This is a genomic window from Pseudolysinimonas sp. (genome assembly GCF_057350545.1).
Map to the genome: position 1 here is coordinate 1 of NZ_JBMRCP010000044.1, position 93,403 is coordinate 93,403.

The following is a 93,403-nucleotide window of genomic DNA, read 5'->3' on the forward strand; positions in this document are numbered from 1 at the left end:
CGATCGAGATGAGCGCGGTGTTGCGCACCGACGTCGTGCCCGGCCAGAAGTAGTACACGTGGCCGCTGATCTCCGCGAGCTTCTCGCCGGTGATCGGGTCGCTCATGCCGCGCACCGAGAAGCGGTGCGCGCCGAAGTCGGCGTCGAGCGGCTGACTGCCGAACACGCCGCTGCGCGGGATCGGGTCGCTGTCGGCCGCGGCGACCCACACGTTGCCGCCCGTCACCTTGAGGTCGTCGACGCTCGTCGCCGGGCTGCCCGGCGACCCGACCAGCACGAGCGCGTCGACGGAGATGTCGTTCTCCTGCAGCGCGAGCATCGCTGCGGTCGACCCGTAGGAGTGGGCGACGATCGAGACGAACGGCGCACCGGCATCCGCCACGCTGTCGCGCACGGCGGTGAGGCCCTCGAGCGACCAGGTGAGAGCATCCCGACCCTGGTAGGCGAGGTCGAACGACGAGATGTTGACGATCGTCGGGGTCTGGTAGCCGATCCAGGCGACCGTCGCGGCCTCACTCTCGAGCCCCAGCCGGTCGAGCCACTCCTGCTGCTCGAGCAGCGACGTCTCGGCGTTGCCGGTCCAGTCGACGAGCTGCTCGCTCACGCCGACGTACATGCCGGGCACGAAGAACGTGACGTAGTCGGCGACGCTCAGGTCGCCGACGGCGATCACCGCGCGGCCCTGGCCGGTGACGTCGAGCGAGACGAGGGTGCGCTCCGCGCCCGACTCGCCCGTGCGCAACGCCTCCTCGACCGAGCTCAGCATGCGCAGCCGCGCGCGCAACTCGTCTTCCATCGCGCGGCCGACCCCGGCATCCAGCTGGGCGCGGATGTCGAAGACGGTCGACGACAGGAACGCCCGGTTCGCGCGGTCGCGCACCGCGTACGGGAGACCTTCGAGGTTGCCGACGACGCCGGGAAGGTCGGCGATGAGCCCGGCGCGCGCCGTGCCGAACGTGCGGGACCACCAGTCGGACACCGCGGATGCCATCGGCGGCGTCTCGCTCAGGTCGAGGATCGCCTCGGGATGCTGCTGCAGGAACTCCGAGCGCTCGTTCGAGCTGAGCCGCACGAGCTGATCGAGGAGCGCGACGCCGTCGAGCCGGGCGATCGTGTCGAGGGACGAGCCGCCGCCCACCGGGTCGGGACCGATGAAGGGCTGCGGGGTGCCGGCGTCGACGCCGGAGACCACGGCGGGACGGGCGAGTGCCTCCGCGATCGACGCGCCCGAGACGGGCGGAACGGAGGGGAGCATGGCGAGGGCCCCGGCGAGCCCTGCGGCGATCGCCGGGGTCGAGAGGAATGCTGTGAACAGCACGTCGGGTTGTCCCATCGCCCAGCGTGCGGCGCGTCCGCCATCGCGCGGGCGAGCGTCACCGTACTACCCCGCATTCTAGGGTCACGCTGGCACCCGAATGGGGGGCGATCACGGCTCGCGCTCGGAAAACGCCCAGAATTCACGCATCTGTCCCCCGTTTCGGGGACGCTACCTCGCTTTCGTACCCCGTTCGAGGGGTAGGACGACCCGTCGGTGTCCTGCTCTCGAGACCCGCGACGACGGATTCCGCAGCCCGGACGGAGTGGGTTCGCCGGCCCCGACTGTCCCCCGTACGGTGCCTCTTTCACCAGGGGGGGGTGGCGACGCGTCGAGTGTGGAGGATCAGGAACCACTCCTCGACGCGTCGCCGTCGACGCCGTGCGGACCCGCATCCGCTCGGGTGTCTCACCGGAAGAGACAGCCGGTGCCGCGGACTATGACGCGGATCGCCGAACTTTTTCTTCGCGCGGGATGCCGCCGTGAGATGTACCCCGCCGATACCTCGCTGCGAAGGGAGCGCGCGAGCCGGAGCGTCCGCGCGCACGACGAACACCGTCGCCCACCCGGGTGTCCGCGCTTCGACCGACGACGCGAGGGTGCTCGGCCGCCTACTCGCCCGGTTGCTCGACCGGCGGGAGCGCCGCCGGACCCTGCTCGACGAGCAACTTGAACTGCGCCGCGTCGATGATACGCAGCCCCAGCTCCTCGGCTTTCGCGAGCTTCGACCCCGCCCCCGGACCGGCCGCGACGAAGTCGGTCTTCTTCGAGACACTGGAGGCGGCTTTACCCCCGGCACGCAGGATCGCCTCCTGCGCCTCCTCGCGCGAATACCCCTCGAGCGACCCGGTGGCGACGACGGTGAGCCCGGCGAGCGGCCCGTCCACTCCCCCGGCCTGCCCCGGGCCGGGGTGCCCCGGCACCGACCACGGCACGCCCGCCGCCGCCCAGGATTCGACGATCTCGCGGTGCCAGTCGACTTCGAACCACTCGAGCACGGCGTCGGCGATGATGCCGCCCACGCCTTCGACTGCGGCGAGTTCCTCTCGGGTGGCCGCGCGGATCGCGTCGAGCGACCCGAAGTATCCGGCGAGAGCGCGCGCCGCGACGGGCCCGACGTGCCGGATCGAGAGCGCGACGAGGAACCGCCACAGCTCTTTCGACTTCGCGAGCTCGAGCTCGGAGAGCAGCTTCTCGGCCACCGCCGACGGACCCGTCACGGCGGGCTGGTCTTTGCGGGCCTGCGTGACGATGCGCCGGAACGGCGAGCGCAGATCGGGGCGACCCTCGGCATCCACTCTGACCATGCCGGTCTCGGCGTCGCGCACGCGCACCTCGATCGGCAGCAGGTCGTCCATCGTGAGCGCGAACAGGCCCGCTTCGGTGACGAGCGGCGGGGGCGACGGGATGTCGGGCTGCGTGAGCGCGACCGCGCCGATCTCGCCGAGACCCTCGATGTCGAGGGCGCCGCGCGAGCCGATGTGCTCGACGCGTCCGCGCACCTGGGCGGGGCACGACCGGGCGCTCGGGCAGCGCAGGTCGACGTCGGCTTCCTTCGCCGGCTTGAGCGGCGTACCGCACACCGGGCAGTCGGCGGGCATGACGAACTCCCGCTCGGTGCCGTCGCGCAGCTCGACGACCGGGCCGAGCACTTCGGGGATGACGTCGCCCGCCTTGCGCAGCACGACGGTGTCGCCGATGAGCACGCCCTTGAGCTTCACGACGTCCTGGTTGTGCAGGGTCGCCTGCCGCACGGTCGACCCGGAGACGCGCACAGGCTCCATGACGGCGAACGGCGTCGCCCGCCCGGTGCGTCCGATCGACACGACGATGTCGAGCAGCTTCGTGTTCACCTGCTCAGGCGGGTACTTGTAGGCGATCGCCCACCGCGGCGCGCGCGACGTGGCGCCGAGTTCGTCGTGCAGCGCGAGCTCGTCGACCTTGACGACGACGCCGTCGATCTCGTGCTCGACCGAGTGCCGGTTCTCTCCGTAGCGCTCGATGAACGCGGCGGCCCCGTCGGCATCCTCCGCCACCTCGAAGCGCGGCGACGTCGGTAGCCCCCACGACTTCAGCAGCTCGTAGACCTCCGACTGCGACGACACGGGCGGGTTCTGCCACGCGCCGATACCGTGCACGAGCATCGACAGGTGCCCGATGCGGTTTCTCATACGGGTGAGGGCGTCGCCCGACTTGCCCTCCTCCTTCTGCCGCAGCGACCCGGATGCCGCGTTGCGCGGGTTGGCGAACACCCGATCGCCCGCCTCGACCTGGGCGGCGTTGAGCGTCTCGAAGGCGGCGGTCGTGAAGAACACCTCGCCGCGCACCTCGACGAGCGGCGGATGCCCGGAGCCCGCGAGCGTGCGCGGGATCGAGGTGATGAGCCGCACGTTCTCGGTGACATCTTCACCCGTGATGCCGTCGCCGCGCGTCGCGGCCGACACGAGGGTGCCGTTCTCGTAGCGGAGGTTGAGGGCGAGGCCGTCGATCTTCAGTTCGCACAGGTAGTCGACGCGGCGGCCGGCGTCGCGCTCGACCTTCGCCGCCCAGGCGACGAACTCGTCGCGGCTGAAGACGTTGTCGAGCGACAGCATCCGTTCGGCGTGCCGCACGGGATCGAACAGCCGCGAGGTGCCGCCCCCGACCGTCTGTGTCGGGCTGTCTTGGCTCTGCAGCTCGGGATGCCGGCGCTCGAGCTCTTCGAGGCGGTGGATGAGCGCGTCGTACTCGGCGTCGTCGACGAGGACGGTGTCGCGCTCGTAGTACGCCTCGCGCAGTTCAAGGATGCGGGTGGTCAGCGCCTGCGCCTCGTCACGGGCGGCCGCGAGGTCGACACTCGTGGTCTCGGGGACCTGCTCGCGCTGAGTAGCGGCAGCGCCGCGTGTCGAAGCGTCGATGGGGTCCGGCTGCGCACCACGAGGCATGGGCTCAGCTTAGGAACGACCGCCGACGGGCGCGGGGGTCTCGACACGCGCCCTGCGGGCGCTACTCGACCACCGAGACGGGGACGGCGGAGACGGTGCGGTCGATCGTGCACTGGCCGAGCACGCGCGTGCCGACGTAGAGCACCGCGCTCTGCCCGGGGGCGACACCGCTGAGCGGCTCCGACACGGTGACGACGAGCTCGGTCGTGCCCGGTGACGTCTCGCGTACGACGGCGGTGGCCGGCACGGGGTCGCCGTGCGCCCGCACCTGCACCTCGCACGCGAACGGCACGGTGGCATCCCCGGGAGGGTTGCCCGCCCACGAGATGCGCGACCCGGCGAGCTCGGCGATCGCGAGCGCCTCCCGCGGTCCGACGACGACCTCGTTCGTGACGGGACGCACCTCGAGCACGTAGCGCGGCTTGCCGTCGGCCGCCGGGTAGCCGATGTCGAGGCCCTTCCGCTGGCCGACGGTGAAGGCGAGCGAGCCGCCGTGGGTGCCGACCCTGTCACCCGCACGGTCGACGATCGCGCCCTCGACGAGGTCGACCTTCTCGGCGAGCCAGCCGCGGGTGTCGCCGTCGGGGATGAAGCAGATGTCGTGCGAGTGGGGCTTCTGCGCGACCGTGAGCCCACGCGCGGCGGCTTCGGCGCGCGCGAGATCCTTCGACGGGGTCGCGCCGAGCGGGAACATCGGGTGCGCGAGCTGCTCCGCCGTGAGCACGCCGAGCACGTACGACTGGTCCTTCGCCCACGTGGCGGCGCGGTGCAACTCGCGCGACCCGTCGGGCATCACCCGCACATCGGCGTAGTGCCCGGTCGCGACGGCGTCGAAGCCGAGCGCGAGCGCCTTGTCCATGAGCGCCGCGAACTTGATCTTCTCGTTGCAGCGCAGGCACGGGTTGGGTGTGCGACCGGCGGCGTACTCGGCGATGAAGTCATCCACGACGTCTTCGGCGAAGCGCTCGCTGAAGTCCCACACGTAGAACGGGATGCCGAGCAGGTTCGCCGCGCGGCGGGCGTCGAGCGCGTCCTCGATCGTGCAGCAGCCGCGCGATCCGGTGCGCAGCGTGCCGCGCTGCCGGGAGAGCGCGAGGTGCACGCCGACGACGTCGTGCCCGGCTTCCACGGCCCGCGCGGCGGCGACGGCGCTGTCGACGCCACCGCTCATCGCCGCGAGAACTCTCACCCCGAAAGGGTACCCGGGAGGCGCGAAGGTCGCCGGTCGCGCGCAGGGATGCCCCGGTCGACGGATGAGTGGAAAGTGCTCATGGTCGGCGCCCGGCGACCTGCGGCAGCCTCTCGACCATCATGAAGAACTCGACCCGACACCTCACCACCGCCGGCCCGATCGCGGCGGCGACCCTCGCCCTCCTGCTGCTCGGCGGCTGCACGGCCCCTGCCGCGGGGGGTGGCGACGACGACGGTGGCGCCGAACAGCCCACCACCGAGGCTCCGCCCGCGGCCGAGCGGCCCGAGGGCCTCGACGCCTCCCTCCCCGTGCCGCCCGGGGTGCTGGTGAGCGCCACGCCCGAGTCGAGCGCGTGGGAGTACATCTACGGCGAGGTGACGAGCGACGAGGCGCGCGCGTTCGCCGACGGCTTCGAGGCGGCGGGCTACGACCTCAAGGTCACCGTCGACTCCGACGGCGTCGAGCAGTGGTACTTCCAGAACGCCGAGTGGGCCGTGAAGCTCGAGCAGACCCACGACGCCGAGCAGTTGCGCTACTGGGTCGACCCGATCAGCGAGTAGCCGCGCGCGGCGCCGAGCCGCCTGCTCTGCGTCACGATCTGCGTAACGATCCGGGTGCGATCTGTTCACAAGTCGAACTCACCCACCGGGATGTGTTAGACCAGACACTTGTCGCGGCCCGCCTCTGGACCGCGTCGGGGGCATGAACTCATCCGGGGCAGCCTCCGTCACCGTGATCACACACACAGAGAGGCAGGGGAATGAATTCCCTTCGCACGACGCGCACACGCGTCGCACTCGCCGCGGTACCTGCCGTGGCACTCCTCCTCGCCGGCTGCGCCGGCGGCACCGGCGGCGAGGGTGACAACGTCATCCTCGTCGGCACGACCGACAAGGTCACCACCCTCGATCCCGCCGGTTCCTACGACAACGGCTCGCTCGCGGTTCAGGTCAACGTGTTCCCGTACCTCGTCGACACCGCCCAGAACAGCACCGAGGTCGTACCCTCGCTCGCCGAGACCGCCGAGTTCACGGCGCCCGACGAGTACACGGTGACGCTGCCCGAGGGCCTCACGTGGGCCAACGGCAACGTGCTCGACGCGAACGACGTGGTGTTCTCGTTCGAGCGCAACATCGCGATCGCCGATCCCAACGGCGCCTCGAGCCTGCTCTACAACCTCGACAGCGTCGAGGCGACCGATGACACGACCGTCGTCTTCCACCTCAAGAGCGAGAACGACCAGGTCTTCCCGTTCATCCTGACGAGCTTCCCCGGCGCGATCGTCGACGACGAGGTCTTCTCGGCCGACGCGCTCACGCCCGACCAGGAGATCGTCGACGCGAACGCCTTCGGCGGCCCGTACACGATCACGAGCTGGGACTTCAACCAGACCGTCGAGTTCTCGCCGAACCCCGAGTACGTCTCCAACGTGCTCGACGCGCCGGTCAACGACGGCATCATCCTCAGCTACTACGCCGACTCGTCGAACCTCAAGCTCGACGTGCAGGAAGGCGAGATCGACGTCGCGTACCGCAGCCTCTCGGCGACCGACGTGGCCGACCTCGCGGGTAACGACGCGGTGACCGTCCACGACGGCCCCGGCGGCGAGATCCGCTACATCGTCTTCAACTTCAACACCCAGCCGTTCGGCGCCACGACCGCGGAGGCCGACCCGGCCAAGGCGCTCGCGGTGCGTCAGGCCGTGGCCGATCTCATCGACCGCGAGGCGATCTCGGAGCAGGTCTACAAGGGCACCTACACGCCGCTGTACTCCTTCGTGCCGGACGGCTTCGCCGGTGCCACCGAGGTGCTGAAGGACCTCTACGGCACCGACGGCGGCGCCGACGCCGAGAAGGCCGCGGCGCGTCTCGCCGAGGCGGGCATCACCACGCCGGTCACCCTCAACCTGCAGTACAGCCCGGACCACTACGGCCCGAGCTCGGGTGACGAGTACGCGCTCATCAAGGACCAGCTCGAGGCGGACGGCCTGTTCACCGTCAACCTCCAGTCGACCGAGTGGGTGCAGTACGCGGAAGACCGCACCGCCGACGTCTACCCGGCCTACCAGCTCGGCTGGTTCCCGGACTACTCGGACGCCGACAACTACCTGACGCCGTTCTTCCTGACGAACAACTTCCTCGGGAACCACTTCAGCGACCCGGCCGTCGACGAGATGATCCTCCAGCAGGCGGTCACGACCGACGCCGGCGAGCGCGAGGCTCTGATCGGCGACATCCAGGCCGCCGTCGCGGAGCAGCTGTCGACCGTGCCCTACCTCCAGGGCGCGCAGACGGCGGTGTCGGGCACCGACATCGAGGGCATCGTCCTCGACGCCTCGTTCAAGCTGCGGTGGGCGTCCATCACCCGCTGATCCAGCACAACCGGGGGTGACTCGCGTTCTCGCGGGTCACCCCCGGTCACGTCTGCCCCTGGCCGGGCTCGAACCGAGGTGAGAGAGTTGTTCCGATGACCACGACGGCGACGGCGCCACCCGTGGCGAAGCGCCGGAAGAAGAGCGGCGGCTCGCTGGGCATCTACCTGCTCGTGCGCTTCCTGCTGATCTTCCCCACCGTCTTCATCCTCGTGACGATGGTGTTCCTGCTCATGCGCACGACGGGCGACCCGATCACGGCGGCGCTCGGCGGTCGACTCCCCGCCGACCAGCTCCAGGAGCGCATCCAGGAGGCCGGCTACGACCGGCCCCTCATCGTGCAGTACCTCGAGTACCTCGGCCAGACCTTCACCGGCAACTTCGGCACGACCCTCACCGACAACCAGCAGGTGACCGACGTGCTCTTCCGCTACGGCGGAGCGACGCTCGAGCTCGCCTTCTACGCTCTGCTCGTCGCGTTCGTCGTCGGCATCCCACTCGGGATGCTCGCCGCCGCCGTGCGCGACCGCTGGGGGGACGCGCTCCTGCGGGTGTTCGCGATCCTCTGCTACGCGACGCCCGTCTTCTTCGCGGGCCTCCTGCTCAAGCTCGTGTTCGCCGTCGGCCTCGGTGTGCTCCCCGTCGCCGGCCGCGCCTCGGTGCGCGTCGAGCTCGCCCTCGGGCGCATCGACAACCCGACCGGCATCTACCTGATCGACGCCCTCCGCACCGGTAACCCGAACATCATCGGCGACGTGCTCTCGCACGCCGTGCTGCCGGGCATCGCGCTCGGGCTGCTCACAGCGGGCGTCTTCCTCCGGCTCGTGCGCACGAACGTCATCGGCACCCTCGCGATGCCGTACGTCGACGCCGCCCGCTCCCGCGGCATCGGCGAGGTGCGCCTCGTGCGCACGCACGCCTACAAGCCGGCGCTCATCCCGATCATCACGGTCATCGGCCTCCAGATGGCGCTGCTGCTCGGTGGCGCGGTGCTCACCGAGACGACGTTCGAGTGGGAGGGTCTCGGCTTCCAGCTCGCGCAGTACCTCGGCGCCCGCGACTTCGTCGCCGTGCAGGGCATCGTCGCGCTGCTCGCCGTGATCGTCGCGCTCACCAACTTCGTGGTCGACGTGATCGCGGCCCTCATCGATCCGCGGGTGAGGTACTGATGGCCGGCCGTCTTCGCGCGACCCTGCGTCGCCTGCCGATCGTGCACCAGTACCGCCAGTCGGTGGGACTGCAGCGCGGGATGCTCACCGCGGGCCTCGTGATCTGCGCGATCTTCGTGCTCTCCGCGATCCTCGCGCCCGTCATCGCGCCCTACGGCTTCGCGCAGCTGTCCGAGAACGGCGAACGCTTCGGCGCCCAGCAGCCGCCGAGTGCGGAGCATCTGCTCGGCACGACCGTCGGCGGCTACGACGTGCTGTCGCGGGTCATCTGGGGCAGCCAGACGGCGCTGCTCGTCATCGTCATCGCCGTGCTGCTGTCGATCTTCGTCGGCATCCTGCTCGGCCTCGTCTCGGGGTACCTCGGCGGCTGGCTCGACCGGGTGCTCGTCGTGATCGCCGATGCGGTCTACGCGTTCCCGACACTGCTGCTCGCGATCGTCGCCGCGATCGTCATCTCGGGCGGCCGCTCGAGTCTGCTCGGCGGCGTGTTCGCGGCCGCGGTGTCGATCACCGTCGTGTTCATCCCGCAGTACTTCCGGGTGATCCGCGCCGAAGCGGTGCGCATCAAGTCGGAGGCGTTCGTCGAGTCGGCGAAGGTGATCGGCGCCTCGACACCGCGCATCATGTTCCGGCACGTCTTCCGCAACGCGACCCGCACGCTGCCGCTCATCTTCACGCTCAACAGTTCGGAGGCGATCCTCACCCTCGCCGGGCTCGGCTTCCTCGGCTTCGGCATCGAGCCGTCGTCGGGCGCCGAGTGGGGCTACGACCTGAACCGCTCGATCGCCGACGTCACGAGCGGCATCTGGTGGACCTCGGTGTTCCCGGGCTCCGCGATCGTGCTCGTCGTGCTCGGCATCACGCTCGTCGGCGAGAGCCTCAACGACCTCGCCGATCCGCGGCTGCGCACGCGGCGGCGCGCGGCGGCGACCCCCGCGGATGCCGTGGCGGCGTCGGAGCCGATCGCACGCGACGAACTGGGAGAGGTGAAGTGATGGCCGCCACGAGCGATGAGCGGGCGGTCGACATCCGCAACCTCTCGATCACGTTCGCGACCGACGGCGGCGACGTGCGCGCGGTGCGCGGCATCGACCTCGACGTGCGACCCGGCGAGGTGCTCGCGATCGTCGGCGAATCGGGCTCGGGCAAGACCGTGACCGGCCGCAGCATCCTGGGCCTCCTGCCGGAGACGGCGCGCGTCGACGGGGCGGTGCTGCTGACCGGCACGGATGTCGTCGGGCTTTCCGGAGAGCGCCTGCGCGATCTGCGCGGACCCGCCGCCGCGATGATCTTCCAGGAGCCGTCGACGGCGCTCAACCCGGTCTTCACGGTCGGTTGGCAGGTCGCGGAGGGGCTGCGCGCCCACGGGAAGGTGTCGAAGCGCGAGGCCCGCGCCACCGCGATCGAGACGCTCCGCCGGGTCGGCATCCCCGATCCCGAGCACCGCGTCGACGACTACCCGCACCAGTTCTCGGGCGGGCAGAAGCAGCGCATCGTCATCGCGATGGCGCTCGCGCTGCGGCCCGCGGTGATCATCGCCGACGAGCCGACGACCGCGCTCGACGTGACCGTGCAGGCGGAGATCCTCGAGCTGCTGCGCGACCTCCGCGAGGAGATCGGCACCGCGATCGTGCTCATCACGCACAACATGGGCGTCGTCGCCGACCTCGCCGACCGGGTCGCCGTGATGTACCGCGGCGACATCGTCGAGACGGCTCCCGTGCGCGAGCTGTTCGCGTCGCCGCAGCACGAGTACACGCAGCAGCTGCTCGCCGCCGTGCCGCGGCTCGAGGTCGCCGACCGCGCGTACACCGGCGACGCGGGCGCGGAGCCGATCGTCTCGGCGCGCGACCTCGAGATCGTCTACCCCGGGCGGCTCGGGCGCAAGCCGTTCCGTGCCGTGCACGACGTCACGTTCGACATCCGCCCCGGCGAGGTCGTCGGCCTGGTCGGCGAGTCGGGGTCGGGCAAGACGACGATCGGCCGCGCCATGGCCGGGCTCACGCGTGTCACGGGCGGGTCGCTGCGCGTGCTCGGGGCGGAGCTCGCCGACGGGCCGAAGTCTCTCAACGGCAAGCGGCAGGACCTCGGGTTCGTCTTCCAGGACCCGGCGTCGAGCTTCAACCCGCTGCTCACGATCGCCGACTGCATCGCCGAGCCGCTCGTCGTGCACGGGATGGCCGCGAACCCCGCGGCGGCGCGCGCGAAGGTCGACGAGCTGCTGGATGCCGTGCAACTGCCCGGCGACTACGGTGACAGGTTCCCGCACGAGCTGTCCGGGGGGCAGCGGCAGCGCGCATCCCTCGCCCGTGCCCTCGCGCTCGACCCGAAGCTGCTCATCGCCGACGAGCCGACGAGCGCGCTCGACGTGTCGGTGCAGGCGCGCGTGCTCGAGCTGTTCGCCGAGCTGCAGGCGCGCTTCGGCTTCGCGTGCCTGTTCATCACGCACGACCTCGCTGTCGTCGACCTGCTCGCGCACCGCGTCGTCGTGCTGCACCACGGTGAGATCGCCGAGCAGGGGCCCACGGCGCAGGTGCTCGGCGCCCCGCAGGACCCCTACACGCAGCGCCTCATCGCGGCACTCCCCGTGCCCGACCCCGTCGAGCAGGCCGCCCGCCGCGCCGCGCGCTGAGGAGCGCGCCTCGGCCGACCAGGGCGGCTCAGCCGACGAGGAGCACGGCGAGCGAGAACAGGATGCCGACACCGACCGTGACGGCGGCGATCACGAACAGTGGAGTCCCCCGCACGAGCCCGCTGCGCAGCTCGACCGGGTACGTCTCGCCCGGCCGGTGGCGGATGATCACGCGCTCGCCGGGGGTCAGCCGCCGGAACGACGGGAGCGGCACCGTGACGTGTTCGTCGAGGTCGGGGCCGCCCCAGCGCACCGCGAGCATGCCGAGCTCGTCGTCGGCGACCACGATCGCGGGCTCCTCGACGAGGCGGTCGCCCGCGATCCGGAACCACAGCCCGATCGCCGCGATCACCGTCCCGAGCCCGCCGAGTGCGAGCAGCGGCACGAGCGCCACCAGGAATCCCTCGCCCATGCGCGGAGATTAGGGGATCGCGCGGGCGGAGCGGGCCTGCTCGAGCACGCCCGGCAGCACCGCGAGGAGTGCGTCGATCTCCGCCTCCGTCGTGTCATGGCCGAGCGTGAAGCGCAGGGCGCCGCGAGCCTCCGCCTCGGGCACCCCCATCGCGAGCAGCACGTGCGACACCTCGGCGACGCCCGCCTGGCACGCCGAACCGGTCGACACCGAGAACCCCGCGCGGTCGAGCAGGTAGAGCAGCGCGTCGCCGTCGGCTCCCGCGAAGGTCGCGTGCACGTTGCCGGGCAGCCGTCCCGACGGCGACGGGTCGCCGCGCAGCACCGCACCCGGGATGCTGGCGAGGCCCGCGATGAGGCGGTCGCGCCGGGCGGCGAGGACGTCCACCCCGTCGCCGAGGCGTGCGGCGGCCTCACCGAAGGCGGCGGCTCCCGCCGCATCCTGCGTGCCCGACCGGACGCGCTGCTGGTTACCGCCGTGCAGAAGCGGTTCGACCGTCGCCGTGCGGGCGACGATGAGCGCCCCGACGCCGACGGGTCCGCCGATCTTGTGGGCCGACACCGACACGAGGTCGGCGCCGACGGCGTGCAGGTCGAGCGGCACGGCGCCGTAGGCCGCGATCGCGTCGAGGTGCACGGGCACCCCGGCGGCGCGGCACAGGGCGACGATCTCGGCGACGGGTTGGAGGGTGCCGACCTCGTTGTTCGCCCACAGGAACGACGCGAGGGCGATCCCGTCGGGGTCGCGGGCGAGCTCCCGCTCGAGCGAGTCGAGCGCCAGGCGGCCCACGGCATCCACGTCGACCCAGTCGACGGTCGCACCCTCGTGGCGCACGAGCCAGTCGAGCGAGTCGAGCGTCGCATGGTGCTCGGCGCGGGAGGAGAGGATGCGCGGTCGGGGTCTCGACACGCCCCCGTCGGGCGCTGCCCGACCACCGAGGACTGCTCGGGCGGCGAGGTTGCGCGACCAGAACGTGCCCTTGAGCGCGAGGTTGACCGCCTCCGTTCCGCCGCCCGTGAAGACCACCTCGACGGGGTCGACGCCGAGGGAGGCGGCGACCCGCTCCCGCCCCGTCTCGAGCAGGTCGCGAGCGGCCTGCCCGTGGGCGTGGATCGACGAGGGGTTGCCGACGACCGCGAGCGCGTCGACGTAGGCGGCCCGCACCTCGGGCCGCATCGGCGTCGTCGCCGCATGATCCAGGTAGACGGCCATGAGCCCACCCTAGGAAGCCATACGCTGGAATGCATGCCCGCCGCCGCCACTCGAGCGAAGCTCTCGACCGACCCCTTCCGGGACCTCGGCGTACGCTCGACCGCCGAGGGCGGCGACGTGCGAGTCTGGAGCGCCAACGCCCACGGCATCGAGGTGAGCGTCTTCGCGGGCAAAGACCCGGCGTACGCCTCCTCGACCTTCTCCCTCACCCAGGATTCCGCGGGCGTCTGGAGCGGCAGCTCGCCCGAACTCACCCCCGGCACCTACTACGCGCTGCGCGCCCGCGGGCCGGAGGGTCCGACCCACGCGTTCGACCCGCGCAAGAATCTGCTCGACCCGTACGCGCGGGGCCTCGCCCGCACCGAGTCGGGTGAATGGCGCGGCTACGTGCAAGACGAGGCGTTCGACTGGGGCGGCGTCGGCAAGCCCGGCATCCCGCTCGACCACGCGGTCCTCTACGAGGCCCACGTGAAGGGCCTCACGAAGCTGCACCCCGGCATCCCGGACGACCTGCGCGGCACCTACGCGGGTCTCGCCCACCCCGCCACGATCGAGTACCTGAAAGACCTCGGCGTGACGACGGTCGAGCTGCTGCCCGTGCACCAGAGCGTCTCCGAGCAGCGCCTGCAGAAGATGGGCCTCGTCAACTACTGGGGTTACAACTCGCTGAGCTTCTTCACCCCCCACGCCGGCCACGCCACGCGCGCGGCGCAGTTCGGCGGCACGGGCGCCGTGCTGCGCGAGTTCAAGGGGATGGTGCGCCTCCTCCACGAGGCGGGCCTCGAGGTCGTGCTCGACGTCGTCTACAACCACACCGCGGAGGAGGGTCGCGACGGTCCCGTCTTCTCGTGGCGCGGACTCGACAACGCGTCGTACTACCGGCAGGACGCCGACGGCGCGTACATCGACACCACCGGGTGCGGGAACACGCTCGACTTCGAGCGGCCCGCGGCGCAGCGCCTCGTGCTCGACTCGCTGCGCTACTGGGCGAACGACGTGCAGATCGACGGCTTCCGGTTCGACCTCATGGCGACGCTCGGGCGCGGCGCGGGCGCCGAGTTCGACCCCGAGCATCCGCTGCTGCGCGCCATCCTCGACGATCCGGCGCTGCAGGGCGTGAAGATGATCTCCGAGCCGTGGGATGTCGGCATGGGCGGCTGGCAGGTGGGCAACTTCCCGGCCGGCTACTCGGAGTGGAACGACGGCTACCGCGACCGGATGCGCAACTTCTGGCTGCGCGACGTCGCCGACGCGCGCGGCACCGACGGCGACGGCACAGGGCTGCCGAGCGGAGGGATCGGGTCGCTCGCGCGACGCCTGGCCGGGTCGAACCACGTCTTCGCGCTCGAACGCGGCCCGCTCGCGAGCGTCAACTTCGTCACGGCGCACGATGGTTTCACCGCGTGGGATCTCGTGTCGTACGACCAGAAGCACAACGTCGGCAACGGCGAGGGCAACCGCGACGGGTCGAACGACAACAAGTCGTTCAACCACGGCGTCGAGGGCCCCACGACCGACGAGACCGTGCTCGCGATCCGGCGGCGCGCCATCCGCAACCTGCTCGGGACCCTCCTGCTGTCGGCCGGGGTGCCGATGCTCACCGCGGGCGACGAGGTGGGTCGCTCGCAACGCGGCAACAACAACGCCTACTGCCACGACTCGGAGCTCACCTGGCTCTCCTGGGAGCACCAGGAGTGGCAGCGGGAGCTGCTCGACGTGACGCGACAACTCATCTGGCTGCGCCGCGACAACCCCGCGCTGCGTCCCGTGCGCTTCGGACGGTTCGGCGAGACGACGCCGAGCGCGACGCAGATGGACTGGTACAACAAGCAGGGCCTCAGCATGTCGCTCGACGACTGGGACTCCCCCGCCGAGCGCACCCTGCAGTACCTCGCGGCGTCGACACCGGAGTTCGAGGAGTTCAACCGCATCCTGCTCGTCGTGCACGGCCTCGAGACCGACGTGGTCGTGACGCTGCCCGAGCACGAGGGCGTCACGGGCTACACGCTGCTCTGGGACTCGTCGCAGGACGACCTGAGCGATCGCGAGGCGGAGCACGTGCCCGGCGAAGACCTGCCGGTCGGGCCGACCTCGATCCTGCTGTTCCGCGCACACTAGGTCGCGCGACCGGAACCGCCGGCGCGCACACTAGATTCTTACTCATGTCCGACTCCGCTCCTCCCGCGGCCGGCTGGTACGCCGACCCCGAGAACCCCGCCGGTGAGCGCTGGTGGAACGGCTCCGGGTGGTCGGACCACAAGCGGGCCGCCACCGTCGCCGAGACCGCGGCTCCCGCCGTCGTTCCGGTCGCCGATCCCACCGGGTTCGCCTTCGGCACGGGTGCCGCCTCGACCGCCGACGGCCGTCCGGACCCGTACGCCGTGCCGACGCAGCCCTACTACGGCGCGCCCGCGGCGACCCCGTACACCGCGTCGCCCTACGCACCCTCGCCGTACAGTCCGGCCCCGTACGGCGCCCCCGCCTACGGCGCGGGCACGAACGGACTCGCGCTCGCCGGCCTCATCGTGTCGGCCGCCGGGTGGCTCGTACTCGGCGTCATCGCGAGCATCTCGGGCATCATCCTCTCGGCCTTCGGCCTCGCCCAGGCGCGCAAGCGCGCCGCCGCCGGCAACCCGAACACGGGCCGCTCGCTCGCGATGGCGGGACTCATCGTCGGCATCGTCGTCACGGCGATCGGCCTCATCCTCATCGTCGGCTACGTCGGCCTGATGATGTCGCTCACGACCAGCGGGTACTACTGAGCACGCGGTGAGCAGGTGAGCACGTGAGCACCCCCGCGACGGTCGCGCTGCGTGCGGCCGGCATCCCGTACACGGAACGCGCCTACGTGCACGATCCGGCGGTGACCGACTTCGGGCGCGAAGCGGCGGAGGCCCTCGGCGTCGAGGCCGACCGGGTGTTCAAGACGCTGCTCGCCGTGGTCGACTCGTCGCTCGTCGTCGGGATCGTGCCCGTCACCGGCAAGCTCGACCTCAAGGCACTCGCCGCGGCGGTCGGGGGCAAGAAGGCGGTCATGGCCGACCCCGCGGTCGCCGAGCGCCGCACAGGCTACATCGTCGGCGGCATCTCGCCGATCGGACAGAAGACGACGCACCCGACGGTGCTCGACGAGACGGCCGAGCTGTGGGATTCGGTGTTCGTGAGCGGCGGACGCCGCGGCCTCGACCTCGAGCTCGCCCCCGCCGACCTCGTACGTGCGACGGGCGCCCTCCTCGCGGACATCGCCCGCTGACCGATCGGCCGACCGCCGAGGCGATCAGGAGATCGTGATCGCCTCGGGAAGACCGCCGCTCGCGACCCACAGGGCGTCGAGTTCGGCGATCACGGCGGCGACGTCGGCGTCGAGGTTCTCGGTCGGGAACGGCTGACGCAGCTGCACCGCGATGGTCTGGACGGAGAGCTCCCCCTCGCCCTCCACCGGTGCCTCGCCCTCCACCGGTGCCTCGCCCTCGACCGGCGCCTCTCCCGCGACCGGCGCTTCGGTGTCGACGGGTGACTCCCCGGCGACCCCGGTCACCGTGAAGCCCAGGTGTCGGAATTGCGCCGGACCGGCGAGCAGGGTCTCCCAGTCGGCCAGACTCGCGAAGAACGTCGCCTGCTGCTCGAACGCGGCATCGGACGCCGCCCCCTCCGACCACGAGGCGTAGCTGTACACCTGCGAGGGCTGCGCGCCACCCAGGTCGCGCTCACCGGCCGGGAGGACGACGACGAGCTCGACGTCGGCACCGAGCGCGTGCCCGGCGACGGCGCGGTCGCGCACCTCGAGGATGGTCGTGGCGGCGTCTGCCGCGAGGATGTCGCCGGAGAGCGTCACCTTCACGCGTTCCGAGTCGACATCCACCTGGGTGACGCCGCCGATCGTGGCGAGCTCGTCTTCCAGCTCGGTGTCGGCCGTGGCCTGGCAACCCGCGAGCAGCAGGACGGCGACGACGGCAGGGGCGACGAGGCGGAGCCACCCGCGGGGGACGGAATGCGCGGTCGGCATGGTGGTGAGCCTAGTTCACGGCGCCTGCACGACCCGTCATCCGGTCGCTGCGGTCATCGGGCCGTCGCGAGCAGCCCGAGTTCGGCGGGCGTGGCGAGCAACGGGTGGTTGGGCACCACCCGCACCGTGTACCCGAACGACCCCGACCGGTCGAGTCGCACGGTGCCGTGGAAGGTCGCCGGGGCGCCGAGGTCGTGCGACTCGAGGTCGAGCCGCAGCCGCTGGATGTCGGTGAGCCGATCCCCTTCGCGCGCGTGGCCGGACACGAGCTCGACCTTCACGTCGTCGGGCGCGAGGTCACCCAGCTCGACGTACGCGCGCACGTGGAGCTCCTCGCCGAGCTGCGGGGTCGCGTCGACGCCCCCGGATTCCACGTGCGCGACGTGCACCGACGGCCAGCCCGCCTCCACCCGCGCCACCCACGAGGCGAGTTCACGGGCGGGCGTGAAGCCCGACGCCGAGATCGCCCGCTCGGCCCGCGCCGCGGGCGCGTAGAGCTTCTCGACGTACTCGCGCACCATCCGGTCGGCCGAGAGCTCCGGCGAGAGGGTGTGCAGGGTGTGCCGCATGTCGGCGACCCACTTCGGCGGCACGCCCTCGGCATCCCGTTCGTAGAAGCGCGGCGCCACCTGGTGCTCGAGCAGGTCGTAGAGCGATGCGGCTTCGAGGGCGTCGCGCTCGGCGCCGTCGCCCGCGGAGTCGGCCGAGGGGATCGCCCAGCCGTTGCGGTCGTCGTAGTACTCGTTCCACCAGCCGTCGAGGATCGACAGGTTGAGCGCGCCGTTCATCGCGGCCTTCATCCCCGACGTGCCGCACGCTTCGAGCGGACGCAGCGGGTTGTTGAGCCAGATGTCGCAGCCCGGGTAGAGGTGACGCGCCATCCCGATGTCGTAGTTCGGCAGGAAGACGATGCGGTGCCGCACGTCGAGACCCTGCGAGAACTCGACGAGTCGCTGGATGAGCCGCTTGCCTTCGTCGTCGGCGGGGTGCGACTTGCCCGCGATGACGAGCTGCACGGGGCGCTCGGGATGCGTCAGCAGGGCGCGTAGGCGCTCCTGGTCGTGCAGCATGAGGGTGAGCCGCTTATAGGTGGGAACGCGGCGCGCGAAGCCGATCGTCAGCACGTCGGGATCGAGCAGCGTGCGGAACCACGCCGGATCGGCGATGCCCGGGTTCTCTTCCGCCCAGGCCGCCGACATCCGCTGCCGGGCATCCTGCACGAGGTGCTCGCGCATCCGCCGCTTGAGCGCCCACAGGTCGGCGTCGGTGACGGCGGGCGACGACCAGTCGGCGGTGGTGGTGTCGCCGGTGCCGAGCTTCGCCGCGGCGAGCGCCGACACCTCGGGGTCGGTCCAGGTGGGGGCGTGCACGCCGTTCGTGACCGAGGTGATGGGCACGTCCTCGGCGTCGAAGTCGGGCCACAGCGCTTGGAACATGCCGCGGCTGACCTCGCCGTGCAGCTGCGAGACGCCGTTGGCGCGCTGCGCCAGCCGGAGGCCCATGACCGCCATGTTGAAGGCCGCCGGCTTGTCGTCGGGATGGCCGTCGCCTTCGTCCGGCTCGACGCCGAGGGCGAGCACGTCGTCGACGTCCACGCCGGGCAGCAGGTCGGTCGAGAAGTAGCGCTCGACGAGCGTCGACTCGAACCTGTCGATGCCGGCGGGCACCGGAGTGTGGGTCGTGAACACGGTGCCGGCGCGCACGACGCGCAGCGCCTCGGCGAACGACAGACCCTCGCCGATCAGGTCGGCGGCGCGCTCGAGTCCGAGGAATCCGGCGTGCCCTTCGTTGCTGTGGAACACCTCGGGCTCCGGGCGGTTCTCGAGCCCCGCGAAGAGCTTCACGGCGCGCGTACCGCCGATGCCGAGCAGCAGCTCCTGGAGCAGGCGGTGCTCTCCCCCGCCGCCGTAGAGGCGGTCGGTGACGCCGCGCAGCTCCTCGTCGTTCTCGGGGATGTCGGTGTCGAGCAGCAGGAGCGGCACCCGGCCGACATCCAGTCGCCAGATGCGGGCGGTGAGCGCCCGCCCCTCCGGGAGCGCGAGCACGACCTGCGCTGCCGCGCCGTCGGGGGTGCGGAGCACGCGCATCGGGAGACCGTCCGGGTCGACGACCGGGTAGCTCTCCTGCTGCCAGCCTTCGCGCGAGATGGCCTGCCGGAAGTAGCCGGCGCGGTAGAACAGCCCGACGCCGACGATGGGCACGCCGAGGTCGGAGGCGCTCTTGAGGTGGTCGCCGGCGAGGATGCCGAGGCCGCCCGAGTACTGCGGCAGCGCCGCGGCGATCCCGAACTCGGGTGAGAAGTAGGCGATCGAGCGGGGCGCGTCGGCGAGCGACTGGTACCAGCGCGGCTCGCTGAGGTAGGCGCGCAGGTCGTCGCGGAGCGCGTCCGCCCGGGCGACGAAGTCGTCGTCGGCCGCGAGTTCGTCGAGTCGCTCGGGCGAGACGTCGCCGAGCAGCCCGACCGGGTCGGAGTCGGCATCCCATGACGCGGGATCCACCTCCCGGAAGAGCGCGATCGTCGGCTGATGCCACGACCAGCGCAGGTTCGCGGCGAGCTCGTCGAGCGCGGCGAGCCGCGCGGGGAGGACGGGGCGGACGGTGAACCGTCGGATGGCCTTCACCGTTCGAGCCTACGTTCGCCCGGTTACCGTCGGGTTACAACCGCAGAGTAAGGCGGTGCGAGAGTCCCCCGACTCCCGCACCACTCGGGAAACCGAGCCCCCCTGGGAGGCGGTGCGAGAGTTCCCCGACTCCCGCACCACTCGGGCAACCGAGCACCCTGGGAGGCGGTGCGAGAGTCCCCCGACTCCCGCACCACTCGAGAAACGAGCACCCTGGGAGGCGGTGCGAGAGTCCCCCGACTCCCGCACCACTCGAGAAACCGAGCCCCCTGGGAGGCGGTGCGAGAGTCCCCCGACTCCCGCACCGCCGACCCCCTCGGTGACCGGTGGCGACCCGCTCGCCACCGTGACGTCACCTGAGTGACCGCACGCGGAACGCGGCGCGACCGCTCGGGGCCCCGATCGCGGCCCCCGCCGCGACCGGATCGTCACCGACGCGAAGGCGTCGTGGATCGTCGATCATCATCCGTCCGCCCCCTCCGACGTCGGTTGTCGTGAACGGAGTTCCGCACCCTGCCGAAAACGGCCCCCCGGGAATTCGAGCGCGTGTGTGTACCCCGCGCCCAGGATAGCCGCGGATCACCCGCACGTCACCCTTTCGGGGAGGGTTCCGACGGCCGCGTCCGGGCCGGGCTTAGCCCGTCGAGCGGCATCCGGCAACCACCTCGGAACCCTTCGGGCGACGCACTACGGTCGAGACATGGCTGCCGAATCCGCCACCCGCTCCCCGGCCGCGCGCACCCAGGGGAAGCTCGGCCGCATCCCGATCCGCGATCTCCGTCCTCGCCAGAGCGAGAACCTCTGGGCCGCGAACGCCTACGTGGGCGAGGTCGTGCCGTTCGAGGCGACCGTGTTCCGCGAGGGCCACGACCTGCTGCACGTCGAGGTGCGCGTCACCGACCCGTCGGGTACGACGACGAGCCACCCGATGTCGTCGACGGCCCCCGGCACCGACCGTTGGCGGGCGGACGTGCTCGTCGACACGACCGGCGCGTGGCGCTGGTCGGTGCATGCGGCGTCCGACGATTGGGCGACGTGGCTGCACACGGCCGACGTCAAGATCGCCGCCGATCAGGATGTCGAGGTCGTCTTCGCGATGGGCGTCGCGCTCCTGAAGCGCGGCACGGGCACGGTATTCGCCGACGCCGCACGGGCGCTCGCGGACGCCGGGCTCAGCCCCGCCGCGCGCCTCAAGGTCGCGCACGACCCGCGGCTCGCGACGGCGATCGCCGCCGCTCCCCTGCTCTCGCTCGAGACCGCCTCGCAGGAGCAGGTGCTGCGCGTCGAGCGCGCCCGAGCGGCTGTCGGCTCCTGGTACGAGTTCTTCCCGCGCTCCGAGGGCGCCAAGCAGGCGAAGAACGGCACCTGGACCTCGGGCACCTTCCGCACTGCGGCGAAGCGACTCCCCGGCGTCGCCGCGATGGGCTTCGACGTGCTCTACCTGCCGCCCATCCACCCGATCGGTGTCGCCTTCCGCAAGGGGCCGAACAACACCCCCGAGGCGGCCCCGAACGACCCGGGCAGCCCGTGGGCGATCGGCGGCCCGATGGGCGACGGCACGAACGGCGGGCACGACGCCATCCATCCCGACCTCGGCACGCTCGACGACTTCCGCTTCTTCGTCGCGCAGGCCGAGAAGAACGGACTCGAGGTCGCGCTCGACCTCGCCCTGCAGTGCTCGCCCGACCACCCGTGGGTGACCGAGCATCCCGAGTGGTTCACCCACCGGCCCGACGGCACGATCGCCTACGCCGAGAACCCGCCGAAGAAGTACCAGGACATCTATCCGCTCGACTTCGACACCGACCCCGAGGGGCTGTCGGCGGAGGTGCTGCGCATCGTCGAGCACTGGATCGCGCAGGGCGTGAAGATCTTCCGCGTCGACAATCCGCACACGAAGCCGCTGTGGTTCTGGGAGTGGTTGCTCGGGCAGGTCGCTCGCGAGCATCCCGAGGTCGTGTTCCTCGCCGAGGCGTTCACCCGACCGGCGATGCTCCACGCGCTCGCCGAGGCGGGGTTCCAGCAGTCGTACACGTACTTCACGTGGCGCAACACGAAGACCGAGCTCGAGGAGTTCCTCACCGGTCTCGCCACCGAGTCCGCCGACTACCTGCACCCCAACCTGTTCGTGAACACCCCCGACATCCTCACCGCCTACCTGCAGTTCGGCGGGCCGGCGGCGTACAAGATCCGGGCCGCGATTGCGGCGACGGCGAGCCCGTCGTGGGGCGTCTACGCGGGCTACGAGCTGTTCGAGGACGTCGCCCGACCCGGCAGCGAGGAGAACATCGACAACGAGAAGTACGAGTACAAGGCGCGCGACTGGGCGCTCGCGGAGAAGACCGGACGCACGCTCGCGCCCTACCTCACGATGCTCAACCGCGTGCGGCGGGAGCATCCCGCGCTGTCGCAGCTGCGCAACCTGCGCGTGCATTGGAGCGACGACGACTCCGTGCTCGTCTACTCGAAGTTCCTCCCCGCCCGCTTCGGCCCGAAGGGGCGACCCGACGGCGTCATCGTCGTCGCGAACGTCGACCCGCACTCGGTGCGCGAGACGACGGTGCATCTCGACCTGAGCAGACTGGGACTCGACCCCGGCGCGGCGTTCGAGGTGACGGATGCCGTCACCGGCCAGCGCTGGACGTGGGGCGACTCGAACTTCGTGCGACTCGACGCGTTCACGGAGCCCGTGCACATCCTCTCGGTCGAATACCCGACGGGAGCGAAGCGATGAGCCCGGCTCGCAAGAAGACGCCCGCCGTGGGGGCGCTCCCCGAACTCGACCCGCGCCTCGTCGCCGAGCTCGCGGGCGGCGCGCATCCCCGCCCCCACGACTGGCTCGGCCAGCATCCCGTCGAGGGCGGCCACGTCATCCGCGCGGTGCGCCCGCTCGCGCTCGGCGTGACGGCGATCCGTCGGGATGCCACCCGCGTCGCGCTCGCGCACGTCGCCGACGGCCTGTGGCAGGGTTTCGCCCCCGGTGAGGGGCAGGCGTACGACCTCGAGACGACGTACGCCGACGGCCCCACGTGGACCGCCGACGACCCCTACCGCTTCGTGCCGAGCGTCGGCGAGGTCGACCTCTACCTGTGGGGCGAGGGCCGCCACGAGCAGCTCTGGCACGTGCTCGGCGCGCATCACCGTCCGCACGAGGACGTCACCGGCACGAGCTTCTCGGTCTGGGCGCCGCACGCACGGGCCGCGCGCGTGGTCGGCGACTTCAACTCCTGGTCGGGCGTCGGCCACGCGATGCGCCGCCTCGACGACAACGGCGTCTGGGAGCTCTTCATCCCGGGCCTCGAGCCGGGCACGACCTACAAGTTCGAGCTGCTCACCCAGGCCGGCGACTGGGTCACCCGTGCCGACCCGATGGCGCGCTACACCGAGGTGCCGCCGGCGACCGCGTCGCGTGTCGTGGAGTCGCTCCACGAGTGGCACGACTCGACGTGGCTCGCTCAGCGCGCCGCCCACGACCCGCACGACTCCGCGATGAGCATCTACGAGCTGCACCTCGGCTCGTGGCGACCCGGACTCTCGTATCGCGAACTCGCCGACCAACTCATCGAGTACGTCCACGAGCTCGGCTTCACGCACGTCGAGTTCCTCCCTGTCGCCGAGCATCCGTACGGTCCGTCCTGGGGCTACCAGGTGACCGGGTACTACGCCCCGACCAGCCGCTTCGGGCATCCCGACGACTTCAAGTTCCTCGTCGACCGCCTGCACCAGGCCGGCATCGGCGTCATCGTCGACTGGGTGCCCGCGCACTTCCCGAAAGACGAGTGGGCACTCGCCAACTTCGACGGGCAGCCGCTCTACGAGCACTCCGACCCGCGGCGCGGCGAGCAGCCCGACTGGGGCACCCTGGTCTTCGACTTCGGTCACTCGCAGGTACGCAACTTCCTCGTCGCCAACGCGCTCTACTGGCTCGAGGAGTTCCACGTCGACGGGCTGCGGGTGGATGCCGTCGCCTCGATGCTCTACCTCGACTACTCCCGTAAAGACGGCGAGTGGCTGCCCAACGAGCACGGCGGCCGCGAGAACCTCCAGGCGATCTCATTCCTCCAGGAGGTCAACGCGACCGCCTACAAGCGCAACCCGGGCGTCGTGATGATCGCCGAGGAGTCGACCTCGTGGCCCGGCGTCACCGGCCGCACATCGGACGGCGGCGGACTCGGCTTCGGGCTGAAGTGGAACATGGGTTGGATGCATGACTCGCTCGAGTACGTGCACGAAGACCCGATGTGGCGCTCGCACCACCACGGCAAGATCACCTTCTCGTTCGTCTACGCGTGGAGCGAGAACTTCCTGCTGCCGATCTCGCACGACGAGGTCGTGCACGGCAAAGGCTCGCTGCTCGGCAAGATGCCCGGCGACCAGTGGCAGAAGCTCGCGAACATGCGGGTGTTCCTGGCGTTCATGTGGGCGCACCCCGGCAAGCAGCTGCTCTTCATGGGTTCCGAGTTCGGCCAGCCTTCCGAGTGGAGCGAGCAGCGCGGCCTCGACTGGTGGATCCTCGACCAGCCCGCGCATCAAGGGCTCTCGCGGCTCGTCTCGTCGCTCAACCGCGTCTATCGCGAGAACCCCGCGCTGTGGGAGCAGGACCACGCCCCCGCCGGTTTCGAGCTGCTCGCCAACGACCCGGGCGCCAACGTGCTCGTCTTCACGCGCTGGTCGCGCTCCGGTGAAGCCATGGTCTGCGCCGTCAATTTCGGCGGCAACACGGTCGGTCCGTACCGCATCCCGCTGCCGTCCGCGGGCACGTGGGACGAGGTGCTCAACACCGACGCCACCGAGTACGGCGGCTCGGGGGTGGGCAACTACGGCTCGGTCGTCGCCTCGGAGGAGCCCTGGGGTGGCAAGCCCGCCTCGGTGGAGCTCACCTTGCCGCCGCTCGCGGCCGTGTGGTTGCGCGCCGCGCGCTGAGCCTCGACCCGCCGGGCGACGGCGCGGGCCTGAGACGCGCGCATCCGCGCGCGTTCGGGCACGTCGCTGAGCGGGGGCAGCTCGATCGGCCCCTCCTGCGCGATCAGGTCCAGCTGGCGGACGTACTGCCAGCCTTCGAGGATCAGGACGCTCGCCACGAGCGTCGACCCGCCGAGGATCGCCGGAATCCACGCAAACCAGGCATCGAAGCCGACGGTTCCTCCGATCGAGGCGATCACGACCGCCGCCACGAGAAGGAGGGTGGCGGGCACCGTGAGCGCGACCGTCAGGCGTCGAAGCCAGTCGGGGAGAGCGGCGAACGGCAGCCGACCCTGCTGTTCGAGGAAGTCGTAGCGCGCATTCATCCGGAATCCCGCTCGCCTCTCTACGGAGGGTGATCGCCCGCCGTCAGTACAGCAGCAGGGTGAGACGCCGGCGGGCGGCGACGACGCGGGGATCGTCGGCGCCGGCGATCTCGAAGTACTCGAGCAGTCGGGCGCGCACGGCGTCGCGCGCGTCGCCGTCGAGCGACGGGAAGAGGTCGAGCAGGCGCGCGAAGGCGTCGTCGAGGTGGCCGCCGCTCACGTCGAGGTCGGCGACAGCGAGCTGGGCGGCGGCCGAGGCGGGGGCATCCGCCGCGGCCTTGCGCACGTCGTCGGCGACGGCGCCGTCGAGACGCTGGAGCAGGGATGCCTGCGCGAGTCCGGCGACGGCGAGCGTGTCGCGCGGGTTGGCGGTGATCGCGCGCCGGTAGGCGTCGACGGCGGTCGCGTAGTCGCCCGCCGAGATGGCGTCGAACGCCTCCTGGTGAAGCGGGGGCAGCGGCTCCTCGACCGGCTCCGCGTCGTCGGCCGCGGGTGCCTCCGGACCCGGGTCGACGGACCCGGTGATGCCGTTCTGCTGAGCGAGCTGCAGCAACTGGTCGAACACCTGCCGCAGCTGCGCGTCGTCGGGGGTCCCCGCGAACAGCGGCACGGGCCGCCCGCCGAGGATCGCGAAGCTCGCCGGCACCTCGCGCACCTGGAACGCCTCCGCGACGCCCGGGTTCGCCTGCGCATCGACCGTCGCCAGCACGAGGCGCCCGCCGTACGACTCGACGACGGGGCCGAGCGCCGGCGCGATGCCCGCCGCGTACAGCTCCACGACGACGGGCACGCTCGCAGAGAGCTCGACGATCTGGGGGAACGTCGCGTCGGTGACCTCGACGACGACGCCGCTCGGGGCGGCATCCGCCGCTCCGTCGGCGCCGGGCGCGGGGGCTGGGGTGTTCGCGCGCCGTACGAGACCGGAGAGGTCGACGGCTCCGCGCAGGTTGGGTCCGGGGGTGCTCATCGGATCCAGCTTGGCATCCCGCGGCGGCGTCAGCCGACCTCGACGGCGGAGACGAGACCCTGCGCGTAGCCGAGGAGCACGATCTTGCCGTCCGTGTCGGCCACCGGCGGCACGTAGAACAGCAGCTGGAGCCCATACGTGGCGACGACGCCGCGCGTCGACTGCTCCTTACCGAGAAGCGCCTTGACCTGGCCTCGCGCGTTCACGGCGGCACCGGCCTCGACCGGGGTCACCGTCTCGACGTCGTCGAGGTTGACCGCCACGATCTGACCCGAGTCGTTCGTGCTGAACGCCGACACGGGTGCGTCGCCCGGACCGTTGGAGAGGTCCATCGTGGCGCTCGGCGGGAGCTCGGCCCGGCGTGCCGCCTTGAACTCGGCACCGATCTGCTCGCGGAGGCTGTCGCCGTCGGCCTCGAAGAGGTCGAAGGTCTCGCTCTCCTCGCCGTTGATCAGGATGTCGCCGTACGCCGCCGCCACATCCTCCGGCGCGAGCAGGGCCAGGTTGTTGCCGGGCGGCAGCACGGCGGCGCCGATCTCGGTCGGGGCGACGTCGGGAACCGTGGCGATGAGCGTCACCGCGTACGCGATCTTGTAGTTGTCGCGCGGCGTCTCCTGCGTGAGCACGAGGCCGAGGGGGGCGCTGCCCTCCGACCTGGCGACAGCGAACACCGACCGCGGCCACACCTCGGACTGTTGAGGCAGCACGATCTCGACATCCTGGTCGGGGATCGGCGCGAGCGCAGCGACCGAGGAGTCAGCCGCACGGATGGCGTAGTTCGCGGTGCGCAACTCGAGCGCGGCGCCCGTGAGCCGCTCGGCGGCGAGAGTCGCGTCGGCGGCAGCGTCGGCATCCGCGACGGCGTCCGCGGCGTCGACGAGGATGGAGCCGAACTGGCCCTTCGTCACGACGACGGGCGGAGTCTCGAAGCCGGGGGTCGCGCTCGCGGACGGGTCGACGAGGTCGGTCGCGACCGTGCATCCGGTGAGCACGAGGGCGAGTGCCGTGCCGACGGCGACGAAGGCACGACGACGTCCGCCCGAGCGCGGTCGCGCGGGCTCCAGCACGGGGATCTGGCCGGTCGCCACCTTGTCACCCTTCGACGGCTTGAGCCGCGGCGGCTTGGGCCGACGCGGAAGGCGCGGCGTCGAGCGGCGCGGGCCGCGGCGCCCACGCGCGTGCACGAGAGCCCAGAGGAAGGCGCCGAGACCGACGAGCAGGATCGCGATGCCCCCGACGATGAGCGGACCCGAGAAGGGCGCGGAGTTGTCGAGCGGCCAGGTGTTGTCGATCGTGAGAGGTGCGGTGGCGTCGGCGGCGCCCTCCGTGGTCTCGTCGGTCGCTTCCCCGTCGGTAGCCTCCCCGTCGGCCGCCGCAGCGTCCTCCGCCGTGCCGACGCCCGGCACCGCCGCGATGATGACGGAGATGCCCTCGGGCGCGTTGATCTTGCGGGTCAGCACATCGGTGCCGGTGAACTCGCGGAGCCAGAGGTCCGACCCGACGGGAGACGGCACCTCCTCGGCGGGCTCGGTGCCCTGCACGACGCGGTTCGTCAACTCGCCCACCTCGGCATCCCAGCCGATCTCGTTGTAGCCGGCGTCGCCGACCCACGCCATCACGTCGGCCGTGCGGCCGTAGGCGAGCACGAGGTCGCCTTCGCCCCCGACCTCGATGCTCTGGGTGCCCGCATTCGCGTTGAGCGTCGACGCGTCGATGACGGTCAGCGGCGCGGCTCCGGTGACGACGGACGAGGAGACCGACGCCGGTCCGGCGAGCACGGTGCGCTGAGCGACGCCGAGTCCGATGGCGGCGGCGGCGAGGACGAAGGCGACGATCGCGACAACGAATCGCACGGGTGGGTACCTCCCGGCGGGTAAGGGCAAATGACATTCCAGAGTACCGGGGCACCTGGGCGGTGCCTGGGAGCAGGCTGGACCCGAGCCCGGCCCGGGCCTGTCCCACGGGGACATCCCCCGGTCCCGCGAGCCCCCCGGGTCGTTACACTCGGAGGGTTCCGCGTGGTCGGGACGGCCTCCATCACCGACATCCAGATTCATCGAACGGGGAGCTCACTGTGGCGTCCGAGGACACGGGATTCAGCACCGAACTGCGGGGCTACAAGAAGGACGAGGTCGACTCGGTCGTCAGCGAGCTGCGCCGTGACCTCATGCGGGCCAACGCCGAGAAGAACGATCAGGCCAAGGAGATCAAACGTCTCCAGGCGGTCGGCGAAGACCTGCAGGCCGAGCTCGACGAGGTCGGCAGCCCCACCTACTCCGGCCTCGGCACCAAGCTCGAGAACACGCTGCGCATCGCCGAAGAGCAGTCGACGCGCCTCATCAGCCAGGCCGACATCGACGCGGAGCGCATGCGCCAGGCCGTGCAGCAGGAGGTCGACTCCCTCCGCGCGGAGGCCGCCGCCCACGCCGAGAATCTCGTCACGCAGGCGCGCGCCGAGGTCGAGCGCACGATCCGGGATGCCCAGGACGACGCCGCCTCGATCGTCGCCGGGGCGCGCGCCGAAGCCGAGACCGTCACGCAGGACGCCCTCCGCGAAGCCGCCGCCATCCGCGGTGCCGCCGCGACCGAGGTGGCCGAGTCGCGCGCCGCGGGCAAGCGCGAGATCGCCGCGCAACGCGCCGAGGTCGAGCACGAGCTCGCCGAGCTGCGCACGGCCGCGCAGCGCGAGGTGTCCGACGCCCGCGAAGCCGCGTCGGCGCTCGCTCGCGAGACGGAGCGCACGCGCGCCGAGTTCGAGGCCGAGAGCGCCCGCCTGCGGAGCGACCTGGAGCGCGAGCTCGAGGAGGCGCGCACCAACCTCGAACGCGACACGGCGGATGCCCGCATCGCCCTCGAGAACGACACGAAAGCCGCGAACGAGGCGCTCGACGCCGACACCCAGCGTGCCCGCGCCGAACTCGACGCGTCGACGAAGAAGCAGAAGTCGGAGCTCGCTGCCGAAGCAGCCCGCACCCGCGGCGAGCTCGAAGCCGAGATCACGACCCGCCGGGCCGCGCTCGAAGCGGAGATCTCGAGCGGCAAGGCGGCGCTCGAGGCCGAGATCACGAACGGCAAGGCCGCACTCGAGGCCGAGATCACCGGTGCCCGCGAGGCGTGGGAGGCCGAGTCCACCGGCGCACGCGAGTCCCTCGCCGCCGAGCTCGCCCACGCGCGCTCGGAGTCGGAGAACGAGATCGCGCAGGCGCGCGCCGAGCTCGCCTCCGAGCTGGAGAAGCAGCGCACCGACCTGGCGCGTGAGCTCGCGAAGCAGCGCGCCGAGCTGGCGCAAGAGGTCGAGACGACCCGCGCGCGCATCCAACACGACACGGATGGCCTGCAGGCGAAGCTGCTGGCCACCGCCGAGCAGGCCCGCGCCGACCTCGATGTCGAGCTCACCGCCCGCCGCGACGAGGCCGAGAAGGAGTACGTCCTCAAGCACCAGGAGGCCGCGGCCGTCACCCAGAAGTACCTCGACGAAGCCCAGGCTCAGCTCGCCGCGGCGACCGCCTCGGCGGCCGAGCAGCGTGCCGAGGCGCAGCGCCCCGCGACCACGAGCAAGGCCGAGGCGAAGGCGCTGCTCGACGAGGCGAAGAAGAACGCGGCGACCGTCACCGACGAGTCGACGGCGAAGGCGAAGGCCCTCGTCGCCGACGCCGAGGAGCGGGCGGCGAAGCTGCTCGGCGACGCGGAGGAGCGTCTCGTGCAGATCCGTCTCGAACGCGAGTCGGTCGCCGGCTACATCCAGAGCCTGCGCGGCGTGCTCGCCTCGGCCGAGAAGGCCGCGACCGACCACGGGTTCCCGGCGGGCGTGCCCGACGAGCCCGAGACGCCCGAGGTCGCGGTCGTCGAGACCCCCGACGGCGATGTCGACGAAGACACGCGCGAGCGCGAGCACGCCGGCTGACATCCGGCGACGCACGGGGCGGATAACCTGACCTCGTGAAGATCCAGAACCCGTTCCGGCTCGGCCTGTTCGGCGGCCTCGGCGTCATCGTCGCCGTCGCCCTCGGAGCGGCGGTCGGGTCGCTCGCGACCGTGCTCACCTACGTCGGCGCGGCGCTGTTCCTCGCCCTCGGCATCGACCCGCTCGTGTCGTGGCTCGAGAAGCACGGCTGGAAGCGACCGGTCGCGATCCTCACGGTGCTCATCGGCATCCTCGGGATCGTCGCGGCCTTCATCTTCGCCGTCGTGCCGGTCATCGTCGAACAGGTCGGCAACCTCATCGAACAGGCCCCCGGGGTCATCGACGCCGTCCTGAGCGGGCAGGTCGAGACGTGGTGGGATGCCTCGTTCCCCTGGCTGCCCTACCAGACGGCGCTCGACAACGTGACCTCGTTCCTCGAGGACAACTTCGAGGGCATCACCGGCGGGGTTCTCGGAACGGTGCTGGGCATCGCCGCCGGCGCGTTCGGCGTGGTGATCGTGCTCATCCTGATGCTCTACTTCGTCGGTTCGCTCGCGAGCATCAAGCGCGGCCTCTACCAGCTCGTCCCCGCGACCAAGCGCGAGAAGTTCATCGACATCGCCGAGCAGATCATGGACTCGGTCGGACGCTTCGTCGTCGGGCAGGTGTCGATGGGGCTCATCAACGGCATCCTGTCGATCATCTTCCTCACGGTGCTCGGCTGGATCCTCGGCGACCCCATCGAGTACGCCGCCCTCCTCGCCTTCCTCGCCGGCCTGTTCTCGCTCGTCCCCCTCGTCGGAACGATCACGGGCACGATCGTCATCACCCTCGCGGTGTGGGCGTTCGACGGCTTCCCGGCGGTGCTCATCGTCGGCATCTACTACCTCGTCTACATGCAGCTCGAGGCGTACCTGATCAGCCCGAACGTGATGAACCGGGCCGTGAAGGTGCCGGGCGTCGTCGTCGTGGTCGCGGCGCTCTCCGGCGGAACGCTGCTCGGCATCCTCGGCGCCCTCGTCGCGATCCCCGTCGCGGCGGCGATCCTGCTCATCGTGAAGCAGGTCATCATCCCCCGGCAGAACGAGCTCTAGTAGCACGCCGAGACCGCGGAGGCGGGCGGCGGGCGTGTGGGAGGCAATCGGGGTAGGGGTCCCCGTTCTTGCCTCGCGCACGCTCGCCGGCCGCCGACCCCCGCGAGCGAGTCACAGCGCCTCCGCCTTGGCCCGCAGCACGGCAGCCTCGCGGTCGTTGGCGGTGAGGGATGCCGCCTCCAGCAGGTCGGCACGTGCCTCCTCGGTGCGGCCGAGTCGGGCGAGCAGTTCACCGCGCACGCTCGGCAGCAGATGCGAGCCGCGCAGCTCGTCGGCGGCCGCGAGCCGGTCGACGATGCGCAGCGCGTTCGCGGGCCCCGTCGCCATCGAGACGGCGACGGCACGGTTGAGTTCGACGACGGGGTTCGGGGCGAGCCGACCGAGAGCCTCGTAGAGCACGACGATCTCGTCCCAGTCGGTCGCCTCGACGTTCGGCGCGACGGCGTGACAGCGCGCGATGGAGGCCTGCAGCGCGTAGTTGCCCCGGCCACGACCGAGAGCGTCGCCACGCGCGAGCGCCGAGACGCCACGCGCGATCTGCCTCCGGTCCCAGCGCGTGCGGTCCTGGTCGGCGAGCAGGACCGGGCTTCCGTCGGGCGTCTCGCGGGCGCCGAACCGCGACGACTGGAACTCCATGAGGGCGACGAGTCCGTGCACCTCCGGTTCGCGCGGCACGAGTTCGGCGATCACCCGCCCGAGGCGCAGCGCCTCCGCCGCGAGGTCACGCCTCACCCACCGCTCCCCCGACGTCGCGCTGTAGCCCTCGGTGAAGACCAGGTAGACCACGCCGAGCACCGCGCCGAGCCGCGCCGGCCACTCCGACGGGTCGGGCACCTCGAACGGCACGTGCGCCGCCGCGAGGGTCTTCTTCGCCCGCACGATGCGCTGCTGCACCGTGGCGACCGGCACGAGGAACATGCGCGCGATCTCCTCCGTCGTGAGACCCGCGACCACGCGCAGCGTCAGCGCGACCTGCGCTTCGCGCGACAGCACCGGATGGCAGGCCGTGAACACGAGGCGCAGCAGGTCGTCGGGGATCGGCTCCCACTCCTCCTCCGCGGCCTCGTCGAGGTCTCGGGCGAGGGCGCGGTAGCGCTCGTCGCGCCGCTCCCGGCGGCGCCATCCATCGATCGCCTTCCGCTTCGCCACCGCCGTGAGCCACGCGGCGGGATTGTCGGGGACGCCCTCGTCGGCCCATTGCGTGAGGGCGTCGGCGACGGCGTCGTGGGCGAGATCCTCGGCGAGTCCGAGGTCGCCCGTCAGGCGGGCGAGGGTCGCGACGACCCTCGCCCCCTCGATGCGCCAGATGGCGTCGAGCCGCCGGGAGACGTCGGTCACATCGACCCCTGCTCGCGCCAGCCCTTCTCCTTCTGGATGAACTCGTTGTCCTGGAACGACTCGAAGTCGGAGTCGTCGGTGACCCGGCGGATCTCGGTCTTCGAGCCACGCGTGAGCGGCATCTTGAGCGCCCACTCGACGGCCTCCTCACGGCTCGACACCTCGAGGATGTAGAAGCCGTTGAACAGCTCGTGCACCTCGCCGTAGGGGCCGTCGGTGACGATCGGCTTCTCGCCCGTGTGGTCGATCACGACGCTGTCGTTCGGGGCGAGCCCCTCACCGGCGACGAGCACGCCCGCGTTGACGAGCTGCTCGTTGAAGGCGCCGACCTGGTTGATGATGTCCTCGAACGGGATGTCGTTCGCCCAGAGCTCCGCCTCGGCGGTCGGACGCATGATGAGCATGTACTTCGGCATTGTCGTTCTCCTCGGTTCGCGAGCTCCGGATGAGCTCTCTACTCAGGACGTCGAACGGCGACGCGCTCGATCGACATCGTGTGCGGAAGAATCTCCGCGCTCATCCCCAGGTCGCGGGGAGCGGCAGCGCGGACGGGTTCACGCGCCCCACGATCTCGCTCAACACGCGCGTCGTGTACGTCTCGCCGACCCAGAGGTGCTTGGCACCCTCGACCGCGACCAGGTCGACGTCGGGAAGCACGGCGAACTTCTCGCGCGCCTCATCCGGCTTCAAGAAGTCGTCGAGCTCGGGCACGAGTGCGACGACGGGCACGTCGCGCTCCGCCCACGGGGCGAGCTCCTCAGGCGTCGTACGGCGGAGCGGCGGCGAGAGCAGGATGACGCCCGAGATCGGGAAAGGCAGTCCATGCTTGAGTGCGACCTCGGTACCGAACGACCAGCCGACGAGCCACGGATTCGGCAGGCCGCGCTCCGCGACGAAGGTCATCGCCGCGGCGAGGTCGAGACGCTCGTCGATCCCGTCACCGAAGGAGCCCTCGCTCGTGCCGCGCGGCGACGTCACGCCGCGGAAGTTGAACCGCAGCACCGCGAGGTCGGCGAGCGCCGGCAGCCGGTTCGCCGCCTTGCGGATGACGTGGGAGTCCATGAAGCCGCCGTGGGTCGGGAGCGGATGCAGGAACACGAGGGTCGCCACGGGATCGCGCTCGAGCGGCAACGCCAACTCGCCGACGAGGGTCAGCCCGTCCTCCGTGTGCAGCTCGATGTCCTCGCGGCGTGCGGGCAGCTCGACGCCGGCCCGGATGTCGATCGTCACGCTCCGATCCTCCAGCACTGCGAATGCCAGTGCCGACGGGCGGCGAGGTCGTTCGCCTCGCCCATGATGCCGTCGGCCCGCCACGCCACGAGATGCGCGACGCCCACCGAGATCTCGAGCCCGCACCCGGGGCACGTGTACACCTTCGCGGCACTCGACGCCGCCTGCGGCTGCACGTTCCACGTTCCGTCCCGCCGCACCTCCGTGCGCAGGCGCCCGCGCAGGGCCTTCTCGAGGTCGAGCGGTTCGACCTCCTCGCGGCGTCTGTTGGAGCGGGGCATGTTTCTCAGCTTACGAACTCGGGTGTCGGTGGCGGGGGGGGGCGTTCGCGAGTCAAGAGCGGGGACCCCTACCCCGATTGACTCGCGAACGGGCCTCCCCACCACCTCGCTCTCGGCGCGTGCTAGTCGCGGCCGCCTGAGTCGATCTGGGCAAGCCTGGTCTCTTCGAGATCCAAGTGGGACTGCGCCTGCTGGAGGATGCGTGAGGGGTAGGCGCCACGGGAGCGGGCCTCCAGGAGGGCGGCGCGCTCGGCATCCAACACCTGGCGGCGCAGCTCGCGGTACTGCTGGTGCGGGGAGTCGGCGAGGCTCTCGTCGTCGCCGTGGTCCGCCTTCTCCCAGGCGACGGCGGCGGCGAGCGAGGTGTCCTGCCGCACGCGCTCGACGACCGACTCGTCGGCGACGACGTCGTCGGGCAGCCGGGGGTCGTCGAGGGTCGCGAGGCCGGCAGCCTCCATCTCGTCGAGGAGGGTCGCGAGTTCGCGGCGGTCGGCGGCGTGATCGGAGCCACGGATGCCGGTCCAGCGGATCACGAGCGGCAGGGTCCCACCCTGCACGAGGAGGGTCACGATCGCGACGGTGAACGCGATGAGCACGAGCTGCTCGTAGTAGGGCGTCTCGCGCGGCAGCGACTGAGCGGCGGCGAGGGTGACGACCCCGCGCATCCCGGCCCAGCCGAGCACGACGCCGCCGCGCCAGCCCAGCCCGTCGGCGCGGAGGGCGACGACGTCGTTGCGGTACTGCTCGGACCGGCGCAGGAACAGGCGCACGCGCCTCTCGGCCCGGGGCGACCCCGTCGTGTCGAACGCGCGCACCCGGTCGACCGCCGCGAGGTGCTGCTCGGCGCGGTCCGCGTGGCGCCGCTCCGCCCGGCGCACGACGAGGAGGAGGGGCCAGACGAAGCCGAATCGCAGCACCATGAGGATGAGCGCCGCGAGCACGCCGAGCGCGACGGCGTGATGCCACGCGAGTTCGCCGTCCTCGATCTCGGCCACGATCCCGGCGAGCTGCGCGCCCATGAGCAGGAAGACGCCGTTCTCGAGCACGAACTGGAGGGTGCGCCAGTTGAGCCGCTCGGTGACGCGCGACTGTGGACTGAACTTCGCACTCTGGTGGCCCGAGTAGATGCCCGCGGCGACGACCGCGATCACGCCCGACGCGCCCAGCTCCTCGGCGGGGAGGTAGGCGATGAACGGCACCGCGAACGAGATCGCCGTGTCGAGGATCGGCTGATCCAGCTTGCGCCGCACGACGACGGCGACGACGCCGACGACCAGCCCGATGCCGGCGGCGACGACGACCGCGTAGCCGAAGTCGCCGACGCTCGCCCAGACGTCGAACGTGCCCGAGGCGGTCAGCGCAGCGGCCGCGATCGCCGTGCGCAGCATCACGAGAGCGGTCGCGTCGTTGACGAGCCCCTCGCCCTCGAGGATGGCGAGCAGCCGCGGCGGCAGCCCGAGTCGCTTCCCGATGGAGGTCGCGGCGACGACGTCGGTCGGGCTGATGACCGCACCGAGGGCGATCGCCGTCGCGAGGTCGAGGTCGGGCAGCAGCGCGAAGAGCACGAACCCGGTGAGCAGCGCGCTGCCGATCACGAGCAGCACCGACAGGGCGGAGATCGACCCGAAGTTGCGGCGGAAGTCGACGACCGGCAGCTGGATGGCGGCCGCGTAGAGCAGAAGCGGCAGCACCCCCATGAGGATGAACTCGGGCTCCACCTCGATCACCGGCACGCCCGGGATGAAGCTGTAGGCGATGCCCACGAGCACGAGGAGAAGCGGCGCGGCGACCCCGAGCCTGGAGGAGAACGCCGCCGCGGCGACGATGAGCACGATGCCGGCGATGGCGACGAGTGCGTAGTCGAAGCCCATGCGTCGAGGCTAGCCCCGGCTCAGTACCAGCCCTTGCGCTCGCTGTGCTCCCACGCACCGCACGGGGTGCCGTAGCGCCCCGCGATGTAGCCGAGCCCCCAGGTGATCTGCGTGGTCGGGTTGGTCTGCCAGTCGTCGCCGGCACTCGCCATCTTGTTGCCAGGCGGCGCCTGCGGGATGCCGTAGGCGCCACTGCTCACGTTGTGGGCGTAGACGTTCCAGTGCGATTCGCGGTTCCAGAGTGCGACGAGACACTCGAACTCGCTCTGGTTCCAGCCGCGCGCGAGCACCATGTCGTAGGCGATCGCCTGCGCCGTGCCGGCATCCGGCGTGCCGACCGCGGGCGCCGTGCGGATGCGGGTGATGTCGTACCCGTCGCGCGCGCTGCGCGGGTGTTCGGGGTCGGCGATGACGAGGCTCTGCCCCGGCAGGTCGACCTCGGGCGCGAGGGTGCGCGCCGCCGTGGGCTCGTTCGGCGTCAGCGACGCGGTGAGGAAGGCGAAGGTCACGAGCGTCGCGAACGCGGGCAGCGACCAGCGCGAGCGGACGTGCCGCTCGGCGTTCAGTTCCGGCGTCGGGGGGCTGGAAGAGAGCCCCCGCCGGCGATAGCCGCTCACAGTTCCGGGATTCTACGCGGCCCGACTGACGAACGGCAGGACCCGAGCGGGGGACGCTGCTCGGCGCCCGGGATCGGGCTCAGTCGACCGTCTGCAGCAGGTCGATGACGGCGTCGATCACGACATCCACCTGGGTCTCCTCGTAGCCGCCGCGCTGGCGGGCGAAGAGCACGGCGCGGGCGTCGGCGACCGTGAGTTCGCCACCGAGTTGAAGGTGGGCCGCGACGCGGTCGGCGAACGCGTCGACGTCGCGCACCGAGTAGCCGCCCGTGAAGATCCCGACGCGGCGGAACCGGTGGCCTCGCGCGCGGGTGACCCGGTCGAGCAGCAGCTGGGCTTCGGAGCGCGCCTGCTGGTAGACCCCGTTGTCGCCGACCTGGGCGATGGCGCGGTCGCGTTCGCGCGCGGCGAAGGCGTCTTCGAGTCGCTCGAGCGCGGAGTCGACGTGGGACGGTGAGTACCCCCCGCGGCGCATCGTGAAGCCGACCTGGCGGATGAACGTCGCGTCGACGACCTGGGCCGAGCCGCGGTCGCCCGTGTAGGCGCGACGGGCGTCCTCCAGGAAGTCCTCGACTTCGTCGATGTCATAGCCGCGTCCGCGGCGCACCCTCGGAAAAGTCGTGCTCACGGGTCCATCGTAAGGTGCTCCGCGAGGAGCTCGGCGAGGTGACGGCCGTCGCGGCGGGCGAGCTGCTGCGCCTGCGTGCGGCAGGAGAAGCCGTCGGCGAGCAGCTCGCGATCGGGCGCGGCGCGCAATGCGGGCAGCATCCCGTTCTCCGCCACGGCGACCGAGACGTCGTAGTGGCCCTGCTCCATGCCGAAGTTGCCGGCCAGACCGCAGCAGCCGGCGATCGCCTGCACGTCGGCACCGGCAGCCGTCAGCAGCTTCTCGTCGGTCTTCCAGCCCATGACGGCGTGTTGGTGGCAGTGCGGTTGCGCGACGACCTCGACCCCGGCGAGCGACGGCACCTGCCACTCCCCCGCGTGCGGCGCCCGGGGCGCGGTGAGGAACTCGGCCAGGGTGAACGTGTTGTTCGCGACCTTCTTCGAGCGCGGGTCGTCGGGCAGCAGTTCCAGCAGGTCGGAGCGCAGCACGGCGGTGCACGACGGCTCGAGGCCGACGATCGGCAGCTTGTCGACGAGGAACGGCTCGAGGGCGTCCAACGAGGAGCGGAGGAGTCGACGCGCGCCGTCGAGCTGACCCGTCGTGATCCAGGTGAGCCCGCAGCATTCCTGGCGGCGGGTGACGACGACCTCGTACCCGGCGTCTTCGAGCACCGCCACCGCGGCGTCGCCGATCTCGGGCGAGAAGCCGTTCGTGAAGGAGTCCATCCAGAGCACGACGCGCGGGCGTCCGACCGCGGGGGCGGGATGCCGGCGCCACCACTGACGGAAGGTGCGGCGCGGGAGGGCCGGGATCTCGCGCCGCGCATCCGCTCCCGCGAGAACGAGGCCGAGCTTCACGAGCGGGCGGAGCCGGGTGACGAGGTTCACGAGCCGCGGGGCGAGGGCCGCGAACCGCATCCACCGCGGCAGCCAGCCGAGCGTGTAGTGGCTCGCCGGACGCAGCTTCCCGCGGTAGCGACGGTAGAGCGCCTCCGACTTGTAGGTCGCCATGTCGACGCCCGCGGGGCAGTCGGACCCGCACGCCTTGCAGGCGAGGCACAGGTCGAGCGACTCGGCGACCTCCGGCGAGTCCCAGCCGTGCACGAGGCTGCCGTTCGCGAGCTCCTGCAGCACGCGCGCACGGCCCCGGGTGGAGTCCTTCTCGTCCTTCGTCGCGAGGTACGACGGGCACATGAAGCCGCCGGCCGCGGAGTTGTCGGCCCGGCACTTGCCCACGCCGACGCAGCGGTGCACGGCGCGTGTGAAGTCGCCGCCGTCGTGCAGCAGCGCGAGCCCCTCCGACCGGATCGGGCGGGCGGCCGGCAGCCGGAGGTCGTCGTCGAGTGCGGCGGCGTCGACGACGATCCCCGGGTTGAGGATCCCGTCGGGGTCGAACACGGCCTTGAGGTCGGCGAAGGCGCGCAGGGCGTCAGGCGAGTACATCCGGGTCAGCAGCTCGCCGCGCGCCCGCCCGTCGCCGTGCTCGCCCGAGAGCGACCCACCGAACGAGGCAACGAGGTCGGCCGACTCCTCCAGGAATGCGCGGAAGCGCGTCGAGTCGCCCACCGCGAGGTCGAGGCGGGTGTGGATGCAGCCGTCGCCGACGTGCCCGTAGGACAGCCCCTGCACCCCGTGCCGGCTCTTGAGGTCCTCGAACGCGCGGAGGTAGTCGCCGAGCCGCTCGGGTGGCACCGCGGCGTCTTCCCAGCCGGGCCACGCGGGGTCGCCGTCGGGCGTGCGGCCGGCGAGACCGACGCCGTCTTCGCGGATGCGCCAGAGCGCTCGCGCCTCCGCTCCTGCGGGCACGATGCGGGAGTCGTCGGCCGACGCGGCGCGCACGATCTCGGCCGCCTGGGCGAGCGCTTCGTCGGGCGAGGCACCGGACGTCTCGACGAAGAGCCACGCTCCCCCGGTGGGCAGCGCGGGCACGGAGCCGTGATGGCGCTCGACGACCTCGACGAGGTAGCGGTCCATGCTCTCGATCGCGAGCGGGCGGATCGGCAGCAGCGCCGTGACGTCGTCGGCGGCCGTGGGCATGTCGGCGTAGCCGAGCACGACGAGCGCGGTGGCGGCCGGGATGTCGACGAGCGACACGGTCGCCTCGAGCAGGATGCCGCACGAGCCCTCGGTGCCCACGAGAGCCTTCGCGAGATCGCGGCCGTTCTCGGGCAGCAGGTGCTCGAGCGAGTAGCCCGACACCTGGCGGCCGAAGCGGCCGAACTCGGTGCGGATGGTCGCGAGGTTGCGCGCGACGAACGGCTCGAGCTCCGGGTAGTCGGCGAAGCCCGTGGTGACCTCGACGACCCGGCCGGCGCCGTCGATCATCCGCAGCGCACGCACGTTGTCGACCGTGCGACCCCACTGCACGGCGCGTGGACCGCACGCGTTGTTGCCGATCATCCCGCCGATCGTGCACCGCGCCCACGTCGACGGATCGGGACCGAAGCGCAGCCCGTGCGGCGCGGCGAGGCGCTGCAGCTCTGCCATGACGACGCCGGGCTGCACGCGCGCGGTCTTCGCGACCGGGTCGACGTCGAGCACGCGGTTCAGGTGCCGCGAGAAGTCGAGCACCCAGCCCGGCCCGATCGCGTTGCCGGCGACGCTCGTGCCGGCTCCGCGCGCCGTGAGCGGTGTGCCCGACGCCCGCGCGGCGGCGACGATCGCGACGACGTCGGCCTCCGACGCGGGGAAGAGCACCGCCTCGGGCACGACGCGGTAGTTGGAGGCGTCGGAGGAGTATTCCGCGCGTCGGCGGCTCGAGTCATCCACCTCGCCGTCGAGCCGTGCGCGCAGCTCGGCCAGCGGGTCGGTGCGCGGCGGGGTGACCAGAGTCATCGGCAGAGCCTCACGGCAGGGCGAACTTCTGCACCGTGAACGGCTGGAGGCGACCCTGGAAGCTGGAGCTCACCTCCGCGACGTACAGGTCGCCGCGCGAGTCGACGTCGATGCCGTGCGGCGCGAGCAGCAGACCCGACTCGGTGTCGTGCTCCTCCCGGATGCGCGGGTTGCCGTACGAGCCGAGCACCTCGCCGTCGGGGCTCAGCACCGTGAGGCGCGCGGGAGTCCCCTCGTTCTCGGTGCCGCGGCGCGGCGTCGGCTCCCACTGCTTCCACGGCAGCTCGCACACGACGATGCGGCCGTCGGGCAGCTCGGCGAGAGCGGTCGGGCGGCGCACGTCGTCGAACGACGCCATCCACGTGCCTTCGGGGTCGAAGAGCTGCAGCCGGTCGGCTTCACGGTCGGCGACGAGCACCGAGCCGTCGCGCCGCACGATGACGGCGTGCGGGAGCATGAACTCGCCCGGTCCGACGCCCGGCGTGCCCCACGATCGCAGCAGTTGACCCGCGGGACCGAAGTGGTGCACGCGCGCGTTGCCGTAGCCGTCGGTGACGTACATCGAGCCGTCGGCGGCGAACGCGGCCTTCGTCGGGCGGTTGAACGGACGGGCGGAGCGCTTCACCGTATGCGTCCACCCCGGCACGGGGTTCTCGGTCTTCACCCCCGTGTCGGAGGGATCGTTCTCCCGCCCGATCGTGCGCTGCAGTTCACCCTCGCGCGAGAAGACCCGCACGACGTGGCTGTCGCCGTCGACGACCGCGACCCGACCGTCGGGCGCGACCGTGATGCCGTGCGGACGCCCGGAGAGCGGCTGCTCCTCGGGCTTCTTCTCCTTGTTGCGGTCCTTCTCGAGCTCGCGACGGGTCAGCTCGGGGGTGCGGGTGCGGCGCGCCCAGCTCGCGGGGTCGTCGTCGTCGTTCCCCCACGCCCACCACTCCCGCAGGTTGCCGGCGGGGTCGACGACGACGACCGACGACGGGTCGCCGCGGCCGAGCAGGTGGATGCGATCTCCCTCGCCGACCGAGACGTCTGCCCACTCCCACGGCTTCGCCGCGGTGCCGAGCATCCGCGGACCCCAGCCGAGCACGGGGCGCCACGGGAAGTCGCCCGTGATCTGCGGCTGCGACGCCGTCCAGGTGCGTTCGATGACCATGCGTGCTCCGCGCTTACGCGCCGATCTCGATCGTGAGCTTCACGTGGCCGTGCCCTTGGTCGCGCGCGACGGCCATCGCCTCGGGCGCGTCCTCGAGCGCGTAGCTCTTGGTGAGGCAGTAGCTCACGTCGATGGACCCCTCGTGGATGTGGCGGATCGCGTCGCGGAACGCGACGAGGCCCGGCTCGGCCTGCGTGCCGCCGGCCCACTGGATGCGGGCGATCTTGCGGAACGCCTCGAACATCGGGAACGGCACGTCGCCGAGCTTCTCGGGGAAGCCGAAGAAGCCGACCGTGCCGAGCACGCGCACCGCACGGATCGTGTCGGCGCGCGCCACGTCGTAGCCCGCGGCCTCGATGACGAGGTCGGCACCTAAGCCGTTCGTCGCTCCGTGCACGGCGTCGACGATCGACTCCTGTGGGGCGAGCACCGTCTCGGCGCCGAGCGAGGCGGCGACCTTGAGGCGGTCTTCGTTGAGGTCGGAGACCAGGATGCGCTCGAAGCCGAGCTGCTTCGCCTGCTGCAGGAAGAACAGCCCGGCGCTGCCGGCGCCGAGGATCGCCGCCGTGCCGTTCGTCATCCCGGTGTTGCCGGCCTGCGGCCAGAACAGCCGCATCGAGTAGAGCGTCGTGCCGTACTGCTGCGCCATGAGGATCGCGGCCTCGTCGACGCCGTCCGGCAGCTCGACGACCTGCGACTCGTGGATCGCCTGGTACTCGGCGAAACAGCCGCCGATGTTGCCGACCGGCACCGTGAGCACGGTCTGGCCCACGCGGAAGCGGTCGGACTTCGACTCGACGACGACGCCGACGCCCTCGTGCCCCGGGTAGCCCGGCTTGCCGAGACCCGCGGGGTTGTGGAAGCCGTGGTACACCGAGTGCACATCCGACCCGCAGATCGAGGCGCGCGACATCTTCACGACGAGGTCGCCGGGATGCTGCGCGACCGGCTCGGGGAAGTCGCCGACCTCCACGCGGTTCGGCTCGGGGACGAAGGCGGCTCTCATGGGTGTACTCCAGCGGTAGCGGATGCGGACGCGTGGTGGTCGAGGACGTGCCGGTCCAACAGGGTGTCGTACGCGGCGGCGTCGAGCGGGAGGGCGACGGGGGCCTTGCGCTCGGAGGACAGGATGATCGCGGCCGTGAGGTCGAGCGCGGGGAGCGCGTCCTCGGCGGTGGCGCGCGGTGCGCGGCCCTCGGCGAGCGCCGCGAAGAGGTCGGCGTAGATCTCGGCATGCGTCCCGCCGCCGCCCGTCTGAACGCGGGTCTCGCCGCGCTCGAAGGCCGCGAACGGGTCACCTGGAGCGTGCGAGAAGTCGGCGAAGTCCTCGGGATGCCGGGTCACCTCGAGCCCGCCGGGCAGGATGCGCAGGCTCCCCCGCGAGCCGTGCAGCTCGATGCGGTTGGGCGGGTCGCTCGCGGCGCTCGTGACGTGCACCGAGCCCGTGGCGCCGCCCTCCCACGACAGCAGCGCCTCGACGGTGTCCTCGGTCTCGATCGGCAGCACGCGGGTGCGCGCGACGCCGAACGCCTCCGCGGGCGCGCCGACGACGTGCACGAGGGTGTCGAGGTCGTGCTGACCCTGGTTGAGCAGCACACCGCCGCCTTCGCCTGCCCACGTGCCGCGCCACGGGGCGGCCGAGTAGTACGACGCCTTCTTCGGGTAGGTCGCGACGACGACGGCACGGTGCAGCTCGCCGATGCCGCCCGACGCGACGATCGCGCGCGCGGCGACGACCTCCTCGCGGAACCGGTGCTGCAGGGCGACGGCCGCGACGCGACCCGCGGCCCGCGCGGCGTCGACGATGCGCCGCGCCTCGCTCGGACGTGCGGCGAGCGGCTTCTCGACGAGCACGTGCATCCCGGCCGCGAGCGCCCGCTCGGCGAGTTCGGCGTGCAGCGGATGCGGGCTCGCGATGACCGCGAGGTCGGCGTCGAGGGCGAGCAGCTCATCGAGGGTGTCGACGACCGGCCACCCGCGGGAGGACCCGACGGCCTCGGCGCCGGGCCGATGCAGGTCGTAGAGCCCCACCACGTCGGCGCCGAGCGCGTCGAGAGCGGGCGCGTGCGCCGCGCCGAAGATGTGGGAACCCGCGGCGATCACGACGACGCGCGGGGCGTTCACGTCCGAGTCCCGGCGATGTCGAGGAACGCGTCGCGCGCGGCCTCGCTCACCGCGGCGTAGTGGCCGGGCGCGACCTCGATGAGCGGATGGTCGACCGTCGCCCAGTCGTCGTCGACGACGGCGGGCTCGACGCCGAGCACGGCGGGGCGCTCGTCGGCGTCGATGACCGGCACGGCATCCAGAAGCCTGCGCGTGTAGGGATGCGCGGGCGTCGCGTACACCTGCTCGGCGGCCCCGATCTCGACGATCTTGCCGCGGTACATGACGGCGATCCTGTCGCTCACGATGCGCACGACGGCGAGGTCGTGCGAGATGAAGATGAGCGAGAGGTCGTTCTGCTCGCGGATGTCCTGGAGCACGTTGAGCACGCGCGCCTGCACCGACACGTCGAGCGAGGCGACGGGCTCGTCGCAGACGATGAGCCGGGGTCCGACCGCGAGAGCGCGGGCGATCGACAGTCGCTGGCACTGGCCGCCGGAGAACTCGTGCGGGCGACGGTCGCCGATCAGCTCGAGACTCATCCCGACCTGCTCGAGCACCTCGGAGGTGCGCGCGCGACGCTGCGCCGCCGGCACGCCCTGGATGGCGAGGCCTTCGGCGACGACATCCACGACCTTGCGCCGCGGGTTGAACGACGAGAGCGCGTCCTGGAACACCATCTGCAGCTTGCGGCGAGCCTTCCGCAGCCGAGCGCCCCGCATCCCGCGCAGTTCCTCGCCGTCGAACAGCACCGAGCCGCGCTGGCCGGGCGGCAACTGGAGCACGGCACGCCCGGTCGTCGTCTTGCCGCAGCCGGACTCGCCGACGATGCCCAGGGTCTCCCCCGGCAGCACGTCGAAGGTCACTCCGCGCACGGCGTGCACCGGTCCGGAGGCCGTGCGGAACGTGCACTCGAGGTCGGTGACCGTGAGCAGGGCGTCGTCGCGCAGCCATCCCGCCGCGGTCGCCTCGGTCGACGTGATCGTCATCGCTCCGCTCCCACCGCGCTCATCCAGCGCTGCCTGTCTTCCGACTCCGCCGCGGCCGCGTCGGGTCGCGGGTCGAAGACGCTCGGCGGTGCGCCGGACATCGTCGACAGCCGCGTGTGCGCCGCCATGTCGAGCCGCGGGATCGCCCGCCGGAGCGCGTCGACGTAGGGGTGGGTGTCGCCCTGGAACAGCTCGGTCGTCGGCCGCTGCTCGACGACGCGTCCGGCGTACATGACGATGACCTCGTCGGTGCGCCCCATGACGACCGAGAGGTCGTGACTGACGAGGATCATGGCCATCCGCCGTGTCGCCTGCAGCTCCTGGAGGAGGTCGAGGATCTGCTTCTGGATCGTCACGTCGAGCGCCGTCGTCGCCTCGTCGGCGATGAGCAGCTCGGGCTCGCACGTGAGCGCCATCGCGATCATGACACGCTGGCGCATGCCGCCCGAGAACTGGTGCGGGTAGTCGCCGAGGCGCCGCGCCGCGTCGGGCACGCCCACCTGGTCGAGGAGGTCGGCCGCGAGGTCGCGCGCCTCGCGCTTCGACAGACCGAGGTGGAAGCGGCTCGCCTCCGCCATCTGCACGCCGATCGGCACGACGGGGTTGAGCGAGGTCATCGGGTTCTGGAAGACGACTCCCGTGCGCCGACCGAGGAACCGCGCGCGCTCGGCGGCGGGCAGCGCGAGCACGTCGGTGCCGTCGAACCGCACGTCACCGGTGACCCGCGCCTTCGGCGGCAGCAGCCCGAGCACGCTCTTGAGCAGCATCGACTTGCCGGAGCCCGACTCGCCGACGATGCCGAGCGTGCGTCCGTGCGGCACGTCGAGGTCGACCCCGCGGAGCACATAGGCGACGCCCGTGGGCGCCAGGATCTCGCAGCGCAGGTCGCGCACGGTGAGCAGCGTCGGCGGCGCGACGGTGGGGTCGGGGGTCATCTCCACTCCTCAGATCTGGGCGTCGCGGCGGTCGGTGCGGCTGCCGAGGTAGTCGCCGACGGCGTTGAACGAGAACACGGTGAGGAACAGCGTCGCGACGGGCGCCACGATCACGACGGGGAAGCGCCGGATGACGTCGGCGCCGGCCGCGATCATGCCGCCCCAGCTCGGATTCGGGGCCGGGATGCCGTAGCCCAGGAACGACAGCGAACCCTCGACGACGACGAGCACGGCCATCGAGATCGGGATCACGGCGGCGAGCGTCGGGATGAGATTGGGCAGGATCTCGCGCAGCAGGATGCGCGCATCGGTCGCGCCGAGAGATCGGGCAGCGAGTACGTACTCCCGTTGCGCGTTCGAGAGCACGGCGCCCTTCGTGACGCGGATGTACAGGTCGGCGATGAGGATGCCGAGCGACACCGTGATGCCCCACAGCGACGCACCCACGGCCGCGACGAGCGCGAGGAGCATGATGAGCGGCGGGAGGGCCGAGAGCGAGTTCGCGATGATCGTGCCGACGCCCTCCCAGACGCCGCGGTAGTACCCGGCGAGCATGCCGACGACGAGACCGATCCCGAGGCCGATGAGCGTCGAGACCACGGCGATCGTGAGCGAGATGCGCGCGCCGTAGATGATGCGCGCGAGGTTGCTGCGCCCGACCGAGTCGGTGCCGAGCAGACCGCCGAGGCTCGATGCGTCGGGTCCTTGCGCGAACGTGCCGATCTTCTCGGCGTAGCCCGGCAGTCCGGGGATGAAGTCGGCGAAGATCGCGGCGAGCACGAGCAGGGTGAGCCACGTCACGCCGATGACGAAGAACACCTTGCCGCGGCGCGTGGCCCGCTTCCGACGGGTGGTGAGCCAGCCGAACGGCCCACCGGGCGCGGGCGTGACGGCGGGGAGGAAGGCGGTCGCGGGCGCGGACGGCGCCGGCGCCTGGTCGGGGCGGCTCACTTCACGCTCACTCTCGGGTCGATCCAGGCGTAGGCGAGGTCGACGAGGATGAACAGCACGACGTAGATCGCGACGCCGAGGGCGACGATCCCCTGCAGCATGTTCATGTCCTTGATCGACACCGCGGCGATCGACTCGCCGCCGATGCCCGGGATGGAGAAGAAGGCCTCGACGATCACGGCGCCGCCGAGCAGTCGCCCGACCGCCACACCGAACAGGGTCACGAGCGACGTGAGCGACGGCCGCAGCACGTGGCGCGGCGCGATCGTGCGCCACTTCGGCAGGCCTTTGGCGCGCGCGACGAGCACGAAGTCCTCGCGCAAGGTCGTCGCGAGGTCGCTGCGCATGACGCGGTAGAAGAACGCCGCCTCGTAGAGGGCGAGCGAGAGGGCGGGGAGGAAGGCGTAGCGGAGGTTGTCGGCGAGTCCGTCGCCGATCGGCACCCAGCCGGTCGCCGGGAAGGCGCGGAGCCAGACGGTGAAGACGAGGGAGACGAGCACGACGGAGACGAACGACGGGATGCTGAGCATCGCCGAGCTCACGACGTTGAGGACGCGGTCGAGCCAGCCGCCCTGCTTGAGGGCGGTGACGAGAGCGAGCGGGATCGACACGACGAGCGCGAGGAGCAGCGCGAGGCCGGCGAGCTCGAGCGTGACGACGAGGCGACGGCCGAGCACGTCGGTCACCGGCTCGCGCGTGAAGAGGGTCGACCCGAGGTCGAACTGGGTGAAGAGACCGGCGATCCAGTTGCCGTACCGCTCGAGGGGCGGCAGGTCGTAACCGAACCGCGCGTTGATGGCGGCGACGGCATCCGGCGTGGCCTGGTCGCCGAGGATCACCTGGCCGGGCGATCCCGGCATCAGCTCGGCGAGCATCGCGACGGCGAAGGTCACGATGAAGAACACCGGGATGCCGTAGAGGAGACGGATCCCGACGGCTCTGAGCACGGCGGTCATGGTGGCGCTTTCGTGGGAAGGGAGGGTGACCGGAGGGGGCGCGTGCCGCGCCCCCTCCGGTCAAGGATCACTCGTCGAGATCGGTGCGGTAGAGGTTCTCGGTCAGCAGCATGCCGCGTCCGATCGCCTCGAAGCCGGCGATGTCCACGCCGTGGAAGAACAGCCGCTCGTCGATGCCGAAGACCACGAACGGGATGTCCGTGCTGTAGGTCTCCTGCACCGGCCCGAACGCCGCCACGAGCTCGTCGCTCGACATGGCCTCACGGGCGGCGTCGAGGGCGTCACTCATCTCATCCGAGTCGTACTGTGCGATGTTCTCGCCGCCCTCGAACAGCGCCGTCATCGAGACCGGCGCGTTGTTGAGGTCGTAGATCCCCGGGTAGAAGGTGATGTCGAAGTCGTGGTTCACGCGTGCGGCGTTCGCCCAGTCGGTCAGGGCGACCTGCTCGAGCTGGACATCGAACCCGACCTCCTGCAGGTTGATCTGCAGCAGCTCGGCGGCACGCACCAGCTCGGGCACCGCGGCGACGAGCACCTTGATGCTCGTGTCGACGCCGTCGGCCTTGAGCTCGTCGACGAGCGCGGTCGCGCCCTCGATGTCACCCGACGCGAGGTCGTACTGCGCGTCGTAGAGCTGCGACGACTCCGGGAACAGCCCCGACCAGCCGGAGGCGCTCGGGTCCTGCGTGAGCGTCTGCGTGAGTTCGGTCGGGTCGATCGACAGCGCGGCGGCCTCGCGGGCACGCACGTCGTCGAACGGCGCGACCTCGTTGTTGAAGATGAACATGCGCAGACCACCCGACTCGACGCCGTACGACGCGCAGCACGGGTCGTCGATCACGTCGAGGATCGCGAAGCGGTAGTTGTTCATGATGTCCGCGCCACCCTGGGTGACGGTCGTCACACGCTGCGCGGGGTCGGCGATCACCGTGAAGTTGAGCTCATCCAGGTAGGGCTTGCCCTCGAGGAAGTAGTCGGGGTTGCGCGACATCTCCTCGCCGATCGCCGGGTCCCAGCTGTCGAGCACGAACGGGCCGGCTCCGACGGGCTCGGTGTAGTCCGCGCCCTGCTCTTCGAGAGCCACGGGGCTCGCGATGTAGGAGAGCTGCTCGGCGACCTGACGGTCGAACACGGGGTTGGCCTCGGCGAGCGTGACGGTCACCGTGAGGCCGTCGGCCTCGATGGTCTCCATCTGGCCGGCGATCGCCTTGAGCGCCGAGCCTTCGCCCTGGGCGCGCTCCCAGTTGTACTTCACCGCTTCGGCGTCGTACGGGGTGCCGTCGGTGAACGTGATGCCTTCGTTGATCTCGAGCGTCCACTCGACGAAGTCGTCGGTCGTGATGCTCTTGGCCATGAGCGGCGTGACGGCGCTCTGGCTGTCGACGTAGAGCAGCGCGCCGTAGAGCGCGAGCAGCCTGTCGGTGCCGATGCCGGGGATGGTCGGCAGCACGGCGACGATCGGGTCCCACGACGCCATCGTTCCGGCCGAGACGATCGTGACGCTGCCGCCCTGGGCGGGCTGACCGTCACCTCCGTCGCCTCCGTTGTCGGTGGGCGAGCACGCCGCGAGCGCGGCGGCCGTGGCGAGCGCGGCGGCGCCGGCGAGAATACTCCGCAGCCTCCGCGACTTCTTCGTTGAAGCCATTTCGATTCCTCTCATCCGTGGTGCAGGTGGGGTGGTGGTGAGCTGGTGGGGCGCGGGGTCAACCGCGGGTCGGCACGGGGTCGCCGTGGTGGGTGCGCCAGAGGTGGCCGTCGCGGCACTCCCCCTCGAGCTGGGTCGCGAAGCCGATGCCCTCGAAGACCTCGGGCGGGTCGACGACGCCGTGCTCCTCACCCATGCCGGCGGCGAGGATCATGCCGGGCTTGAACTCGACATCCTCGCCCCGGTACTTGAGCGTGAAGTGGCCGCGGAAGACGAACCAGTACTCGTCGCCGTCGTGGTAGTGGTAGTCGCACGGTCGCGACGGGCCGAAGTTGAAGATCGCGGTGCGGATCGCCTGCGACCAGTGGCCGGCGATGCGGGCGACCTCGGTCGCACCGCGGTGCCCCTCGGGGCCGGGGTTCAGGTTGTTGCGGATGATGCCGCCGCTCGCGGGCACGTCGACCCACTGCATCTTGTTGAGCGTGACGCGACCGTGCTCGGACTCGAAGACCGCCTGTCCGTTGAGCACGACGAGGCGCTCGCGCGGGGTCGTCGGCGTCAGGCGGCGGGCGTTCGCGATGTCGTGCGCCGTGTGCAGGCTGTTCTCGGGGTCCGTCACCGGATCGGGCAGCTCGGACGCCGGCGGGAGGATCTCCTCGCCCTCGGCGATGCGGTCGGATCCGCCGAGCACGAAGAACTCGACGTCGTCGATGTCCACCCAGGACTCGGAGGCGGGTCGGTTCTTGAGCGCGGTGCGGTCGGCGTAGACGGGCACGGTTCGCAGCCTCCTCGGTGCAAGCGCCCAGCGGGGTTCCCGGGCGTCGTTTCGAGCAGCATAGGTCGGCCTCGCACACATCGTCAAACAAATTGTTGAAAATCCCGCCGAGGGGATGTCGGGAGCGCACCGGGCACGATAGGTTGCATCCCATGAACGCCGCACCGGCGCAGGCCCGCCTCCTCGACGCCATCCGAGGCGACCTCCTGAGTTCCCATTTCGCCCCGGGCGACCGGCTCGTCGAGATCGACCTCGCGGCGCGCTACGGTGCGCCGCGCGCCGCCGTCCGCACCGCGCTCATCACGCTCTCCGCCGAGGGCCTGGTCGAACGGCAACCGCATCGCGGGGCGAGCGTCCGCGCCCTCACGATCGACGAGGGCGTCGAGATCGCGGAGATCCGCCGAGAGCTCGAGGCGCTCTGCTCGCACCATGCCGCGGAGGTCTCCACGGCGACGGAACGGGCGGAATTGCTGGGATTGGTGGAGGCGATGCGCTTCGCCACCGAGAAGAACGCGATCTCCGACTACCGCGAGCTGAGCGTGCGATTCCACGAGCGGATCGCCGACATCGCCGACCACGAGACGGCGCGCAAGTTCCTGCGCGAGATCCGCAACCACAACCTCGCCATCCACTTCCCCGCCGCGTTCGACAGCGACAGCACGGGCGACTCGTTCGAGCAGCATGTCGCGATCGCGCGGGCGATCGCCGCAGGTGACGCGGGTGCTGCGGGCGACCTCATGCGAGAGCACGTCACGCAGGTCGTCCGCCTGTTGGAGGAGTACGCCGCCGCCCGTCCGGAGCCGCTCGTCGCCACGGCGTGATCGGGTCTTCAACAACAATGTTGACAATCCTGCCGACCCGTCGTAGCTTGCTTCTGAACGAAGGAGCAGCATGGACGAGGGAGTCCGGGGGAACCGCGCGGCGACGCGCCGGATCGCGATCCTGGCCACGCTCGACACGAAGGGCGCCGAGGCCGACCTCCTCGCCCGGGCGGTGAGAGCTCGCGGCCACGAGGCCGTGCTCTTCGACTTCTCCCTCCCGGCACCCGGCGACATGCCTGCCGACGTGACGCGGGCCGACATCGCTCGCGCCGCCGGCGAGGACCACGTCGCGGGCGAAGACCGCATGGTCGCCATGGCGCGTGTCGCCCGCGGCGCCGCGAAGCTCCTCGCCGACGCCGTCGCCGAGGGAACCCTGCACGGCGTCGTCGGACTCGGCGGCGGCACCGGCTCGTGGATGGCCGCGAACGCCGTGAAGGAACTCCCGCTCGGCTTCCCCAAGCTCGTCGTCACGACCTTCGTGCACGGCGACGGCGCGAACGACGTCGCCATCCTGCCCACGGTCGCCGACATCGCGGGCGTCAACCGCATCCTCGGACCCATCCTGGTCAATGCCGCCGGCGCGATCTGCGGGATGGCGGAGCAGCCCCCCGTCGACTTCCCGGTGAAGCGCGCCACGGTCGCGATGACGATGTTCGGCGTCACGACGACCGGTGGCGACGTGCTGCGCCAGACGCTCGAGGCCGCCGGTGTCGAAGTGGTCGTGTTCCACGCCACCGGGGCGGGGGGCCTCGCGATGGAGCGTCTCGCCCGCGAAGGCCGCTTCGACGCGATCGTCGACTGGACGCTCTCCGAGATCACCGACCACCTCGTCGGCGGCATCTGCACCGCCGGACCGACGCGGCTCGACGCGGCCGCCGAGCTCGGCCTCCCCCAAGTGCTCGTGCCCGGCGCCGTCGACGTCATCAACGTGCACCTGCCGATCCCCGAGAAGTTCGCCGGTCGCGTGCACCACATGCACCTGCCGACCGTGCCGCTCATCCGGGCGAGCGTCGAGGAGAACGCCGAGGTCGGCGCCTTCGTGGCCCACAAGCTCGCGCGCGCGACGGGACCTGCGACGGTCATCGTGCCGCGCGGCGGCTTCTCGTCCCTCGACCACGAGGGCGGGGAGTTCTGGGAACCCGAGGCCACGGCGGCCTTCGAGTCCGCCGTCCGCGCGGGGCTGCCCGCGAGCATCCCGGTCGTTCCGAGCGACCTGCACATCAACGACCCGGCGTTCGCACGCGAGGTGGCACACGCCGTGCTCGCCCTGCTGCCGGCCAACCAGGAGACCCCATGACCGAGACCCAGCGTCCCTTCACGCGCGCCCAGATCCTCGAACGCCTGCGCGGCCAGCTCGCCCAGGGCAAGCCGATCGTCGGTGCGGGCTCGAGCTCCGGCCTGATCGCGAAGTCGGCCGCCGCCGGCGGTGCGGACATCATCATCGTCTACAACACGGGCCGCACCCGCCTGATGGGCCTCGCGACGAGCCACCTGCTCAACCACGCCAACCCGACGACGCTCGCGATGTACCGCGAGATCGCGAACGTCGTGACCGACACCCCGATCGTCGGCGGTGCCGAGGCGCAGGACCCGACCTATTGGAACGACCTCGGCCGCCTCGTCGACGACTACCGCACCACGGGCTACGACGGTCTCATCAACTTCCCGACGTCGTTCCGCTCGCAGGACCGCAACGACGTCGGCCTCGGCCTTCCGCTCGACTTCGACATGGTGCGGATCGCGCGCGAGAAGGACTACTTCACGATCTGCTACGGCTACACGGCCGAGCAGACGCAGGGCCTCGCCGCGGCAGGCGCCGACGTCGTCGTGCCCCACGCGGGGTGGACGACGGGCGGCCTCGCCGGCGCGAAGGAGAGCGCGATGTCGCTGCAGGAGAGCTGCGACCACGTGCAGAAGCTCATCGAACTCGCCCGCGCCGAGAACCCCGACGTCATCTGCCTCGCGCACGGCGGCCCGCTGTCGTCGCCGGAGGACCTCCAGTACCTCTACGACAACACCGACGCCCAGGGCTTCCTCGGGGCCTCGAGCGCCGAGCGCATCCCCGTCGAGCGCGCCATCGTCGAGACCGTCGGGGCCTTCAAGTCCTACGCCCCCCGCGTCGTCGCCTGACGTCGCGGCCGAAACCGGAGAGACACCATGCCCGCATCCGTCGCCGCACGGACCTTCACCCGCGCCGAGATCCTCGCGCGGCTCGCCTCTACTCTCAGCCGCCGAGAGCCCATCGTGGCCGCGGGTGCGGGTGTCGGCATCGTCGCGAAGTGCGCCGAGATCGGCGGTGCCGACCTCATCGTGCTGCACGCCAACAGCCGCTCGCGCAACCTCGGCGTGCCGACCACGATCTACATCGGCAACCCGATCGACATGACGCTCGCGATGTTCCCCGAGATCGACAACGTCGTGGACCGCACCCCCATCATCGCGGGCCTCGACGCGACCGACGGGCAGCGCCGCCGTCTGGGCGCCGTCGTCGAGCGCTACGCCGAACTGGGCATCAACGGCATCGACAACTTCCCGAGCGCCTTCGCCGCGAGCGACTACTGGGCGAGGGCCCGCAACGACGTCGGCATGGGCTCCAACCGGGAGGTCGAGCTCATGGGCCTCGCGCGCGAGCACGATTTGCTCGCGATGGGCCAGAGCTACAACGCCGCCTTCGCCGAAGAGCTCGCCGCCGGGGGCGCCGACGTCATCGTCGCCCGCTGCGGCCTCACCCACGGCGGGATGGTCGGCCCCTCCCCCGACGCCCCCAGCAGCCTCAGCCTCGAGCGCGCGACCGAGCACGTCCAGGAGATCCTCGAGGCCGCCCGTCGGGGCAACCCCGACGTCATCGTGCTCGCCCACGGCGGACCGTTCGCCCGCCCCGCCGACACCGAGTACCTCTACGCCAACTCCGACGTGCAGGGCATCCTCGGCGAGTCGGCGATCGAGCGCATCCCGGTCGAGGAGTACGTGAAGGCCGAGATCGAGTCCTTCAAGAGCCCCGTTCTGCGAAACAAGTAAGGAAGAACACCCACCATGCCGCTCTACACGCGCGAGACCCTCAAGACCAAGAAGCTCCCCTGGGTCGAGATCGACGACTTCGAGTTCTTCCACCTCGGCCGCCAGATGCCCGCCAAGGCGGGGACGGTGAACGACCACGCGATCACCGACGACGGCACGGGCCACGTGCCCTACTGGGGCTACTACCAGGACCGGCCGCTCGGGTCGAGCCGACGCATCGAGCCGACGACGCCGAAGGACCGCATCGTCGTCGTCTCCGGCGTCGTTCAGGTCGAGACCGAGTTCGGCCGCACGACCCTCAACAAGCGCGACTACTTCGACATCCCCGCGAGCGGAGCCACGCTCACCAACACGGGCACCTCGATGGCCGAGATCGGCCGCGTCATGGGCCACTGGGAGCACTCGGTGCGCAGCGAGATCTGCATGTTCGACCCCGAGCACCCGTGCGACACCCACTACCACGACGGCGACGAGTACTGGGTCATCTTCCGGGGCCACTTCACGCTCGACTACCACGGTCGCAAGATCAAGGTCGGCCCGGGCACGCTCATGGCCGCGGGCAAGGGGTACGAGCACGGCGCCGAGAACGTCGAGGAGACGATGAACGGCCTCGTCATCGCGATGCCGCTCGAGGACGCGCAGCGTGACGGCCACCTCAACCGCGAGCGCCAGGGCGCGCCGACGCCGGGCCGCGAGGTGCCGCAGGAGGTCTGGGACGAGATCGACGCCCACGTCGCCGCCGGCACGGAGTTCGGCAAGTGAGCACGACCGCGAAGGTTCCGCACGTCGCCCTCGGGTCGACGGGCATCGAGGTCAGCAAGCTCGCGCTCGGCACGTGGGGCATCGGCAAGGCCGCCCCCGACGCGAGCATGGGCGACGACGACCAGCTCATCGTGGAGGTGCTCGAGGCGTCGTTCGCCGCGGGCATCAACTACCTCGACTCCGCCGAGATGTACCAGAACGAGGAGCGCCTCGGGCGCCTGCTCACGCAGGTGTCGAACGTGCCGTCCGACCTCGTGATCGCGTCGAAGTTCGGCCGCGACGACTTCACGGGCGACTCGTTCCGCCGTTCGGTCGAGCGTTCGCTGCGCGAGTTGAACCTCGAGAAGCTCCCGCTCATGCTCATCCACGACCCCCGCGGCGAGGAGGACATGGCCGTCGCGCTCGGCAAGGGCGGCGCCGTCGAGGCGCTGCGCAAGCTGCAGGACGAGGGCCTCGTCGGAGCGATCGGCGTCGCGACCGGCACCCTGCCGCCCCTGCAGCAGGCGGTCGACAGCGGCGAGTTCGACGTCATCCAGTTCCCCCGCCTCTACACCCTCGTGCTGCGCGCCGCGAAGACCTCGGGACTGCTCGAGAAGGCGAAGGCGAAGGGGATGGGCACGATGCTCGCCGCCCCGTTCACGGGCAACATCCTCGCCACGGGCGTGCGCGGCGTCGACAATCCCCTCTACGCGTACTGGCCCGCCCAGCCCGAGGTGGTCGAGGCCGTGGGACGGATGCAGGACCGCGCCGACGAACTCGGCATCACGATCGCGCAGGCGGGGGGCGCCTACGTCGCGACCGAGCCGCTGCTCGACCTCGTCGTGCAGGGTGTGCGTTCACCGCGCGAGCTCGAGATGAACGTCGAGTCGCTGCACCTCGGAATCTCGCGCGCCGACCTCGAGTCGATCGCCGAGGCCGGCACGGTCGACGAACGTCTCATGGGCGGCCCCGACTTCGTCTGGCCGTTCCCGAAGGACCGCGTGCCCGAGCAGCTGAAGGATGTCGTGAAGTGACGCTCCCCCGCACCACCCTCGGCCGCACCGGGATCGAGACCGCGCGTCTCGGCCTCGGGCTCTGGGGCATGGGCAATCCTGCCGCTCCGCCGTCGTTCAAGGTCGACGACGACGAGACGCTGCTCGAGCTGCTGCGCACGGCGTTCGCGGCCGGCATCACGCTGCTCGACTCGGCCGAGGTGTACGCGAACGAGGAGCGCCTCGGCGGCCTCATCGCCCTGCTCGGCGCACCGGACGGCCTCGTGGTGTCGACGAAGTTCGGCCACGGGAAGGGCTTCACGCCCGCGCAGATCCGCGACAGCGTCGACCGCAGTCTCGCCGCCTTCGGCCTCGACAGCATCCCGCTGTTCATGGTGCATGACCCGCGCACGCAGGCCGACATGGACGCGATCGAGGGCGACCTCGGCACGCTCGCCGAACTGCGACGCCTTCAGGATGCCGGCAAGATCGGGCACCTCGGCGTCGCGACCGGCACCCTCCCGGCACTCCAGGCCGCCGTTGCGAGCGACGCCTGGGACGTCATCCAGTTCCCGCGTCTCTACACGCTCCTCAACCAACAGGCCGCCGTCACGGGACTGCTCGAGGACGCCAAGGAGAAGGGGATCGGGACGATCCTCACGTCGCCGTTCGCGGGCAATCTGCTCGGCACGGGCGTGGACGGGGTGGAGCAGCCGCTCCACTCGGCATGGCCCGCCGAGCCCGAAGTGATCGAGGCCGTCGGTCGGATGCAGGCCGAGGCGGATGCGCGGGGCATCCCGCTCGCGGAAGCCGCCGTCGCGTTCCCCCTCACGAACGACCTCGTCGACGTCGTCGTGTTCGGCGCGCAGACCGTCGCGGAACTCGAGCAGGACCTCGCCGCCGTCCAGCGCGGCTACGACCCCGACGACCTCCGTGCGATCGCCGCCGCGGGTGCGATCGACCCGTACTGGGTGGGCGGCCCCGACTTCCTCTGGCCGTTCCCCGAGGAGCGGATGCCCGAGGCGATCAAGCAGGCGCTGGCCGCCAAGAAGTGACCCACCCTCGGTGGTCGAGTAGCCCGCGCAGCGGGCGTGTCGAGACCCGCGGCGCCGACTACGTCGTCGTCGGCGCCGGCTCGGCGGGCGCCGCCCTGGCGGGCCGCCTCGCCGAGCGCGGCGCCGACGTGCTGCTCGTCGAAGCGGGGCGCGACTGGCTGTCGGAGGAGGCGCCGCACGACGTGCGCTTCCCGCCGCCGGACGTCTTCGCGTGGAAGGTCGGCGGCCGCGTCCCGACCGACTTCGTCGATCCCGGCGTGCGGGTGCGCCGCTGGGCGGACGGCGACCCCGAACCGTACGTGCGCGGGCGCGGCCTCGGCGGCACCTCGTCGATCAACGGGCTGGTCGTCATCCGCCCGCCCCTCGAGGAGTTCGACGCGTGGGCTGCCGCGGGCTGCTCCGGCTGGGGCGCCACCGACGTGCTCCCCCTCTTCGCGCGCCTCGAGGACGACCTCGAGTACGGCGACGAGGCGTATCACGGCCGCGGCGGCCCGACGCCGATCGTGCGGCGCGAGGACGCCGCCTGGGGTGCGGGCGACCGCATCCTCGCCGACGCCGCCGTCGCCGCGGGGCACGCCTGGGAACCCGACCACAACAAGCCCGGAGCGTTCGGCGTCTCGCGCACGGCGCTCAACATCCGCCTCGGCGTGCGGTGGACGACGAACGACGGCTACCTCGAGCCGCACCGCTACCGGGGCAACCTCCGCATCCTCGGTGACGCACTCGTCGACCGCGTGCTCGTCACCGACGGACGGGCGACCGGTGTCGTCGTGCGCCGCGGGGGCGAGGAGCTCGTGATCGACGCGGGCACCGTCGTGCTCGCCGCGGGGGCCGCCTCCTCCCCCGGCATCCTCCAGCGCTCGGGTGTCGGGCCGCGTCCGCTGCTCGACCGCCACGGCATCCCCGTCGTCGCCGACCTCCCCGTCGGCATCGGCATGCAGGACCACCTGGGGCTCTGGGTCGCGCTCGAGCTCGCCGAGAGCGAGGGGCAGGCCCGCAACGGCGCCCGCGGCAACGTGACCGTGCGCTACACCTCCGGCACCCCGGAGTTCGACTCGGGCGACCTGCTCATCGTCGCCGCGAACCCGCTCGCCGACGATCCCGGCACGGTCGCGATGGGCGTGAAGCTCGGCCAGGTGCACTCGCGCGGATCGTTCGAGATCGTCTCCTCGGATCCCGAGTCGCCCGCCGACATCTCCCTCGGGCTCCTGAGCGATCCCCGCGACCGCGTGCTCGCGCGACGGGCGGTGAGGGATGCCGTGGCGATGTTCTCCTCGGATGCCGTGGCGAGTCGGGTGCGTGCGATCCGCGACCGCGAGGGCCGCGTCATCGACCCCGGGATGTCGGATGCCGAGCTCGATGCCTTCCTCCGCGAGGTCGCCCGCGACACCTCGCACCTGTCGAGCGGGGCGCGGATGGGTGATCCTGCGGCGTCGACGACCGTCGTGGACGCCCACGGCCGGGTGCTCGGCGTGGACGGCCTCGTCGTCGCCGACCTGTCGATCTGCCCGTGGGTGCCGCGTGCCAACACCCACCTCACGGCGATCATGATCGGCGAGCGCATCGCCGACCTCCTGCTGCCGCTGCCTTCGGGGGTCGAGTAGCGCCCGCAGGGCGCGTGTCGAGACCTGCCGCGACGAGGTCTCGACACGCGGCTGCGCCGCTACTCGACCACCGAGTCGTTACGTGGCGACGGCACCCTCGATGGGGCGGCCGTCGCGGATCGCCCGCAACGCGTCGAGCACGTGGTCGCGGTGCGTGACCGTCGCCGCGTGGGCCGCGTCGGCATCCTGCGCCACCACGGCATCCACGATTCGCTCGTACTCGTGCATCGACGCGACGCGACGCTGCGGGATCATGAACGGGAACGGATTCGGCGAGCTCTGCGCGTACAGCCGCTCGATGATGCCGGTCGCGGTGGTCTGGCCGCTCATCTCGCGGATGACCGCGAAGATGCGGGCGTTCATGGCGACGTACCGCTCGGGTTCGTTGCGGTCGACGGCGGCCCGCAGCTCGGCGAGCAGTTCGCGCAGCTCCTCGCGCTGCGCCTCGCTCCCGCGCAGCGCGGCCTTGCCCGCGCACATCGCCTGCAGCGAGAGACGGGTCTCGGTGATCTCGATGGCCTCGTCGATCGAGATCGATCGCACGCGCGCGCCGCGGTTGGGGGTGCGTTCGACGACACCCTCCGCCGCGAGCTCCATGAGAGCCGCCCGCACGGCCGAGCGCTTCACCCCGTAGGCGTCGGCGAGGTCGGCCTCGACGAGACGCTCACGCGGGTGGAAGCGCCCGGCGCGGATGTCCTCGCGCAGGCGCTCCGCGACGGCGAGGGCTCTCATGCCCTCATTCTCCCTGGTCGCGGAGCGCTTTCGCGGGAGGTCGCGGTCTAGCGCAGCATCCGCTAGGGCACCATCCCGATGTACTTCTCCTCGAGGTACTCCAGGATGCCCTCGCTCGAACCCTCGCGGCCGAGTCCCGACTGCTTCGTGCCGCCGAACGGTGCGGCGGGGTCGGAGAGCACGCCCTTGTTGACGCCGACCATCCCGGCGTCGATCTTGAGCGCCGTGCGGAGTGCGAGCGACTCCTCGCCGAAGACGTAGCCGATGAGGCCGTAGATCGAGTCGTTGGCCATGCGGATCATCTCGTCGACGTCGTCGACCTTCACGACGGCGGTGACCGGCCCGAAGATCTCGGTCTGATTGATCGTCGAGCCGTGCTTCACGCCCGTGACGACGGTGGCGGGGTAGAACGCGCCCGTGTCGCTCTTCTCGCCACCGAGGGTCACGGTGGCGCCTTCCGCGACGGCGGTCTCGACGAGCTCCGCCACCTTGTCGCGCTCGTCGAGCGACACGAGGGCGCCGAGCGTGTTCTCCTTCTCGAGTCCGGGGCCGTTCTTCACCTCGCGCAGCTTCTCGGTGAACTTCGCGACGAACTCGTCGTGCACGCTGCTGTGCACGTAGAACCGGTTGGCGGCCGTGCAGGCCGAGCCGCCGTTGCGCATCTTCGCGAGCATCGCACCCTCGACGGCGACGTCGAGGTCGGCGCCCGGGAGCACGAGGAACGGCGCGTTGCCGCCGAGCTCCATCGACGTCGACACGACGGTATCGGCGGCCTCGTGGAGCAGCATCCGTCCCACCTCGGTCGAGCCGGTGAACGACATCTTGCGCACCGCGGGGTGGTGCATCATCTTCGAGATCGCCGGTCCGGTCGGCTTCGGCGTGACAAGGTTGACGACGCCCTTCGGCACGCCCGCACGCGCGAGGGCGTCGACGACGTAGGCGGCAGTGAGCGGCGTCTCGCTCGCGGGCTTGAGGATGGTCGTGCAGCCTGCGGCGAGGGCCGGCGCGAGCTTGCGGGTCGCCATCGCGGCGGGGAAGTTCCACGGCGTGATGAGCAGCGAGACGCCGATCGGCTGGCGGGTCACGACGATGCGGGTCGCGCCGCTCGGAGAGAGGCGGAAGTCGCCCGGGATGCGCACGGCCTCCTCGGCGAACCAGCGGAAGAACTCGGTCGCGTAGCCCGCCTCGGCCATCGCGTCACCCCACGACTTGCCGTTCTCGCGCACCATGATCTCGGCGAAGTGCTCCTTCTCCGCCGTCAGGATGTCGAACGCGCGGCGCAGGATCTCGCTGCGTTCGCGCGGAGGGGTCGCCGCCCACGCGGGGAACGCAGCCTCGGCGGCCTCGATCGCGGCGGTGCAGTCGTCGTCGGTCGCGATCGCGAAGTCGGCGATCGTGGAGCCGTCGGCGGGGTCGATCACGGGGAAGGTCTTCCCCTCGGCCCCGGCGCGCCATTCGCCGTCGATGAAGAGGTCGGAGATGTAGTCCATGGATGTCTTTCTGGGTGTGGTGGTGAGCGGGAGCGGGAGGGTCAGGCGAGGCGCGAGCGGTCGCCGTCGAACGCGGCGTCGAGGATGCGCTCGAGCAGGTCGGGGGTCGCCTCGCGGGAGGCGAGCGCGACGAGCCGCGTGACGCCGGCGGCGAGCTCGGCGATGCGCGGCAGTTGCGCGCGTTCGAGCCCGATGTCGGCGAGGGAGGCGGGCAGCTCGATCTCGACCGTGATCGCGGCGAGCCTGTCGATCGCCGCCTGGGCGTCGTCGCGTGCGGTCGCGCGGCCGCCGACGCCGAGGGCGTCGGCCATGAGCGCGAGACGATCCACCGTCTGATCGAAGCACGCCTGGAGCACGTACGGCAGCATGAGCCCGGTGCCGAGCCCGTGCGGCGTGTGGGTGAGGGCTCCGATCGGATACTGCAGCGCGTGGGACAGGTGCGTTCCCCCGGAGCCGAACGCCATCCCGCCCAGGAGGCTGCCCCACGCCATGCGCTCGCGCGCCTCGACGTCGGAGCCGTCTTTCACGGCGCGCGGCAGGGCGTCGCCCATCGCGCGGAGTCCGTCGAGCCCCAGGAGCGACGACATCCGGTTGCGGCCGACGAAGATCGGCAGCTGACTCGACCAGTCGGGCTCGCGCTCGACGGCGGTGAACGACTCGGCGCAGTGCACGATCGCGTCGATGCCCGAGTAGGCCGTGACGGAGGCCGGGGCGCCCATCGTGAGGTCGGGGTCGACGATCGCGACGCGCGGGATGAGCGTCGCGTCGGAGACGCCCACCTTGAGTTCGCGGTCGGGATCGGAGACGACGGCGACCGGGGTCGCCTCGGAGCCGGTGCCCGCCGTCGTCGGCACGGCGACGATCGGCAGCACCGCACCTGTCACCTTGTTCTCGCCGTAGTAGTCGGCGAGCGGCCCCGGCTGCGAGAGCAGGAGCGCGACGAGCTTGCCGAGGTCGAGCGCCGAACCGCCGCCGTACGCGACGACGACGTCGGGCCGCGCGGCACGGGCCGCCTCGGCCGCGGCGACGACGCTCGCGACGGGGAGTTCCGGGATGACCTCGGAGTGCACGTGCACCGTCACCCCGGCGGCGTCGAGCGCCGCGAGCGCACCCGCGAACGCGGGCGTGCTGCTCAGGAAGGGGTCGACGACGACGAGCGCGCGCGAGCCGAGCCGGGCGACCGCCGGGGCGAGCGACGCGAGAGCGCCGCGACCGAAGTGCACGGCGTCGGGCGCCCGCAGGATCCCGATCGGGTCCGCGGGTGGGTGGGAGTGGTTCATGGGGAGGCACCGTTCCGAAGAGCGAGCGCCCGCTCCCAGACGGCCGCGTCGAGGGGGATGCCGGCGGTGATCCGCGCGGCACGTTCGGCGCGGGCACGATCGCCGGGGACGGCGACCGGAGTCGACCCCCCGCTCGCGCGCACCGCGTCGAAGTACTGGGTGAGACCGGCGAGCGATCCCGTGGAACCGAGGGCGTCGAGCGAGAACACGACGAAGAGGTCGCCCTTGCTCGGCGGGTGCTCGACGTCGAGCGTGCCGTGCACGTCGCGTCCGAACGCCGACCCGGCGAGCACGCCGACGAGCGCCTCGAAGGCGAGTCCGAGCGCGTAGCCCTTCGGCCCGCCGAACGGCGCGATCGCCCCCTGCGCGGCGGCGGCGGCATCCGTCGTGGCGTTGCCGTCGGCGTCGATCGCCCAGCCGAGCGGGATCGGCACGCCGCGGTCGCGGTGGTCGATGATCTTGCCCATCGACACCTCGGCGGTCGACATGTCGAGGATGAACGGTTCAGCGAGGGTCGGGATGCCGACGCCGATCGGGTTCGTACCCACCATCGCGGTCGCACCGCCCCACGGGTGCACGAGCGCTTCGCTCACGGTGAGGGCCACCCCGGCATTGCCGGTCGCGACGATGCGTTCGAGGTAGGGGGCGAGCATCCCGACGTGCCCGGCGTTGCGGATGCTCGCCATCGCGAGGCCGGTCGTCGCGGCGCGTTCGAGGATCAGGTCGAGGGCGCGGTGAGCGGCGACGGGTCCGAGTGCGCGGCGGCCGTCGACGACGAGGCCTGCGTCGGTGCGCCAGTCGAGTCCGAGCTCGACACCCGAGACGGTGACGCCGGCGAGCAACCGGCCGACGAGCACGGGAAGCCGTCGGATGCCGTGCGAGGCGTGTCCGCGGAGGTCGCCCTCGACGAGGGTCGCGGCCTGCAGTTCGGCGTCGTCGGCTGTCGCACCATGCCGGACGAGGGCCTCGGCGATGACGGCGTGCTCCTCCTCGGGGCTCACCACCACAGTCGAGACCGCATCGGTCGCTCGCACGTCATCCACCTCCGCCCTCGTCCGCATGATGCTCTCGCATCGTGTCACCGGGGTAGGCTGACGAGCCATGGAACGTCCCGCGCAGCAGGACGCCGCGTCGGACCCGCCCTCGGCCGTCCGCAAGGCGCTCGGACTGCTCGACGCCTTCACCCCGCGCACGCCCGAGCTCAGCATCCGCGAGCTCTCGCGCATCTCCGGCGTCGCGCGCTCGACCACCCATCGGCTCGTCGGAGAGCTGCTCGAGTGGGGTGCGCTCGAACGCACGACGGGCGGCGTGCGGCTCGGCGTGAAGCTGTTCGAACTCGGCAGCATGGCGCCGACGTCGGTCACGCTGCGCGAGGCGGCCCTGCCGTTCGCCCATCACCTGCACGAGGTGACGCAGCTCACCGTCAACGTCGCCATCCGCGACGGGCGCGAGATCGTCTACGTCGACAAGATCAGCTCGCGCGCGCTGCGAGTGCCGCACTCGCGTCAGGGCGGCCGCAACCCGCTGCACGCGACGGGCCTCGGCAAGGCGATCCTCGCCTTCAGCGACGCCGGAGCACTCGAGGAGCTGCTCGCCGCACCGCTCGAGGCGGTGACCCCCAAGACGATCGTCGACGCGGGCGCGCTGCGAGCAGAACTCGCCCGGGTGCGCGAGCGTCGCATCGCCTACGACGTCGAGGAGTCGCGGCTCGGGCTGTTCTGCGTCGCCGCGCCGATCCTCGATCCACGCGGCCGGGCGCTCGGCGCGATCTCGGTGACCGGGGCGACGGCGCTCGACCAGGCGGAGCGCTTCGCCCCCGCGGTGAGCACGACGGCGCTGGCCGTCGCCGGAGCGCTGCGTCCGCGTCGGCCCTGACCCGCGCGAGGCGGATGCGGGCCTACGCCGCACCCAGACTCGACACGACGAGGAAGATGACGTAGGCGACGGCCGCCGACGGGAGGATCGAGTCGAGCCGGTCGAGGAAGCCGCCGTGACCCGGCAGCATCGACGAGATGTCCTTGATGCCCAGGTCGCGCTTGATGAGCGACTCGGTGAGATCGCCGATCGTGCCGACGAGGGCGAGCAACGGGCCGAGGATGAAACCGAGCCACCACGGCTGTCCGAGCATGAGCCAGGCGAGCAGCACACCTGCGATCGTCGCGACGACGATCGACCCGAGGAAGCCCTCCCAGGTCTTGCCGGGACTGATGAGCGGCGCGAGCTTGTGCTTGCCGAAGGCGAGTCCCGACGCGTACGCGCCGACGTCGGTCACGACGACGATGATGATCGCCGCGAGCGTCCACCACTGCCCGCCGGGCAGGCCTGCGAGCACGACGTAGAGGCCCGCGAGGAAGGTCACGTAGACCTGCACGAGCGCACCCGCGCCGATGTCGGCGAACAGCGAGCGGGCATCCGTGTTGTGACTCGGCCGGAACTGCTCGCCGAGCCGCCACAGCGTGATGAGCACGACCGCGGCGAGCACCGCGAGCCAGAGCCCGTCGACGCCGAAGAAGAACGCCGCGGGCACGGTCGCGACGGCGACGACGGTCGAGGCGACGCGCGGAACGTCCCGCCCGGCGAAGCGCAGCGCGCTCGCGAACTCGAACACCGTGAGCCCGATGAGCGCCGCGGCGAGGATCATGAACAGCCACGTGAACACCAGCAGGCTCACCAGGAAGAGCGCGCCGAGCACGAGCCCGATGCCGATCGCCGCGAGCAGGTTGCGACCGACCCGCCGGTTGATCGCCTCGTTCGCGTGGTCGAACTGGGCGCGCGCCTCCTGACCGGCGTGGGCGAGGTCGTCGAGAGGGTTGTGCCTCTTGGCCGGCTCGGTCGCGGCGGCGGCGCGCTCGGGCGTGGACGCCCCGTCGTCGGTCTCGGCCATCAGACCTCGAGCAGCTCGGCTTCCTTGCGCTTGAGTGCCTCATCGATCGCGTCGATGTGGTTCTTGGTGACGACGTCGAGCTCCTTCTCGGCCCGCGAGATGTCGTCTTCGGAGACCTCCTTGAGGAGGGCGTCGAGGTCGTCCTTCGCCTTGCGGCGCACGTTGCGGATGGCGACCTTGGCGTCTTCGCCCTTGCCGCGCGCGATCTTGACGTACTCCTTGCGACGGTCTTCCGTGAGCTCGGGGATCGTCACCCGGATGATCGAGCCGTCGTTGGTCGGCGTCGCGCCGAGGTTCGGGAAGTTGACGATGGCGCGCTCGATCTCTTTCAGCGCCGCCTTGTCGTACGGCGTCACGATGAGGGTGCGCGCCTCGGGGTTCTGCAGGCTCGCGAGCTGGGCGAGCGGCGTCGGCGTGCCGTAGTAGTCGACCGGGATCTTCTGGAAGAGCGCGGGGTTGATGCGACCTGTGCGCACCGTCGCGAAGTCTTCTTTGGCGACCTCGACGGCCCGGTTCATCTTGTCGCGGGCCTCGGCCAGCACGTCGGCGATCGCCATGGGTGCACTCCTTCGCTTCCGAAGAACGAGCTTAGGGCCCCTCGGCTGGGATTCAGCGCGAAGCGGCGAGGAGCGCGACCCCGAGCAGCACGATCGCCGCCCCACCCAGCCGCGTGGCGGGGTGAGGCTCCTTGAACAGCAGCCACCCGGCGAGCGCGACGAAGACGACGCTGATCTCCCGCGCGGGCGCGACGATCGAGATCGGCGCGAGCTGCATCGCGAACAGGATGAGGATGTACGACAGCGTCGAGAGCACCGCGACGACGAGCACCTCGCGGCCGTGCCGGCGCAGCACCTGCCGCACGGTGCTCCACCGCCGCACCGCGTAGGGGGCGAGCAGCACCGCCTCGACCGCGGTGGTGCCGGCGTTGAGCAGGATCGGCGAGAGTGCGAGCGCGGTGACGGCGTGCGCATCCCACAGCGTGTAGGCGGCGATGACGACGCCGATGAGCAGCCCCCACCCGACGCCCGCCCGCGCCGTGACCCAGCGGGAGCGCCCGCCGGCGAGGCCGATCACCACGACGCCGACGACGACCGAGGCCGCCCCGAGCAGGCCGGTCGGGCCGGGCCGCTCGGAGAACAGCACGATCGCCACGAGCACCGTCAGCAGCGGCCCGGTGCCGCGGGCGAGCGGGTAGACGACCGACACGTCCCCCGCGCGGTATCCCGCCTGGAGCGACAGGAAGTAGAGCGCCTGGAGCGCACCGCTCACGACGACCGCGAGCGCGAGCTCCGGCCATGAGGGCGGGTCGAGCAGCGCGACGACGATCGCGACCGGCAGCAGCAGGACCGCCGCCGCGACCGCGGTGAGCCACACGAACGCCGGACCGCTGACCGCGGCACGTTTGACGACGAGGTTCCAGGCCGCGTGCGCGAGACCGCCGGCGAGGATGAGGAGGACGACGAGCGCCGACACCCGCGGCGCTACTCGCCGGCGCCGGTGACGAAGTCGATGAGCTCCTCGACGCGGCCGAGCAGCGCGGGCTCGAGATCGCCGTAGCCGCGCACCGTGCCGAGGATGCGCTGCCAGGCCGCGGCGACATCCGCCGGCGTCTCATGCGGCCAGCCGAGCGCCGCGCAGATGCCGTGCTTCCACTCGGTGCCGCGCGGGATCACAGGCCACGCGGCGAGGCCGAGCCGCACGGGCTTCACCGACTGCCAGACGTCGACGAACGGATGCCCGAGCACGAGCACGCCCGGGGCGGCGGCCGCTGCGGCGATCCGGCTCTCCTTCGACCCCGGGATGAGGTGGTCGAGCAGCACTCCCGCGCGACGTCCGGGTGTCGGGCCGAACTCCTTCAGGGCCGCCGCGAGATGATCGGCCCCGTCGAGCAGCTCGACGACGACGCCCTCGACGCGCAGGTCGGCGCCCCACACCTTCTCGACGAGCTCCGCGTCGTGCTTGCCCTCGACGTAGAGGCGGCTCGCCCGGGCGACCCGCGCGCGCTCCTGCGGCACCGCACGACTTCCGGATGCCGTGCGCGCGGTGGGTGCGGGCGCCGCCTTCGGCACGGTGAGGATCACAGGCTCGCCGTCGACGAGGAACCCGCCGCCGAGCGGGAAGGCGCGGACTCTCCCACGTCGGTCTTCGAGCTCGACGATGCCCTTCGCCACGGACACCACGGCGCCCACGTAGCCGTCGACGAGTTCGACGACGAGATCGCGTTCGGCGGGCACCTCGCGGACGACCCTCTTGTCGCGGTCGCGCCAGCCGCCGGCGAGGACATCCTCGCCGTAGCGATCGCTCACGCCGTGACCAGGGTGCCGATCCGGGTGCCCTTGAGGGCCTTCGTGATGTTGCCCGCGGGCTCCATGCCGAAGACGACCATCGGCATCCCGTTGTCCATGCAGAGGCTGAAGGCGGTGGAGTCGACGACCTTGAGTCCCTGCACGAGGGCCTCCTGGTACGACACCTTGTCGAGCTTCTTCGCCTTCGGGTTGGTGCGCGGGTCGGAGTCGTACACGCCGTCGACGCCGTTCTTCGCGACCAGCACCTCGGCGGCGCCGATCTCGAGGGCGCGCTGGGCGCTCACCGTGTCGGTGGAGAAGTACGGGAGCCCGGCGCCGGCGCCGAAGATGACGATGCGGCCCTTCTCGAGGTGCCGTTCGGCGCGCAGCGGGATGTACGGCTCGGCGACCTGCGTCATCGCGATCGCCGACTGCACGCGCACCTGCGCGCCCGCCTGCTCGAGGAAGTCCTGCAGGGCGAGCGCGTTCATCACGGTGCCGAGCATGCCCATGTAGTCGGCGCGGCCACGATCCATGCCGCGCTGGCTGAGCTCCGCGCCGCGGAAGAAGTTGCCACCGCCGACGACGATGGCGATCTCGACACCGCTCCTGTCGTCTTCGTCCCTCGGTGCCGCGGCGGCGATCTCGCGGGCGATGCCGCCGACGATGTCGGGGTTCACGCCGAGCGAACCGCCGCCGAACGCCTCCCCCGAGAGCTTGAGAAGGACCCTGCGACGCTTCTGCTTCTTGGGAGGCACGGTGCCCAGGATATCCCGCCCCGACACTCGCAGCCTGCTCACAGCGGAGGCAGAGCGAGCGCCCGGGATGCGCGACCTAGTCTGGCCGCAGAGACCACGACGACCGCATAACCCCCCAGTGCAACGGTCGTCGGGTCGCCCCGTGAGAACACGGTGAGTGAAGAGAAAAGGGCCGGGACGCACCGCAGGCGTCCCGGCCCTTCTCAGGCGTGCTGAGTGTGTCGCTTACGCGCCGACCTTGAACCGCGCGAAGCCGGTGATGGTGAGTCCGGCATCCTTCGCGACGTTGCCGACGACGAGCTTGTTGTCGCGCGCGTAGTCCTGCTCGAGGAGCGAGACCTGCTTGAAGAACGCGCCGAGGCGACCCTCGACGATCTTCGGGAGGGCGGCCTCCGGCTTGCCCTCCTCGCGGCTGATCGTCTCGACGATGCGGCGCTCGTTCTCGACCTCGGTGGCCGGCACCTCGTCACGCGTCAGGTAGATCGGCGCGGCGAACGAGATGTGCTGGGCGATGCTGCGCGCCGTCTCGGCGTCGTCACCCGTGTAGGAGACGACGACACCGATCTGCGGCGGCAGGTCCTTGCTCGTGCGGTGCAGGTAGACGGCGAACTTGTCGCCGGCGATGCGCGTGACCTGACGCAGCTCGAGCTTCTCGCCGATCGTCGCGGCCTGGTCTTCGATGAGGCTGCCGACGGTGCCACCCGCGGTGGGCACGGCGAGCGCCGCATCCACCGTCTCGGCGCCGGAGTCGGCAAGAGCCTGCACGACCTGCTCGGCGAGCGCGATGAACTTGTCGTTCTTCGCGACGAAGTCGGTCTCGCAGGCGAGCTCGATCATCGTGACGGCCGTGGCCGACTCGACGACCGCGATGAGGCCCTCGCTCGTGGAGCGGTCGGCACGCTTCGCGTTGCCCTTCGCGCCCTTGAGCCGCAGGATCTCGATCGCCTTCTCGACGTCGCCGTCCGCCTCGACGAGTGCGTTCTTGGTGTCGACCATGCCGGTGCCGAGCTTCTCGCGCAGCGCCTTGAGGTCTTCCATGCTGAAGTTCGCCATGGATGCTTCCTAACTCGTGGTTCTTACGTGCGGGTGAATGAAGGGGGCGCGACTACTTCTTCGCGGCCGGCTTCTTCTCGTCATCGGTCGCCTCGGCCTCGATCTTGGCCTCGGTGTCGGCGTCCGACTCGGGAGCGTGCTCGGGGACGATCTCCGGGTCGCCGGCGGCGAGGTCGGCGTCGGCCTTCGCGTCGGCGTCGTTCTCCTCGGTCGTCGCTCCGACCTCGGCCTCGGCGGCCGGCTCCTCGGCAGCGGGCGCCTCGGCAGCGGGGGCTTCGGCGGCGGGGGCTTCGGCGGCGGCGGGCGTCTCGGACGCACCGAGCAGCTCGGCCTCCCACTCGGCGAGCGGCTCGACGGCGGACACGTTGCCCTCCGCGGCCGGCGCCTGGTGACGCTGCACGAGACCCTCGGCGGCGGCGTCGGCGATGATGCGGGTGAGCAGCGCCACCGAGCGGATCGCGTCGTCGTTGCCCGGGATCGGGTACTGGAGCTCGTCGGGGTCGGCGTTCGTGTCGAGGATGCCGATGATCGGGATGCCGAGCTTCGTGGCCTCGTCGACCGCGAGGTGCTCGCGCTTGGAGTCGACGACCCAGATCGCCGACGGCGTCTTCGTCAGGTTGCGGATGCCCCCGAGCGTCTTGTGGAGCTTGTCGAGCTCCCGCTTCTTGATGAGGAGCTCCTTCTTGGTGAAGCCCTTGGTGGTGTCGTCGAAGTCGATCTCCTCGAGCTCCTTCATGCGCGCGAGGCGCTTGGAGACCGTCTGGAAGTTCGTGAGGAGGCCGCCGAGCCAGCGCTGGTTCACGTAGGGCTGGCCCACGCGCTTCGCCTCGTTCTCGATCGTCTCCTGCGCCTGCTTCTTGGTGCCGACGAAGAGCACGGTGCCGCCGTGGGCGACCGTCTCCTTGACGTAGTCGTACGCCTTGTCGATGTACCCGAGCGACTGCTGCAGGTCGATGATGTGGATGCCCGAGCGCTCGGTGAGGATGAAGCGCTTCACCTTCGGGTTCCAGCGACGGGTCTGGTGTCCGAAGTGCACGCCGCTGTCGAGCAGCTGGCGGATGGTGACGACGGCCATGGCCGATCTCCTTGTGTTCTCAGTTGTCCGATCCGCGGCGGATGCCGGGATCCCTGGTGCCCGGGCGCGCATCCGCTCTTCTTCCGAAGAGACCGAGGGATGAGCTGCCGCTGGTCTGCAGCTGACGCTGCTGGGCACGCGAAGTCACCTCCCGAAAGAGGTGCTGGGGGAAGTGTAGCAGCGGAGCGCCGCGAGGAGTACGCTGCCTCCAGCCGCTCCAGGCTCTGGACGAAGGGAGGACCCGATGAACACCGACGCCGTCGTGTCCGGAATCCAGACCCCTTCCCTCGAGGCCGCCGCCTAACCCGTTCCTCCGGTGGCCTCCGATCCGGAGCCACTTCCTTGAACAACTTCTTCGGCGACGACTTCGTCGTCCCCACCTTCGATTTCGCCGACGTCGAACCCGGCGTCGGCCAGCGCTGGTCCACCTGGGCCTCCGTCACCCCGAGCGAGCGCGGCCCGCAGCCGTGGCCCGACTGGGTCGTCACGTCGCGCGACGCGATGGACACCGAGCTCGGCATCCTCAAGACGGGCAAGGAGGCCGACGTGTTCCTCGTCGAGCGCGCCATCCCGGGAACCCCGGGCGTGCTGCTCGCCGCGAAACGGTATCGGTCGGCCGACCACCGCGACTTCCACCGCTCGAGCGTCTACCGCGAGGGACGCGGCATCGAGAAGAAGAGTCGCGACCAGCGCGCCGTCGAACGCGGCAGCCGCTACGGGCGCGGCGTCGCGGCGGTCGCCTGGTCGTACGCCGAGTTCGGCGCGCTCTCCCGCCTGTACCTCCGTGGACTCCCCGTGCCCTATCCCGTGCAGGTGAGCGGCACCGAGATGCTCATGGAGTTCATCGGGTCGGGCACCACGGCCGCGCCGCGCCTCGCGGCCTCGCACGCGTCGGGATCGGAGCTCGCCGACCTCTTCGCGCAGGTCGCCGCGATCGTGCTCGGGCTCGCGGCCGAGGGATGCGCGCACGGCGACCTCTCGCCGTACAACCTGCTCGTGCACGAGGGGCGCGTCGTCGCGATCGACCTGCCGCAGCTCGTCGACGTCGTCGCGAACCCGAACGGGATGGCGCTCCTCGAGCGGGACTGCCGCAGCGTGTGCGACTGGTTCACCCGTCGCGGCCACGCGTGCGACGCGGGCGAGTTGTTCGCGCAGGCGTGCGGCGAGCTGTTCTGAGTCCTCCCCGGTGCGGCACGGGGTCGCCTCTCCCCCGCGCCCTGCTGCGCGCCCTCCTCCCCCGCGGGCGTGCGCTGGGATGCCGTCATGCGGTGGCGGCGGATTCTCGGGGCGGTCGCGGCGATGCTCCTCGTCGCGGCCGCCCCGACGGGCGAGCCCGGGTCCGAGCCGATCTGGTCGTGGCCGGTCGAGGCTCCGCGTCCGATCGCCCGTCCGTTCCTCGCCCCGCCCACGCCGTACGCCTCGGGACACCGAGGCATCGACATCCGCGCCTCCCCCGGCTCCGAGGTGCGGGCGCCCGCCGCCGGGGTGGTGCACTTCGCGGGCTTCGTCGTCGACCGTCCCGTCGTCTCGATCCGGCACGCGGGCGGGGTGCTCTCGTCGTTCGAGCCCGTCGAGCCGCTCGTCGCGACGGGCGACCGCGTCGCGCGCGGCCAGGTGATCGGGATGCTCCTCCCCGGTCGCTGCGCGGGAGGCTGCCTGCACCTGGGCGCGCGGATCGACGGCGGCTACGTGAACCCGCTGCTCTTCTTGGGCGGACTCGAGCATTCGGTGCTCTACCCGCTGGAGTGACTCGCGCTAGCTAGGCGCGCGGATGGGCGAGCCGGTACGACTCCTTGAGCCGCTCCGACGAGACGTGCGTGTAGATCTGCGTCGTCGCGAGGCTCGCGTGGCCGAGCAGCTCCTGCACGGCACGGAGGTCGGCGCCGCCGTCGAGCAGGTGGGTCGCGGCCGTGTGCCGGAACGCGTGGGGCCCCGCGGGTCCCGCGCCGGGGAGGTCGACGAGCAGGTGCGCGACGAGCTCGTACACGGCGCGCGTGCTCAGGCTCCGGCCGCGGGCGCCGAGGAAGATCGTGCCCGGGTCGTCGCGGCCGTCGAGCAGGGCCGCGCGCGCGTCGTCGAGGTACGTGGCGAGCGCCCGTCGGGCCGGGATGCCGAACGGCACGACGCGCTCCTTGCCGCCCTTGCCGAGCACGAGGAGCGTTCTGCGCTCGAGGTCGAGGTCGGCCGTGCGCGCGCCGACGATCTCGCTCACGCGGAGGGCCGACGCGTAGAGCAACTCGACGACGGCGAGATCCCGCACGGCGTTGGACTCCCCCGTCGCCGCGCGGGCGGCGAGATCGTCGAGCAGCCCGTCGACCTGCGGGCGGGTGAGCACGCGCGGCAGGTGGCGATCGGGACGCGGAGCCCTGAGTCGGGCGCCGGCATCCGTCGGGGTCGTGCCCGTCGCGGCGAGCCACCGCGTGAACCCGCGAGCGGCGGCGCTGCGGCGGGCGAGGGTCGACTTCGCGAGCCCCGCGGTCGAGCCGCGCCACAGCCAGCCGCGCAGCAGCTCGAGGTCGACCGCGGAGGTGTCGTCGGCATCCGTCTCCTCGGCGAAGCCGGCGAGGTCGAGCAGGTCGGTGCGGTAGCCGCGGATCGTGTGCGCGCTGAAACCGCGGTCGAGTTCGAGGTGACGGAGGTATCCGTCCATCGCGCCGCGGAGGTCCACGGCACCAGGATGCGCCCTCGCCGGGCCGGAGCCGTTCGGGCGCGCCGGGCTACTCGGGCGCGCCGCTCGCCTCCACCTCGGCGAGGTTGAACGTCGAGTTCTTGTTCGAGAACGCCTCGATGCGCTGCTCGTGCGTGAGTTCGGCGAGGCGGTTGAGCACCGAGTCGGGGAATCCCGACACCGGGCGCGTCTCGTTCACCGGCACGACGGTGTGCAGGATCTGGTCGTCGTAGACGTGCACGAGGTTGACCGACTGCGCGCCGTCGACGCCGAGCAGGCTGCCCGCGGGCGCCGACGCGTCGATCGTGTAGCAGGTGGCCGCCGCGACGGAGACGGGGATGCCGGCGAACATGCCCGACATCGCGTGGTGGAGGTGCCCGGCGAGGATGCCGCGCACGTCGGTGCCGCGCACGACCTCGGCGAGGCGGTGCATCTGCTGGAGTTCGAGGATCGCCATGATCTCGACGGGCGACGGGAGCGGCGGGTGGTGGAGGGCGAGCAGCGTGCCGTCGGGGGCGGGCTCGGCCAGCACGTCCCGCAGCCAGTCGAGCTGGGAGTCGGCGAGCTCGCCGTGGTGGTAGCCCGGCACGGTCGAGTCGAGGGAGATGATGCGCAGCCCGCCGATCAGCTCGACGCGGTCCTGCGGCGCGGTGCTCGCTTCGCCGAAGAGGCCCTCGGAGTACGCCGGACGCTCGTCGTGGTTGCCCATGACCCAGACGATCTTCGCGCCGATCCGTGCCGCGGCGGGCTCGACGATCGAGCGGAGGCGCACGTAGGCGTCGCGCTCGGCGAGGTCGGCGAGGTCTCCCGTGAACACGATCGCCTCGATCGGCAGGTTCGACCGGTGCAGCTGGTCGAGCGCGCGGATGAGCGGCGGATCGGTGTCGACCGCCCCGTAGAGCGCCCGTCCGCCGGCGAGGAGGTGGGTGTCGGAGATGTGCGCGATCACGTGCCGCGCCGGAGGGAACTGGCCCAGTTGCACCATGCGCGCACTCTACGCGTCCCCGGTGTCGCTCCGACCCGAGCCTGGCGGATCGGCGCCCACTACCCCGCCGCACGACGCCACCCGGTCGGCCCCTGAACCACCAGGCCGTCGAGTTCGAGCATCCCGAGCTCGGCGCGCACCGCGTCGACGGCCATGCCCGCCGTCGCCGCGAGCCGGTCGACGTCCTGGCCGGTGCGGCCGAGGGCGTCGAGCACCCGGGTGCGGGCGGGGCTCGACGTCTCCCGCGTCGGGAGGGTCGACGCCGCCGGATCCACGAGTTCGGCCATCTCCTGGGCCGAGGTGACGCACACCGCGTCGTACTCGCGGATGAGGCGGTGGCATCCCGACGACGCCGACGACGTGACCGGCCCGGGCACCGCGCCGAGCGGGCGACCGAGCTGCGCCGCATGACCGGCGGTGTTGAGCGACCCCGACCGCCAGCCGGCTTCGACGACGACCGTCGCCCGACTCGCGGCCGCGATGAGCCGATTGCGTTGCAGGAACCTCCACTTGGTGGGGGCGACCCCGCACGGCACCTCGGAGACGACGGCCCCGCGCTCGACGATGCGCGTGAGCAGCGTCTCGTGCGCGCTCGGGTAGAAGCGATCCACCCCGCCCGCGAGGAACGCCACGGTGGCTCCGCCGCTCGCGAGGGCCGCGCGATGGGCGGCGCCGTCGATGCCGAATGCCGCTCCCGAGACGATCGCGAAGCCCCGGTCGACCAGGCCGCTCGCCGCCTCGATCGTGACGTGCTCCCCGTAGCCGGTCGCGGCCCGGGCCCCGACGATCGCGATCGACCGGTCGAGCCCGCCGAGCAGCTCGGCACGGCCGCGCACCCAGAGTGCGGGCGGCGCGTGGTCGCCGAGGTCGTCGACGCCGACCGGCCACTCGGGGTCGCCCGGCACGACGAGCCGTGCCCCGAAGCGTGCGCCCTGCCGGAGGTGCAGCGCGGTGTCGAGGGTGCGCAGCCGGGGCTGCCAGCGCGCGACGGCATCCTCGAAGGAGCCGCCCGCGACGTCGGCGAGCTCGGACGCCGAGGCCGCGGCGGCGAGGTCGATCGCCCGCGCCGCTCCGACGGCGGCGACGAGGCGTCAGGCGTCGGCGTCGCCGGGTTCGGCGAGCCCGGTCCAGCGCGCCCGCGCGTACCGGTCGGCCAGCGCGTCGCGATCGTGGTCGGGGCGCGTGACGGCGCGGACGAGGCTCGCGAGCTCGGATCCGGGTACGCGCGTCATGCGGCGGCCCTCCGCAGGAGCAGGGCGCGGCCGACGTGGCTCGCGTCGGGGCGGGCGGCCTCGTCGAGGTCGGCGAGGGTCCAGGCGAGGCGCAGCACGCGGTCGTAGCCGCGCATCGTGATGCCGCCGCGCTCGAGCGCCCGGTCGAGCGCCGCGGTCGCACCCCGGGCGGGGACTCCGGCGGGCGACCGCAGCCAGGTGCCCGGCACCTCCGCGTTGAGCCGCCACGGCGTCGCCGCCAGACGTCGCCGCGCCACCTCGCGCGCGCGAGCGACCCGGCGTCGGGCGACGCCCGAGTCGATGCGCGGCGCCTCGTCGGCCGTGCGCAACTGCGCGGCGGTGATGCGGTCGACGCGCAGCCGGATGTCGACCCGATCGAGCAGCGGACCGGAGAGCCGTCCGAGGTAGCGGCGCTGCGCGAACGGCGTGCAGATGCACTCCTGGTCGCGCGACCCGGCGTTGCCGCACGGGCAGGGGTTGGCGGCGAGCACGAGCTGGAACCTCCCGGGGAAGCGGGCGGACCCGGCGGCCCGCGAGATCGTGATGACGCCCGACTCCAGCGGCTGCCGGAGGGCATCGAGGGCGTGCGGACTGAACTCGGGCGCCTCGTCGAGGAAGAGCACGCCGTGGGCGGCGCGGGCCGCGGCACCCGGCCGCAGCACCCCCGACCCTCCGCCGACGATCGCCGCGGGAGAGGCGGTGTGGTGCGGCGTCTCGAGCGGCGGCCGCACGCGCAGACGCTCGCCCACCGGCATCCCGGACAGCGACCGGAGCGACGAGACCTCGAGCGCCGCCTCGACGCCGAGGTCGGGCAGGATGCCGGGCAGTCGGCTCGCGAGCATCGTCTTGCCGGCGCCGGGCGGTCCGAGCAGGAAGAGGTGGTGGCCGCCCGCCGCGGCGACCTGGAGCGCCTCGACGGCATCCCGGTTGCCGACGATGTCGGCGAGGTCGCCCTCGTCCCGCGCGGCGTCGGGCGGCGCGGGCGGCAGCAGGAGCGGCTCGACGTCGATCGGGTCGAGGTCGGCGCCGTGCCAGATCGCCGCGTCGCGCACCGATCCGACCGGCACGATCTCGACGCCGTCCACGAGGGCGGCCTCGGCGGCGTTGCCGGCGGGGACGAGCACCGTGCGGAACCCCGCGCGGGCCGCGGCGAGCACGGACGGCAGGATGCCGGGCGTCGGCCGGAGGCGTCCGTCGAGCGCGAGCTCGCCGAGATGCACGACGCGGTCGACCGACGACGACGGCACGACGCCGTCGGCGGCGAGGGCGGCCATCGCGATGCCCAGATCGAACGCCGTGCCGTGCTTGGGGAGCGCCGCGGGCGAGAGGTTGATCGTCAGCTTGCGGGAGGTGATCGGGCATCCGGCATTCGCCGCCGCGGCACGCACCCGCTCGCGCGCCTGCCCGAGCGCGAGGTCGGGCAGCCCGATGAGCACGAACGCGGGGAGGTTGTTCGAGATGTCGGCCTCGATGTCGACGACGGTGCCGTCGAGACCGAGGAGGGCGATCGCGTGGGTGCGGGCGACGTGCGGCATCAGGCGGCGCCCATCAGAAGATGCCCTCGAGGTGCTCGATCGTCGCGGGGGCGTCGCGCGGGACGATGACGCCGATCGCGTCGACCCTCAGTCGCTCGACGCCGCGCACCGGACCGCGGTCGCGCATCCAGGCTGCCGCGAGCCGCCGCAGGCGCGAGAGCTTCCCGGGCGTGATCGCCTCGAACGGATGCCCGTACCGGGTCGAGCTGCGGGTCTTCACCTCGATGAAGACGAGGGCGGCGCCGTCGCGGCCGACGAGGTCGATCTCGCCGTCGGGGCAGCGCCAGTTGCGGTCGAGGATCTCGTAGCCGCGCGCGACGAGCGCCCGTTCCGCGATGCGCTCCCCGCGCCTGCCCAGTTCGTCTTTCGCCGCCATGCGACGAGGATCGCGGGACGGGAGGGCTCCCGGAGATCACGGAGCGCGGTCGGCGGAACGGCCCCGCGGCGTCGGGGTGGGGAGGACGCGGCTCGAGCCGTCAGGATGGGAGGGTGATCCCCGCCCTCGCCGGCCTGCTCCTCGCCGGAGCGGCCTTCAACATCCTCACCTGGCCGTTCTTCCTGCGCCGTGTCGCGAAGGACCCGCGGGCCCGCGACGCGCAGGGGAAGCCGACGACGTTCCTCGTCGTGCACATCGTGCTCGTCGCGATCGGGCTCACGCTCGCCGCGGCGTTCATCCTCGCGGCGATCGCGGCCCTCACCGGGAGCTGGTGAGGCTCACTCGTCGAGCGCGAGCTCCTTCGGGAGCTTGAGATCCTGATCGGCCCGCTCCTCGACGTTGACATCTTTGAACGTCAGCACGCGCACGCTCTTCACGAAGCGGTCGGACCGGTAGACGTCCCACACCCACACGTCGCTCATCGTGAGCTCGAAGTAGAAGTCGTGCTCGGTGTCCTTGCGCTCGAGCGTGACCTCGTTGGCGAGGTAGAAGCGCCGCTCCGTCTCGACGACGTAGCGGAACTGTCCGACGATGTCGCGGTACTCCTTGTAGAGGGCCAGCTCGACCTCGCGGTCGTAGTCCTCGATGTCGTCGTCATCCATTGCGACGAGTCTAGCTAGCGACCGCCGGGTCGAGGTCGAAGAGTCCCGGCTGCTTGAGCCAGCTCCAGCGGTGGAGGGCGCTCGCGCCGTGCGTCGCGATGCCGGCGTAGTGCTCGGCCGACGCGTACCCCTTGTTGCTCGTCCAGACGTAGCCCGGATGGACGGCATCCCGTTCGATCATGAGGCGGTCGCGCGCGACCTTCGCGAGCACGGACGCAGCGGCGACGGCCGCGCACGAACGGTCGGCCTTCACCTTCGTCGTCACCCGCAGCGCCCCGCGGTACGAGTCGCCGAGCGCGGGCGTGAGCCAGTCGTGGGATCCGTCGAGCAGCACGACCGCGCCGATGAGGTCGACGCCCTCCTCGCGCACGGCGTCGAGGGCGCGCTTCGCGGCGATACCGAGGGCGGCGATGATGCCGATCTGCTCGATGCGCTCGTTCGACGCCATGCCGACGGCCGCGTGACGACTCCAGCGGGCGACCTTCGGCTGCAGCTCCTCGCGGCGGGGCTCGGCGAGCAGCTTCGAGTCCTTGAGTCCCTCGGGCGCGGTGCGGGTGGCGAGGTCGACGACGCTCAGCCCCACCGCGACGGGGCCGGCGATCGCGCCGCGACCCACCTCGTCCATCCCGATCACGAGCCGCGCGCCCTCACGCAGCAGCGCGCGTTCGAGCCGCAGCGTCGGAACCGTCGACACCATCGGATCAGCCCGTCGGGGTCGGCGTCGGCTCGGGCTGCGGGGTCGAGGTCTCGGAGGAGCCCTCCTCGACGCCCGAGAAGACGATCGGATAGTTGTCGAGCCAGGTCCAGCGGTCGATCGGCCAGGAGATGAGGATGGCCCGGCCCACGACGTTGTCGAACGGCACGAAGCCCTTGCCCGGCTTGTCCTGGTTGTACCGCGAGTCCTGCGAGTTGTAGCGGTTGTCGCCCATGACCCAGAGCGAGTCCTCGGGGACGGTGACGTCGAAGTCGTCGCGCGACACCTTGGTGGCTCCCGGGCTCAACAGCACGTAGGGCTCCTCGAGCGGCACGCCGTTGACCATCATCTGTCCGAACTCGTTGCAGCAGGCGACGTTGTCGCCCGGCAGGCCGATGACGCGCTTGATGAGGTGATCGTTCGAGTCGGGCGCCGTGAGGCCGATGATCGACAGCAGCCAGTCGAAGAACGCGACGACCGGGTTCTGCTCCGGCTCGGGCTCCGGGTCGAGCCAGCCGCCCGGGTCGCGGAACACGACGATGTCGCCGCGCTCGATCGGCATGAGGTTCGGCACGAGCTCGTTCACGATGATGCGGTCGTTGACCTGCAGCGTGTCCTGCATCGACTCCGACGGGATGTAGAACGAGCGGATCAGGAACGTCTTGATGAGGAACGAGATGACGACCGCTGCGACCAGGATGACGGCGACGTCGCGCAGGAACGCCTTCCATCCGCGCAGCTTCTTCCGCTTCGGGCGGGTCTCCGCGACGCTCGCGGTGTCGCCGGAGGCCGTGGTCGGCCGTCGGTCCGGGCGCTCGGGCAGCGCATCCTGATTCGTCATGTCACCCCTGGGTTCCGGATCAGCATAGGCGGGGAGCGCGCCGGGAAAGCACGACGCGCGCAGCCTCGGGAAACGAGACCGCGCGCGTCGCGGAAGAACGGGCGGGACAGCTCAGCTGTCGCGCTTCTCCTTGATCTTGGCCTTCTTGCCGCGGAGGTTGCGCAGGTAGTAGAGCTTCGCGCGGCGCACGTCACCGCGGGTGACGATCTCGATGTGGTCGATGACCGGCGAGTGCACCGGGAACGTGCGCTCCACGCCGACCTGGAAGGAGACCTTGCGCACGACGAAGGTCTCGCGGACGCCCTCGTTCGAGCGGCCGATGACGACACCCTGGAAGACCTGGATGCGCGAGCGCGAGCCTTCGATGATGTTGACGTGCACCTTGACGGTGTCACCGGGGCGGAAGTCGGGGATGTCCGTCTTGAGAGAGGCGGCGTCGACGTCGTCGAGGATGTGCATGGGATTTCGCTCTCTGCGACCGCCTCAGATCGGGCGCGGTTTCAGGGTGATGATTCGGATCGTGCTCCTGACCCGATCGGGTGGGGCACCGTCGGTCCCTCTGAGGCAGGACCGTGCCGGAGCACAAGGAGACATCTTGCCACACCGGGCCGCTCCCCTCCAACCGCGGCCGCGGCATCCGGTTAGGCTTTCGCGGTGATCGAACTGCGCACCCCGACCGAGATCGAGGAGATGAAGGCCGCCGGGGCCTTCGTCGCCCGAGTGCTCGAAGCCACCCGCGACGCCGCGGCGGTCGGGGTCAACCTGCTCGAGCTCGACGCGCTCGCGCACGACATGATCCGCGCCGAGGGCGCCGAGAGCTGCTACATCGACTACCACCCGTCGTTCGGCGGCTCGAAGTTCGGCAAGGTCATCTGCACCTCGGTCAACGACGCCGTGCTGCACGGGCTGCCCTTCGACTATGCGCTGCGAGACGGCGACCTGCTGTCGCTCGACTTCGCCGCCTCGGTGAACGGCTGGGTCTCCGACTCGGCCCTCTCGATCGTCGTCGGCACTCCCCGCGACGAGGATCTGCGCCTCATCGCGATCGCCGAGGAGGCCCTCGAGGCCGGCATCGCCGCCGCCGTGCTCGGCAACAAGATCGGCGACATCTCGGCCGCGATCGGCGACGTCGCGCATGCGCACAAGCTCAAGGTCAACCTCGACTTCGGCGGCCACAGCGTCGGCCGCGTGATGCACGGCGACCTGCACATCCCGAACGACGGGCGCGCGGGCCGCGGCTTCCCGCTCAAGGCAGGACTCGTGTTCGCGGTCGAGCCGTGGTTCCTGCAGACGACCGACAAGATCTACACCGACGCCGACGGCTGGACCCTGCGCAGCAAGGACGGCTCGCGCGGCGCCCACGTCGAGCACACGATCGCCGTGACGGAGGACGGTCCGGTCGTGCTGACGGCGCGCTCCTCCTAGAACTTCACGGCAGCTCGTCCGCGCCCGGCGGCAGGAGGTCGGGGCGCGTGCGACGGGTGCGCTCGAACTGCTGCTCGCGACGCCACGCGGCGATCGCGCCGTGGTTGCCGGAGAGCAGCACGGGCGGCGCCTCGAGGTCGCGCCAGACGGCGGGCTTCGTGTAGCTCGGATACTCGAGCAGGCCGTCTTCGTGGCTCTCCTCGACGAGGCTGTCGGGATTGCCGACGACCCCCGGCACGAGGCGCCCGGCGGCCTCGATCATCGCCATCGCGGCGACCTCTCCCCCGTTGAGCACGTAGTCGCCGAGGCTCAGCTCGAGCACGTGGGCCCGGGTGCGGGCGTAGTCGAGGACGCGCTGGTCGATGCCCTCGTAGCGTCCGCAGCAGAACACGACGTGCTCCCTCGTGCTGAGGTCGCGGGCGGCGCCCTGCGTGAAGAGGCTGCCGGCGGGGGTCGTGAACACGACGGTGCTCGCGGGCGTCAGGAGCGCATCCAGCGCCTCCCCCCACGGCTCGGGCTTCATCACCATGCCGGCGCCGCCGCCGTACGGGGTGTCGTCGACCGTGCGGTGACGGTCGTGCGTCCACTCCCGCAGATCGTGCACGCGGATGTCGAGGGCGCCGGTCTGGCGGGCCTTGCCGAGGAGGGAGACGTCGAGCACCGAGAAGAACTCGGGGAAGATCGTCACGACGTCGATGCGCACGGCTTCAGGCTATCGGGGCCGTCCTCAACGCTCTCGGTTCGGGATCCTCGTCCACCGGTCGTCGATGACGGCCCCCTCCCGAGAGCGTTGCGCGCGAGCCTGCTCCCATGCCCGACGAACTCTTCAGCACCCGCTCACTCGCCGCCCGGGGATGGGGGACGGACGAGGTGGCCACCCAGGTCGCGGCAGGCAGGATCATCCGGGTCCGCCGCGGGTGGTACGCGACTCCGCGCACTCCGCCCGAGGTGGCGACAGCGGCCCGCATCGGAGGCCGGCTCACGTGTCTTGCCGCTTTGCGGCTTCACGGAGCGTGGACGCTCGAATCGAGCGCGATCCACGTGCGCCTGTCCTCGGGGGTGAGGTTCCGCCGAGTCGCCGGTGTCCGGCTCCACTGGACACCTCTCCGCGTCGGCCCGGGCGTCGACGAGATCGAGGAGGCACTCGAGTGTGCGCTCGGATGTACCGATCTGCGCGCCCTCGTCGTGGTCGTCGACTCGCTGGCGAACCGCCGTCTCCTCGGCCTCAGCCGCCTGCGCGACCTCCTCGCGGCGAGCCCGAAGGGTCGCCGCGTGCTCGAGCTCATGGATCCGGCCGCGGAGTCGGGAATCGAGACGCTCATCCGCCTCGCTCTCCGAAGCCGTCGCATCCGGCTGCGGAGTCAAGTCGTCATCCCAGGAGTCGGACGGGTCGACCTCCTGATCGGCGACCGGCTCGTCATCGAGGCCGACGGCTTCACCTGGCACGGCGACCGCGATGCGTTCGAGCGCGACAGGGATCGGGACCGCGAGCTCGTGCGGCGCGGCTACATCGTCCTACGTCCGAGCTATCGCCGCGTGATCGACGACCTCGACGCGATCGTGATCGCGGTCGTCGATATCATCCGCCGACGAGAACACCGCTGGCGGGCGGTGCACGGCGTGCAGCGCTCTGGATCCGGACGCTTCATCGATCTCTGATCGACGATCGAGCGTGTCGCAGAGCGTTAAGACGCCTCGGGGGCGGCGGACGCCTCGGGGGCGGCGGGCGTCTCGGAGGCGGCGGGCGTCTCGGAGCCGGCGGAGGCGGCGGGCTCGTCGTCGGGGAGCTCCTCGAAGAGCCCCGCGGGCGGGGTGAGCGTCACGGTGCCCCCGGCGAGGTCGACGGTCGGCACGATCGCCGCGACGAAGGGGACGAGCACCTCGCCGGAGCCGGTCTCGATCGCGAGGAGGTCTTGCGCCGGGAAGTGGTCGACGCGCGCGATGCGTCCCACGTCGACGCCGTCGCGCACCGCTCGGAGGCCGACGAGCTGGTGGTCGTACCAGGCGTCCGGCTCGGTCGGGAGCTCGGCGGCGTCCTGGTCGACCCAGAGGATGGCGCGCACGAGGGACTCGGCGACGGTGCGGTCGTCGACGTCCTGGAAGAAGCCGACGGGCTGGCTGTTGTACCAGCGGAGCTCGGTGAGCTCGAGCGACTTGCCGTGCCACGGGGATGACGTGGGCACCTGCAGGGTGAAGGTCGCGCCCGGTACGAAACGGCGTTCGGGCTCGTCGGTGAAGAGCTCGAGCTTGAGGGCGCCCTTGAGCCCGTGGGCCTTCAGGAGCCGTCCGACGCGCAACTGCGTCGTGCCCGGAGGCGGAGCCTTGCGGGCGTTCACGCCTCGTCGGTGTCGACGACGTCGACGCGCACGCGCTGACCGTCGGCGAGGGCCGTCACGAGCTGACGGAGCGCCTTCGCCGTGCGACCCGAGCGGCCGATGACGCGGCCCAGGTCGTCGGGGTGCACCCGCACCTCGAGCAGCTCGCCGCGCGAAGACGTCGACGACTGCACCCGGACGTCGTCCGGATTGTCGACGATTCCCTTGACGAGGTGCTCGAGGGCGGACTGCAGCATGATTACTTCTCGTCGCCCGAGGCTTCGGGCGCCTCGTCGGCGGCGGGCGCCTCGTCGGCGGCGGCCTCGGCACCGGCGGGCTCGTCGGCCGTGGCCTCGGCCTCGGTCACGGCCTCGGTCTCCTCGGCGGGGGCCTCGGCGGGCTCCTCGGCCTTCGGCGCGGCCTTCTCGGCCTTCGGCTTGAGGACGGGCTTCTTCTTCTCGTCGACCGAGAACTCCGCCTTCGCCTCCTTGGTCTTGATGGTGCTCGTCGCACCCTTCTCGCCCGTGAAGATGCCCCAGTCGCCCGAGAGCTTGAGGAGCACGGCGACCTGCTCGGTCGGCTGCGCGCCGACGCCGAGCCAGTACTGGGCACGCTCGGAGTCGATCTCGATGAACGAGGGCTCCTCGGTGGGGTGGTACTTGCCGATCTCCTCGATCACGCGACCGTCGCGCTTGGTGCGCGAGTCGGCGACGACGATGCGGTAGTACGGGGCGCGGATCTTGCCGAGCCGCTTGAGGCGGATCTTGACAGCCAAGAGTTATCTCCAGATGTGTGGTGCAGCGTGGACGAACTGCGCCGTGAGCGTGGGGTGCACACTCGGGCAGAACAAGTTTTCGATGAGTCGGTGTCGGATAGAGGGTCGGACACCGGGACCCAACGGACCATTCTGGCAGATTCCGGGGCGTCCGGCGACCACCCCCGGCTCACTCCGGGGCGACGGGATTCGCGAGCTGCTCGCGCACGACGGTCCGGCGCCGCGACAGGGCGACGCCGACGAGGCAGATCACGCCGCCGGCGAGGGCGAGCGGATGCGGGATCTCCTGGAACGCGAGGAAGCCCATGAGGGTCGCGAGCGGCGGCGAGAGGTAGCTCGCGATCCCGAGTTGGCCGGCCGGCATCCGGCTGAGCGCGTACGCCCACGTCGTGAAGGCGAGCGCGGTCGGCACGACGCCGAGGTACACCGTGCCCCACCACGCCGACGGCGGTGCGACGGCGAGCTGCTCGACGAGGAGCGGGGCGAACGGCAGGCACACGACGAGTCCGATCGCGCAGCCCAGGAAGGTGGCCTGCACGGCCGGGATGCGGCGCACGACGGGCTTCTGCGCGATGACGCCGATCGCGTAGGTGACGGCGGCGACGAGGGCGAGCACGGCGCCGACGAGGTCGAACGGATGCGCGGTGCCCGACGCGAGCAGCGTGCCGACTCCGATGAGCACGACGCCCGAGAAGGCGACCGCCGCCCCGATCGCGAGCCAGCGCGGGATGCCCTCGCCGAGGAACACCCCCGCGCCGAGGGCGATGAGGATCGGCCCGATGCCGACGATCATCGCCGCGGTGCCGGCATCCAGCGTCTGCTCCGCCGTGTTGAGGGCCACGTTGTACGCGCCGAACCAGGCGACGCCGTATACGGCGAGCTGCACCCACTCGCGCCGCGTCGGCCACACCCAGCGGCGCGCCAGGAGGGCGAGGATGCCGAGCGCGACCGTGCCGACGACGAGACGGCCCAGCGCGAGCGGCCCGCCGTCGAGGAACGGACCGACCCCGCGGATCACGACGAACGCGCTCGCCCACGCCAGGAACGTGAAGGCGACGGCGCCGAGCAGCAGCCCGCGGGAGGAGGTCATCCGCTCACGCTACGGACGACCGACGACGCCCGACAGCGGGTTCCGGACGTCACGCCACCCGAAGCCGCCGTTCAGGAGACGCTGTCACGCCAGGCGAGCAGGTCGCGCACCGGTGCGAGATCGGCGGTCGCGTCGAGGGCGATCTCGTAGAGCGTCACCCCGAGCTCGCGGTAGCGGTCGAGCGCGGTCCGGTCGAGCGAGCCCAGCCCACGCACGGTCGTGCCGGTGGAGAGCTCGATCTCGGACACGTCGCGTCCGACCTCGTCGCACCAGTGGCGCAGCACGCCGAGTTTCGCGGTGTAGGTGTCGGGGTCGGCGAACGAGTGCCAGATGTCGGCGTGCTCGGCGACGATCCGCAGCGTCTTCCGCTCCCCTCCCCCGCCGATGAGGATCGGGATGCGGCGCACGGGAGCCGGGTTGAGCGCGGACCAGCGGGCACGGATGCGCGGCAGATCCTCGGCGAGGGCGTCGAGCCGCGATCCGGGCGTGCCGAACGTGTAGCCGTATTCGGCGAAGTCGCGCTCGAACCAGCCCGAGCCGGTGCCGAAGACGAAGCGGCCGCCCGAGATGTGGTCGAGCGTGCGCGCCATGTCGGCCTGCAGGTCGGGATTGCGGTAGGCGCTGCAGTTCACGAGCGGACCGAACTCGACGCGCGAAGTCTGCTCGGCGATCGCCCCGAGCATCGTCCACGCCTCGAAGTGCGCCCCGTCGGGGTCTCCCGTGAGCGGGAAGAAGTGATCCCAGTTGAAGATCAGGTCGACGCCGAGCTGCTCGAGCTCGGCGACGCGATCCCGGAGCTGCGGGTACGTCGCGTGCTGGTTGGTGACCTGCACGCCGACCCGCACGGGCCGGGTCATCGCCCGAGCATCTTCTGCAGAGCCTCGAGCTCCTCCGGGGTCGGGCCGCTCTTCGCGCCGCCGCCGAGGCCGAACGCCCCGCCGCCCGCGTTCGTCGGCGCGACGCCACCCGCCGCCCGCGCGGCGTTCTCGGCCGCGCGCTTCGCGGGGTTGCCGCTGCGCGACCCCTTCTTCGGCTGCGGCTTCCTCTTGCCGCCGCCGTACGAGCCGCCCGGGATCGGACCCATGCCGGGCACCTGCGGCACGCCGCCCTTCGCGACGGTCTTCATCATCTTGGCGGCCTGCTCGAAGCGCATGACGAGCTGGTTGACGTCGGTGACGGTCGATCCCGAGCCCTTCGCGATGCGCAGGCGGCGCGAGCCGTTGAGCAGCTTCGGGGTGGTGCGCTCGGCCTTCGTCATCGACTGGATGATCGCCTCGGTGCGCACGAGCTCGCGCTCGTCGAAGTTGTCGAGCGCCTCGCGCATCCCGCGGGCGCCGGGCAGCATCCCGAGCATGCCCTTGATCGAGCCCATGTTGCGCAGCTGCTGCATCTGCGTGAGGAAGTCGTCGAGCGTGAAGGTGTCGGTCGCGAACTTCTCGGCGACCTTCTTCGCCTCCTCCTCGTCGAACGCGCTCTGCGCCTGCTCGATGAGGGTGAGGATGTCGCCGAGGTCGAGGATGCGGCTCGCCATGCGGTCGGGGTGGAACGGCTCGAAGTCGTCCAGCCCCTCGCCCGTGGAGGCGAACATGATCGGGCGGCCGGTGATCGACGCGACCGAGAGCGCGGCGCCGCCGCGCGAGTCGCCGTCGAGCTTGGTGAGCACGACGCCCGTGAAGTCGACCCCCTCTTGGAAGGCCCGGGCGGTCGTGACGGCATCCTGACCGGTGAGCGCGTCGATCACGAAGAGCACTTCGTCGGGGTCGACGGCTCTGCGGATGTTCGACGCCTGCGTCATGAGTTCGGCGTCGATGCCGAGGCGGCCCGCGGTGTCGACGATGACGGTGTCGTACTGCTTGCGCTCGGCCTCCTTCACCCCGTCCTTCGCGACGCGCACGGGGTCGCCGACGCCGTTGCCCGGCTCGGGGGCGTAGACCGGCACGCCGACCTGGTCGCCGACGACCTGGAGCTGGGTGACGGCGTTGGGGCGCTGGAGGTCGCTCGCGACGAGGAGCGGCGTGTGCCCCTCCTTCTTGAGGTGCTTCGCGAGCTTGCCCGCGAGGGTCGTCTTACCCGCGCCCTGGAGGCCCGCGAGCATGATGACCGTCGGCGGCTTCTTCGCGAACTCGAGGCGCCGCTGCTGCCCGCCGAGGATGCCGACGAGCTCCTCGTTGACGATCTGCACGACCTGCTGGGCCGGGTTGAGGGCCTTGTTGACCTCGTCGGAGAGCGCGCGCTCGCGCACCGTGCCGGTGAACTCCTTGACGACCTCGAGCGCGACGTCGGCGTCGAGCAGGGCGCGGCGGATCTCGCGCACCGTGCCGTCGACGTCGGCGGGCGTGAGCTTGCCCTTGGTGCGGAGGTTCCGGAAGGTCGCGGTGAGGCGGTCGGAGAGGTTGGAGAAGGCTGCCATGTCGGGGGACAGCTTAGGCGGGGTCGGGGCGCGGCGGCGCCCGGCGATCCTAGGCTGAGCGCATGGCCCTCCTCGTCCCCTTCGACGGACACCGCCCGCAGATCGACCCCGAGGCCTGGGTGGCCCCGAACGCGACCGTCATCGGCCGGGTGCGCATCGCCGCCGACGCGAACGTCTGGTACGGCGCCGTCATGCGCGGCGACATCGACGAGATCGTGCTCGGCGCCCGCAGCAACCTGCAGGACAACGCCGTCATCCACACCGAGTCGGGCAGCCCCACGATCATCGGCGAGGACGTGAGCATCGGGCACGGCGCGATCGTGCACGGCTGCGTCGTCGAAGACGGCTGCCTCATCGGCATGAACGCCACGGTGCTCAACGGCGCCGTTCTCGGGGCGCAGACCCTCGTCGCCGCGGGCGCGCTCGTGCTCGAGGGCACCGTCGTGCCGCCCCGGTCGCTCGTCGCCGGCGTACCCGCGAAGGTGCGGCGTGAGCTCACCGACGCGGAGGTGGCGGGCCTGCACGCGAACGCGGCGCGCTACGTGCCGCGGTCGAAGCTCTACCGCGACGCCGAAGGGGCCTGAGCCCGCAGCACGGGCAACGCGACCGCGAACGCCACGAGCGGCCCGCCGAGAAGTCCGACGAGCACGACCGTGAGCGTCGGCGCCAGCGCGACGACCGCCGCGCCCGCGACGAGCGCGAGCAGCGCCACGTAGGCGACCGGCGGGTACCCGCGCAGCACGAACCAGCCGATCGCGACGAGCAGTTCCGAGACGAGACCGACGGTCACGACGCCGAGACGCCAGCCGAGCGACGGCTCCGCGACGAGCAGCATGACCGCCCACAGCGCGATGCCCGCGACCAGCAGCAGCACCCCGACCGGCACGCGTCGAGAGCGGAGGGATGCGGCGATCCAGCAGCCGACGAGCCCCATCGCCCCGAGCACGGCGGCCGCGATCGCGGCGCCCGCGGAGGACGGCGACACCTGCAGGTCGGTGCTCGCGGGCGGCAGTCCGACGATCGCGACCGACACGAGCACGAGGGAGACGCCGGCCGCGACGTCGAGCACGCCGGGTGCACGCACCGGGGCGGGGCTCACGCGCCCGACCCCGTGAGCACCGACACGACGACGACGAGGATCGGCACGACCACGAGGAGGAGCGCGAGGCCGGCGAGGTAGCGCGAGAGCCCGCGCACCAGGCAGACGATCGCGAGCACGACCGCGGCCAGCAGAGCGAGGGCGGACAGCCCCACGAGCACCGTGTACAGGCCGGCGCCCGACCCGCTCCCGTCGAGGGCCGCCGAGATGCCGATCGGCAGGCTCAGCACGACACCCGCGACCCCGAGCACCGCCAGGAGCACGGCGATCGCCGCAGGCACCCGGGTCGGGCTCACGTACACGTCGGGAGCGGACACGCTCTCACTGTAGAGGCGGGTGAGGCGCGGGTGGAACGCCCCCGTCGCGACGCCGGACGTCAGCCGACGAGCTGCTGCGCGAAGACGTGCGGCGTGAAGCCGGTGAGGTCGCCGATCCCCTCGCCCTGCCCGACGAGCTTGATCGGGATGCCCGTCTTCTCCTGCACGGCGAGCACGAAACCGCCCTTCGCCGACCCGTCGAGCTTCGTGAGCACGAGACCCGTCACCCCGGCGTGCTCGATGAACGCCTCCGCCTGCGCGAGGCCGTTCTGCCCCGTCGTCGCGTCGAGCACGAGCAGCACCTCCGCGATCGGCTCGAGCTTCTCGACGACGCGGCGCACCTTGCTGAGCTCGTCCATGAGGCCGCTCTTCGTCTGCAGGCGCCCGGCCGTGTCGATGAGCACGATCTCGATGCCCTCGGCCCGCGCCTTCTCGACGGTCTGGAACGCGACCGACGCGGGGTCCTGCCCCGGCGCCTGGGGTCGCACGATCTGCGCGCCGCCGCGCTCCGCCCACGTGGCGAGCTGCTCGACGGCGGCGGCGCGGAAGGTGTCGGCGGCGCCCACGACGACCGAGCGCCCGTAGTTCGTGAGGAACTTCGTGAACTTCCCGATCGTCGTCGTCTTGCCGACGCCGTTGACTCCGACGACGAGCACGACCGCGGGGCGGGCGCTCAGCGTGAGGGTCGAGTCGAGGCGGGCGAGCCGCTCCTCGATCGTCTCGCGCAGCATCCGCTGGAGGTCGGCCGGGTCGGTCGTGCGGAAGCGCTGCACCTTCTCGCGCAGCTCGGCGACGAGCGCCTCGGTGAGGTCGGGTCCGAAGTCGGCCGAGAGAAGGGCGTCCTCGAGGTCGTCCCAGGTCGAGTCGTCGATCGTCGCGCGGGCGAAGAGCCCTTTGAGGGCCGAGCCGAGGGACCACGTCGCCATGGGACCATGGTCGCATGATCGTCGCGTTCATCCGGCACGGCCAGACCGACTGGAATCGCGACGGGCTGCTGCAGGGGTCGAGCGACATCCCGCTCAACGACACCGGCCGCGCGCAGGCCGAGGACGCGCTCATGACGCTGCGTTCGCGCCCGTGGGACGCCGTCGTGAGCTCGCCGCTGCGGCGCGCCCGCGAGACCGCGCAGATCATCGCCGACGGCCTCGGCATCCCGCTCGGCGAGGCCTACCCGGAACTGGTCGAGCGCGACTACGGGCCGCTCGAGGGCACCTCGTCGGCCGCCGCGATCGAGCGCTGGCCGACGCGCGAGTACCCGGGTGCGGAGAGCCTCGACGCCGTCGCGACGCGCGGCACGGAGGCGCTCGCCCTGATCACCGCCGACCACCCCGACGGCGCGGTGCTCGTCGTCTGCCACGGCACGATCATCCGTTACACGCTCGCGCGCCTCGCCGGGCGCCCCGTGCCGGGGATCGACAACGGGTCGGTGTCGATGGTGCGAGCCGACGGAGCCCGCTGGGAGGTCGTGACCGTCAACGGCATCCCGCTCGAGGATATCCCCGAGGAGCACGCCGCCGCGCAGCCCTCCCGCGAGGGCGAGGATCGAACGCTCGCGGGTTAGCCCTTCACCGCTCCCCCGAGTCCGGCGCTGCGCAGGAACACCCGCTGGAACACGAGGAACAGCGCGATCGGGATCGTCGTCGCGATCGCCAGGGCCGCGAGCAGCACGTCGATCTCGACGAACGACTGGATCGCCGGCAATCGCACGCCGAGCGACTGGATGTCGGGTTCGGTGAGGATGAGCGACGGCCACAGGTAGTCCTTGAGGCTCGCGATGAGGGCGAACACCGACACCACCCCGAGGATCGGCCGCGACATCGGCAGCACGATCGACCAGAACACGCGGAACGCCCCCGCCCCGTCGACCCGCGCGGCCTCGAAGATCTCGCGCGGCAGGTTGTCGAAGAACCGCGTCACGAGCACGATGCTGAACGCGTTCGCCGTCGCCGGCAGCCAGACGCCCCAGTAGTTGTTGAGCAGCGAGACGCCGATGACCGGTCGCACGACCGTGAGGTAGAGCGGAACGAGCAGCACGACCGACGGGATGAAGAGCGTCGCGAGCACGGCCGCGTTGAGTGCCTTCGCGTACCGCGGTCGCAGCACCGAGAGCCCGTAGCCCGCCGTCGTCGCGACGAACAGCTGGGTGATCCAGGCGCCGAAGGCGAGGATCAGCGTGTTGCCGAAGTACTGCCCCACCTCGACGTCGAGCCAGGCCTGGGTGAGGTTCGCCGCGTCGATCCCGCTCGGGAAGAGCGCGAGCGGCTGCTGGATGCTGTCCTGCGTCGTCGTGACGGCGGCCTTCGCGAGCCACAGGATCGGTCCGAGCCCGGCGACGACGAGACCCGTGAGCAGCACGGCGTGCACCCCGACCATCGCGACCTTGACGCCCGGGCGACGGCGATCGAAGACGGAGAGGATGCCGCGGTCGGGCTGGTCGGAGTCGCGCTCGGGCCTCTCGAGGGCGGGGGCCTCGTCGGTCGGGGCGGTCGTGGTCATGAGCTGCTCCAACGCTTGGTGGCCTGGAAGTACGCGAACGACAGCACGGCGAGCACGATCGCGAGCAGCAGGCTGAGCGCCGTCGCCTCGCCGTAGTTCCCGCCGAGGCTGTTCTGGAACGCGTAGCGGTAGATGAGCAGCAGCACCGTCACGGTCGCGTTGTTCGGGCCGCCGCTCGTGAACAGGAAGGGCTCGAGGAAGACCTGCGCGGTCGCGAGCACCTGGAGGATGAGCATCACGAAGATGACGCCCCGCAGCTGCGGCAGGGTCACGTGCCAGATCTTGCGCCCGATGCCGGCGCCGTCCACCTCGGCCGCGTCGTAGAGCTCGGGCGGCACCGAGAGCAGCGCGGCGAGGTAGATGATCACGCTGCCGCCGGCCGCGGCCCACGTCGCCTCGAGCACGAGCGACGGCATCGCCGAGGACGCGCTCTGCAGCCACGGGAAGGGCCCGAGCCCGACCCAGCCGAGGATCGTGTTGAACACCCCGGTCGGCGAGGCGTCGAAGAAGAACTTCCAGAGCAGCACCGCGACGACCGGCGGCACGACGACGGGGAGGTAGGCGAGGACGCTGTAGAGGCCCTTCGCCCGGCGCACCTCGCTCATGAGCACCGCGAGCACGATCGGCACGGGGAACCCGAGGAGGAGGGCGAGGAGCGCGAAGTACAGGGTGTTGAGCACCGCCGTCGGGAGCACGGGGTCGTTCAGCACGTTCACGAAGTTCTGCAGGCCCACGAACTGCGACGTGATGAGGTTCGTCTTCTGGAACGCCATCCACACGGTCTGCAGGATGGGGCCCCACGAGTAGAGGGCGAACACCACGATCATCGGGGCGAGGAAGAGCAGATTCGACAGGCCGCCCCCGCGCAGCCAGGTGAGCGGGGTTCGGCGCCGGAGACGCCGGGGCTGCGCGGGAGCGGTCATGTCGTGTGTCCTCAGTTGCCGTCGAGGAGCGCCTGGGCGTCCTTGTCGGCCTGGGTGAGCAGCGCGTCGATGTCGGCGTTCGGGTCGGTCAGCACCGCCTGAACGATCGGGTCGAGCAGCGCGTAGATCGCCTGCGTGCTGCCCTTCGGCTCGCCGACCGGGGTCTGCGCGAAGATGCCGTCGAAGAAGCCCGACATCTGGTCGAGGGGCACGTTGACGTACTCCGCGATCCACTGCTGCGACTCCTCGTAGGTGGCCTGGTCGAGCACCGGGAGGACGGGGGTGCCGACCGCCTGGTCGGAGGCGACGAGCGCCTCCGCGTCGCGCTTGGCGGCATCCTCGTTCAGCAGCTTCTGCATGTAGTACCAGTCGATCCACTTCACACCGGCGGCCTTCGTCGCGGCGTCGATCGACGGGCTCATGACGGCGATGTCGCCGCCGCCGAGCACACCCGCGTCGTCGCCCTCGAGCGGCATGACGGTGAGACCGTACGAGTCGGGGTTCAGCCCGAAGTCCCGCACGAGCGCCGTGTAGACGTCGGACCCCGACGTGTACATGCCGATGTTGCCGGCCGCGAACTCCTGGTTGATCGAGCCCCAGTCGAGCAGGAAGTTGCTGCCCAGGGAGTCGTCCTCCCAGCGGAGCGCCTGGAGGTACTCGAGCGCCGCGACGGTGCCCGGGTTGTTGATCGTCGACGTGTAGGTGCCGTCGCCGTCGTCCTGCTGGATGCTGCCGCCGCGCGCGACCGAGGCCGCGACGAGCTGCCAGCCGCCCGTGTTGTTCATCGTCATCTCCATGAAGCCGGCTTTGCCGGTCGCGTCGGAGATGGCCTTCGCGGCCTCGCGCACCTCGTCCCACGTCGTCGGCGGGGCGTCGGGGTCGAGCCCGGCCGCCTCGAAGAGGTCGCGGTTGTAGTGCAGCCCCATCGCGTACGCCTGGCGCGGGAAGCCGTAGTACTTCCCGTCGGCGCCCGTGACGGCGTCGAGGATGATCGGGTTGAAACTGTCGGTGTAGCCGAGGGCGTCCATCTCGGCGGTGACGTCCATGAGCTGGCCGTTCTCGAGGAGCGTCTTCGCGTCGGTGAACGGCACCGTGAAGACGTCGGGGAGGGACCCCGCGGCGAGCTGCACCGCGAACGTCGGACCCTTCCACTCGTACTCGACACCGACGACGTCGATGTCGGGGTTCTCGGCCTCGAACTGGGCCTCCTGCTCGGCGAACGCCTCGTAGGCGGCGGCGTCGGCGCCGGGCGGGAACGTCGCGACGCGCAGCTCGGTCTTGCCCGACCCGCTGCCGCCGGCCGTGCAGCCCACGAGGGCCGCGAGGGTGACGATCGCGGCGCCTGCCGCGATCACCTTCCGTGACTTCATCGTCATGCCTGTCTTTCTACTTGGTGTGGGTGGAGTGTTCAGTGATCTCCGACGGCGGGGATGCGCAGCCACGCCGTGGAGTCGGGGGGAAGCACGCCGGGGCTGTGCTCCTCGCTGGCCAGGACGAGCTCTCCCGCGGGGAGCGCGAGCCCGGTGCCGGCGAAGTTGGTGATCGACACGAACCCGTCGCCGCGTCGGAACGCGAGCACGTCGAGGCCGAGATCGAGGAACTCGAGCGGTCCGTCGCCGAGGGCGGGCTCGTCGCGGCGGATGCGCAGGGCCGCCCGGTAGAGGTGCAGCATGCTCGCCGGGTCGGCCTCCTCGGCGGCGACCGAGTAGCCGCCCCAGTCGGCCGGTTGGGGGAGCCACGGCCGCTCCGAGGCGCCGAACCCGAACGACGGGCCGTCGACGGTCCAGGGCAGCGGCACGCGGCACCCGTCACGACCCGGGTCGACGCCGCCCGAGCGGAAGTGCATCGGATCCTGCAGCGCCTCGCGCGGCAGCTCGACCTCCGGAAGCCCGAGCTCGTCGCCCTGGTAGAGGTACAGGCTGCCCGGGAGGGCCGCGGTGAGCAGCGCGGCCGCGCGCGCCCGACGAGTCCCCCGGAACAGGTCGGTCGGGGTTCCGAAGCGCTTGGCGAGGAAGGCGAAGGACGAGTCGTCCCGCCCGTAGCGGGTCACGGGGCGCGTGACGTCGTGGTTCGAGAGCACCCAGGTGCTCGGCGCCTGCACGGGGGCGTGCGCGGCGAGGGTCTGCTCGATCGACTCCCGCAGCTGGGCGGCGTCCCACGGCCGGGCGAGGAAGTCGAAGTTGAACGCCGTGTGCATCTCGTCGGCGCGGAGGTACTTCACGAAGCGGGCGACGTCGGGCAGCCAGATCTCGCCGACGAGCACGCGCGTGCCGGGGTAGGAGTGGGCGACCGAGCGCCACGACCGGTAGATGTCGTGCAGCTCGTCGCGGTCGCTGTTCGGATGGTCGCCGGGCGCGTGGTCGTCGGTGATCTCGCG

90 protein-coding genes are annotated in these 93,403 nt (G+C 71.4%); 28 read left to right on the forward strand and 62 right to left on the reverse strand.

Features of this window, described 5'->3' with window-relative positions:
• The 3 genes from ACO1X9_RS05670 to mnmA form a co-directional block, all read right to left on the reverse strand.
• Positions 1-1,333: alpha/beta hydrolase (locus tag ACO1X9_RS05670; RefSeq protein WP_486349856.1), on the reverse strand; the 1,333-nt coding region annotated here is incomplete at its 3' end.
• A 593-nt stretch (positions 1,334-1,926) separates the two neighbouring features.
• On the reverse strand, positions 1,927-4,239 hold the full coding sequence (gene ligA, locus ACO1X9_RS05675; RefSeq protein WP_486349857.1) for an NAD-dependent DNA ligase LigA: 2,313 nt from the start codon (positions 4,237-4,239) through the stop codon (positions 1,927-1,929).
• Positions 4,240-4,300: 61 nt separating this feature from the next.
• Complete coding sequence (gene mnmA, locus ACO1X9_RS05680) at positions 4,301-5,428, reverse strand: tRNA 2-thiouridine(34) synthase MnmA (RefSeq protein WP_486349858.1); 1,128 nt, start codon at positions 5,426-5,428, stop codon at positions 4,301-4,303.
• 122 nt (positions 5,429-5,550) lie between these two features.
• On the opposite strand from mnmA, the gene ACO1X9_RS05685 reads away from it, so the two are divergent.
• From ACO1X9_RS05685 to ACO1X9_RS05705, 5 genes are all read left to right on the forward strand, one after another.
• Complete coding sequence (locus tag ACO1X9_RS05685; RefSeq protein ID WP_486349859.1) at positions 5,551-5,991, forward strand: hypothetical protein; 441 nt, start codon at positions 5,551-5,553, stop codon at positions 5,989-5,991.
• A gap of 200 nt (positions 5,992-6,191) precedes the next feature.
• Positions 6,192-7,802: an ABC transporter substrate-binding protein gene (locus ACO1X9_RS05690; RefSeq protein ID WP_486349860.1), complete on the forward strand. Its 1,611-nt coding sequence runs from the start codon at positions 6,192-6,194 to the stop codon at positions 7,800-7,802.
• Positions 7,803-7,897: 95 nt separating this feature from the next.
• On the forward strand, positions 7,898-8,971 hold the full coding sequence (locus tag ACO1X9_RS05695; RefSeq protein WP_486349861.1) for an ABC transporter permease: 1,074 nt from the start codon (positions 7,898-7,900) through the stop codon (positions 8,969-8,971).
• Positions 8,971-9,966, forward strand: coding sequence for an ABC transporter permease (locus ACO1X9_RS05700; RefSeq protein WP_486349862.1), 996 nt, complete (start codon positions 8,971-8,973; stop codon positions 9,964-9,966). Before ACO1X9_RS05695 ends, ACO1X9_RS05700 begins: the two co-directional genes overlap by 1 nt.
• Entirely contained in the window at positions 9,966-11,603 is a 1,638-nt protein-coding gene (locus ACO1X9_RS05705) for an ABC transporter ATP-binding protein (protein WP_486349863.1), read from the forward strand. Before ACO1X9_RS05700 ends, ACO1X9_RS05705 begins: the two co-directional genes overlap by 1 nt.
• Positions 11,604-11,631: 28 nt before the next feature.
• Here ACO1X9_RS05705 and ACO1X9_RS05710 read toward each other — a convergent pair whose 3' ends face one another.
• Together ACO1X9_RS05710 and ACO1X9_RS05715 are read right to left on the reverse strand one after the other, a co-directional pair.
• On the reverse strand, positions 11,632-12,015 hold the full coding sequence (locus ACO1X9_RS05710) for a hypothetical protein (protein ID WP_486349864.1): 384 nt from the start codon (positions 12,013-12,015) through the stop codon (positions 11,632-11,634).
• A 9-nt stretch (positions 12,016-12,024) separates the two neighbouring features.
• Positions 12,025-13,227, reverse strand: a complete 1,203-nt coding sequence (locus tag ACO1X9_RS05715; RefSeq protein ID WP_486349865.1) for a cysteine desulfurase family protein — start codon at positions 13,225-13,227, stop codon at positions 12,025-12,027.
• A gap of 33 nt (positions 13,228-13,260) precedes the next feature.
• Between ACO1X9_RS05715 and glgX the strand changes: the two genes are divergently transcribed.
• Genes glgX through ybaK form a run of 3 tightly spaced genes read left to right on the forward strand, consistent with a single transcriptional unit; the run spans position 13,261 to position 16,480 of the window.
• A complete protein-coding gene (gene glgX, locus ACO1X9_RS05720; protein ID WP_486349866.1) occupies positions 13,261-15,345 on the forward strand; it encodes a glycogen debranching protein GlgX in 2,085 nt (694 codons plus the stop codon).
• A gap of 44 nt (positions 15,346-15,389) precedes the next feature.
• Complete coding sequence (locus tag ACO1X9_RS05725; RefSeq protein ID WP_486349867.1) at positions 15,390-15,989, forward strand: DUF2510 domain-containing protein; 600 nt, start codon at positions 15,390-15,392, stop codon at positions 15,987-15,989.
• Between the two features lie 23 nt (positions 15,990-16,012).
• Positions 16,013-16,480, forward strand: coding sequence for a Cys-tRNA(Pro) deacylase (gene ybaK / locus ACO1X9_RS05730; protein ID WP_486349868.1), 468 nt, complete (start codon positions 16,013-16,015; stop codon positions 16,478-16,480).
• 24 nt (positions 16,481-16,504) lie between these two features.
• Here ybaK and ACO1X9_RS05735 read toward each other — a convergent pair whose 3' ends face one another.
• A complete protein-coding gene (locus ACO1X9_RS05735; protein ID WP_486349869.1) occupies positions 16,505-17,233 on the reverse strand; it encodes a hypothetical protein in 729 nt (242 codons plus the stop codon).
• A gap of 53 nt (positions 17,234-17,286) precedes the next feature.
• Complete coding sequence (gene glgP, locus ACO1X9_RS05740) at positions 17,287-19,854, reverse strand: alpha-glucan family phosphorylase (protein WP_486349870.1); 2,568 nt, start codon at positions 19,852-19,854, stop codon at positions 17,287-17,289.
• 700 nt (positions 19,855-20,554) lie between these two features.
• Here glgP and ACO1X9_RS05745 point away from each other — a divergent pair.
• Complete coding sequence (locus tag ACO1X9_RS05745) at positions 20,555-22,588, forward strand: alpha-1,4-glucan--maltose-1-phosphate maltosyltransferase (RefSeq protein ID WP_486349871.1); 2,034 nt, start codon at positions 20,555-20,557, stop codon at positions 22,586-22,588.
• A complete protein-coding gene (gene glgB, locus ACO1X9_RS05750) occupies positions 22,585-24,777 on the forward strand; it encodes a 1,4-alpha-glucan branching protein GlgB (protein WP_486349872.1) in 2,193 nt (730 codons plus the stop codon). The genes ACO1X9_RS05745 and glgB overlap by 4 nt, the downstream gene beginning before the upstream one ends.
• Here the strand turns inward: glgB and ACO1X9_RS05755 are convergent.
• Genes ACO1X9_RS05755 through ACO1X9_RS05765 form a run of 3 tightly spaced genes read right to left on the reverse strand, consistent with a single transcriptional unit; the run spans position 24,672 to position 27,962 of the window.
• Positions 24,672-25,142: a hypothetical protein gene (locus tag ACO1X9_RS05755; protein ID WP_486349873.1), complete on the reverse strand. Its 471-nt coding sequence runs from the start codon at positions 25,140-25,142 to the stop codon at positions 24,672-24,674. The genes glgB and ACO1X9_RS05755 overlap by 106 nt on opposite strands.
• A gap of 43 nt (positions 25,143-25,185) precedes the next feature.
• Positions 25,186-26,109, reverse strand: a complete 924-nt coding sequence (locus ACO1X9_RS05760; RefSeq protein WP_486349874.1) for a tetratricopeptide repeat protein — start codon at positions 26,107-26,109, stop codon at positions 25,186-25,188.
• A gap of 29 nt (positions 26,110-26,138) precedes the next feature.
• Positions 26,139-27,962 carry a DUF8094 domain-containing protein gene (locus ACO1X9_RS05765; protein WP_486349875.1) on the reverse strand — a complete coding sequence of 608 codons (1,824 nt, stop codon included), beginning with the start codon at positions 27,960-27,962 and terminating at the stop codon, positions 26,139-26,141.
• 221 nt (positions 27,963-28,183) lie between these two features.
• Here ACO1X9_RS05765 and ACO1X9_RS05770 point away from each other — a divergent pair, with 221 nt between their 5' ends.
• Positions 28,184-30,013, forward strand: a complete 1,830-nt coding sequence (locus tag ACO1X9_RS05770; RefSeq protein ID WP_486349876.1) for a coiled-coil domain-containing protein — start codon at positions 28,184-28,186, stop codon at positions 30,011-30,013.
• A 35-nt stretch (positions 30,014-30,048) separates the two neighbouring features.
• Positions 30,049-31,107 carry an AI-2E family transporter gene (locus ACO1X9_RS05775; protein WP_486349877.1) on the forward strand — a complete coding sequence of 353 codons (1,059 nt, stop codon included), beginning with the start codon at positions 30,049-30,051 and terminating at the stop codon, positions 31,105-31,107.
• A gap of 111 nt (positions 31,108-31,218) precedes the next feature.
• Here the strand turns inward: ACO1X9_RS05775 and ACO1X9_RS05780 are convergent, their stop codons facing one another.
• From ACO1X9_RS05780 to ACO1X9_RS05860, 17 genes are all read right to left on the reverse strand, one after another.
• A complete protein-coding gene (locus tag ACO1X9_RS05780; protein WP_486349878.1) occupies positions 31,219-32,445 on the reverse strand; it encodes an RNA polymerase sigma factor in 1,227 nt (408 codons plus the stop codon).
• The gene (locus tag ACO1X9_RS05785; RefSeq protein WP_486349879.1) at positions 32,442-32,861 is read right to left on the reverse strand and encodes a YciI family protein; all 420 of its coding nucleotides are present in this window, start codon (positions 32,859-32,861) and stop codon (positions 32,442-32,444) included. Before ACO1X9_RS05785 ends, ACO1X9_RS05780 begins: the two co-directional genes overlap by 4 nt.
• A gap of 100 nt (positions 32,862-32,961) precedes the next feature.
• Positions 32,962-33,675 carry an alpha/beta hydrolase gene (locus tag ACO1X9_RS05790; protein ID WP_486349880.1) on the reverse strand — a complete coding sequence of 238 codons (714 nt, stop codon included), beginning with the start codon at positions 33,673-33,675 and terminating at the stop codon, positions 32,962-32,964.
• Positions 33,672-33,956, reverse strand: a complete 285-nt coding sequence (locus ACO1X9_RS05795; RefSeq protein ID WP_486349881.1) for a hypothetical protein — start codon at positions 33,954-33,956, stop codon at positions 33,672-33,674. Before ACO1X9_RS05795 ends, ACO1X9_RS05790 begins: the two co-directional genes overlap by 4 nt.
• Before the next feature lie 122 nt (positions 33,957-34,078).
• Positions 34,079-35,827, reverse strand: coding sequence for a cation:proton antiporter (locus ACO1X9_RS05800; RefSeq protein ID WP_486349882.1), 1,749 nt, complete (start codon positions 35,825-35,827; stop codon positions 34,079-34,081).
• Positions 35,828-35,847: 20 nt separating this feature from the next.
• On the reverse strand, positions 35,848-36,444 hold the full coding sequence (locus ACO1X9_RS05805; protein ID WP_486349883.1) for an aggregation-promoting factor C-terminal-like domain-containing protein: 597 nt from the start codon (positions 36,442-36,444) through the stop codon (positions 35,848-35,850).
• 79 nt (positions 36,445-36,523) lie between these two features.
• Positions 36,524-37,072: a DivIVA domain-containing protein gene (locus tag ACO1X9_RS05810; RefSeq protein WP_486349884.1), complete on the reverse strand. Its 549-nt coding sequence runs from the start codon at positions 37,070-37,072 to the stop codon at positions 36,524-36,526.
• Positions 37,069-39,885: an FAD-binding and (Fe-S)-binding domain-containing protein gene (locus ACO1X9_RS05815; protein WP_486349885.1), complete on the reverse strand. Its 2,817-nt coding sequence runs from the start codon at positions 39,883-39,885 to the stop codon at positions 37,069-37,071. Before ACO1X9_RS05815 ends, ACO1X9_RS05810 begins: the two co-directional genes overlap by 4 nt.
• Before the next feature lie 10 nt (positions 39,886-39,895).
• A complete protein-coding gene (locus ACO1X9_RS05820) occupies positions 39,896-41,041 on the reverse strand; it encodes an NHL repeat-containing protein (protein ID WP_486349886.1) in 1,146 nt (381 codons plus the stop codon).
• A gap of 13 nt (positions 41,042-41,054) precedes the next feature.
• Positions 41,055-42,047, reverse strand: coding sequence for a zinc-binding dehydrogenase (locus tag ACO1X9_RS05825; protein WP_486349887.1), 993 nt, complete (start codon positions 42,045-42,047; stop codon positions 41,055-41,057).
• Entirely contained in the window at positions 42,044-43,165 is a 1,122-nt protein-coding gene (locus ACO1X9_RS05830; RefSeq protein WP_486349888.1) for a Gfo/Idh/MocA family protein, read from the reverse strand. The genes ACO1X9_RS05825 and ACO1X9_RS05830 overlap by 4 nt, the downstream gene beginning before the upstream one ends.
• Positions 43,162-44,133: an ATP-binding cassette domain-containing protein gene (locus ACO1X9_RS05835; protein ID WP_486349889.1), complete on the reverse strand. Its 972-nt coding sequence runs from the start codon at positions 44,131-44,133 to the stop codon at positions 43,162-43,164. Before ACO1X9_RS05835 ends, ACO1X9_RS05830 begins: the two co-directional genes overlap by 4 nt.
• Positions 44,130-45,068, reverse strand: a complete 939-nt coding sequence (locus tag ACO1X9_RS05840; protein WP_486349890.1) for an ABC transporter ATP-binding protein — start codon at positions 45,066-45,068, stop codon at positions 44,130-44,132. The genes ACO1X9_RS05835 and ACO1X9_RS05840 overlap by 4 nt, the downstream gene beginning before the upstream one ends.
• 9 nt (positions 45,069-45,077) lie before the next feature.
• Complete coding sequence (locus ACO1X9_RS05845; RefSeq protein WP_486349891.1) at positions 45,078-46,019, reverse strand: ABC transporter permease; 942 nt, start codon at positions 46,017-46,019, stop codon at positions 45,078-45,080.
• Positions 46,016-46,975 (reverse strand): ABC transporter permease, encoded by a 960-nt coding sequence (locus tag ACO1X9_RS05850; RefSeq protein ID WP_486349892.1) that lies wholly within the window; start codon positions 46,973-46,975, stop codon positions 46,016-46,018. The genes ACO1X9_RS05845 and ACO1X9_RS05850 overlap by 4 nt, the downstream gene beginning before the upstream one ends.
• Positions 46,976-47,042: 67 nt before the next feature.
• Positions 47,043-48,620: an ABC transporter substrate-binding protein gene (locus tag ACO1X9_RS05855; RefSeq protein WP_486349893.1), complete on the reverse strand. Its 1,578-nt coding sequence runs from the start codon at positions 48,618-48,620 to the stop codon at positions 47,043-47,045.
• Positions 48,621-48,678: 58 nt separating this feature from the next.
• The gene (locus tag ACO1X9_RS05860; RefSeq protein WP_486349894.1) at positions 48,679-49,395 is read right to left on the reverse strand and encodes a cupin domain-containing protein; all 717 of its coding nucleotides are present in this window, start codon (positions 49,393-49,395) and stop codon (positions 48,679-48,681) included.
• Positions 49,396-49,547: 152 nt separating this feature from the next.
• Between ACO1X9_RS05860 and ACO1X9_RS05865 the strand changes: the two genes are divergently transcribed.
• From ACO1X9_RS05865 to ACO1X9_RS05900, 8 genes are all read left to right on the forward strand, one after another.
• Positions 49,548-50,216 (forward strand): GntR family transcriptional regulator, encoded by a 669-nt coding sequence (locus tag ACO1X9_RS05865; protein WP_486349895.1) that lies wholly within the window; start codon positions 49,548-49,550, stop codon positions 50,214-50,216.
• A gap of 70 nt (positions 50,217-50,286) precedes the next feature.
• Positions 50,287-51,513: a Tm-1-like ATP-binding domain-containing protein gene (locus tag ACO1X9_RS05870; RefSeq protein WP_486349896.1), complete on the forward strand. Its 1,227-nt coding sequence runs from the start codon at positions 50,287-50,289 to the stop codon at positions 51,511-51,513.
• Complete coding sequence (locus tag ACO1X9_RS05875; RefSeq protein WP_486349897.1) at positions 51,510-52,346, forward strand: phosphoenolpyruvate hydrolase family protein; 837 nt, start codon at positions 51,510-51,512, stop codon at positions 52,344-52,346. Before ACO1X9_RS05870 ends, ACO1X9_RS05875 begins: the two co-directional genes overlap by 4 nt.
• A 27-nt stretch (positions 52,347-52,373) precedes the next feature.
• Positions 52,374-53,234, forward strand: coding sequence for a phosphoenolpyruvate hydrolase family protein (locus tag ACO1X9_RS05880; RefSeq protein WP_486349898.1), 861 nt, complete (start codon positions 52,374-52,376; stop codon positions 53,232-53,234).
• 15 nt (positions 53,235-53,249) lie between these two features.
• Positions 53,250-53,996: a cupin domain-containing protein gene (locus ACO1X9_RS05885; protein ID WP_486349899.1), complete on the forward strand. Its 747-nt coding sequence runs from the start codon at positions 53,250-53,252 to the stop codon at positions 53,994-53,996.
• Entirely contained in the window at positions 53,993-55,009 is a 1,017-nt protein-coding gene (locus tag ACO1X9_RS05890) for an aldo/keto reductase (RefSeq protein ID WP_486349900.1), read from the forward strand. Before ACO1X9_RS05885 ends, ACO1X9_RS05890 begins: the two co-directional genes overlap by 4 nt.
• Complete coding sequence (locus ACO1X9_RS05895; protein WP_486349901.1) at positions 55,006-56,022, forward strand: aldo/keto reductase; 1,017 nt, start codon at positions 55,006-55,008, stop codon at positions 56,020-56,022. Before ACO1X9_RS05890 ends, ACO1X9_RS05895 begins: the two co-directional genes overlap by 4 nt.
• Complete coding sequence (locus tag ACO1X9_RS05900; protein WP_486349902.1) at positions 56,019-57,626, forward strand: GMC family oxidoreductase; 1,608 nt, start codon at positions 56,019-56,021, stop codon at positions 57,624-57,626. The genes ACO1X9_RS05895 and ACO1X9_RS05900 overlap by 4 nt, the downstream gene beginning before the upstream one ends.
• Positions 57,627-57,704: 78 nt before the next feature.
• Here the strand turns inward: ACO1X9_RS05900 and ACO1X9_RS05905 are convergent, their stop codons facing one another.
• The 4 genes from ACO1X9_RS05905 to ACO1X9_RS05920 form a co-directional block, all read right to left on the reverse strand.
• Positions 57,705-58,358, reverse strand: a complete 654-nt coding sequence (locus ACO1X9_RS05905) for a GntR family transcriptional regulator (RefSeq protein ID WP_486349903.1) — start codon at positions 58,356-58,358, stop codon at positions 57,705-57,707.
• Positions 58,359-58,420: 62 nt separating this feature from the next.
• Positions 58,421-59,848: an NAD-dependent succinate-semialdehyde dehydrogenase gene (locus tag ACO1X9_RS05910; RefSeq protein ID WP_486349904.1), complete on the reverse strand. Its 1,428-nt coding sequence runs from the start codon at positions 59,846-59,848 to the stop codon at positions 58,421-58,423.
• 41 nt (positions 59,849-59,889) lie between these two features.
• Positions 59,890-61,128, reverse strand: coding sequence for an iron-containing alcohol dehydrogenase (locus tag ACO1X9_RS05915; protein WP_486349905.1), 1,239 nt, complete (start codon positions 61,126-61,128; stop codon positions 59,890-59,892).
• Entirely contained in the window at positions 61,125-62,162 is a 1,038-nt protein-coding gene (locus tag ACO1X9_RS05920; RefSeq protein WP_486349906.1) for an Ldh family oxidoreductase, read from the reverse strand. Before ACO1X9_RS05920 ends, ACO1X9_RS05915 begins: the two co-directional genes overlap by 4 nt.
• Positions 62,163-62,229: 67 nt before the next feature.
• Here ACO1X9_RS05920 and ACO1X9_RS05925 point away from each other — a divergent pair, with 67 nt between their 5' ends.
• Positions 62,230-63,003, forward strand: coding sequence for an IclR family transcriptional regulator (locus ACO1X9_RS05925; protein ID WP_486349907.1), 774 nt, complete (start codon positions 62,230-62,232; stop codon positions 63,001-63,003).
• Positions 63,004-63,025: 22 nt separating this feature from the next.
• Here ACO1X9_RS05925 and ACO1X9_RS05930 read toward each other — a convergent pair whose 3' ends face one another.
• The 7 genes from ACO1X9_RS05930 to rpsB form a co-directional block, all read right to left on the reverse strand.
• Entirely contained in the window at positions 63,026-64,012 is a 987-nt protein-coding gene (locus ACO1X9_RS05930; RefSeq protein WP_486349908.1) for a phosphatidate cytidylyltransferase, read from the reverse strand.
• The gene (frr, locus tag ACO1X9_RS05935; RefSeq protein WP_486349909.1) at positions 64,012-64,569 is read right to left on the reverse strand and encodes a ribosome recycling factor; all 558 of its coding nucleotides are present in this window, start codon (positions 64,567-64,569) and stop codon (positions 64,012-64,014) included. The genes ACO1X9_RS05930 and frr overlap by 1 nt, the downstream gene beginning before the upstream one ends.
• A 52-nt stretch (positions 64,570-64,621) precedes the next feature.
• Entirely contained in the window at positions 64,622-65,485 is an 864-nt protein-coding gene (locus ACO1X9_RS05940; RefSeq protein ID WP_486349910.1) for an EamA family transporter, read from the reverse strand.
• An 8-nt stretch (positions 65,486-65,493) separates the two neighbouring features.
• Positions 65,494-66,318 (reverse strand): DUF3097 domain-containing protein, encoded by an 825-nt coding sequence (locus ACO1X9_RS05945; protein WP_486349911.1) that lies wholly within the window; start codon positions 66,316-66,318, stop codon positions 65,494-65,496.
• Positions 66,315-67,055: a UMP kinase gene (pyrH, locus tag ACO1X9_RS05950; protein ID WP_486349912.1), complete on the reverse strand. Its 741-nt coding sequence runs from the start codon at positions 67,053-67,055 to the stop codon at positions 66,315-66,317. Before pyrH ends, ACO1X9_RS05945 begins: the two co-directional genes overlap by 4 nt.
• A gap of 225 nt (positions 67,056-67,280) precedes the next feature.
• On the reverse strand, positions 67,281-68,108 hold the full coding sequence (gene tsf, locus ACO1X9_RS05955; RefSeq protein ID WP_486349913.1) for a translation elongation factor Ts: 828 nt from the start codon (positions 68,106-68,108) through the stop codon (positions 67,281-67,283).
• A 52-nt stretch (positions 68,109-68,160) separates the two neighbouring features.
• A complete protein-coding gene (gene rpsB, locus ACO1X9_RS05960) occupies positions 68,161-69,183 on the reverse strand; it encodes a 30S ribosomal protein S2 (RefSeq protein ID WP_486349914.1) in 1,023 nt (340 codons plus the stop codon).
• Between the two features lie 342 nt (positions 69,184-69,525).
• On the opposite strand from rpsB, the gene ACO1X9_RS05965 reads away from it, so the two are divergent.
• Positions 69,526-70,359, forward strand: a complete 834-nt coding sequence (locus tag ACO1X9_RS05965) for a serine protein kinase RIO (RefSeq protein ID WP_449055275.1) — start codon at positions 69,526-69,528, stop codon at positions 70,357-70,359.
• A gap of 87 nt (positions 70,360-70,446) precedes the next feature.
• Positions 70,447-70,932 carry a M23 family metallopeptidase gene (locus ACO1X9_RS05970; RefSeq protein WP_449055276.1) on the forward strand — a complete coding sequence of 162 codons (486 nt, stop codon included), beginning with the start codon at positions 70,447-70,449 and terminating at the stop codon, positions 70,930-70,932.
• A gap of 10 nt (positions 70,933-70,942) precedes the next feature.
• Here ACO1X9_RS05970 and ACO1X9_RS05975 read toward each other — a convergent pair whose 3' ends face one another.
• Genes ACO1X9_RS05975 through ACO1X9_RS06000 form a run of 6 tightly spaced genes read right to left on the reverse strand, consistent with a single transcriptional unit; the run spans position 70,943 to position 75,979 of the window.
• Positions 70,943-71,851: a tyrosine recombinase XerC gene (locus ACO1X9_RS05975; protein ID WP_449055277.1), complete on the reverse strand. Its 909-nt coding sequence runs from the start codon at positions 71,849-71,851 to the stop codon at positions 70,943-70,945.
• Between the two features lie 49 nt (positions 71,852-71,900).
• Positions 71,901-72,836: a phosphodiesterase gene (locus ACO1X9_RS05980; RefSeq protein WP_486349915.1), complete on the reverse strand. Its 936-nt coding sequence runs from the start codon at positions 72,834-72,836 to the stop codon at positions 71,901-71,903.
• 59 nt (positions 72,837-72,895) lie between these two features.
• Complete coding sequence (gene dprA, locus ACO1X9_RS05985) at positions 72,896-73,894, reverse strand: DNA-processing protein DprA (RefSeq protein ID WP_486349927.1); 999 nt, start codon at positions 73,892-73,894, stop codon at positions 72,896-72,898.
• Between the two features lie 33 nt (positions 73,895-73,927).
• Positions 73,928-74,068: a hypothetical protein gene (locus tag ACO1X9_RS05990; RefSeq protein WP_486349916.1), complete on the reverse strand. Its 141-nt coding sequence runs from the start codon at positions 74,066-74,068 to the stop codon at positions 73,928-73,930.
• Complete coding sequence (locus tag ACO1X9_RS05995) at positions 74,065-75,603, reverse strand: YifB family Mg chelatase-like AAA ATPase (protein WP_449055280.1); 1,539 nt, start codon at positions 75,601-75,603, stop codon at positions 74,065-74,067. Before ACO1X9_RS05995 ends, ACO1X9_RS05990 begins: the two co-directional genes overlap by 4 nt.
• Before the next feature lie 13 nt (positions 75,604-75,616).
• A complete protein-coding gene (locus ACO1X9_RS06000; RefSeq protein ID WP_449055281.1) occupies positions 75,617-75,979 on the reverse strand; it encodes a YraN family protein in 363 nt (120 codons plus the stop codon).
• A gap of 113 nt (positions 75,980-76,092) precedes the next feature.
• Between ACO1X9_RS06000 and ACO1X9_RS06005 the strand changes: the two genes are divergently transcribed.
• Positions 76,093-76,314, forward strand: a complete 222-nt coding sequence (locus ACO1X9_RS06005; protein ID WP_449055282.1) for an SCO4848 family membrane protein — start codon at positions 76,093-76,095, stop codon at positions 76,312-76,314.
• A gap of 3 nt (positions 76,315-76,317) precedes the next feature.
• Here the strand turns inward: ACO1X9_RS06005 and ACO1X9_RS06010 are convergent, their stop codons facing one another.
• The 4 genes from ACO1X9_RS06010 to rplS all read right to left on the reverse strand — a co-directional run bounded on the left by ACO1X9_RS06010 (position 76,318) and on the right by rplS (position 78,635).
• Entirely contained in the window at positions 76,318-76,641 is a 324-nt protein-coding gene (locus tag ACO1X9_RS06010; RefSeq protein ID WP_449055283.1) for a DUF2469 family protein, read from the reverse strand.
• A 10-nt stretch (positions 76,642-76,651) separates the two neighbouring features.
• On the reverse strand, positions 76,652-77,338 hold the full coding sequence (locus ACO1X9_RS06015; RefSeq protein WP_486349917.1) for a ribonuclease HII: 687 nt from the start codon (positions 77,336-77,338) through the stop codon (positions 76,652-76,654).
• A 4-nt stretch (positions 77,339-77,342) separates the two neighbouring features.
• Entirely contained in the window at positions 77,343-78,176 is an 834-nt protein-coding gene (gene lepB / locus ACO1X9_RS06020; RefSeq protein WP_449055285.1) for a signal peptidase I, read from the reverse strand.
• Between the two features lie 111 nt (positions 78,177-78,287).
• A complete protein-coding gene (gene rplS / locus ACO1X9_RS06025; RefSeq protein WP_449055286.1) occupies positions 78,288-78,635 on the reverse strand; it encodes a 50S ribosomal protein L19 in 348 nt (115 codons plus the stop codon).
• Between the two features lie 195 nt (positions 78,636-78,830).
• Between rplS and map the strand changes: the two genes are divergently transcribed.
• The gene (map, locus tag ACO1X9_RS06030; RefSeq protein WP_486349918.1) at positions 78,831-79,601 is read left to right on the forward strand and encodes a type I methionyl aminopeptidase; all 771 of its coding nucleotides are present in this window, start codon (positions 78,831-78,833) and stop codon (positions 79,599-79,601) included.
• Between the two features lie 4 nt (positions 79,602-79,605).
• On the opposite strand, the gene trmD is transcribed toward map, so the two are convergent.
• Positions 79,606-80,304 carry a tRNA (guanosine(37)-N1)-methyltransferase TrmD gene (gene trmD / locus ACO1X9_RS06035; RefSeq protein WP_449055288.1) on the reverse strand — a complete coding sequence of 233 codons (699 nt, stop codon included), beginning with the start codon at positions 80,302-80,304 and terminating at the stop codon, positions 79,606-79,608.
• A gap of 107 nt (positions 80,305-80,411) precedes the next feature.
• Here trmD and ACO1X9_RS06040 point away from each other — a divergent pair, with 107 nt between their 5' ends.
• Positions 80,412-81,260: a DUF559 domain-containing protein gene (locus ACO1X9_RS06040; protein WP_486349919.1), complete on the forward strand. Its 849-nt coding sequence runs from the start codon at positions 80,412-80,414 to the stop codon at positions 81,258-81,260.
• 26 nt (positions 81,261-81,286) lie between these two features.
• On the opposite strand, the gene rimM is transcribed toward ACO1X9_RS06040, so the two are convergent.
• The 6 genes from rimM to ffh form a co-directional block, all read right to left on the reverse strand.
• Positions 81,287-81,937 carry a ribosome maturation factor RimM gene (rimM, locus tag ACO1X9_RS06045; protein WP_449057309.1) on the reverse strand — a complete coding sequence of 217 codons (651 nt, stop codon included), beginning with the start codon at positions 81,935-81,937 and terminating at the stop codon, positions 81,287-81,289.
• Positions 81,934-82,173: an RNA-binding protein gene (locus tag ACO1X9_RS06050; protein ID WP_449057310.1), complete on the reverse strand. Its 240-nt coding sequence runs from the start codon at positions 82,171-82,173 to the stop codon at positions 81,934-81,936. Before ACO1X9_RS06050 ends, rimM begins: the two co-directional genes overlap by 4 nt.
• Positions 82,174-82,175: 2 nt before the next feature.
• Positions 82,176-82,691, reverse strand: coding sequence for a 30S ribosomal protein S16 (gene rpsP, locus ACO1X9_RS06055; protein WP_486349920.1), 516 nt, complete (start codon positions 82,689-82,691; stop codon positions 82,176-82,178).
• Between the two features lie 169 nt (positions 82,692-82,860).
• Complete coding sequence (locus tag ACO1X9_RS06060) at positions 82,861-83,781, reverse strand: DMT family transporter (RefSeq protein WP_449057312.1); 921 nt, start codon at positions 83,779-83,781, stop codon at positions 82,861-82,863.
• Between the two features lie 71 nt (positions 83,782-83,852).
• Positions 83,853-84,638 (reverse strand): LLM class F420-dependent oxidoreductase, encoded by a 786-nt coding sequence (locus ACO1X9_RS06065; RefSeq protein ID WP_486349921.1) that lies wholly within the window; start codon positions 84,636-84,638, stop codon positions 83,853-83,855.
• The gene (gene ffh / locus ACO1X9_RS06070) at positions 84,635-86,191 is read right to left on the reverse strand and encodes a signal recognition particle protein (RefSeq protein WP_486349922.1); all 1,557 of its coding nucleotides are present in this window, start codon (positions 86,189-86,191) and stop codon (positions 84,635-84,637) included. Before ffh ends, ACO1X9_RS06065 begins: the two co-directional genes overlap by 4 nt.
• 62 nt (positions 86,192-86,253) lie before the next feature.
• On the opposite strand from ffh, the gene ACO1X9_RS06075 reads away from it, so the two are divergent.
• Complete coding sequence (locus ACO1X9_RS06075; protein ID WP_449057315.1) at positions 86,254-86,775, forward strand: gamma carbonic anhydrase family protein; 522 nt, start codon at positions 86,254-86,256, stop codon at positions 86,773-86,775.
• On the opposite strand, the gene ACO1X9_RS06080 is transcribed toward ACO1X9_RS06075, so the two are convergent.
• The 3 genes from ACO1X9_RS06080 to ftsY are packed head-to-tail and all read right to left on the reverse strand — an operon-like array spanning position 86,751 to position 88,533.
• Positions 86,751-87,290 (reverse strand): hypothetical protein, encoded by a 540-nt coding sequence (locus ACO1X9_RS06080; protein WP_486349923.1) that lies wholly within the window; start codon positions 87,288-87,290, stop codon positions 86,751-86,753. The genes ACO1X9_RS06075 and ACO1X9_RS06080 overlap by 25 nt on opposite strands.
• Entirely contained in the window at positions 87,287-87,607 is a 321-nt protein-coding gene (locus ACO1X9_RS06085; protein WP_449057317.1) for a hypothetical protein, read from the reverse strand. Before ACO1X9_RS06085 ends, ACO1X9_RS06080 begins: the two co-directional genes overlap by 4 nt.
• 59 nt (positions 87,608-87,666) lie before the next feature.
• On the reverse strand, positions 87,667-88,533 hold the full coding sequence (ftsY, locus tag ACO1X9_RS06090; RefSeq protein ID WP_449057318.1) for a signal recognition particle-docking protein FtsY: 867 nt from the start codon (positions 88,531-88,533) through the stop codon (positions 87,667-87,669).
• A 14-nt stretch (positions 88,534-88,547) separates the two neighbouring features.
• Here ftsY and ACO1X9_RS06095 point away from each other — a divergent pair, with 14 nt between their 5' ends.
• Positions 88,548-89,168, forward strand: coding sequence for a histidine phosphatase family protein (locus tag ACO1X9_RS06095; protein ID WP_486349924.1), 621 nt, complete (start codon positions 88,548-88,550; stop codon positions 89,166-89,168).
• Here ACO1X9_RS06095 and ACO1X9_RS06100 read toward each other — a convergent pair.
• The 4 genes from ACO1X9_RS06100 to ACO1X9_RS06115 form a co-directional block, all read right to left on the reverse strand.
• Complete coding sequence (locus tag ACO1X9_RS06100; RefSeq protein WP_486349925.1) at positions 89,165-90,103, reverse strand: carbohydrate ABC transporter permease; 939 nt, start codon at positions 90,101-90,103, stop codon at positions 89,165-89,167. The genes ACO1X9_RS06095 and ACO1X9_RS06100 overlap by 4 nt on opposite strands.
• The gene (locus ACO1X9_RS06105) at positions 90,100-91,026 is read right to left on the reverse strand and encodes a carbohydrate ABC transporter permease (protein WP_449057373.1); all 927 of its coding nucleotides are present in this window, start codon (positions 91,024-91,026) and stop codon (positions 90,100-90,102) included. The genes ACO1X9_RS06100 and ACO1X9_RS06105 overlap by 4 nt, the downstream gene beginning before the upstream one ends.
• An 11-nt stretch (positions 91,027-91,037) precedes the next feature.
• Positions 91,038-92,402, reverse strand: coding sequence for an ABC transporter substrate-binding protein (locus tag ACO1X9_RS06110; protein ID WP_449057374.1), 1,365 nt, complete (start codon positions 92,400-92,402; stop codon positions 91,038-91,040).
• A 32-nt stretch (positions 92,403-92,434) separates the two neighbouring features.
• On the reverse strand, positions 92,435-93,403 hold a 969-nt coding region (locus ACO1X9_RS06115), incomplete at its 5' end, for an alpha-amylase family glycosyl hydrolase (RefSeq protein WP_486349926.1).

What these genes read in the sequence shown, in the direction of transcription:
- frr (WP_486349909.1), bottom strand. Translation starts at nt 64,569, where the DNA reads ATGGCGATCGCCGACGTGCTGGCCGAGGCCCGCGACAAGATGAACCGG.
- ACO1X9_RS05825 (WP_486349887.1), bottom strand. Translation starts at nt 42,047, where the DNA reads ATGAGAGCCGCCTTCGTCCCCGAGCCGAACCGCGTGGAGGTCGGCGAC.
- ACO1X9_RS05870 (WP_486349896.1), top strand. Translation starts at nt 50,287, where the DNA reads ATGGACGAGGGAGTCCGGGGGAACCGCGCGGCGACGCGCCGGATCGCG.
- ligA (WP_486349857.1), bottom strand. Translation starts at nt 4,239, where the DNA reads ATGCCTCGTGGTGCGCAGCCGGACCCCATCGACGCTTCGACACGCGGC.
- ACO1X9_RS05875 (WP_486349897.1), top strand. Translation starts at nt 51,510, where the DNA reads ATGACCGAGACCCAGCGTCCCTTCACGCGCGCCCAGATCCTCGAACGC.
- rpsB (WP_486349914.1), bottom strand. Translation starts at nt 69,183, where the DNA reads ATGGCCGTCGTCACCATCCGCCAGCTGCTCGACAGCGGCGTGCACTTC.
- ACO1X9_RS05980 (WP_486349915.1), bottom strand. Translation starts at nt 72,836, where the DNA reads ATGGTGCAACTGGGCCAGTTCCCTCCGGCGCGGCACGTGATCGCGCAC.
- ACO1X9_RS05855 (WP_486349893.1), bottom strand. Translation starts at nt 48,620, where the DNA reads ATGGCTTCAACGAAGAAGTCGCGGAGGCTGCGGAGTATTCTCGCCGGC.
- ACO1X9_RS05835 (WP_486349889.1), bottom strand. Translation starts at nt 44,133, where the DNA reads ATGACGATCACGTCGACCGAGGCGACCGCGGCGGGATGGCTGCGCGAC.
- ACO1X9_RS06095 (WP_486349924.1), top strand. Translation starts at nt 88,548, where the DNA reads ATGATCGTCGCGTTCATCCGGCACGGCCAGACCGACTGGAATCGCGAC.
- ACO1X9_RS06050 (WP_449057310.1), bottom strand. Translation starts at nt 82,173, where the DNA reads ATGCTGCAGTCCGCCCTCGAGCACCTCGTCAAGGGAATCGTCGACAAT.
- ACO1X9_RS06065 (WP_486349921.1), bottom strand. Translation starts at nt 84,638, where the DNA reads ATGACCCGGCCCGTGCGGGTCGGCGTGCAGGTCACCAACCAGCACGCG.
- ACO1X9_RS05715 (WP_486349865.1), bottom strand. Translation starts at nt 13,227, where the DNA reads ATGGCCGTCTACCTGGATCATGCGGCGACGACGCCGATGCGGCCCGAG.
- ACO1X9_RS05745 (WP_486349871.1), top strand. Translation starts at nt 20,555, where the DNA reads ATGGCTGCCGAATCCGCCACCCGCTCCCCGGCCGCGCGCACCCAGGGG.
- ACO1X9_RS05990 (WP_486349916.1), bottom strand. Translation starts at nt 74,068, where the DNA reads ATGACGCGCGTACCCGGATCCGAGCTCGCGAGCCTCGTCCGCGCCGTC.
- glgB (WP_486349872.1), top strand. Translation starts at nt 22,585, where the DNA reads ATGAGCCCGGCTCGCAAGAAGACGCCCGCCGTGGGGGCGCTCCCCGAA.
- ACO1X9_RS06100 (WP_486349925.1), bottom strand. Translation starts at nt 90,103, where the DNA reads ATGACCACGACCGCCCCGACCGACGAGGCCCCCGCCCTCGAGAGGCCC.
- ACO1X9_RS05760 (WP_486349874.1), bottom strand. Translation starts at nt 26,109, where the DNA reads ATGAGCACCCCCGGACCCAACCTGCGCGGAGCCGTCGACCTCTCCGGT.
- ACO1X9_RS05820 (WP_486349886.1), bottom strand. Translation starts at nt 41,041, where the DNA reads ATGGTCATCGAACGCACCTGGACGGCGTCGCAGCCGCAGATCACGGGC.
- ACO1X9_RS06060 (WP_449057312.1), bottom strand. Translation starts at nt 83,781, where the DNA reads ATGACCTCCTCCCGCGGGCTGCTGCTCGGCGCCGTCGCCTTCACGTTC.
- ACO1X9_RS06000 (WP_449055281.1), bottom strand. Translation starts at nt 75,979, where the DNA reads ATGGCGGCGAAAGACGAACTGGGCAGGCGCGGGGAGCGCATCGCGGAA.
- ACO1X9_RS05970 (WP_449055276.1), top strand. Translation starts at nt 70,447, where the DNA reads ATGCGGTGGCGGCGGATTCTCGGGGCGGTCGCGGCGATGCTCCTCGTC.
- ACO1X9_RS05815 (WP_486349885.1), bottom strand. Translation starts at nt 39,885, where the DNA reads ATGACTCTGGTCACCCCGCCGCGCACCGACCCGCTGGCCGAGCTGCGC.
- ACO1X9_RS05840 (WP_486349890.1), bottom strand. Translation starts at nt 45,068, where the DNA reads ATGACCCCCGACCCCACCGTCGCGCCGCCGACGCTGCTCACCGTGCGC.
- ACO1X9_RS05690 (WP_486349860.1), top strand. Translation starts at nt 6,192, where the DNA reads ATGAATTCCCTTCGCACGACGCGCACACGCGTCGCACTCGCCGCGGTA.
- ACO1X9_RS05710 (WP_486349864.1), bottom strand. Translation starts at nt 12,015, where the DNA reads ATGGGCGAGGGATTCCTGGTGGCGCTCGTGCCGCTGCTCGCACTCGGC.
- lepB (WP_449055285.1), bottom strand. Translation starts at nt 78,176, where the DNA reads ATGACGAATCAGGATGCGCTGCCCGAGCGCCCGGACCGACGGCCGACC.
- rplS (WP_449055286.1), bottom strand. Translation starts at nt 78,635, where the DNA reads ATGCACATCCTCGACGACGTCGACGCCGCCTCTCTCAAGACGGACATC.
- ACO1X9_RS06015 (WP_486349917.1), bottom strand. Translation starts at nt 77,338, where the DNA reads ATGGTGTCGACGGTTCCGACGCTGCGGCTCGAACGCGCGCTGCTGCGT.
- ACO1X9_RS05795 (WP_486349881.1), bottom strand. Translation starts at nt 33,956, where the DNA reads ATGCCCCGCTCCAACAGACGCCGCGAGGAGGTCGAACCGCTCGACCTC.
- ACO1X9_RS06010 (WP_449055283.1), bottom strand. Translation starts at nt 76,641, where the DNA reads ATGGATGACGACGACATCGAGGACTACGACCGCGAGGTCGAGCTGGCC.
- ACO1X9_RS05705 (WP_486349863.1), top strand. Translation starts at nt 9,966, where the DNA reads ATGGCCGCCACGAGCGATGAGCGGGCGGTCGACATCCGCAACCTCTCG.
- ACO1X9_RS06105 (WP_449057373.1), bottom strand. Translation starts at nt 91,026, where the DNA reads ATGACCGCTCCCGCGCAGCCCCGGCGTCTCCGGCGCCGAACCCCGCTC.
- ACO1X9_RS05725 (WP_486349867.1), top strand. Translation starts at nt 15,390, where the DNA reads ATGTCCGACTCCGCTCCTCCCGCGGCCGGCTGGTACGCCGACCCCGAG.
- ACO1X9_RS05800 (WP_486349882.1), bottom strand. Translation starts at nt 35,827, where the DNA reads ATGGGCTTCGACTACGCACTCGTCGCCATCGCCGGCATCGTGCTCATC.
- ACO1X9_RS05850 (WP_486349892.1), bottom strand. Translation starts at nt 46,975, where the DNA reads ATGACCGCCGTGCTCAGAGCCGTCGGGATCCGTCTCCTCTACGGCATC.
- ACO1X9_RS05910 (WP_486349904.1), bottom strand. Translation starts at nt 59,848, where the DNA reads ATGGACTACATCTCCGACCTCTTCATCGACGGCGAATGGCGCGCCGGG.
- ftsY (WP_449057318.1), bottom strand. Translation starts at nt 88,533, where the DNA reads ATGGCGACGTGGTCCCTCGGCTCGGCCCTCAAAGGGCTCTTCGCCCGC.
- ACO1X9_RS06110 (WP_449057374.1), bottom strand. Translation starts at nt 92,402, where the DNA reads ATGACGATGAAGTCACGGAAGGTGATCGCGGCAGGCGCCGCGATCGTC.
- ACO1X9_RS05880 (WP_486349898.1), top strand. Translation starts at nt 52,374, where the DNA reads ATGCCCGCATCCGTCGCCGCACGGACCTTCACCCGCGCCGAGATCCTC.
- ACO1X9_RS05735 (WP_486349869.1), bottom strand. Translation starts at nt 17,233, where the DNA reads ATGCCGACCGCGCATTCCGTCCCCCGCGGGTGGCTCCGCCTCGTCGCC.
- ACO1X9_RS05915 (WP_486349905.1), bottom strand. Translation starts at nt 61,128, where the DNA reads ATGAACCACTCCCACCCACCCGCGGACCCGATCGGGATCCTGCGGGCG.
- ACO1X9_RS05885 (WP_486349899.1), top strand. Translation starts at nt 53,250, where the DNA reads ATGCCGCTCTACACGCGCGAGACCCTCAAGACCAAGAAGCTCCCCTGG.
- tsf (WP_486349913.1), bottom strand. Translation starts at nt 68,108, where the DNA reads ATGGCGAACTTCAGCATGGAAGACCTCAAGGCGCTGCGCGAGAAGCTC.
- ACO1X9_RS05700 (WP_486349862.1), top strand. Translation starts at nt 8,971, where the DNA reads ATGGCCGGCCGTCTTCGCGCGACCCTGCGTCGCCTGCCGATCGTGCAC.
- ACO1X9_RS05695 (WP_486349861.1), top strand. Translation starts at nt 7,898, where the DNA reads ATGACCACGACGGCGACGGCGCCACCCGTGGCGAAGCGCCGGAAGAAG.
- ACO1X9_RS05865 (WP_486349895.1), top strand. Translation starts at nt 49,548, where the DNA reads ATGAACGCCGCACCGGCGCAGGCCCGCCTCCTCGACGCCATCCGAGGC.
- ACO1X9_RS05925 (WP_486349907.1), top strand. Translation starts at nt 62,230, where the DNA reads ATGGAACGTCCCGCGCAGCAGGACGCCGCGTCGGACCCGCCCTCGGCC.
- ACO1X9_RS05785 (WP_486349879.1), bottom strand. Translation starts at nt 32,861, where the DNA reads ATGCCGAAGTACATGCTCATCATGCGTCCGACCGCCGAGGCGGAGCTC.
- ACO1X9_RS06075 (WP_449057315.1), top strand. Translation starts at nt 86,254, where the DNA reads ATGGCCCTCCTCGTCCCCTTCGACGGACACCGCCCGCAGATCGACCCC.
- ACO1X9_RS06040 (WP_486349919.1), top strand. Translation starts at nt 80,412, where the DNA reads ATGCCCGACGAACTCTTCAGCACCCGCTCACTCGCCGCCCGGGGATGG.
- glgX (WP_486349866.1), top strand. Translation starts at nt 13,261, where the DNA reads ATGCCCGCCGCCGCCACTCGAGCGAAGCTCTCGACCGACCCCTTCCGG.
- ACO1X9_RS05905 (WP_486349903.1), bottom strand. Translation starts at nt 58,358, where the DNA reads ATGAGAGCCCTCGCCGTCGCGGAGCGCCTGCGCGAGGACATCCGCGCC.
- ACO1X9_RS05995 (WP_449055280.1), bottom strand. Translation starts at nt 75,603, where the DNA reads ATGCCGCACGTCGCCCGCACCCACGCGATCGCCCTCCTCGGTCTCGAC.
- ACO1X9_RS05930 (WP_486349908.1), bottom strand. Translation starts at nt 64,012, where the DNA reads ATGGCCGAGACCGACGACGGGGCGTCCACGCCCGAGCGCGCCGCCGCC.
- ACO1X9_RS05685 (WP_486349859.1), top strand. Translation starts at nt 5,551, where the DNA reads ATGAAGAACTCGACCCGACACCTCACCACCGCCGGCCCGATCGCGGCG.
- ffh (WP_486349922.1), bottom strand. Translation starts at nt 86,191, where the DNA reads ATGGCAGCCTTCTCCAACCTCTCCGACCGCCTCACCGCGACCTTCCGG.
- ACO1X9_RS05755 (WP_486349873.1), bottom strand. Translation starts at nt 25,142, where the DNA reads ATGAATGCGCGCTACGACTTCCTCGAACAGCAGGGTCGGCTGCCGTTC.